Annotated in this window: 104 protein-coding genes and 6 pseudogenes (1 of these 110 only partly in view); 56 read left to right on the top strand and 54 right to left on the bottom strand. The window is 65.9% G+C overall.

The features are described from left to right. The 10 genes from otnC to acuI all read left to right on the top strand — a co-directional run. On the top strand, positions 1–400 hold the 3' portion of the coding sequence (gene otnC, locus FHR97_RS14915; protein WP_183384586.1) for a 3-oxo-tetronate 4-phosphate decarboxylase. The gene continues 248 nt to the left of window position 1, outside the view; the window shows 400 of its 648 coding nt (coding positions 249–648); its start codon lies beyond the left edge, outside the window; the stop codon is at positions 398–400. 20 nt (positions 401–420) lie between these two features. Beyond that, on the top strand, positions 421–1,227 hold the full coding sequence (gene otnI / locus FHR97_RS14910; protein WP_183384585.1) for a 2-oxo-tetronate isomerase: 807 nt from the start codon (positions 421–423) through the stop codon (positions 1,225–1,227). 46 nt (positions 1,228–1,273) lie between these two features. After that, complete coding sequence (gene denD, locus FHR97_RS14905) at positions 1,274–2,236, top strand: D-erythronate dehydrogenase (RefSeq protein ID WP_183384584.1); 963 nt, start codon at positions 1,274–1,276, stop codon at positions 2,234–2,236. Between the two features lie 63 nt (positions 2,237–2,299). Next, entirely contained in the window at positions 2,300–3,301 is a 1,002-nt protein-coding gene (locus FHR97_RS14900) for a TRAP transporter substrate-binding protein (RefSeq protein ID WP_183384583.1), read from the top strand. 65 nt (positions 3,302–3,366) lie between these two features. After that, a complete protein-coding gene (locus tag FHR97_RS14895; RefSeq protein ID WP_183384582.1) occupies positions 3,367–3,969 on the top strand; it encodes a TRAP transporter small permease in 603 nt (200 codons plus the stop codon). Beyond that, complete coding sequence (locus tag FHR97_RS14890; RefSeq protein WP_183384581.1) at positions 3,966–5,240, top strand: TRAP transporter large permease; 1,275 nt, start codon at positions 3,966–3,968, stop codon at positions 5,238–5,240. The genes FHR97_RS14895 and FHR97_RS14890 overlap by 4 nt, the downstream gene beginning before the upstream one ends. Positions 5,241–5,267: 27 nt before the next feature. After that, positions 5,268–6,728 (top strand): aldehyde dehydrogenase family protein, encoded by a 1,461-nt coding sequence (locus FHR97_RS14885; protein ID WP_183384580.1) that lies wholly within the window; start codon positions 5,268–5,270, stop codon positions 6,726–6,728. Between the two features lie 40 nt (positions 6,729–6,768). Beyond that, positions 6,769–7,680 carry an NAD(P)-dependent oxidoreductase gene (locus FHR97_RS14880; protein WP_183384579.1) on the top strand — a complete coding sequence of 304 codons (912 nt, stop codon included), beginning with the start codon at positions 6,769–6,771 and terminating at the stop codon, positions 7,678–7,680. Positions 7,681–7,777: 97 nt separating this feature from the next. Beyond that, complete coding sequence (acuR, locus tag FHR97_RS14875) at positions 7,778–8,410, top strand: acrylate utilization transcriptional regulator AcuR (RefSeq protein ID WP_183384578.1); 633 nt, start codon at positions 7,778–7,780, stop codon at positions 8,408–8,410. A gap of 54 nt (positions 8,411–8,464) precedes the next feature. After that, entirely contained in the window at positions 8,465–9,448 is a 984-nt protein-coding gene (gene acuI / locus FHR97_RS14870; RefSeq protein WP_183384577.1) for an acrylyl-CoA reductase (NADPH), read from the top strand. A 60-nt stretch (positions 9,449–9,508) separates the two neighbouring features. Here acuI and FHR97_RS14865 read toward each other — a convergent pair whose 3' ends face one another. Then, positions 9,509–10,270 carry a sporulation protein gene (locus FHR97_RS14865; RefSeq protein ID WP_183384576.1) on the bottom strand — a complete coding sequence of 254 codons (762 nt, stop codon included), beginning with the start codon at positions 10,268–10,270 and terminating at the stop codon, positions 9,509–9,511. Positions 10,271–10,329: 59 nt separating this feature from the next. Here FHR97_RS14865 and FHR97_RS14860 point away from each other — a divergent pair, with 59 nt between their 5' ends. The 13 genes and pseudogenes from FHR97_RS14860 to FHR97_RS20370 all read left to right on the top strand — a co-directional run bounded on the left by FHR97_RS14860 (position 10,330) and on the right by FHR97_RS20370 (position 20,724). After that, complete coding sequence (locus FHR97_RS14860) at positions 10,330–11,067, top strand: helix-turn-helix transcriptional regulator (RefSeq protein WP_183384575.1); 738 nt, start codon at positions 10,330–10,332, stop codon at positions 11,065–11,067. 73 nt (positions 11,068–11,140) lie between these two features. Then, positions 11,141–12,067 (top strand): aromatic amino acid exporter YddG, encoded by a 927-nt coding sequence (gene yddG / locus FHR97_RS14855; protein ID WP_183384574.1) that lies wholly within the window; start codon positions 11,141–11,143, stop codon positions 12,065–12,067. A gap of 74 nt (positions 12,068–12,141) precedes the next feature. After that, the gene (locus tag FHR97_RS14850) at positions 12,142–13,068 is read left to right on the top strand and encodes a LysR substrate-binding domain-containing protein (RefSeq protein ID WP_183384573.1); all 927 of its coding nucleotides are present in this window, start codon (positions 12,142–12,144) and stop codon (positions 13,066–13,068) included. Positions 13,069–13,508: 440 nt separating this feature from the next. Next, on the top strand, positions 13,509–14,699 hold the full coding sequence (locus tag FHR97_RS14845) for an aromatic ring-hydroxylating oxygenase subunit alpha (protein ID WP_183384572.1): 1,191 nt from the start codon (positions 13,509–13,511) through the stop codon (positions 14,697–14,699). A gap of 23 nt (positions 14,700–14,722) precedes the next feature. Further along, a complete protein-coding gene (locus tag FHR97_RS14840) occupies positions 14,723–16,165 on the top strand; it encodes an aldehyde dehydrogenase family protein (protein WP_183384571.1) in 1,443 nt (480 codons plus the stop codon). Between the two features lie 10 nt (positions 16,166–16,175). Continuing rightward, a pseudogene (locus FHR97_RS20385) lies at positions 16,176–16,337 on the top strand (rubredoxin); the annotation flags it as partial. Continuing rightward, positions 16,326–17,564, top strand: coding sequence for an NAD(P)/FAD-dependent oxidoreductase (locus tag FHR97_RS14835; RefSeq protein WP_246404058.1), 1,239 nt, complete (start codon positions 16,326–16,328; stop codon positions 17,562–17,564). The pseudogene FHR97_RS20385 and the gene FHR97_RS14835, both read left to right, overlap by 12 nt. 154 nt (positions 17,565–17,718) lie before the next feature. Continuing rightward, the gene (locus FHR97_RS14830) at positions 17,719–19,038 is read left to right on the top strand and encodes an NAD(P)/FAD-dependent oxidoreductase (RefSeq protein WP_246404054.1); all 1,320 of its coding nucleotides are present in this window, start codon (positions 17,719–17,721) and stop codon (positions 19,036–19,038) included. Between the two features lie 14 nt (positions 19,039–19,052). After that, the gene (locus FHR97_RS14825) at positions 19,053–19,391 is read left to right on the top strand and encodes a cupin domain-containing protein (RefSeq protein ID WP_183384569.1); all 339 of its coding nucleotides are present in this window, start codon (positions 19,053–19,055) and stop codon (positions 19,389–19,391) included. Positions 19,392–19,475: 84 nt separating this feature from the next. Next, a pseudogene (locus tag FHR97_RS20745) lies at positions 19,476–19,667 on the top strand (helix-turn-helix domain-containing protein); the annotation flags it as partial. Between the two features lie 26 nt (positions 19,668–19,693). Next, positions 19,694–19,933 (top strand): annotated as a pseudogene (locus FHR97_RS20380) (IS630 family transposase); the annotation flags it as partial. Positions 19,934–20,005: 72 nt separating this feature from the next. Next, a pseudogene (locus FHR97_RS20375) lies at positions 20,006–20,140 on the top strand (LysR family transcriptional regulator); the annotation flags it as partial. Positions 20,141–20,289: 149 nt separating this feature from the next. Next, on the top strand, positions 20,290–20,724 hold the full coding sequence (locus FHR97_RS20370; protein ID WP_246404052.1) for a LysR substrate-binding domain-containing protein: 435 nt from the start codon (positions 20,290–20,292) through the stop codon (positions 20,722–20,724). A gap of 41 nt (positions 20,725–20,765) precedes the next feature. Here FHR97_RS20370 and FHR97_RS14810 read toward each other — a convergent pair whose 3' ends face one another. Beyond that, the gene (locus FHR97_RS14810; protein WP_183384567.1) at positions 20,766–21,743 is read right to left on the bottom strand and encodes a LysR substrate-binding domain-containing protein; all 978 of its coding nucleotides are present in this window, start codon (positions 21,741–21,743) and stop codon (positions 20,766–20,768) included. A 733-nt stretch (positions 21,744–22,476) separates the two neighbouring features. On the opposite strand from FHR97_RS14810, the gene dapA reads away from it, so the two are divergent. From dapA to FHR97_RS14770, 8 genes are all read left to right on the top strand, one after another. Next, a complete protein-coding gene (dapA, locus tag FHR97_RS14805; RefSeq protein WP_183384566.1) occupies positions 22,477–23,367 on the top strand; it encodes a 4-hydroxy-tetrahydrodipicolinate synthase in 891 nt (296 codons plus the stop codon). Between the two features lie 24 nt (positions 23,368–23,391). Then, on the top strand, positions 23,392–24,720 hold the full coding sequence (locus FHR97_RS14800) for an NAD(P)/FAD-dependent oxidoreductase (protein ID WP_183384565.1): 1,329 nt from the start codon (positions 23,392–23,394) through the stop codon (positions 24,718–24,720). A 25-nt stretch (positions 24,721–24,745) separates the two neighbouring features. After that, the gene (locus FHR97_RS14795) at positions 24,746–26,251 is read left to right on the top strand and encodes an aldehyde dehydrogenase (protein WP_183384564.1); all 1,506 of its coding nucleotides are present in this window, start codon (positions 24,746–24,748) and stop codon (positions 26,249–26,251) included. 256 nt (positions 26,252–26,507) lie between these two features. Then, entirely contained in the window at positions 26,508–27,542 is a 1,035-nt protein-coding gene (dctP, locus tag FHR97_RS14790; protein ID WP_246404050.1) for a TRAP transporter substrate-binding protein DctP, read from the top strand. A 51-nt stretch (positions 27,543–27,593) separates the two neighbouring features. Further along, entirely contained in the window at positions 27,594–28,127 is a 534-nt protein-coding gene (locus FHR97_RS14785; RefSeq protein WP_183384563.1) for a TRAP transporter small permease, read from the top strand. 54 nt (positions 28,128–28,181) lie between these two features. Further along, positions 28,182–29,480 carry a TRAP transporter large permease gene (locus FHR97_RS14780; protein ID WP_183384562.1) on the top strand — a complete coding sequence of 433 codons (1,299 nt, stop codon included), beginning with the start codon at positions 28,182–28,184 and terminating at the stop codon, positions 29,478–29,480. A gap of 47 nt (positions 29,481–29,527) precedes the next feature. Then, positions 29,528–30,580 carry a proline racemase family protein gene (locus FHR97_RS14775; protein WP_183384561.1) on the top strand — a complete coding sequence of 351 codons (1,053 nt, stop codon included), beginning with the start codon at positions 29,528–29,530 and terminating at the stop codon, positions 30,578–30,580. A 34-nt stretch (positions 30,581–30,614) separates the two neighbouring features. Next, positions 30,615–31,607, top strand: coding sequence for an Ldh family oxidoreductase (locus FHR97_RS14770; protein ID WP_183384560.1), 993 nt, complete (start codon positions 30,615–30,617; stop codon positions 31,605–31,607). A 35-nt stretch (positions 31,608–31,642) separates the two neighbouring features. Here the strand turns inward: FHR97_RS14770 and FHR97_RS14765 are convergent, their stop codons facing one another. Next, entirely contained in the window at positions 31,643–31,996 is a 354-nt protein-coding gene (locus FHR97_RS14765; protein WP_183384559.1) for a cupin domain-containing protein, read from the bottom strand. Between the two features lie 475 nt (positions 31,997–32,471). Between FHR97_RS14765 and FHR97_RS14760 the strand changes: the two genes are divergently transcribed. Beyond that, positions 32,472–33,266, top strand: coding sequence for a pyrroline-5-carboxylate reductase family protein (locus FHR97_RS14760; protein ID WP_183384558.1), 795 nt, complete (start codon positions 32,472–32,474; stop codon positions 33,264–33,266). A 2-nt stretch (positions 33,267–33,268) separates the two neighbouring features. Here FHR97_RS14760 and FHR97_RS20535 read toward each other — a convergent pair whose 3' ends face one another. The 10 genes and pseudogenes from FHR97_RS20535 to FHR97_RS14715 form a co-directional block, all read right to left on the bottom strand. Then, positions 33,269–33,397, bottom strand: a complete 129-nt coding sequence (locus tag FHR97_RS20535; RefSeq protein ID WP_281380493.1) for a hypothetical protein — start codon at positions 33,395–33,397, stop codon at positions 33,269–33,271. Between the two features lie 310 nt (positions 33,398–33,707). Next, a pseudogene (locus tag FHR97_RS14755) lies at positions 33,708–33,839 on the bottom strand (BCCT family transporter); the annotation flags it as partial. A 94-nt stretch (positions 33,840–33,933) separates the two neighbouring features. Further along, positions 33,934–37,077: a D-2-hydroxyglutarate dehydrogenase YdiJ gene (gene ydiJ, locus FHR97_RS14750; RefSeq protein WP_183384557.1), complete on the bottom strand. Its 3,144-nt coding sequence runs from the start codon at positions 37,075–37,077 to the stop codon at positions 33,934–33,936. A gap of 116 nt (positions 37,078–37,193) precedes the next feature. Further along, positions 37,194–38,507, bottom strand: a complete 1,314-nt coding sequence (locus FHR97_RS14745; RefSeq protein ID WP_183384556.1) for an NAD(P)/FAD-dependent oxidoreductase — start codon at positions 38,505–38,507, stop codon at positions 37,194–37,196. A gap of 287 nt (positions 38,508–38,794) precedes the next feature. Then, on the bottom strand, positions 38,795–39,157 hold the full coding sequence (locus FHR97_RS14740) for a cupin domain-containing protein (RefSeq protein WP_183384555.1): 363 nt from the start codon (positions 39,155–39,157) through the stop codon (positions 38,795–38,797). Positions 39,158–39,183: 26 nt separating this feature from the next. Continuing rightward, a complete protein-coding gene (locus FHR97_RS14735) occupies positions 39,184–40,620 on the bottom strand; it encodes an aldehyde dehydrogenase family protein (protein WP_183384554.1) in 1,437 nt (478 codons plus the stop codon). A gap of 21 nt (positions 40,621–40,641) precedes the next feature. Continuing rightward, a complete protein-coding gene (locus FHR97_RS14730) occupies positions 40,642–41,598 on the bottom strand; it encodes an NAD(P)-dependent oxidoreductase (protein ID WP_183384553.1) in 957 nt (318 codons plus the stop codon). Between the two features lie 12 nt (positions 41,599–41,610). Beyond that, the gene (locus tag FHR97_RS14725) at positions 41,611–43,008 is read right to left on the bottom strand and encodes an NAD(P)/FAD-dependent oxidoreductase (protein WP_183384552.1); all 1,398 of its coding nucleotides are present in this window, start codon (positions 43,006–43,008) and stop codon (positions 41,611–41,613) included. Positions 43,009–43,261: 253 nt separating this feature from the next. Further along, positions 43,262–44,791, bottom strand: coding sequence for a sodium/proline symporter PutP (gene putP / locus FHR97_RS14720; RefSeq protein WP_183384551.1), 1,530 nt, complete (start codon positions 44,789–44,791; stop codon positions 43,262–43,264). A gap of 812 nt (positions 44,792–45,603) precedes the next feature. Continuing rightward, the gene (locus FHR97_RS14715) at positions 45,604–46,329 is read right to left on the bottom strand and encodes a TetR/AcrR family transcriptional regulator (RefSeq protein ID WP_246404041.1); all 726 of its coding nucleotides are present in this window, start codon (positions 46,327–46,329) and stop codon (positions 45,604–45,606) included. A gap of 75 nt (positions 46,330–46,404) precedes the next feature. Between FHR97_RS14715 and FHR97_RS14710 the strand changes: the two genes are divergently transcribed. Then, positions 46,405–46,734, top strand: coding sequence for a cupin domain-containing protein (locus FHR97_RS14710; RefSeq protein WP_246404039.1), 330 nt, complete (start codon positions 46,405–46,407; stop codon positions 46,732–46,734). Between the two features lie 29 nt (positions 46,735–46,763). Here FHR97_RS14710 and FHR97_RS14705 read toward each other — a convergent pair whose 3' ends face one another. From FHR97_RS14705 to tmpA, 12 genes are all read right to left on the bottom strand, one after another. Next, entirely contained in the window at positions 46,764–47,735 is a 972-nt protein-coding gene (locus tag FHR97_RS14705; RefSeq protein ID WP_183384550.1) for an NHL repeat-containing protein, read from the bottom strand. 12 nt (positions 47,736–47,747) lie between these two features. Continuing rightward, complete coding sequence (locus FHR97_RS14700; protein WP_183384549.1) at positions 47,748–48,632, bottom strand: transporter; 885 nt, start codon at positions 48,630–48,632, stop codon at positions 47,748–47,750. Between the two features lie 11 nt (positions 48,633–48,643). After that, a complete protein-coding gene (locus FHR97_RS14695; RefSeq protein ID WP_221187815.1) occupies positions 48,644–48,955 on the bottom strand; it encodes a heavy-metal-associated domain-containing protein in 312 nt (103 codons plus the stop codon). 373 nt (positions 48,956–49,328) lie between these two features. Then, positions 49,329–50,771 carry an aldehyde dehydrogenase family protein gene (locus FHR97_RS14690; protein WP_183384548.1) on the bottom strand — a complete coding sequence of 481 codons (1,443 nt, stop codon included), beginning with the start codon at positions 50,769–50,771 and terminating at the stop codon, positions 49,329–49,331. Continuing rightward, positions 50,759–51,511: an ABC transporter permease gene (locus FHR97_RS14685; protein WP_183384547.1), complete on the bottom strand. Its 753-nt coding sequence runs from the start codon at positions 51,509–51,511 to the stop codon at positions 50,759–50,761. Before FHR97_RS14685 ends, FHR97_RS14690 begins: the two co-directional genes overlap by 13 nt. Position 51,512: 1 nt before the next feature. Further along, positions 51,513–52,226 (bottom strand): ABC transporter permease, encoded by a 714-nt coding sequence (locus tag FHR97_RS14680; protein ID WP_183384546.1) that lies wholly within the window; start codon positions 52,224–52,226, stop codon positions 51,513–51,515. 84 nt (positions 52,227–52,310) lie between these two features. Continuing rightward, positions 52,311–53,078 carry a transporter substrate-binding domain-containing protein gene (locus tag FHR97_RS14675; RefSeq protein ID WP_183384545.1) on the bottom strand — a complete coding sequence of 256 codons (768 nt, stop codon included), beginning with the start codon at positions 53,076–53,078 and terminating at the stop codon, positions 52,311–52,313. 49 nt (positions 53,079–53,127) lie between these two features. Next, the gene (locus FHR97_RS14670) at positions 53,128–53,931 is read right to left on the bottom strand and encodes an ATP-binding cassette domain-containing protein (RefSeq protein ID WP_183384544.1); all 804 of its coding nucleotides are present in this window, start codon (positions 53,929–53,931) and stop codon (positions 53,128–53,130) included. A 7-nt stretch (positions 53,932–53,938) separates the two neighbouring features. After that, a complete protein-coding gene (locus FHR97_RS14665; protein WP_183384543.1) occupies positions 53,939–55,132 on the bottom strand; it encodes a pyridoxal phosphate-dependent aminotransferase in 1,194 nt (397 codons plus the stop codon). A 36-nt stretch (positions 55,133–55,168) separates the two neighbouring features. Further along, positions 55,169–56,767, bottom strand: coding sequence for a 5-guanidino-2-oxopentanoate decarboxylase (locus FHR97_RS14660; protein WP_183384542.1), 1,599 nt, complete (start codon positions 56,765–56,767; stop codon positions 55,169–55,171). Next, a complete protein-coding gene (locus FHR97_RS14655; RefSeq protein ID WP_183384541.1) occupies positions 56,764–57,351 on the bottom strand; it encodes an HD domain-containing protein in 588 nt (195 codons plus the stop codon). Before FHR97_RS14655 ends, FHR97_RS14660 begins: the two co-directional genes overlap by 4 nt. Further along, a complete protein-coding gene (gene tmpA, locus FHR97_RS14650) occupies positions 57,348–58,484 on the bottom strand; it encodes a 2-trimethylaminoethylphosphonate dioxygenase (protein ID WP_183384540.1) in 1,137 nt (378 codons plus the stop codon). The genes FHR97_RS14655 and tmpA overlap by 4 nt, the downstream gene beginning before the upstream one ends. Before the next feature lie 125 nt (positions 58,485–58,609). On the opposite strand from tmpA, the gene FHR97_RS14645 reads away from it, so the two are divergent. Further along, entirely contained in the window at positions 58,610–59,629 is a 1,020-nt protein-coding gene (locus FHR97_RS14645; protein ID WP_183384539.1) for a GlxA family transcriptional regulator, read from the top strand. Between the two features lie 4 nt (positions 59,630–59,633). Here the strand turns inward: FHR97_RS14645 and FHR97_RS14640 are convergent, their stop codons facing one another. The 4 genes from FHR97_RS14640 to FHR97_RS14625 form a co-directional block, all read right to left on the bottom strand. Then, the gene (locus FHR97_RS14640; RefSeq protein ID WP_183384538.1) at positions 59,634–60,962 is read right to left on the bottom strand and encodes an MFS transporter; all 1,329 of its coding nucleotides are present in this window, start codon (positions 60,960–60,962) and stop codon (positions 59,634–59,636) included. A 24-nt stretch (positions 60,963–60,986) separates the two neighbouring features. Further along, entirely contained in the window at positions 60,987–62,213 is a 1,227-nt protein-coding gene (locus FHR97_RS14635) for a TauD/TfdA family dioxygenase (protein ID WP_183384537.1), read from the bottom strand. A 104-nt stretch (positions 62,214–62,317) separates the two neighbouring features. After that, entirely contained in the window at positions 62,318–62,692 is a 375-nt protein-coding gene (locus FHR97_RS14630) for a Rieske (2Fe-2S) protein (protein ID WP_183384536.1), read from the bottom strand. Positions 62,693–62,799: 107 nt separating this feature from the next. Beyond that, a complete protein-coding gene (locus FHR97_RS14625; protein ID WP_183384535.1) occupies positions 62,800–63,753 on the bottom strand; it encodes a GlxA family transcriptional regulator in 954 nt (317 codons plus the stop codon). Positions 63,754–64,064: 311 nt separating this feature from the next. Here FHR97_RS14625 and FHR97_RS14620 point away from each other — a divergent pair, with 311 nt between their 5' ends. The 4 genes from FHR97_RS14620 to FHR97_RS14605 all read left to right on the top strand — a co-directional run bounded on the left by FHR97_RS14620 (position 64,065) and on the right by FHR97_RS14605 (position 68,059). Then, the gene (locus tag FHR97_RS14620) at positions 64,065–65,087 is read left to right on the top strand and encodes a TRAP transporter substrate-binding protein (protein ID WP_183384534.1); all 1,023 of its coding nucleotides are present in this window, start codon (positions 64,065–64,067) and stop codon (positions 65,085–65,087) included. After that, positions 65,084–65,644, top strand: a complete 561-nt coding sequence (locus FHR97_RS14615; RefSeq protein WP_183384533.1) for a TRAP transporter small permease — start codon at positions 65,084–65,086, stop codon at positions 65,642–65,644. The genes FHR97_RS14620 and FHR97_RS14615 overlap by 4 nt, the downstream gene beginning before the upstream one ends. Next, the gene (locus FHR97_RS14610; protein WP_183384532.1) at positions 65,645–66,949 is read left to right on the top strand and encodes a TRAP transporter large permease; all 1,305 of its coding nucleotides are present in this window, start codon (positions 65,645–65,647) and stop codon (positions 66,947–66,949) included. Between the two features lie 147 nt (positions 66,950–67,096). Then, positions 67,097–68,059: a GlxA family transcriptional regulator gene (locus FHR97_RS14605; protein WP_183384531.1), complete on the top strand. Its 963-nt coding sequence runs from the start codon at positions 67,097–67,099 to the stop codon at positions 68,057–68,059. Here FHR97_RS14605 and FHR97_RS14600 read toward each other — a convergent pair. Next, on the bottom strand, positions 68,056–68,730 hold the full coding sequence (locus tag FHR97_RS14600) for a Fe2+-dependent dioxygenase (protein WP_183384530.1): 675 nt from the start codon (positions 68,728–68,730) through the stop codon (positions 68,056–68,058). The genes FHR97_RS14605 and FHR97_RS14600 overlap by 4 nt on opposite strands. 150 nt (positions 68,731–68,880) lie before the next feature. Here FHR97_RS14600 and FHR97_RS14595 point away from each other — a divergent pair, with 150 nt between their 5' ends. Continuing rightward, positions 68,881–69,984, top strand: coding sequence for a hypothetical protein (locus FHR97_RS14595; protein WP_183384620.1), 1,104 nt, complete (start codon positions 68,881–68,883; stop codon positions 69,982–69,984). Positions 69,985–70,088: 104 nt separating this feature from the next. On the opposite strand, the gene FHR97_RS14590 is transcribed toward FHR97_RS14595, so the two are convergent. From FHR97_RS14590 to argF, 6 genes are all read right to left on the bottom strand, one after another. Next, positions 70,089–71,687: a BCCT family transporter gene (locus FHR97_RS14590; protein ID WP_183384529.1), complete on the bottom strand. Its 1,599-nt coding sequence runs from the start codon at positions 71,685–71,687 to the stop codon at positions 70,089–70,091. A 311-nt stretch (positions 71,688–71,998) separates the two neighbouring features. Continuing rightward, positions 71,999–72,460, bottom strand: a complete 462-nt coding sequence (locus tag FHR97_RS14585) for a thioesterase family protein (protein ID WP_183384528.1) — start codon at positions 72,458–72,460, stop codon at positions 71,999–72,001. After that, complete coding sequence (locus FHR97_RS14580) at positions 72,460–73,416, bottom strand: L-carnitine dehydrogenase (RefSeq protein ID WP_183384527.1); 957 nt, start codon at positions 73,414–73,416, stop codon at positions 72,460–72,462. Before FHR97_RS14580 ends, FHR97_RS14585 begins: the two co-directional genes overlap by 1 nt. Further along, the gene (locus FHR97_RS14575) at positions 73,413–74,345 is read right to left on the bottom strand and encodes a beta-keto acid cleavage family enzyme (protein ID WP_183384526.1); all 933 of its coding nucleotides are present in this window, start codon (positions 74,343–74,345) and stop codon (positions 73,413–73,415) included. The genes FHR97_RS14580 and FHR97_RS14575 overlap by 4 nt, the downstream gene beginning before the upstream one ends. Positions 74,346–74,611: 266 nt before the next feature. Next, complete coding sequence (locus FHR97_RS14570) at positions 74,612–74,917, bottom strand: hypothetical protein (protein WP_183384525.1); 306 nt, start codon at positions 74,915–74,917, stop codon at positions 74,612–74,614. A gap of 167 nt (positions 74,918–75,084) precedes the next feature. Then, complete coding sequence (gene argF / locus FHR97_RS14565) at positions 75,085–76,005, bottom strand: ornithine carbamoyltransferase (protein ID WP_183384524.1); 921 nt, start codon at positions 76,003–76,005, stop codon at positions 75,085–75,087. Between the two features lie 160 nt (positions 76,006–76,165). Here argF and FHR97_RS14560 point away from each other — a divergent pair, with 160 nt between their 5' ends. Then, complete coding sequence (locus tag FHR97_RS14560; RefSeq protein WP_183384523.1) at positions 76,166–76,510, top strand: Grx4 family monothiol glutaredoxin; 345 nt, start codon at positions 76,166–76,168, stop codon at positions 76,508–76,510. A gap of 136 nt (positions 76,511–76,646) precedes the next feature. Here FHR97_RS14560 and rnt read toward each other — a convergent pair whose 3' ends face one another. Next, entirely contained in the window at positions 76,647–77,312 is a 666-nt protein-coding gene (rnt, locus tag FHR97_RS14555; protein WP_183384522.1) for a ribonuclease T, read from the bottom strand. A 146-nt stretch (positions 77,313–77,458) separates the two neighbouring features. Here rnt and FHR97_RS14550 point away from each other — a divergent pair, with 146 nt between their 5' ends. The 3 genes from FHR97_RS14550 (at position 77,459) to FHR97_RS14540 (ending at position 80,443) form a co-directional block, all read left to right on the top strand. Then, positions 77,459–78,679 carry an argininosuccinate synthase gene (locus tag FHR97_RS14550; RefSeq protein ID WP_183384521.1) on the top strand — a complete coding sequence of 407 codons (1,221 nt, stop codon included), beginning with the start codon at positions 77,459–77,461 and terminating at the stop codon, positions 78,677–78,679. 193 nt (positions 78,680–78,872) lie between these two features. Beyond that, positions 78,873–79,172, top strand: coding sequence for an HlyU family transcriptional regulator (locus FHR97_RS14545; protein ID WP_183384520.1), 300 nt, complete (start codon positions 78,873–78,875; stop codon positions 79,170–79,172). Between the two features lie 140 nt (positions 79,173–79,312). Beyond that, the gene (locus tag FHR97_RS14540) at positions 79,313–80,443 is read left to right on the top strand and encodes a DUF294 nucleotidyltransferase-like domain-containing protein (RefSeq protein ID WP_183384519.1); all 1,131 of its coding nucleotides are present in this window, start codon (positions 79,313–79,315) and stop codon (positions 80,441–80,443) included. Here the strand turns inward: FHR97_RS14540 and FHR97_RS20740 are convergent. Next, positions 80,403–80,657, bottom strand: a complete 255-nt coding sequence (locus FHR97_RS20740) for a P-loop NTPase family protein (RefSeq protein ID WP_425486095.1) — start codon at positions 80,655–80,657, stop codon at positions 80,403–80,405. The genes FHR97_RS14540 and FHR97_RS20740 overlap by 41 nt on opposite strands. Before the next feature lie 313 nt (positions 80,658–80,970). Here FHR97_RS20740 and FHR97_RS14530 point away from each other — a divergent pair, with 313 nt between their 5' ends. The 3 genes from FHR97_RS14530 to FHR97_RS14520 all read left to right on the top strand — a co-directional run bounded on the left by FHR97_RS14530 (position 80,971) and on the right by FHR97_RS14520 (position 85,355). After that, complete coding sequence (locus tag FHR97_RS14530) at positions 80,971–82,239, top strand: DUF4236 domain-containing protein (protein ID WP_183384517.1); 1,269 nt, start codon at positions 80,971–80,973, stop codon at positions 82,237–82,239. A gap of 694 nt (positions 82,240–82,933) precedes the next feature. Then, a complete protein-coding gene (locus FHR97_RS14525) occupies positions 82,934–83,917 on the top strand; it encodes a Fic family protein (protein ID WP_425486094.1) in 984 nt (327 codons plus the stop codon). A gap of 913 nt (positions 83,918–84,830) precedes the next feature. Next, the gene (locus tag FHR97_RS14520) at positions 84,831–85,355 is read left to right on the top strand and encodes a helix-turn-helix transcriptional regulator (protein WP_183384516.1); all 525 of its coding nucleotides are present in this window, start codon (positions 84,831–84,833) and stop codon (positions 85,353–85,355) included. Positions 85,356–85,495: 140 nt separating this feature from the next. Here the strand turns inward: FHR97_RS14520 and FHR97_RS14515 are convergent, their stop codons facing one another. The 4 genes from FHR97_RS14515 to FHR97_RS14500 are packed head-to-tail and all read right to left on the bottom strand — an operon-like array spanning position 85,496 to position 90,882. Beyond that, positions 85,496–88,234 carry an ATP-binding protein gene (locus tag FHR97_RS14515; RefSeq protein WP_183384515.1) on the bottom strand — a complete coding sequence of 913 codons (2,739 nt, stop codon included), beginning with the start codon at positions 88,232–88,234 and terminating at the stop codon, positions 85,496–85,498. A 7-nt stretch (positions 88,235–88,241) separates the two neighbouring features. Next, entirely contained in the window at positions 88,242–88,436 is a 195-nt protein-coding gene (locus FHR97_RS14510) for a hypothetical protein (protein WP_183384514.1), read from the bottom strand. Then, complete coding sequence (locus tag FHR97_RS14505) at positions 88,433–90,511, bottom strand: 3'-5' exonuclease (protein WP_183384513.1); 2,079 nt, start codon at positions 90,509–90,511, stop codon at positions 88,433–88,435. Before FHR97_RS14505 ends, FHR97_RS14510 begins: the two co-directional genes overlap by 4 nt. Continuing rightward, complete coding sequence (locus FHR97_RS14500) at positions 90,511–90,882, bottom strand: response regulator transcription factor (RefSeq protein WP_183384512.1); 372 nt, start codon at positions 90,880–90,882, stop codon at positions 90,511–90,513. The genes FHR97_RS14505 and FHR97_RS14500 overlap by 1 nt, the downstream gene beginning before the upstream one ends. Positions 90,883–91,152: 270 nt before the next feature. Between FHR97_RS14500 and FHR97_RS14495 the strand changes: the two genes are divergently transcribed. Continuing rightward, on the top strand, positions 91,153–91,839 hold the full coding sequence (locus FHR97_RS14495) for a glutathione S-transferase family protein (RefSeq protein ID WP_183384511.1): 687 nt from the start codon (positions 91,153–91,155) through the stop codon (positions 91,837–91,839). On the opposite strand, the gene FHR97_RS14490 is transcribed toward FHR97_RS14495, so the two are convergent. The 10 genes from FHR97_RS14490 to metG all read right to left on the bottom strand — a co-directional run bounded on the left by FHR97_RS14490 (position 91,836) and on the right by metG (position 102,534). Further along, positions 91,836–92,585 carry a YdcF family protein gene (locus tag FHR97_RS14490; protein ID WP_183384510.1) on the bottom strand — a complete coding sequence of 250 codons (750 nt, stop codon included), beginning with the start codon at positions 92,583–92,585 and terminating at the stop codon, positions 91,836–91,838. The two genes, FHR97_RS14495 and FHR97_RS14490, sit on opposite strands and share 4 nt — an antisense overlap. A gap of 51 nt (positions 92,586–92,636) precedes the next feature. Then, on the bottom strand, positions 92,637–93,272 hold the full coding sequence (nth, locus tag FHR97_RS14485; protein ID WP_183384509.1) for an endonuclease III: 636 nt from the start codon (positions 93,270–93,272) through the stop codon (positions 92,637–92,639). A gap of 18 nt (positions 93,273–93,290) precedes the next feature. Beyond that, positions 93,291–94,001, bottom strand: a complete 711-nt coding sequence (locus FHR97_RS14480) for an electron transport complex subunit E (protein WP_183384508.1) — start codon at positions 93,999–94,001, stop codon at positions 93,291–93,293. Further along, positions 93,998–94,636, bottom strand: coding sequence for an RnfABCDGE type electron transport complex subunit G (locus FHR97_RS14475; protein WP_183384507.1), 639 nt, complete (start codon positions 94,634–94,636; stop codon positions 93,998–94,000). The genes FHR97_RS14480 and FHR97_RS14475 overlap by 4 nt, the downstream gene beginning before the upstream one ends. Continuing rightward, positions 94,633–95,700 carry an RnfABCDGE type electron transport complex subunit D gene (locus tag FHR97_RS14470; protein WP_183384506.1) on the bottom strand — a complete coding sequence of 356 codons (1,068 nt, stop codon included), beginning with the start codon at positions 95,698–95,700 and terminating at the stop codon, positions 94,633–94,635. Before FHR97_RS14470 ends, FHR97_RS14475 begins: the two co-directional genes overlap by 4 nt. Next, positions 95,697–97,406, bottom strand: a complete 1,710-nt coding sequence (gene rsxC, locus FHR97_RS14465; protein WP_183384505.1) for an electron transport complex subunit RsxC — start codon at positions 97,404–97,406, stop codon at positions 95,697–95,699. Before rsxC ends, FHR97_RS14470 begins: the two co-directional genes overlap by 4 nt. After that, a complete protein-coding gene (gene rsxB / locus FHR97_RS14460) occupies positions 97,399–98,040 on the bottom strand; it encodes an electron transport complex subunit RsxB (protein WP_183384504.1) in 642 nt (213 codons plus the stop codon). The genes rsxC and rsxB overlap by 8 nt, the downstream gene beginning before the upstream one ends. Positions 98,041–98,052: 12 nt before the next feature. Then, a complete protein-coding gene (rsxA, locus tag FHR97_RS14455; protein ID WP_183384503.1) occupies positions 98,053–98,634 on the bottom strand; it encodes an electron transport complex subunit RsxA in 582 nt (193 codons plus the stop codon). Positions 98,635–98,792: 158 nt separating this feature from the next. Next, positions 98,793–100,373: a diguanylate cyclase domain-containing protein gene (locus FHR97_RS14450; RefSeq protein WP_183384502.1), complete on the bottom strand. Its 1,581-nt coding sequence runs from the start codon at positions 100,371–100,373 to the stop codon at positions 98,793–98,795. Between the two features lie 124 nt (positions 100,374–100,497). Beyond that, positions 100,498–102,534 (bottom strand): methionine--tRNA ligase, encoded by a 2,037-nt coding sequence (gene metG / locus FHR97_RS14445; RefSeq protein WP_183384501.1) that lies wholly within the window; start codon positions 102,532–102,534, stop codon positions 100,498–100,500. A 279-nt stretch (positions 102,535–102,813) separates the two neighbouring features. Between metG and FHR97_RS14440 the strand changes: the two genes are divergently transcribed. From FHR97_RS14440 to FHR97_RS14400, 9 genes are all read left to right on the top strand, one after another. After that, positions 102,814–103,083 (top strand): hypothetical protein, encoded by a 270-nt coding sequence (locus FHR97_RS14440; protein WP_183384500.1) that lies wholly within the window; start codon positions 102,814–102,816, stop codon positions 103,081–103,083. 700 nt (positions 103,084–103,783) lie between these two features. Next, the gene (locus FHR97_RS14435) at positions 103,784–105,127 is read left to right on the top strand and encodes a GGDEF domain-containing protein (RefSeq protein ID WP_183384499.1); all 1,344 of its coding nucleotides are present in this window, start codon (positions 103,784–103,786) and stop codon (positions 105,125–105,127) included. A 217-nt stretch (positions 105,128–105,344) separates the two neighbouring features. After that, positions 105,345–105,887: a GrpB family protein gene (locus FHR97_RS14430; RefSeq protein ID WP_183384498.1), complete on the top strand. Its 543-nt coding sequence runs from the start codon at positions 105,345–105,347 to the stop codon at positions 105,885–105,887. A gap of 374 nt (positions 105,888–106,261) precedes the next feature. Next, the gene (locus FHR97_RS14425) at positions 106,262–106,879 is read left to right on the top strand and encodes a hypothetical protein (RefSeq protein WP_183384497.1); all 618 of its coding nucleotides are present in this window, start codon (positions 106,262–106,264) and stop codon (positions 106,877–106,879) included. Positions 106,880–107,006: 127 nt separating this feature from the next. Further along, a complete protein-coding gene (locus FHR97_RS14420; RefSeq protein ID WP_183384496.1) occupies positions 107,007–107,624 on the top strand; it encodes a LysE family translocator in 618 nt (205 codons plus the stop codon). Between the two features lie 263 nt (positions 107,625–107,887). Beyond that, positions 107,888–108,394, top strand: a complete 507-nt coding sequence (locus tag FHR97_RS14415; protein ID WP_183384495.1) for a GNAT family N-acetyltransferase — start codon at positions 107,888–107,890, stop codon at positions 108,392–108,394. 30 nt (positions 108,395–108,424) lie between these two features. After that, complete coding sequence (locus FHR97_RS14410) at positions 108,425–108,967, top strand: DinB family protein (protein WP_183384494.1); 543 nt, start codon at positions 108,425–108,427, stop codon at positions 108,965–108,967. Between the two features lie 894 nt (positions 108,968–109,861). Continuing rightward, positions 109,862–110,341, top strand: a complete 480-nt coding sequence (locus FHR97_RS14405) for a hypothetical protein (protein WP_183384493.1) — start codon at positions 109,862–109,864, stop codon at positions 110,339–110,341. 124 nt (positions 110,342–110,465) lie between these two features. Next, positions 110,466–110,807 (top strand): YciI family protein, encoded by a 342-nt coding sequence (locus FHR97_RS14400; protein WP_183384492.1) that lies wholly within the window; start codon positions 110,466–110,468, stop codon positions 110,805–110,807. A 113-nt stretch (positions 110,808–110,920) separates the two neighbouring features. Here FHR97_RS14400 and FHR97_RS14395 read toward each other — a convergent pair whose 3' ends face one another. Both FHR97_RS14395 and FHR97_RS14390 read right to left on the bottom strand, forming a co-directional pair. Then, positions 110,921–111,352 (bottom strand): tyrosine-type recombinase/integrase, encoded by a 432-nt coding sequence (locus FHR97_RS14395; RefSeq protein WP_246404056.1) that lies wholly within the window; start codon positions 111,350–111,352, stop codon positions 110,921–110,923. A 397-nt stretch (positions 111,353–111,749) separates the two neighbouring features. Continuing rightward, positions 111,750–112,257: pseudogene (locus tag FHR97_RS14390) on the bottom strand (aconitate hydratase); the annotation flags it as partial.

The raw sequence follows: 112,257 nt of genomic DNA, 5'->3' as shown, positions 1-112,257 counted from the left end.
GATGTACGAGGAGCGTCCCCAGTCGGGTGCCATCGTCCACCTCCACTCCACCCATTCGGTGGCCGTCTCCTGCCTGCCCGACGTGGACCCCTGCGACTGCATCCCGCCGCTGACCGCCTACTACGTGATGCGGGTGGGCCGCCTGCCGCTGGTCCCTTACCACATCCCCGGCGACCCGAGCCTGGGCGATGCCGTGCGCGGGCTGGCCGGGCGCCATAGCGCAGTGCTGCTGGCCAACCACGGCCCGGTGGTCGCGGGCAAGTCGCTGGAGGCCGCGGTCTATGCCACCGAGGAGCTGGAGGAGACTGCCAGGCTGTATCTGCTCCTGCGGGGGCAGAATCCCCGTGGCCTGACCCCCGAGCAGGTGGCCGAACTCGAAGCTCGCTTCCCGCGCGACTGACCCTACAGCGAGGACCGATCATGATCCGACTGGCCGCCAACCTCAGCATGCTGTTTCAGGAGCATGCCTTCCTCGACCGCTTCGCCGCGGCCGCCGATGCCGGCTTCACGGGGGTCGAGTACCTGTTCCCCTATGTCCATTCCCCCGAGGCCCTGCGCACGGCACTGAATGAGAACGGCGTCGAGCAGGTGCTGTTCAACCTGCCGCCCGGCGACTGGGCGGCGGGGGAGCGCGGGCTCGCCAGCCTGCCGGGCCGCGAGGCGGAGTTTCGCGACGCCGTGATCGAGGGGCTGCGCTATGCCGCGCAGCTGGACTGCTCGCGCGTGCACGCCATGGCCGGGCTGCTCCCGGAGGACGCCGATGCCCGAACGCAGGCCGAAGCCCGCGAGGCCCATCACGCCACCTACCTGGCAAACCTGCGCTTCGCCGCCGGGGAGGCGGCCAAGGCCGGACGAACCCTGCTGATCGAGCCGATCAATACCCGTGACATGCCGGGCTACTTCCTCTCGCGGCAGGACCAGGCCGTGGCGGTCCTCGAGGCCGTGGGCGCCAACAACCTGCGGCTGCAGTTCGACCTCTACCATTGCCAGATCATGGAAGGCGACCTGATCCGCCATCTCGAGCGGCTGCTGCCGCACATCGGTCACGTGCAGATCGCCGGGGTGCCGGAGCGCCACGAGCCGGACATCGGCGAGGTCCATTATCCGGCGGTGCTCGAGCGCCTCGCGGCCCTGGACTATCGCGGCTGGGTCGGCTGCGAGTACCGACCGGCCGCCGACACCCGCGACGGCCTGGGCTGGGGCCGCGACTACGGGCTCCAGCCCTGACCGGCCGGACCGACACGACAACGACAACCTCAGGAAGCGAGAACCCATGCATATAGCGATCACCGGCGCCGCCGGCTTTCTCGGCCAGCGCCTCGTGCACCGGCTCCTCGATCGCGGCGCGCTCGATGGCACCGCGATCCGCCGCCTGACCCTGGTCGACCAGACCGAGCCGCCCGCCATCGCCCGGGAGGGCGTCGAGGTGGTGCCCCTGGCGCTGGACATCAGCACCCCGGGCGCCCTGGACCCGGTGCTGGAGGCCCGGCCCGACGTCATCTACCACCTGGCCGCGGTGGTCAGCTCGGCGGCCGAGGAGGACCTCGACCTGGGCATGCGCGTCAACTTCGACGCCACCCGCGCCCTGCTCGAGGGCTGCCGCGCCCAGGGGCTGGCCGATACCCGGCTGGTCATGGCCAGTTCCGTGGCGGCCTATGGCGGCGACCTGCCGGAGGTCCTCGACGACATGACCGCGCTGCACCCCCAGAACTCCTATGGCGCCCAGAAGGCCATGAGCGAGCTGCTGGTCAACGACTACAGCCGTCGCGGGCTGGTCGACGGCCTGGTGCTGCGGCTGCCGACCATCGTCATTCGCCCCGGGCGTCCCAATGCCGCGGCCTCGAGCTTCGCCTCGAGCATCCTGCGCGAGCCGCTCAGCGGCGAGGAGGCCATCTGCCCGGTGCCTACCGACCTGGAGCTGTTCGTGATGTCGCCGGCCAAGGTGGTCGAGGCGCTGATCCACGGCGCCGAGGTGCCGGGCGAGTCGCTGGGACCTTTCCGGGCCTTCATGCTGCCGGGCATCACCGTCAGCGTCGCCGAGATGCTCGAGACGCTGCGCGAGGCGGCCGGCGAGGAGGCGCTGGCGCTGGTCCGCCACGAGCCCGATGCGCGCATCGCGGCCATCGTCGGCAGCTGGCCGGCACGCTTCACCAACGAGCGCGCCCGCCGGCTGGGCTTCCGGAGCGACACGGATTTCCACGAGATCGTCGAGGCCTTCCTGGACGAACGAGCCTGATCCCGGGACCACGCACCCCGGGATGTTTCCCCAAGCGTGTCAATGCCAACAGAGGTGACAACAATGACAGCCACTTTCGCACGCCGCACCCTGGTCACGGCCATCACCGGTGCCACGACCGCCGCGCTCGCCATGGGGGCCCTCAGCGCCCAGGCGGCACAGACCGTCAACCTGGGCCACACCCTCTCCGACAGTTCCCACTACTCGGTCGGGGCCGATGCCTTCAAGGAGACCCTCGAGCGCCTCAGCGACGGCGAGTTCGAGGTCGTGGAGCATCCCTCGGGCGCCCTCGGCGGCGAGCGCGCCATGATCGAGGGCCTGCAGATCGGCACCGTGGACCTGGTGATCACCTCCACCGGTCCGCTGGGCAACTTCGTGCCAGAGACCTATGTGCTCGATCTGCCGTTCCTGTTCGAGGACTACGACGAGGCACGCTGCGTGCTCGACGGCGAGGTCGGCCAGGACCTGCTCGACAAGATGAGCAACCACGACCTGGTGGGCCTGGCCTGGTCGGAGAATGGCTTCCGCCACATGACCAACAGCCAGCGGCCGGTCACCTCGCCGGGAGACGCCGAGGGTCTCAAGGTCCGCACCATGGAGAACAAGGTGCACATGGAGGCCTTCGAGCAGATGGGCGTGCATCCCACCCCGATGGCCTTCCCGGAGGTGTTCACCGCCCTGCAGCAGGGCACCGTGGATGGCCAGGAGAACCCCATCACGGTGATCGTCGCCACCAAGTTCTGGGAAGTGCAGGATCACCTCTCGCTGACCGGGCATGTCTACTCGCCCGCCGTGGTGCTGGGTTCGCCGATCCTGCTCGACGGGCTCTCCGAGGAGCAGCGCGGCTGGTTCGAGCAGGCCGCCCAGGCCTCCGCCGAAGCCACCCGCGAGGAAGTGTCGCGTCTCGAGAGCGAGGGCGTGGAACTGCTGCGCGAGAAGGGCATGACCGTGGAGACGGACATCGACAAGGCGCCGTTCCAGGAAGCCGTCAAGCCGGCCTACCAGATCTACACCGACCAGTACGGCAGCGAGATGCTCGACCGCGTACGCGCCAGCGACTGCTGATCCGCTGAACCGATCCCCCGGCACCCCCAGGGTGCCGGGGCCCTGCTTCACTGATGGTGGCCACGATGCTGCAACTCTTTCTCAGGGTCGAGCGCCAGACCACCCGTCTGGCCCTGCTCGGCGCCGTGCTCATGCTGATCGTGTCGGTTTCCCTGGGCTTCTACCAGGTGATGACGCGATTCGTCTTCGATGCCCCCTCGACCTGGTCCGAGGTGATCTCCCGCTCGGCCATGATCTGGTGCGTCTTCCTGGGGGCCGCGGCGGGTTTCCGGGGCGGCTTCATGATGTCCGTGGAGGTCATCTACAAGCTGGTGCCGGGGCGTCGCCTGATCTGGCTGGAGGCCTTTATCGCCGTGTGCTGCGCGGTGGTGCTGGTGGTGCTGATCACCTTCGGCACCGCCATGATGCTGCGCGTCCAGACGCAGATGCTGTCGGGGCTCGAGGTCTCGATCTCCTGGGCCTATGCCGCCATGCCGGTGGGGGCGAGCTTCGCGCTGGTCGCCGTGGTCGCTCGCCTGCTCGCCCAGGCCACCGGCCAGGAGACCATCGGCCCGGTCGTGGAAGAGGTGCCGGCGGTGGCCGGCGAGGGCGCGATGCCGGTGACCGGCGGCCCCACCCAGGATGCCGTCGCCCCCGGCAAGCCCAACGACAGGAGTGAACGCCCATGAATGCCGCCATCGGACTCTCGCTGATCATCCTGTTCAGCCTGGGGGTGCCCATCGCCGTCTCGATCGTGCTGGCCTCGATCATCGGCATCGAATTCTTCTCGCGCCTGCCGCTGCTGCTGGTGCCCCAGCAGATGTTCGTGGGCATCGACAACTTCCCCCTCATGGCGATCCCGTTCTTCATCCTCGCCGGCAACCTGATGGCCGCCGGCGGGATCTCGCGGCGCCTGGTGGATCTCGCCAAGGCCCTGGTCGGCGGCCTCCAGGGCGGGCTGGCCATGACCTGCGTGCTGACCTGCATGATGTTCGCCGCGGTCTCCGGCTCGAGCGTGGCCACCACCTTCGCCATCGGCTCGATCCTGATTCCCGCCATGGTCAAGCACGACTATCCGCGCCCGCTGGCGGCCTCCATCCAGGCCTCCTCGGCCGAGCTCGGGGTGCTGATCCCGCCCTCCATCCCGCTGATCCTCTACGGGGTGAGTACCGATACCTCGATCGGCAAGCTGTTCATCGCCGGCATCGGCCCGGGGCTGCTGATCGGCGGCGCGCTGCTGCTGTTCCTCTACCTGTTCTGCAAGATCCGCGGCTACGGGCTGCGTGACCGGGAGGATCGCCACGACTTCCCGACCGCCTTCAAGCGGGCCTGGGCCGCGCTGCTGATGCCGGTGGTGGTGATCGGCGGCATCTACGGCGGGGTGTTCACGCCGACCGAGGCCTCCGCCGTGGCGGTGGTCTATGCGCTGATCGTGGGCGGGCTGATCTACCGCGAGCTGCCCCTGGCGGAGCTGTTCCCGATCTTCAAGGAGAGCGTGATCTCGACGGCGGCGGTGATGCTGATCATCGCGGCGGCGGCGCTGTTCAGCTTCCTGATCAGCCGCTCGGGGCTGCCGGGCGAGGTGGCGAGCTGGGTGACCGAGGTCTTCGACAGTCCCCTCGCTTTCCTGCTGGCGGTCAACGTCATGCTGCTGGTGGTCGGGATGTTCATCGAGACCTCGGCGGCGATCCTGGTGCTGGCGCCGATCTTCACGCCGATCGCCGTCCAGTACGGCATCGACCCGGTGCACTTCGGCCTGATCATCGTGGTGAACCTGGCGCTCGGCATGTTCACCCCGCCGCTGGGCGTCAATCTCTTCGCGGCCTGCGCGGTGGCCCGGCTGTCTGTCGACCAGTTGCTGCCCTGGCTGATGCGCTTCGTGCTGGTGGTGCTGGCCTGCCTGCTGGCCATCACCTACCTGCCCTGGATCTCGCTGGGGCTGGTCGACCTGCTCTATTGACGCCCCTCACGACACGGAGGCCAATACATGCCTGCTTTAACCGACATGCCCCGCCGCGAGGCCCTGATCGGCGGTGACTGGGTCGCCACCCTCGAGACCCTGCCGGTCGAGGCGCCCGCGCGGGGCGAGGCCATCACGCGCATCGCCCGCGGCCAGGCCGAGGAGGTCGACGCCGCCGTCAGGGCGGCGGGAGACGCCTTCGCCGGCCGGCTCGGCGACTGGTCGCGCTGGAGTGCGCGCCGGCGCGGCGAATGGCTGCTGGCCTTCGCCACGGCCATCGAGGCCGATCACGCACGGCTGGCCGCCCTGGAGTGCGCCGATACCGGCAAGCCGCTGTCCCAGGCCCGCGGGGACATCGCCGCCTGTGCCCGTTACTTCCGCTTCTACGGCGGGGCGGCGGACAAGCTGCATGGCGAGACGATCCCCTTCGAGACCGACTTCGCGGTGATGACCTGGCGCGAACCCTACGGGGTCTGCGCCCAGATCATTCCCTGGAACTATCCCGCCCAGATCTTCGGCCGCTGCGTCGCCGCGGCCCTGGCGGCGGGCAACAGCGTGGTGCTCAAGCCGGCGGAGGAGGCCTGTCTGAGCGTGCTGCGCCTGGCCGAGCTGGCCACCCGGGCGGGCCTGCCGCCGGGCGTGCTCAACGTCGTCCCGGGCCTGGGACGCGAGGCGGGCGCCGCCCTGGCGGCCCATCCACGTATCGATCACCTGTCGTTCACCGGCTCCCCCGAGACCGGCACCCGGGTGGCCAAGGCGGCGGCGGAGCATCATGTGCCGGTCACCCTGGAGCTGGGCGGCAAGTCGCCACAGATCGTCTTCGCCGATGCCGACCTCGAGTCGGCGCTGGCGGCCGTGGTGCGCGGCATCATCCAGAACGCCGGTCAGACCTGCTCGGCCGGCAGTCGCCTGCTGGTCCAGCGCGAGGTGGCCGAGCCCCTGCTGGCGCGCCTCGCCGAGCGCTTCTCGGCACTGCGCTGCGATGCCGGCGAGGCGGATGCCGACTGTGGCCCGCTGATCAGTGCCCGGCAGAAGGCCGGCCTCGAGGCCAGGCTCGAGGCCGCCCGGGCCGATGGCATCCGGGTGCTGGCCCAGGGACAGCTGGCCGAGGGGGCGCCCGCCGGCGGCCACTTCGTGGTGCCGCAGCTGCTGACGGATATTCCGGCTGGCCACGCGGTGCTGCGTGAGGAGTTGTTCGGCCCGGTGCTGGCGGTGCAAGGCTTCGACGACGAGGCGGAGGCGCTTTCGCTCGCCAATGCCACCGACTTCGGCCTGTGTGCGGGGATCTGGACTCGCGACGGCGGGCGCCAGCTGCGCCTCGCCAAAGGCATCCGCAGCGGCCAGGTGTTCGTCAACGACTACGGGGCCGCCGGCGGTATCGAGCTGCCCTTCGGGGGCGTGGGGCGCTCCGGCCACGGCCGCGAGAAGGGCTTCGAAGGGCTCAGGAGCTACACCCGGCTGAAGACCCTGGCCATCCGCCATGGATGACACGGTGGCGTCCTCAACCCAGCCACCAGAGGAGACGACAATGTCCCAGACCATGCGGGTCGGGCTGATCGGCGTGGGCCTGATGGGCCACGGCATCGCCCGCAACATCCTGAAGGCCGGTCATCGGCTGTGCTTCCTCGACCATCCCGGCAACCAGCCGGTAGACGACCTGCAGGCCGCCGGTGCAACACCCTGGGCATCCGGGCGCGAGGTGGCCCAGGCCAGCGATGTCGTCATCCTCTGCGTGACCGGCTCGCCCCAGGTCGAGGCGGTGCTGTTCGAGCCCGGCGGCGTACTGGAGGGGCTGCGGGAAGGTGGCGTGGTGATCGATTGCTCCACGGCGCTGCCGAGCGCGACCCGGCAGGTGGCCGAGCGGGTGACCGGGGCCGGGGGACGCTTCATGGACGCCGCCATGACCCGCACGCCGAAGGAGGCGGAGGCGGGGCGGCTGAACCTGATCGTGGGCGCCCCCGAGCCGCTCTTCGCGCCGTACCGGCCGCTGCTCGCGAGCTTCGCCGAGACCATCACCCATGCCGGCGAGGTGGGCGCGGGGCATACCCTGAAGCTGCTCCACAACTTCGTCTCGCTGGGCTTCTCGGCGGTGCTCGCCGAGGCCGCCGCTGCCTCGCGCGGGGCGGGAATCGACGACGGAGCCTTCCTCGAGGTCGTGGGCAGGGGTGGCGGTGGTGGGGTGATTTTCGAACGCCTGCGCCCCTTCATCGAGTCGGGGGACCCTTCCGGCTTCCGCTTCAGCGTGGCCAACGCCAGCAAGGATCTCGGCTACTACCATGCCATGACCGATGAACTGGGCGCGGCCCGGGGCGTTGCCTCGGCGGTCGAGGCGTTGTACGCCGGCATCGAGGATCGCCAGGCCCACGTGCCCGAGCTGATCCGCCTGGTCGGGTCGCTGGCCGGAGGCCCGGACACCGGTTCCGGGGAGAGCGGCCAGTAACGCCCCTGCCGGTCGGCGGCCCGCGGCCGGCAGGGCCCTGGACCAGGATTGGGATGGGTTGGGTTGATTTTATAGACAGTCGGTCTATATTGGGGGCATGACACAAGCGACTTCCAAGCCACGTCGCGGCCGGCCCCCCAAGGTGCCCCGTGACGACCCCGATACCCGGGCGGCCCTGATCCGCAGCGGTGTCGAGGTGCTGACCGAGCAGGGCTTCGCCGTCTCCGGCATCGAGAGCATCCTCAAGCGGGTGGGGGTGCCCAAGGGCTCCTTCTACTACTATTTCGACAGCAAGGAGGCCTTCGGGCGGGCGGTGATGGAGCACTACGGGGCTTACTTCGCCCGTAAGCTCGATCGCCACCTCCTGGATGCGTCGTTGTCGCCACTGGCGCGCATCGAGGCCTTCGTCGAGGATGCCAGGGCGGGCATGGCCCGTCACGACTTCCGCCGGGGTTGCCTGGTGGGCAATCTGGGCCAGGAAGCCGGTGGCCTGCCGGAGGAGTATCGACAGTGGCTGCGGGCGACCCTCGACGACTGGCAGCGGCGCCTGGCTCGCTGCCTGCGCGAGGCGCAGGCGAATGGCGATCTCCGTCTGGACGCCGATTGCGACAGGCTCGCCGAGGCCTTCTGGATCGGCTGGGAAGGCGCCGTGATGCGCGCCAGGCTCGAGGGCGGGGCGCGTCCCCTGGAAACCTTTATCACGACCTACCTGGAGGGGCTTCCCCGCTAGGTGGGATTTGCTTCATGCCATTTAATAGACGATCGGTCTATAAAGAGGTGAACGATGTTCAAGGCCATTCTGATCGACAAGCAGGACGAGAAGCAGCAGGTGGCGCTGACCAGCCTGGACGAGTCGCAACTGCCGGACGGCGACGTCACCGTGCGGGTCGATTGCAGCACCCTCAACTACAAGGATGCCCTCGCCATCACCGGCAAGGGACCGGTGGTGCGCCAGTTCCCCATGGTGCCGGGCATCGACCTGGCGGGGACGGTCGAGAGCTCGACGGCCAAGGCCTACCGGCCGGGCGATGCCGTGTTGCTCAACGGCTGGGGCGTCGGCGAAAAGCATTGGGGCGGCCTCGCCGAGAAGGCCCGGCTGGACAGCCGCTGGCTGATCCCGCAGCCCTCGGCCTTCACGGCCCGGCAGTCCATGGCCATCGGCACGGCCGGGTATACCGCCATGCTCTCGGTGATGGCGCTGGAGAAGCAGGGTGTCACCCCGGAGCAGGGTGAGGTGCTGGTGACCGGTGCCAACGGGGGCGTGGGCAGCTATGCCATCGCGCTGCTCGCGCGGCTGGGCTTCCGGGTCGTGGCCTCCACCGGACGCCTGGAGGAAGCCGACTATCTCCAGGGGCTCGGAGCCGAGGAGGTGATCGACCGGGCGGAGCTGTCCGAGCCGGGCCGCCCCCTGGCCAAGGAACGCTGGACCGCTGCCATCGACTCGGTGGGCAGTCACACCCTGGCCAACGTCCTGGCCGGGACCCGCTATGGCGGCACCGTCGCGGCCTGTGGCCTGGCCCAGGGCATGGACCTGCCATCCAGCGTCGCCCCCTTCATCCTCCGGGGCGTGACCCTGGCGGGGATCGACAGCGTGATGCGGCCCTATGCGGATCGCATCGAGGCCTGGCGTCGGCTCGGTGAGCTGCTGGCCCCCGAACAGCTCGACGCCATCACCCGCACGATTGCGCTCGAGGAAGCCATCGACACGGCCGGCGAGCTGCTAGCGGGTCGTGTCCGCGGACGCGTCGTGGTGGACATGACGGACTGACGGCGGAGAACGGCGGGACGTGTTCCCGCCGTTTCGCCGCTTTTGACGGCCCCTTGGGCCTCAGCGCAGCACGGACTCCATCTGGCCGCGCAGTTCATCGACGGATTCCCGGCCGGAGAGAGAAAGGCGGGAGAAGCGCTCATCGGTGCCGGCCATCTCGGAGAGCAGCGAACCCAGCCCCGTGGCACGGGTGTCGCGCTGCACCAGCAGGTCGAGGCCATTGCCGCGGGCGGCGGGCAGGAAGGCGATCTCCGCCTCGTCCAGGTGGCCGAAGCGGCTGCCGGGGGCGGGCTTGAACTCGAATTCCTGCAGGCAGCCGGTGGCGGGGTTCTTGCGCGACAGCTCCAGTGGCGCGCCGGTCATCACGAAGCCCAGCGCCTCCATGGCCTCGAAGGCGGCGCGGTGGACCGGCCCCGGCAGGATGCGCAGCGGGTCCTTGTCGCGCGGGTCCAGGGCCATGGCGATATCGGCCCGGGTGGCGACCCAGGTCTTGGGATGCTGGCGGCCTACCGAGAGCGGCGACAGCAGCGGCAGGGGGAGCTCGAAGGGGATCCGGCGCTCCTCGCCGGCGCCGATGGTCATGGCACCGCAGACCTCTACCGAGGCCCAGGGATGGCCGATCCTGAGCTTCTTGTCGTCGACTTCCTTGATGGCTTCGCTGGCCAGGTCCAGCACCAGGGCGTCCAGGTCCTGGCTGACCTCGCCACCCTGGATGTGGACCTCGCCCTTGAGCACCCCGCCGGCCTCGGCGGTATCGCTTTCCAGGAGGGTATCCACGCGGGCGCTGCCGATCCCGACGGCGGCCATGAGCTTGTCGAACATCCGATGCATCCTTCTGCTGGGTCCATGGGGGAGACCCGAGTATAGCGGTCCGCCCGGTCATGGCGACAACCCTGGCATCCTCGCCGATCTCGCGGCATCCTTCGACCATGGACCCCGATACCTCAGCACTGCCGGGCAGCGTGGAGCGCTCGTATCCCCTCGACTGCCTGAGCGACACCCATGACTTCCACCAGCTGCTGGTGGGCCTCGACGGCCGCGTGGATGTCGAGATCGAGGGCCGCGGCGCCGCCGTGGCCCCGGGCAGCGTCTGCCTGATTCCCGCCGCGGCGACCCATCACTACCTGGGGCTCGGCGCCGGCAACCGCTGCCGGGTGCTGGACCTGCCGGTGGGGGAACCACACCTGGAGGCGTTGTTCGAGCGTATCCGCTTCCTGCGCCTGGCGCCCGAGGAGGGACGGGAGCTGGACGACGACGCCCTGCTGTCGCGGCTGACCGGGGCGCCGCCGTTGACCGGGCCACGCCTGAACATGGCGCGGCTGACCCGTCGGGTGCAGGCCGACCCCGCGGCGCCCTGGAACCTGGCGCGGCTGGCCGAGGCCTCGCGCCTCTCGGAGCGGCAGCTGCGCCGCAGCCTGGGCGCGCTCACCGGGCTGACGCCCTGGCAATGGCTGCAGCGCCAGCGGCTGGCCCGGGCCGCCCGGCTGCTGGACACCAGCGAGGCCACGATCACCGAGATCGCCCTGGCCTGCGGCTTCGCCGATGGCGCCCAGTTCAGCCGCCACTTCCGGGGCTGGCGGGGCATGACGCCGAGCGCCTTCCGCCGCCGGCCGCACTGATGGCCGAAATCGACAAGTTCTCGCCGGCGCCGGCGGTCACACTGTACCGCTGATCCCTGACCGGAGACTCGCGATGTCGGCCGCATCCCCTGCCGAGGCACGCCGCGCCACCCTGTGGGGCGCAACCACGGTGCTCAACTGGGCGACCCTGGCGCTGTTTACCCAGTGGGCGGGGCCCGTGCCTCCCTTCCTGCTCACGGCCCTGTGCTTCGGCCTGGCCGGCGGCCTGGCGCTGCTGGTCTTCGTCGCCCGCGGCGAGGGGCGCGCCCTGTTGGCCGCCCTACACCAGCCGCCCCTGGGCTGGGCGCTGGGGATCGGCGGCCTGTTCGGCTACCACCTCTGCTATTTCATCGCCCAGCAGAACGCCCCGGCGGCCAACGCCGGGCTGATCAGCTACCTGTGGCCGCTGCTGATCGTGATCCTGGCCGGCTGGCTGCTGCCGGGCGAGCGCCTGCGCGGCAGCCATCTGCTGGGCGGGGCCTGTGGCTTTGCGGGGGCGGCGCTGCTGGTGGGGCCCGACGGCCTCGACTGGGCGGGCGAGTACACCTTCGGCTATCTGGCGGCGCTGGTTGCGGCCTTCCTCTGGAGCGGCTATTCGGTGGCCTCGCGGCTGCTGGCCAGGATCCCCACCACCGCAGTGGCCTGGAACTGCCTGGGCGCCGCGGCGCTGGCGCTGCTCTGTCACCTGGCCTGGGAGCCTCGCGGCTGGCCGGAAGGCGCCAACCTGTGGGCGGTCCTGGCGCTGGGGCTGGGGCCGGTGGGCAGCGCCTTCTTCACCTGGGACCTGGGCATGAAGCGCGGGCAGGTGCGCCTGCTGGGCCTGCTGGCCTATGCGACCCCCTTGCTTTCCACCCTGGTGCTGATCGCCGCCGGCCTGGCCGCCCCCAGCCCGACCCTGTTGTTGTCCGCCGTGCTGATCGGTGGGGGCGCCCTGGTGGGCAGCGGGCAGCTGGGGCGACGCCGGCGTGCCGACGGGGCAGGGCAGGTGACGCGCAGCTAGGCTCGTGGCGCCGTCCTTTCGGGAGGCGTAAACTCGCTCGGACGTTTGCGTCCCGCGGTCGATGTCGAGAGTCCATGAAGATCAGCCCCCTGCCTCCCCTGAACAGCCTCGTGGCCTTCGAGTCGGCGGCGCGCCACCTGAGCTTTACCCTGGCGGCCGAGGAGCTCCACGTCACCCAGGGAGCCATCAGTCGCCAGGTCCGTGGCCTCGAGGACTACCTGGGCAAGCCGCTGTTCGAGCGCGCCAATCGCAGCGTCACACTCACCCCCATGGGGCAGCGCTATGCCCAGGCAGTCCGCCAGTCGCTCATCGACATCTCGGCGATCACCGATGAGGTACGCAGCTGGCAGGGCATGCACCAGATCACCGTGGCCACCACCAGCGCCATGGCGTCCCTGTGGCTGCTGCCCAAGATCGCCGAGTTCCAGCGCGAGCACGACAGCATCGAGCTGCGCATCGTCGCCACCGAGCAGATCCGCGACCTCGCCCGGGTGGAGTCCGACGTAGCGCTCTTCTACTGTCGCACGCCACCCCACCACTTCCGCGCCACGACACTCTTCCATGAGGAGGTCTTCCCGGTCTGCAGCCCGGGCTACCTGGAGACGTACGGTCCCTTCCCGGGCCCCGAGGCCTTGCTCGACTGCACCCTGCTGTCCCTGGAGGACGCCGACCAGGACTGGATGAGCTGGAAGCAATGGTTCACCCAGGTGGGGGTGATGGCCCGTCCGCCGCGTCGACGGCTCAACATCAACAGCTATTCGATGCTGGTCCAGGCGGCGATGATGGACCAGGGCGTGGCGCTGGGCTGGAGCCAACTGGTCGACGACTACCTGGAACGCGGCCAGCTGGTGCGCCCGGTGGAGACGGTGCTGCGCACCGAGGCCCGCTTCTGCCTGCTGGAACGTGGCGATGCGCCCTCCAATCGTCGCGGGGTGCGGGCCTTTCGGGAGTGGCTGCTGGATACGATACCCAAGGAGGTGGGCGATCTGGGCCTGACCTGATCCGCTCGCTACCATGTCCGCTCTCTACCACGACAAGGGGCCCTGCATTCGCCGGGCCCCTTGTCGTACGGAGGGTGTCTAGGGTGTGGTCAGGCCTCGAACACCGGTTCGGCCAAGTCACGCTGGCGGTGGGCCGGTTCGGGTGCGGCCTTGCCGCTGTGATGGGTGGGGCGGGAGCCACGTATGTTTTGTCATCCATGCATGAGCTTTTCTCACTCATTACGATGACGATAACGGCACATCATGATGAAGGGATGCGAATGATGAACCGGTACTCTGGGATTGGCCTTTCGTCTAACGAGTGATATTTACTCATGAATCGATGCCGATTCATCGATTGTCGCCGTGCCTCGTCGCGCCCAGACTCGCCTCCACCAGCCGGAACCCCCGGTAGGGCTGACAACAGACCAGAACCGCCCGTGTCCCGTGAGGAGGCCAAGATGACCGACCTGACCCAATCCCTGATTCCCGCCCGGCAACTCGATGACGTGCTCGCCCCCATCGAGGAGGCCACCGGCATGCCCAACGAGGCCTACGTCAGCGAGGCCTTCTTCGCCGCGGAGCGCGACCGCTTGATGGCCAGCACCTGGGCGTGCGTGGGCTTCGCCAGCGACCTGGTCAAGAAAGGTTACGTCAAGCCGGTCGACTTCATGGGCCTGCCGCTGGTGATGATGCGCAACAAGGACGGCGAGACCCAGGTCTTCCACAACGTCTGCAGCCATCGCGGCATGCAGCTGGTCGCCGAGGAGGGCGAGGTGCAGGGCGTGATCCGCTGCCCCTACCACTCCTGGACCTACGACCTGAATGGCAACCTGCGCGGCACCCCGCACATCGGCGGCGTCGGCCAGCACAAGGTCGACGGCTTCAAGTGCGAGAAGCACGGCCTGAAGCCGATCCGCTGCGCGATGTGGATGGACATGGTGTTCGTCAACCTCGACGGCCAGGCGCCCGAGTTCGCCGAGCACGTGGCGCCGCTGGAGAACCGCTGGCGTGACTTCGTTGGCCCGGAGGGCTTCGAACTGCTGCGTCGCGTGAACATGGGCGGCAACCTGGAGATCACCGTCGACTGCAACTGGAAGCTGGCGGTCGAGAACTACTGCGAGAGCTACCACCTGCCCTGGGTGCACCCCAGCCTGAACACCTACTCGCGCCTCGAGGACCACTACAACATCCAGTTCGGCGAGCACTTCTCCGGGCAGGGCAGCCTGGCCTACCGCCTCTCCGACGTGGCCGGCACCCGCCTGCCCAAGTTCCCGTCCTGGCCGAAGGACAAGTTGGAGCACGCCGAGTACGTGTCCTTCTTCCCCAACGTGCTGCTCGGCATCCAGGCCGACCACGCCTTCGCGATGATGCTCGAGCCGGTCTCCGCCGGTCAGACCGTGGAGCACTTGCGGGTCTACTACGTCGGCGACGAGGCCACCCGGGACGCCTATGCGGCCTGCCGGACCTCCACCCTGGAGTCCTGGCGGGTGGTGTTCGGCGAGGACATCGGCGCCGTGGAAGGCATGCAGCGTGGTCGTCAGTCCCCTGGCTTCTTGGGCGGCGTCTTCTCGCCGGTGCTGGACCACCCGACCCACTTCTTCCACCAGTGGGTGGCCCGCCGCGTGCGCGGCGACGCCGAAGCCGCCTGATTCCCCGTTCCGGAGTTCCCCTGATGAGCCAACTCGACCGCTACTACAACTACATCGACGGCACCTGGAAGGGCGCCGACAACTGGCTGATGGTCGCCGACCCGGCTACCGACGAACCCTATGCCGAGATCGCCGAGGCCGGCATCGAGGACGCCGATGCCGCCATGGCCGCCGCCCGGCGTTGCGTGGCCTCTGGTGAGCTGACCTCGGTGCGTCCGGCCCAGCGGGTCACCTGGCTGCTGGCCATCGCCGAGGAGATCCGCGCCCTGACCGAGGACGCCGCCCGGGTGCTGTGCCACGAGAACGGCAAGTCGCTGGACGTGGCCCGCGGCGAGTTCGAGGAGGCCGCCCGCTACTTCGAGTACTACGCCGGCATGGCCGACAAGATCGAGGGCACCTCGATCCCGCTGGGCGATGATTACATAGACTTCACCAGCTACGAGCCCCTGGGCGTCTCGGTGCAGATCGTGCCCTGGAACTTCCCGCCGTCGATCTGCGCCCGCTCGCTGGCCCCGGCGCTGGCTGCCGGCAACGCCGTGGTGATCAAGTCGCCGGAGATCTCGCCGCTGGCGATGACCTTCCTGATGACCGCCTGCGAGCGGGCCGGCCTGCCGCAAGGCGCCGTCAACCTGCTGTGCGGCAAGGGCTCGGTGATCGGCGCCCATCTGGTCAAGCACCGCGACGCCAACCAGATCGTCTTCACCGGTTCGGTGCCCACCGGCCAGCGCATCCTGCGCGACGCCGCCGAGCGGGCCACCCCGAGCGTCATGGAGCTGGGCGGCAAGTCCGCGGCCATCGTGCACGCCGACGCCGACATCGAGCAGGTCATCGACAGCGTCAAGACCGGCATCTTCTTCAACGCCGGCCAGGTCTGCTCGGCCATGTCGCGGCTGCTGGTGCACCGCTCGCGCCTCGACGAGGTGGTCGAGCGGGTCCGCGAGCTGGCCGAGGGCCTGTCCATCGGTCCCGGCATCGACAACCCGGAGCTGACCCCGCTGGTCTCCCGAGACCAGCTCGAGCAGGTCGAGGCCATGTGCCGTCGTGCCATCGAGGCCGGGGCCACCTGTCTCACGGGCGGTGAACGCGTGGCAGGGGTGAAGGGCTACTTCATGCAGCCCACGCTGTTCACCGATGTGGCCGTGGACAGCGAGATCTTCCAGGAGGAGGTCTTCGGCCCGGTGCAGGTGATCCATCCCTTCGACAGCGAGGACGAGGCCGTCGAACTGGCCAACGGCACCGCCTTCGGCCTGGTGGCCGGCGTCTTCGACGGCCAGCTCGACCGGGCCCTGCGCACCGCACGGCGCCTGCGCGGCGGCCAGGTGTTCATCAACGAGTGGTTCGCCGGCGGCGTGGAGACGCCCTTCGGTGGCGTGGGGCTCTCCGGCTTCGGCCGCGAGAAGGGCCAGGAGGCGCTCTACAGCTACGTCCAGACCCGCAATATCGCCGTGCGCCTCAAGGGCGCGTGAGGAGGTCCCCATGAAGAAGTGGCTGTGCATCATCTGCGGCCTGATCTACGACGAGGCCGAGGGTTGGCCGAGCGACGGCATCGCCCCGGGCACCCGCTGGGAGGACGTGCCGGAGGATTGGCTATGCCCCGACTGCGGCGTGGGCAAGGCGGATTTCGAGATGATCGAGATCACCGACGATGCTCCCGCGGCAGTGGCGGCATCGGCGCCCTTGGTGGATGCCGTGGTCGTGCCGGCCGTGACCCCGGCCGGCCCGCTGGTGATCATCGGCAGCGGCCATGCCGGCTATGGCCTGGCCGAGGCGGTGCGCGCCCGGGACGCCGAGCGCGAGATCCATGTGGTCACCGCCGACGACGGCGGGATGTACTCCAAGCCGGCACTGTCCAATGCCTTCGCCCTGGGCAAGGACGCCGAGGCGCTGCTCGACGAGTCGGCACTGGCCATCGAGCGGCGGCTGAACATTCGGGTGTATGCCTTCTGCCCGGTGCAGCGCATCGACCCCGAAGCCAGGCGCATCGTGACCCGGCTCGGGGGACTGGACTACGGCCAGCTGGTGCTCGCCACCGGGGCGAGCCCGATCCGCATCCCGGTGGAGGGCGAGGCCGGCGCGCTGCTCTCGGTCAACGACCGCGGCGACTATCGCGAGATGCGTCGCCGCCTCGACTGCCTGGGCCGTGAAGCGCGGGTGGTGATCATCGGCGACGGCCTGATCGGCTGCGAGTTCGCCAATGACCTGGCCCAGGCCGGCCACAAGGTCGAGGTGGTGGGGCTGGCCGAGCGGCCGCTGCCGCGACTGCTGCCCGAGGCGGGCAGCCGGGTACTGCGCGAGGCGCTCGCGGCCCTGGGCGTGGGCTGGCACCTGTCCCGCTCGGTGGCGAGTGTGGCCGCCGAGGATGACGGCCATCGGCTGATGCTCACAGACGGCAGCGAGCTCGAGGCGGACCTGGTGGTCAGCGCCGTGGGCCTGGCGCCCAACGTCGACCTGGCCCGCTCGGCCGGCATCGACTGCGGTCGTGGCATCCGGGTGGACGACCGCCTCGCGACCTCGCGGCCGGGCGTCTATGCCCTGGGCGACGCGGTCGAGATCGACGGCCAGCTGGTGCCCTACCTGGCACCGATCAATGCCGGGCTGAGGGCCTTGGCGGCGACGCTCACGGGCGACCCGACGGCGGTCAGCTATCCGGTGATGCCGGTGATGGTCAAGACGCCGGCGGCGCCGGTTTGCGTGGTGGTGCCTTCGGGCGAGGTGAACTGGCGCGTCACCGAAACGGCCGATGGCATCGAGGCCGGCGGCTATGACGCCATCGGCCGGCTGCTGGGCTTTGCCCTGGTCGGTGAGGTGGCGATGGCCCGGCGCAGCGACTGGGTCAAGGCCTGTGGCCAGGCCCAGGCCGCCTGAGGCCCGACAAGAACCGGCGGCGCCCGAGAAGTGTGTAACGCGCCTTTTCTCCAGGGCTGCATGTCGATACGCGCGCCCACCGGGCGTCGCCTTCTTCCGAACCGCCGGGCCCGCCCGGCGATGACGTCGCGCCCCGACGCGGCGGAGGTCCAGGATGTCACAAACAACGATTCCCCGTGACGACAAGTGCAATGGCTGGTACCAGCTGCTCGACGCCCCGGCACCGGCGCGTTGTCTCAACTCCAGCGAGACCGCCGACTGGCTGGTGATCGGTGCCGGCTTCACCGGCCTGGCCGCGGCCCGGCGCGTCGCCGAGCTGCGCCCCGGCGAGCGCGTGGTGCTGCTCGAGGCCCTGCGGGTGGGCCAGGGCGCCTCCGGGCGCAATACCGGCTTCGTCATCGATCTCCCCCACAAGCGCGACCTCGAGGGCGACGACCTGGCATGCAAGCAACAGTTGTTGTCGCTCAACCGCGCGGCGGTGGACGACCTGGAGACCCTGGTCCGGCGCCACGGTATCGACTGTGGCTGGTCGCGGGCCGGCAAGTACCAGGGGGCGGTGGGCGAGCGGGGCCTCAAGTACCTCGACCACTACGAGACATTGCTCCGCGACTTCGACTATCCCTACCGTCGCCTGGAACGCGATGAACTGGCGCCGATCCTCGGCACCCACCACTACGCCGCGGCCATCTACACGGCCAACACCGCCCTGATGCAGCCCGCCGCCCTGGTGCGCGGACTGGGCGACACCCTGCCGGACAATGCCGAGCTCTTCGAACACACCCCGGTGGTGAGCCTGAACCGCTCGGGTGGGCAATGGTGTGCCACGACGCCGGAAGGCGAGGTGCGGGCCACCAACCTGCTGCTGGGGTCCAACATCTATTCCCGGGAATTCGGTTTCCTCAAGCACCGCATGTTGCCGGTGATGACCTTCGCCAGCATGACCCGGGCGTTGACCGACGAGGAGATGACGCTGTTCTCCGCGGTACCCCATCACTTCGGCCTCACGCCCGCCGACCATGCCGGCACCACGGTGCGCCTGACCCCGGACCGGCGGCTGATCATCCGCAACCAGTACCGCTTCGTGCCGCGCTATCACGACGACCTGTCCGAGCGGACCCGGATCCGCCGGGGACACCGCGACTCCTTCGAGGCCCGCTACCCGACGCTGGCCCATGTGCCCTTCGAGGCGACCTGGGGTGGGGCCTGCGGGCTGTCGCGCAACTACACGGCCTTCTTCGGCCGGGTCGGCGACAACGCCTGGATGTCCGGCGTCCACCAGAGCGTCGGCGCGGCCAGGGGCACCATCTCCGGCAAGCTGCTGGCGGAGCTCGCCACGGGACAGGATTCCGCCCAACTGGCCGACATGCTGGCGGTCTCCGGCAAGCCGGCGCTCAACCCGCCGGAGCCCTTCCTCAGCGTCGGCGTGAAGACACGCATGAAGCAGGCGGCCTGGGCCAGCCGCAGCGAACTCTAAGGAAACCCACCACCATGGGCGATACCCCCATCCGCGCCATCAAGTTCGACCACCGTGACACCACTTTCCGCCATCGTGGCGGGCCGCCCGGGCACGCCGAGATCGGCCGCACCGTGGACACCGCCCTGAGCGAGACCATGGGCGCCGGCTTCGCCCACTGGGAGGGCGCCGAGGTGGCCTGGACGGTGCTCTACGACGAGGTGATCTTCGTCATCGAGGGCGAGCTCGAGGTCACCGCCGCCGGCGAGACCCATAGGGTGACACCCGGCCAGATGCTGTGGATCCCCGAGGGCACCGAGCTGGTCTACGGCGGCCGGGCGCTGTTCGGCTATATCCTCTATCCGGGCAACTAGAAGGCCCTGAGCGGGCTGGCCTAGCTCCGTCACTCCTCGCGACGCGGCCGCCACTTCTAGACGCGTTCGTTGCCGCATGGCTTGGTGGGTCGTGCCCACATCATTCTGTTGTCGGCAAACGGTGTGCATACGGCAGAGATTGCCAAGGCGTGTGAGACGACACGTCCCACCGTCTCGCGGTGGCGAACCCGGTTGCGTCAGGCAGGGCTGGCCGGTCTTTACGACGAGCTGCGTGAGGGGCGGCCCCGGAGCATTGACGATGAGCGCGTGGCGACCATGATCTCGACGGTGCTGGAGCAATTCCCGCCCAACACACGCATTGGACGACGCGCAGTGTCGCGGAAGCCACCGGCATTTCCAAAAGCCAGGTCCACCGTTACTTCCAGTTGTTCGGCTTGCAGCCACACCGGATCAAGACGTTCAAGTTGTCGAACGATCCCTTTCTCGTCGAAAAGGTGCGTGACATCGTGGGCCTGTATCTCAACCCTCCCGACAAGGCCCTGGTCTTGTGCGTGGATGAGAAGAGCCAGGTCCAGGCGCTAGGCGCGTCGCGTCGGCGGGAGGCGTAAACTCGACAAGCCTGCCACCGGGACAATGGTCGATGCCGAATCACCATGAAGATCAGCCCCTTGCCTCCCCTGAATAGCCTCGTGGCCTTCGAATCGGCGGCCCGGCACCTCAGCTTCACCCAGGCGGCCGAGGAACTCCACGTGACCCAGGGAGCCATCAGTCGCCAGGTGCGCAGCCTCGAGGGCTACCTGGGCAAGCCGCTCTTCGCGCGGGCCAACCGCAGCGTCACGCTCACCCCCATGGAGCAGCGCTATGCCCAGGCGATCCATCATGCGCTCATCGACATCGCATCCATCACCGAGGAGGTGCTCGGACCCCGCCCGCCGCCATGCAGCAGGCCACGACCCTCTTCCATGAGGAGGTCTTCCCGGTCTGCAGTCCCCGCTACCTGGAGACGTACGGTCACTTCCCGGGCCCCGAGGCCCTGCTCGACTGCACCCAGCTGTCGCTGGAGGACGCCGACCAAGACTGGATGAGCTGGAAGCAGTGGCTCACCGAGGTGGGGGTGATGTCCCGTCCGCCGCGGCGGCGGCTCAACATCAACAGCTACTCGATGCTGGTCCAGGCGGCGATGATGGATCAGGGAGTAGCACTGAGCTGGAGCCAACTGGTGCGGCCGGTGGAGACGGTATTGCGTACCCAAGCACGCTTCTGCCTGCTCGAGCCCGGCGAGATGCGCTTGCAACGACGCGGCGTGCGCGCCTTCCGCGAGTGGCTGCTCGACACCGTGCCCCGGGAGGTGGGGGACTTGGGGCTGACCTGAGTCCCCGGGTCACTGGCGTCCTGACCCCCAGGGCGTCTGCCTCAGGGGCGCTCCGCCGGGGCACCGCTGTGATCGAGGAACCACTGCCGGAAGCGGTCGAGTGCCGCGTCGTCGGCCTTGTCCTCCCGATAGGCCAGATAGTGGTGCGTCTCTTCCAGGACGACCTCCTGCTCGACCGGGCGGACCAGGCGTCCCTGCTCGACGAGCGGTCCCACCAGGTGGTCCCAGCCCAGCGCCACGCCCTGGTCATTGAGTACCATCTGGATCAGCAGGTTGTAGTCGTTGGCGTTGAAGAAGTGGGGGCCCTCCCGGGAGCGGTCCTCGATGTCCAGGTGATGGATGGCCAGCCACACTCCCCAATCCACGTGCTCGGAGACCTGGGAGCGCCCATAAGGGCTCAGGTTGAGCAGCACCCCGTCCCGCAGCCCCTCGAGAGTGCGAGTCTCGGGGTGTGCCTCGAGGTAGCGAGGTGTACACACCGGGTAGATCACGTCATGGAACAGCGGCAAACTGCGGTAACCCTCGCGGACCCTGGCCATCTTGGTGATGAAGATATCGGGATAGATCCCCGGCTCCAGGGAGAGGAAGTTCTGGGTCGTCACCAGGTTGAGGTCGATATCCGGGTTGGCGCTGAAGAAGCTGGGAAGTCGGTGCGACATCCACAGTGCCGAGAAGGCGGGCGAACAGCACAGGGTCAGGGTGTGCTTGGCGGCGGCGCCGTGGTCCTTGCGGATACGCTCCGCCGCCTGGGCGATGTTGATGAACGACAGCTGGGCCGCATCGAAGAAGATCGACCCGGCTGTGGTCAGCTCCACCGAGCGTCCCGCCCGCAGGAACAGTTCCGTGCCGAGATAGCTCTCGAGCTCCCGGATCTGTCGGCTGATGGCGGCCTGGGTCACGCATAGGGCCTCGGCGGCCCGGGTGAAGTTCTGGTAGCGCGCAGCCGCCACGAAGGACTTCACGGCCCTCAGCGAGGGCATCTTGAGGAGGGTCTGGTCGGGATCGGTGTGCTTTGTCATAACGGGAGGTCATCAACACTCTGGAGGAAAAGTCATTTTCACTATGAAGCCGGCCTGCCTAGACTCGTGACAACCGCATAACAAGATGGCCATGCTTATCATAGGCTAACCGAAAGTCCCCGCAGGCGATAGACGGACGAAAGCCCCGAGCTCGGTGGTCGAGTGTCCGTCGCTGATGTGCCGAGCGCGAGACGGCAAAAGCGACAACAAGTGAACAATAAACCCTTCACTGGTGATACCTTCCGTCACCCTGGCCATGGCATGACGCCTGCATGGAGCCGGGTACCTCGAAGAGAACCATCCTTCCTTTCTGGCATCGTTCCAGCCATCACGGGACATCCTCTCAAGCAACAAACGTCCTGACGTCACATCCCCAGCCACTCAGCGGAAGGTCAGGACATCGAGCGGCTGATGTGACCGATAGGTTATCCGAAAACCGGTTGAGAGGCGGCGAAGCTTCGACGCTGTTTCTCGCCGTCTTTTCCCTGCTCTTTCTCGAGGTCACGTTGATACGCGCGGCGTGATGCCTGTCTTCTACGCAGAGCCGCGTGGATTGTCGAGGACCGAGTCAGGAGACGAGCGGGGCTGTCGGGTGAAGGGTAGGCATCACCATAACATCCAGTCATTGATTGTCGGTAAAAAAGGTTTCTTTCGAGGAGGCACACGGCTCTTTACTCTGGGAGACAAGCCCGACGGGCTTTATCGCAACATCCTATACAACAAAGGTGACACTATGAATTTCGATGGCATCTGGACACCCGTCGTCACACCCTTTGCCAAGGACAACAGCATCCAGTTTGAAACCTTGGGCAAGGTGATCGATACCCTGATTAATCAAGGGGTTCATGGCCTGATCATTGGTGGCACGACCGGCGAGTATTACGCGCTCAGCAAGGACGAGCGCAAGCAGGTGTTCGACTATGTCGCGCAGCATGCCAAGGGTCGCATCCCGATCATGGCGGGGGTCAACGCCACCACTACCGAGGACAGCCTGGAACTCGGCCAGCATGCCAAGGCCGCCGGCTTCGATGCCATCCTGGTGGCGGCGCCCTACTACTGCCAGCCGGCGCAGGACGAGCTGCTGAAGCATATCCAGCGCGTCGATGATGCCCTCGACATGCCGATCATGCTCTACAACTTCCCCGATCGCACCGGCGTCCCGATGGAACTCGAACTCATCGAAGCATTGCGTGATCGCCCCAACATCCAGGCAATCAAGGAAAGCACCGGCTCGATCGAGCGCATGCATGCCTTGATCAACGAGTTCAGCGACCAGCTCCAGGTGAGCTGCGGCATGGACGACCAGGTCCTGGAGTTCTTCGTCTGGGGCGCGCGCAGCTGGGTCGGCGGGGCCTCCAACTTCCTGGCGCCCGAGCACGTGGCGCTCTACCAGGCCTGCGTCGTCGACCAGGACTTCGTGGCCGGTCGCGAGATCGCCACCCGCCTGCTGCCGATGCTCAACCTGCTCGAGCAGGGTGGCAAGTTCTGCCAGTACATCAAGCACGGCTGTGAGCTGGAAGGGCTGCCCGTCGGGCCGGCGCGGTCTCCGCTGATGCCGCTGAACGATGAAGAGAAGGCCAGCTTCAAGCGCACCTACGATGCGCTGGTTCAACACCGCGGTTGATGACCGGCGCTGGAGGGTCGACCCATGCAGCTGACATGTCATCACCTGCCCCAGAACGACGGGCACTGCGGTTGGTATGAAACACTCCCCACGCCGCCGCCTCCCGTGTCGCTCAAGGGCGAGGTGAAGGCCGACTGGGTGGTACTGGGAGCCGGGCTGGCCGGACTGGCCGCGGCGCGGCGCCTGGCCGAGCTGCAGCCGAATGCCGCCATCGCCCTGGTGGAGGCCAGGCGAGTCGGTTTCGGTGCTGCCGGCCGCAATTCCGGTTTCATGATCGACTTGCCGCATGATCTGACGTCGCATGACTACACCGGCGACCGGACCGGTGATCGCCAGAAGATTCGCCTCAACCGCGGGGCGATCGATTACATGCGCGAGGTGGTGCGGCGCCACGGCATCGACTGTGACTGGCAGGAGCAGGGCAAACTGCATGGGGCCGTCGAGGACCATGGGCAACGTGCCCTCGAGACCTTCGCCAGAGGGCTGTCGGCTCTCGGCGAGCCCTACCGGGTACTCGATGCCCGTGAAATGCAGGCGGTGACGGGGACCGATTTCTACCGGACGGGGCTGCATGCCCCGGGTGCCGTGCTGGTCCATCCGGCTGCCCTCGTGCGCGGCCTCGGGGCGACCCTGCCGGAGAACGTGTGTCTCTATGAGGACACGCCGGTGCGCGATATCGAGGTCGGCAAGCTGCATACCCTGATCACCGACCAGGGACGACTCAAGGCGCCGCGGCTGGTGCTTGCCAACAACGCCTACGCTGCCCAGTTCGGCCAGCTCGGCCTCAAGGGGCGCATTCTGCCCGTATACACCTACGGCAGTCTGACCCGGCCGCTCGATCCGCAGCAACTCGCGGCACTCGGTGGTGAGGAAAGTTGGGGGCTGACCCCGGCGGACCCGATGGGCACCACGGTGCGTCGGATGCGGGACGGGCGGATCTGCATCCGCAACTCCTTCACCTATAACCCGCGTGTCAGTACCAGTGCGGGCCGGTTGGAGCGCGTGCGCATCGCTCATCAGCGTTCGTTCGACCAGCGCTTCCCGATGCTACCGGGCGTCGAGCTGGAGTACACCTGGGGCGGCGCGTTGTGCGTATCCCGTAACGGAGGCACGCCATTCGGTGAACTCGCCCCCGGGGTCTTCAGCGCCGTCTGCCAGAACGGGCTGGGCCTGACCCGCGGCACCATCTCCGGCAAGTTGATCGCCGAGTATGCGCTCGGCGTGGAGAGCGAACTGCTCGACATCATGCTGAAACAACCCAAGCCGGTCGCCAATCCACCCGAACCCTTCCTCGGCCTGGGCGTGCGCTCGACCTTGGCCTGGAAAGAGTGGCAGGCCGGCAGGGAACTCTGATCCACCCGCAACGAGGAGAACAACAATGTCCGATATCCTGACCCAGGACGCGATCGCGCATCAGATCGAGCGACTCGAGTATCGCAACCAGGCCTTCATCGATGGCCGCTTCGTGCCCGCGCGCTCGGGCGAGACCTTCGACACCCTGAACCCGGCCACCGGGGAGGTCCTGACTCAGGTCGCTGCCTGTGATGCCACCGATGTCGACCTCGCCGTCCAGGCCGCGCGTCGTGCCTTCGAGGCCGGCGTCTGGTCGGGGCTCGCCCCCGCCGAGCGCAAGGCCATCATGCAGCGCTTCGCCGACCTGATCGAGGAGCACTGTCTCGAGCTGGCCGTGCTGGAGGCCCTGGAGGCGGGCAAGCCGATCGCTGAATGCTTCAATGTCGACATTCCCGATACCGCCAACACCATCCGCTGGCATGCCGAGGCCGCCGACAAGCTCTATGACGCCGTGGCGCCCACCGAGAAGGGCGTGGTGGCCACCGTTTCCCGCGAGCCCATCGGGGTGGTCGGCGCGGTGCTGCCGTGGAACTTCCCCGCCATGATGGCCGGCTGGAAGCTGGGCCCGGCGCTGATCACCGGCAACAGCGTGGTGCTCAAGCCTGCCGAGCTGACCTCGCTCAGCACAACGCGCCTCGCCGAGCTGGCCTTTGAGGCCGGCATTCCGGCCGGGGTGCTGAACGTGGTGCCGGGACTCGGTCATGTGGCGGGCAAGGCCATCGGCCTGCATCCCGACGTCGACCTGGCGGCCTTCACCGGCTCCACCGAGGTGGGTCGCAAGTTCCTTGAGTACTCGGCCGCCAGCAACCTCAAGCGGGTGGTGCTCGAGTGCGGCGGCAAGAACCCGCAGGTGGTGATGCCCGACGTGAGCGACCTCAAGGCCGTGGCGACCGACGTGCTGGCCGCCGCCTTCTGGAACATGGGCGAGAATTGCTCGGCGGGCTCGCGGCTGATCGTGCATCGCTCGATCAAGGACGCGCTGCTCGACGAGATGCAGGTCCAACTCGCCTCCGACTGGAAGATCGGCGATCCGCTGGATCCCGAGGTGCAGCTTGGCGCGCTAATCGAGCAGGCCCACATGGAGAAGGTGCTGGCGCACATCGAACAGGCCAAGGCCGACGGCTTGCAAGCGGTAAGCGGTGGGGAGCGCGTCCTGGAGGAGAGCGACGGCTATTTTGTCGCCCCGACCATCTTCGACGATGTCCCCTCCGAGGCAGCCGTGGCGTGCGAGGAAATCTTCGGTCCGGTATTGGCGGTGATCCCGTTCGATACCGAGGAAGAGGCGATCGCCATTGCCAACGACACTTGCTACGGGCTGGCGGCCTCGCTGTGGAGCGAGGATCTCAACACCGTCCATCGCATGGCGGCGGCGATCAAGGCCGGAACCGTCTCCGTCAACTGCTTCTCCGAGGGCGATATCACCACCCCCTTCGGCGGCTACAAGCAATCCGGCTTCGGTGGGCGGGACAAGTCGATCTATGCCCATGACCAGTACTGCGAACTCAAGACCACCTGGATCCAGCTGTCCTGAGCGTGGGGGAGCACGCAACCCAAGCTGCCAGCCCTGTTGCCGGGGCTGGCAGCCCTCCGGTGAGAGCTGCCCGTCAACCTCCGGTGCTGGCGACCAGGTCATCCACCTCCTGGAATCGATAACCAAAGGTTGTGTTTTGTGCAGTGGAAAAGTCATTTCCATTGTTTTCTTTAAAATAATAGCTTGATTGCATGCTTGGGCCGAGCTCAGGCAAGAGATGGATCCCAACTACAATAGCTCGTTTGGAGAAGGTATCATGACCTTAAAAAACTCGATAAAAGTTAACTCAAGCGTAGCCGCAGTGTCGGTTATCGCCGCTCTTGGTTTCTCGGCTTCCACTTGGGCAAGCGATGAGGAAATAAAGCTTACGATGGCAACGGAGGCTGGCGACCGGGAATCACCCCAGGGCCTGGCAGTAAAAAGAATCTCTGATATTGTCGAAGAGCAAACCGATGGAAGGATGACTATCAATGTCTTCTATCAGGGGGAGATCGGAGGGCCCCAGGAGCTTTTCGATCAGTTGGTCAGGGGCAACATCGATCTCTTCCTTGGCTGGCCGCAAACGTCCTACGATGAGCGGCTTGGCGTACTGACGCTGCCCTATCTGACCTTGGGGTGGGATGAAGCACTGGATGCCTATGGCAAGGATGGCTGGATCTCGGAGATCATCGATCCTGTCCTTTCGGATATTGGTCTGGAATATCTGGGGCCCTTTCCGGAAGGCTTTGGCGGCATAGCCACCGCGGATACCTATGCCACTAACTACGAGGAAGCACAGGAGAAGGGGATCAAGCTCCGCTCACAGCCGATCTTCCCGCTGCCTCAGACGATACAGGCCATGGGGTTCCAGGCCGTCCCCATCGACTGGTCCGAAGTCTACACGTCCATCCAGACCGGGGTCGTAGACGGCGATTCGAGTAATGTCATTTTCTGGGACTATACCTATTTCAATGACCTGCTCGATTACTTCGTCCACTCCAAGCACAACTTCTCTTTCTATACATTCCTGATGAACCAGGATTCCTGGAATGCACTCGACGAAGAAGATCGCGGGATCATCGCGGATGCCGTGGAAGTCGTGGTCAATGAGCAGTTCGAGAATGCCCAGGCCGAGGATCAAAAGTGGATCCAGAGGGCTCAGGAAGAGGGCATGGAATATATCGTGCCGTCCGATGAAGAAATGAAAGACTGGGTCGATCGGGTCCGCGAGACAGTGTGGGTCGAGGCGGAGGAGTCCCTGGGGGAGGATATCATGAGCGCCGTTCGCAAGAATGCATCCAAGCCCGAATAACCACCTGCCGGATGATCTGGAGCGGTCCTGTGAATGACGAAGGGCCGCTCCATGATCGATACCTCAAGGGGTAATAACATGAAAGCCATAGTCGATCTATTCGCCTCCATCGATAACGCGATCGCGTTGTTCATGAAGGTTGCCGTTTCGGTGATGGGTATATTCGTGTCGTTCGCCATGGTGGTTGGCATAGTGTCCAGGGCACTGCTGGGTATACAGGTCTTCGGACTCGAGGAGCTGGTGCTGACGGCCGCCATGTGGCTGTATATGCTCGGGGCGGGCTTGGCCTCGCGGGAGAAGTCTCATCTGAGTGCCGATTTCGTTGAGGCCTTTTCCAGCAACGAGACCCTGCATGATGTGACGAGGCTGATTGCTACCGTCCTGTCGGTAGTGATGGCGGTGTTCTTCGTTACCTGGAGCTACAGCTTGTTCGCGTGGGGAGTCGAGAAGGGGCAGGTCACACCCGTTTTCAGTATTCCACAATACATCTCACAGGGCAGCCTCTTCGTTGCGAGTATCCTGCTATTTCTGTATGCGCTTCGGGATCTCATCCATGATGCCGGCAAGCTCTTCATCAAGGGGTGAGTGCCATGCAATGTTCCTGCTATAGCAATTCCATGACAATAAACGGAGTCTGATATGGGTGCTCTATTAGCGATAGGTACCGTCATCGTTCTCATGATCATAGGCGTGCCGGTCGTGTTCTCGTTCGCCGCCATGACGCTGGTACTTTCTTTTGCCTATGACGTCGATATTTCCTCTCTGATGACCACCGGTTTCTGGTCTATCAATTCCATCATATTGCTGGCGCTTCCGTTATTCATCATGACGGGTTACCTGATGCAGTCGGGTGGTATCGCCGCCAGACTGATAAACTTCGCCGAGGCCATTGTCGGAAAGTCACGCAGCGGGATGGGCACCACCATGGTTGTGTCCTGTGGGGTGTTCGGAGCCATCTCGGGGACAGCCTCGGCAGCGGTGGCGTCCATTGGTACCATCATGATCGGACCGATGGAGAAACACGGCTACACCCGCCCGTACTCCACCGCGCTGGTCGGGATTTCTTCCCTGCTCGGCCTGCTGATCCCGCCCAGCATCACCATGATTCTGTATGCCGTGGTGACCCGACAGTCCGTGGCAGCCGTCTTCCTGGCGACGATTGGCCCCGGTATCCTGCTGATGATCTTCCTTTGCGTCATCAACGCCATCAAGACGCGCGCCAATGTGGACTACCAGGCCGAGCCGATTGCCCTGGGAACGCGATTCAGGAACATCGGTAATACGGGCTGGAAGGCGTTTCCCGCCCTCATGCTTCCCATCATCATCCTGGGAGGGATCTATGGTGGCATTTTCACGCCAACCGAGGCGGCCGCGGTGGCCGTCGTCTATGCCATTCCTGTTGGACTTTTCGTTTATCGAGACCTTGACCTGAAGTCCTTGGCACACTGCTTCATTCAGGCCGCCACGACCACGGGGGTGATCATGATCATCCTGCTGTTTTCCTTCGTGGCCAGTCGCATCTTCACCTTCGAGCGGGTCCCTCAGGAACTCACCACCTTCTTGCTCGAGATGTTCGAGAACAAGCTTCTGATCCTGTTGATGGTCAATATCTTCCTGATCCTGATGGGCATGATCATGGATGACGTGAGCGTCGTTGCCATCCTCAGTCCTTTGCTGCTTCCGGTCATGGAAAGCATCGGCATCCATCCGGTGCACTTTGCCGCCATCGTGGGCACCAGCGTCGTCATCGGCTGCAACAGCCCCCCGATGGCGCCCATCCTGTTCATGAGTTGCCGGATCGGCCGGGTCGGTATGTCCCAGGTCATTCGACCCGCATTCAGCTTCATGCTGCTTGCAGCATTGCCTGTCATGCTGATCACGACCTACTGGCCGGATCTGTCGATGTTCTTGCCGAGGCTGCTCGGGTACGTGAATTAATCGGTCCCTCCATAGGCCACCACTAACAATATTCAAAAGGGGTAGAAATGGCATTCAAGAGAACCATCCATGCCATAGATACGCACGCAGGTGAACCGATGCGTGTTGTCACTGGCGGTGTTCCCAACATCCCTGGCAAGACGGTACATGAGAAAATGGTATGGCTGAGAGAAAATGATGACCAGCTGCGTAAGCTGATGCTACGTGAGCCTCGTGGTTACCCACCTCTCTGCTGCAATGTCTTGGTACCCCCATGCCATCCCGAGGCCGATGCCGGCTATGTCATCATGGAACAGATCGAGTATCCTGTCATATCTGGCGGTAATACCATTTCCGTGGCGACGGTGCTGCTTGAAATGGGGATGTTGCCGATGCAGGAGCCCGTTACGGAGCTAGTTCTCGAGGCGCCGGCTGGGCTCATACGCATCAGGGCCGAATGCAAGGACGGCAAGGTAAAGAACGTCACTTTCAAGAATGTTCCGGCGTTTGCCGCTTACCTCGACGCGGAAATCGACGTTCCCCATCTCGGCAAAGTGACAGTAGATGTGGGGTGGGGGGGAATGTTCTATGTCATCGCGGATGTCCGACAGTTTCCATGGATAGAGCTCACCCCCGAGCATGGCACGGAAATAGCACGGATCTCGGCCATGATCCGGCAATCAGCGATTGAACAATTGCCCGTCGAGCACCCTGATTACCCGGGGATTGGCATCACGATATCACAGCTTTCCGGGCCGGCAAGCAGCCCGGATGCGGATTGGAAGAATGTCGTGACGGTGGCATCTGGTGACTTTGACTGGAATAAGCCAGACACGTGGACAGGTGCCATCGACCGCTGTCCATGCGGAACGGGGACTTGCGCAAAAATGGCGGTCCTTCATGCCAAGGGTGAGCTGTCGCTGGACAAGGATTTTCGCCACGAGGGAATTCTTGGTAACGTCTTTACGGGAAAACTGGTCGAGGAAACGACAGTTGGCGAAAGGAAGGCGGTAATCCCCACCATTTCTGGAACAAGCTGGATCTATGGGATCAATACCTACGTGCTGGATAACGATGATCCTTTCACGGAAGGTTTCTGCGTGAAGGATATCTGGGCTTGAGCCGACTTTGAGTGAGTATCGGAGGGAAATTCTCTTGGATCAGCAGACACTGCCCGCCCGCGAGGCAGAGAAATTGGCTGAACAGGCCTGCCTCGCCGCGGGGGCTAACCAGGCGACCGCGTCCGCTTTGGCAAAGGCGACGATTTCGGCCGCGCTTTTCGGGCGCTCCGGCGTTGGCTTCCCGCACTTGCTGGATTATCTCTCCGGCTTTCGCGCGGGACGCATCAATGGTAATGCCCAGCCGAAACTCACTTCGCCCTTGCCTGCCATCCTTCACTCGGACGCCAGTGGAGGCATTGCGCAACTCGGCTTCGAGTTGGCAGCGCCAACGCTTGTCGAACGAACCCGTGAGTTGGGTGTGGCGATATTTACCCAAGGCAACAGCTATCCCCCTGGCGAGCTGGGCTACTATGCTCGCCGCCTCGCCCTGGAAGGTCTCATCGCCCTTGCCGTGTCCAATAGCCCGGCCGCGGTCGCGGGCTCGCCCGGTGGCAAGATCGCGTTTGGCACCAATCCGATGGCCTTTTCCGCCCCCTTGACTGAGGCTGATGCGCCACTTGTCATTGACCAGGCGTCGAGTGCAACGACCTTCGTCAGCCTGGTCAAAGCTGCGGAAAGTGGGAGCAAGATTCCCGAAGGATGGGCAATCGACGAGAAGGGCGAAATGACCACCGATGCAGCGGCCGGTCTGCGGGGCGCCCTCCTGGCATTCGGTGGAGCGAAAGGCGCGAACGTGGCCATGATGATTGAGTGCCTGGCAGCCGGATTATCCGGTGCATCATGGTCGCTCGACATGCCGGACTTCCAGAGGGGGAGCCGGCCAATCGACGCGGGAATGACGATCATCGCGATCCAGCCCACGGTGATCGACAAGGAGTTTTCCTCTCGCCTCACCCGGCAGCTTGACCGGATTGCCGAACGAGGTGCCTATGTACCAGGTCGCCGCCTGGTACGAAGCAATATTTCGGAAGAGGACTACATTGAAATCGATTCTGTAGTACTTGAAAAGATCCGCCGCTCCTTGTGAGCGGCGGATGCTTACTGGGAAAATGGCCTGTATGGCTATCTCGAAAAGATCAGAAGAATCAAGGCGCCTTCGTCACTTCCGGCAATATGGTTGGCCTTTGGTTCTCGAACGATGAAATCACCGGCCGTGTAGCGATGATTCTGGTCGTAAAAATCACCCTCGATCACGTAGAGCTGTTCGCGCCTGTCGTGAGCGTGATAGTCCGAAAACGCGCCAGGAGCCATCTTGATCAGCATGGTCTCGATGGCACCCGTATCGTCACGGTACAGGATCTTGTGCTCGAAGCCCCCTATCCCGCTATCTTGCCAGTCGAGCGAATGCGTATGGGTGACCAGGAAGTTTTCCTTGTCAGGTCGATCCGATCTGGCTGACTGAAAGATATCATTCATGTTGGGCCTCGGTTTTGAGAGTGAAAGTGAGTGACCCTCCTGGCTGGATCATTGTACTCCCGGCCCCACCTGGATCAAATGTCCTTGACCAGCCGCAGGGCATCGTAGATGGCCGCATGGGTATTGCGTGACTCGACGGCATCGCTGATGCGAAACAACTGGAAGCCACCGTCTGCATTGCGAGTAACGGCCGATAGAGTGCCTTGGGCATGCTGTCCTCGGGGTAGGCGGGCTCGTGGGCTGTCATCATGAGCCGGTTCTTCAAGGACAGATGCTTGAGCTGAAAGGGCTGCAGCAGCGGATCGGTAGCCGTGGTCATGTCTCCTTCTTGTTATATGCTTGACAAAGCTAGCGGCATGTGTACAGCATGGTCAACTGAATGTACATCGATGAATATAATGTGCATAAGGTCCTCACGAAGCGGTGAGATCCGTTACCGGCGGGATGTCGGCCTATGCAAGAGGAGGTTGGACGCATGTCGCAAGGCGCAGTGATCGGTATCATTGGTGGCCATGGATGGATGGGGCGAGCACTCGGGCTTTCCCTGCTGGAGCAGGGCATCGTATCTGCAGGCCAATTAGTGGTCTCATCGCGTTCCTGGAGCGGCAACGCTTACCGCGACTGGCCCGACGTCCGTTGCGTCAAGGATAACCATGAGCTGGTTGCCCTGGCGGATGTCATCGTGCTGTCCATTCGCCCGGAGGATCTTGCCAGCGTCGATATCGAGGCACACGACAAATTGGTCATTTCCCTGTTGGCGATGGCTTCCTCACAGGAGGTCTCCAGTAAGGTAGGAAGCCGCCGGGTCGTGCGTGCCATGCCGAACGCCGCGGCGGAAATCCGTCGGGCCTACTTTCCTTGGTATGCCTCACAGCAGGTGACCGAAGCCGACAAGCAGCTCGTTCAGGCGTTGCTGGAGAGTTGTGGCATGGCACGGGAGCTTCCCACGGAGGGCGACCTCGACTACCTGACGGCCCTGAGCGGTGCCGGGCCGGCCTATCCCGCCTTGTTGGCTCAGTCGATGCTGGAGCACGCCAGGCAGAAGGGCATCGACGACGATATCGCCCTCGAGGCCGTCATGCAGACCCTGGTGGGCGGCAGCCTGTTGCTGGAAGGGTTAGGCGCCGATCCCGGGGAGATGGTGGAGCGGCTGATTTCCTATGATGGCACCACCGCCAAGGGGCTGCGCACGATGATTGACGGGGGCATTCACCAGACCATTCACCGCGGTCTGGAGGCGGCTCACCGGGCGGCCAGTGGCTCAGGGTAAGATCACCCCTCCTTATCTTCCAGGTTGACCCCTTCCTGCGCATAACCATGCCGGGCGTGGAAGCGTTGCAACTCTCGTGGCTGCGGCGCCTGCCCGGTGAAGATCTCGACATGGGGGGGAAGGTACCGCATATGCGCTTCATCGAGAGATAGCCGATCTGGGTAGGGTAGTGGGGCGCTCCCACACGGTGGCCGCCAGCGATTCATATCCGTGTCGCACGAACATAGCGCACGGGATGGTTCAGGTGTTGCACTGGGTCATCGAGACCGTCCCCTAGATCGCGTGACACTCCTCTTTCTCTTGCTCATTGTATGCTCTCATCCACTCGGCAAGTCGTGGAGTATGCCGTGAGGCGAACCGCGCCATGTCCCGTCGCCGGCAAGGTTGGCCGGTAAATATCTCGATGTAATCGGCCATCCGTTCCATGCGTTTCTCGTTCGGGGACGTGGCCAGGCCGAACAGCGTGGCGAACACCGACAGGATGTCGATGATATGGCCCGGCCATCCCCAGATGCGCTCCCCCAGCAGCGGGTAGAAGATCGAGCGCATGGTCATCGGCAGCCCCTTGTTGAACATAGCGGCGCTTCCTCCGAGGGGGGATCGGTTGTCTTGTTCGTGAGTCAACTCATGTCATGCATTCGCCACTCTCTACCGGATTGCTTCATCATTATCCGAGTCGGCGCAACTCACCCAGCAGCGCCTGCAGCGGATGCGGCAGGGCGGCGTCCGAGAGCCGTTTGGCCTGGCTGCGGCAGGAATAGCCGCTGGCCAGCAGCCGACCGGCGTTGACCGGGTCCTCCACCCTGGGCTGCCAGGACTGGGCGTAGATGGTCGCCGAGGTGTCGCGGTTGCGCGCCTCGTGGCCGTAGGTGCCGGACATCCCGCAGCAGCCGCTGGCCAGCACCTCGAGCTCGAAGCCGAAGGCGGCGAACACTTGCTGCCAGGCCTTGGGCGTGCCCGGGGCGTTGGTTGTCTCGGTGCAGTGGGCGAGCAGCCGGTAGCCCGGGTCGTCGAGGTCGAGGCCCGCGGGCACCAGCTCCGGCGCCCGCTCGGCCAGCCACTCCGGCAGCAGCCGCACCTCGGGCACGGCGTCCGCGCCCAGCGCCGTCACGTACTCCTGGCGGTAGGTCAGGGTCATGGCCGGGTCGATGCCGACCAGCGGCACGCCGAAGGCGGCCAGGGGCTCGAGCCGCTTCGCCTGCTTCGCCGCGGTGCGCTCGAAGGCGCCGAGGAAGCCCTGGACGTGCAGCGGCTTGCCGTTGGGCGCGTAGGGCGCCACGAACACCCGCACGTCGAGGCGCTCGAGCAGCTCGACGACGTCCCTCACCAGCTTGGCCTCGAAGTAGCTGGTGAAGGCGTCCTGCACCAGCACCACGCTGCGCGCCTTCTGGGCCGCGGTGAGCCGGCCGAGGGTGGTCGGCGTGGCCGGGGCCACGCCCCAGGCGGCGAGCTGCTTGTCGAGGCGCGCCCGGGACAGCTGGGGGCTGTCGACCATGCCGATGGGGCCGGCCAGCAGGCGGTTCACCAGGCGATTGTCCAGGGCGGCGTTGTAGAGCGGCGCCACGGGAGCGAGATATGGCACCAGGAACTCCAGCCCGCCGATCAGGTAGTCGCGCGGCGGGCGCAGGTAGCGGCCGTGGTAGACCTCGAGGAACTGCGAACGGAAGGTCGGCACGTTGACCTTCACCGGGCACTGGCCGGCGCAGGACTTGCAGGCCAGGCAGCCGGCCATGGCGTCATAGACCTCGTGGGAGAAGTCGGCCTCGCCGCGGCGCCGGGCCAGGGTGTTCCTGAGCTTTCCGTGGAAGGCCTTGATGGCGCCCCAGGCACCCCCGGCCCGCTGCCGGCGCGCCGCCTCGACCACGTCGACGCCGGCATGGCCCTGCAGGCGCAGCCATTCGCGCATCAGGCTGGCGCGGCCCTTGGGCGAGTGGACGCGCTCGCGGGTGGCCTTCCAGGACGGGCACATGGCGTCATTCGGGTCGTAGTTGTAGCAGGCGCCGTTGCCGTTGCAGTAGACGGCGTCGCCGTGGGCCTGCCAGACCCGCTCGTCGATCTGGCGATCGTACTGGCCGCGGGTCGGCACGCCGTCGATGGTCAAGAGTCCCGGGTCGACCCACTTGACGGGTTGCTCACCGTTCTCGTCGCGTGTCGTCGTCTCGACGCTTTCCTCTTGGCCGAGCGGTGTGGCGATCTTGCCCGGATTGAGCTGGTTATGGGGGTCGAAGGCGCCCTTGAGGCGACGCAGGCTGGGGTAGAGCGGGCCGAAGAAGGCCGGGGCGTACTCGGAGCGCACGCCCTTGCCGTGCTCGCCCCACAGCAGGCCGCCGTACTTCCGGGTCAGCGCGGCGACCGCGTCGGAGATCTCGCGGATCATCCGCTCGTCGGCCGGGTCCTTCATGTCCAGCGCCGGGCGTACGTGGAGCACCCCGGCGTCGACGTGGCCGAACATGCCGTAGGCCAGGCCGCGGGCGTCGAGCAACGCGCGGAACTCGGCGATGTAGTCGGCCAGGTGTTCCGGCGGCACCGCGGTGTCCTCGACGAAGGGCAGCGGGCGTTTCTCGCCCTGGACGTTGCCGAGCAGGCCCACGGCGCGCTTGCGCATGCCGTAGACCCGGGCGATCGCCTCGCGGCCCTCCGCCCGGGTCTCGCCCAGGCGGGTGACGCTGGTGTCGTCCTCCAGGTGACGGCAGAAGGCGGCGACCCGCTCGGCCAGGCGCGCGGGGTCATCGTCGTTGAACTCCACCAGGTTGATGCCGTGGGTCGGGGTGTCGCCAGCCGGGAAGAACTCGGCGACGCCGTCCCAGACGACGTCCTGCATGGCCAGGCCCAGCACCGTGTCGTCCACCGTCTCGATGGAGGTGGGCGCCGCACGGCTCGCCATCAGCGCCTTGGCGTCGCGCAGGGCGTCCATGAAGCCCGCGTAGCGCACGTTGACCAGCGTCGAGTGGGCCGGAATCGGCAGCACCTTGAGCACCGCCTCGCTGGTGAAGGCCAGCGAGCCCTCGGCGCCGCACAGCACGCTGTTGAGGTCGAACCTGCCGTCCTCGGTGCGCAGATGCGCCAGGTCGTAGCCGGTCAGGCAGCGGTTGAGCGGCGGGAAGGTCTCGCGGATGCGCTCGCGCTCGCTGTCGATGATCTCGCGGGCGACCCGGTGCACCCGGCCCACGGCGTCGTCGCGGGCGCACAATTCGTCGAGCTCGGCCTCGTCCACCGGGCGGGTGGTCAGGCGCTCGCCGCCGAGCAGCACGCTGTCGAGCTCGAGCACGTGGTCGCGGGTCTTGCCGTACTCGCAGCTGCCCTGGCCGCTGGCGTCGGTGGCAATCATCCCGCCGATCGTCGCCCGGTTGGAGGTGGAGAGCTCCGGGGCGAAGAACAGCCCGTGGGGCGCGAGCGCGGCGTTGAGCTGGTCCTTGACCACCCCGGCCTGGACGCGCACCCGACGCGCCGCCACGTCGATGTCGAGGATGGCGGTCATGTGCCGGGAGACGTCGACCACCAGGCCGTCGGTGAGCGACTGGCCGTTGGTGCCGGTGCCGCCGCCGCGGGGCGCCAGTACCACCCGGCGGAAGACCTCGCGGCCGGCCAGGCGGGCGATGCGCTCCAGGTCGGCCACGCCCCGGGGATAGAGCACCGCCTGGGGCAGGCGCTGGTAGAGGGAGTTGTCGGTGGCGAGCACCGTGCGGTTGGCGTAGTCCGGGGCGATCTCGCCCTCGAAGCCGGCGTCCGCCAGGGCCTCGAGGAAGCGCAGGTAGGGCGCGTCCTGGGCAGGAAGGGTCGGCGACTCGGTGGTGTCCAGTCGTGTAATCATGAGTTTTTATAATCTCTCGGGCTGTCAGCGACCATGACCTTGTATACCGCTTAACGTGAAATGGATTTCGCCTGGACAAGAAAAAGTTGAACAATGTCCAAGAAAAACCGTGAAATTCACCTTTCCGGACCCGCCCTCCACTGGTTGTACATCAGGGTGGCATTCACCCCGATATCCAGAAATGGTCTCGGTGGATTCCTGGAAGGGCGCGGTTGCGACAACATATATCTCAACAGGTCAGAATCCTTGTTTGCCAGATGATCGGCGATAAGCTTGCCGGTTATCGTTCCCTTGGTAACCCCAATGCCATTATGGCCGCCGACACCAAACACATTCTTCGCCAGCTCGCCGAAGTAGGGCGCATGATTACGGCTCATACACATTACCCCGCCCCAGGCATATTCCATCTCCGGATTATCCAGCATCGGGAAACGAGCATTGTAGCCATTGACGATATGCTTTTTCGCATTTTCAAGAGCAGTGGGAGAACTCCTGCCGCCAGGGTTGAAGCTGAAGCTATTACGCACCAGAATTCGCTGATCTGGTGTGCGGCGGACAGTGCTGCCGAAAGGGTCTGCGGGGATTACACCCCAGTAAGCATCACCACCCAGTCGCTGTTGTTCAGCTTCTGTCAGTTGCCGCGTAAGCCCCGCATAAGTGAAGATGGGAAGCAGTGTCCCGGAGAGGTAACCAAACTCCTGGGCGAAGACATTGTTCGTCAATATCAGCTTGCGAGCCTTGATGACTCCAGCGGGGGTATCTAACTGGATTCGGCTGCCATGCTCGATCCGAGTCGCCGGCGTCAGCTCACATAACTGGACATTCTCGGGAAGCGTTCGTGCCAAGCCACGAGCTAGGGCCGCGGGCTGCACCAGTACCGTTCCTGGTGTGTAAAGCCCCTGCTTATAGTAACTGGTACCCAGTTTTGACTGCATGTCGGAGGTATTGACCATGTGGCACTCGGCACCGAGACGATCCAGCCCTGAACGATAGGCCTCCAGGACCTTGATCCCCTTGTCATTTACAGCGGCTTGCACCTTGCCGCATGCACGCCAGTCGCAATCAATACCCTCTTCCTCAACGGCCTCCCGAAGATAGCTGATTGCAGCGCGATTGAGTGATAGATCCATGCCTGCGACTTTGATATCTCCGATATAATCCGGGGCGGAAAGGTCGTGAGGCAAGTCGATCAAAAAACCGGAGTTACGACCAGACGCACCGTCTGCGACACACTGTGCATCAACCAGCAATATCTTGTCATCTGGGCGATGAGCCGCCAACTGACGCGCTGCAGCAAGGCCAGTAAACCCGGCGCCGACAATCACCCAATCAGCTTCAGTCGGCCCGTCGAGTCGCTGAGGTTCGTACTTCGGAAGTATGTTAGTCCAGCCACAATTATTGTCATCGGCTGGAAGGTTGTTAATCTTCATTGTTGTACACCTCTCGAGTGGGCAAAAACCTGCCTTTTCCTCATTACCCAAAACACTTGCTGTTTTAACAATCAACTTCTCTAACGGTAGCAAAGAGGAGGTGCTAACATTTTGGGTATGGTGTGGTCGCCGAGATGCATAACGCATCCGTCCTATGAACTGTCATTATCAACGCCTTGTGTTTTTACTGAATAAATGACTGAGCGTTCTGAGCCGCCCATGCTAAAAAAGCAACAGCGTCGACGTAACATCAGGTGGGCTGTCAAACAAGCCCACCCACCTTGCTATCAAGCCACGTTGTAGATGACGTAATATTTCGAGACGGGCTCGATGACTTCCCAGCTACCCTTGAAACCGACAGGAATCACGAAGGCATCCCCGGCTTTGAAGGTGCTTTCCTCGCCGTCTTCATCGGCCAAGACAATATGCCCTTTGATCAGGTAACAAAATTCGTGGCGCTGACTGTAGTCAACGGACCACTTGCCGACCTCCGAGCTCCAGGTGCCCGACAGCAGATCCTTGGCGGCAGAGGCGTACATGTTTTGCAGGCTCTGCTCGGGGGCGCCACTAAGCCGGCGCTCTGGCTCTACCGAAGATGTGCTAGTGAGTACCGTGCTGTTCTGGAAGTCAATGATTTTAACTGCAGACATCGTTGGGCTCCTTTGGGTACAGGGTTTCAGTTTGCGTACTGATATGCGGTTTTTACACGAGTATAGAACTCTGCGGCATATCTTCCCTGCTCGCGAGGACCATAGCTCGAGCCTTTGGAACCACCGAACGGGACATGATAATCGACCCCTGCCGTGGGCATGTTAACCATGACCATGCCGGCCTTGGCATGACGCTTGTAATGCTCGGCATATTTCAGGGAGGTCGTGCAGATGCCGGAAGAAAGGCCGAAAGGCGTGTCATTGGCCTCTGCCAGAGCCGCCTCGTAGTCGGCCACCCGGGAGACAGTGACAACCGGCCCGAAAACCTCTTCCCGGCAAATACGCATCTCGTTATTCACGTCCGCGAAGACGGTTGGCTGAAGGTAGTAGCCGTCGCTATCCATCTCGATCCGATTCCCACCAGTCAACAAGTTGGCGCCTTCTTGTTGTGCGATGTCGATATACTCCAGGTCTTGCTGAAGCTGACTTTCGCTGGCGACGGGGCCAATCTGTGTATTTTCATCGAGGGCCGGGCCTACACGCAGCGCTTGCGTCTTCTCGACGAACAGCTTGATAAAGTCATCGTAGATGCCGTCTGTCACAATCACGCGCGAACTGGCCGTGCAACGTTGACCCGTGGAGTAGAAGCCACCCTGGACGGCCACATCAACGGCCTGCTCGAGGTTGGCATCATCAAGCACGATGAGCGGATTCTTGCCCCCGAGTTCGAGTTGCGCTTTCGCCATGCGTGCAGCACAACGCTGGGCGATCATGGAGCCGGTGTTAACCGAGCCGGTGAATGTCACTGCCTGAACGGCATCGCTGCCGATAATGGCATCCCCAACCTCGGAACCACGGCCTATCACCATGTTGAAGACCCCATCGGGAAGGCCGGAGCGGGAAATGATCTCAGCCAATGCCCAGGCAGAGGAGGGCACCAATTCAGCAGGCTTGAAGACGACGCAGTTGCCGTAGCATAACGCCGGGGCGATCTTCCATGACGGAATGGCGATCGGGAAATTCCAGGGCGTGATAATGCCCACGACGCCAACGGGCTCCCTGGTGACATCGACGGTTGCTCCCTTGCGCACGGACTCGAGGCGTTCGCCACCGATACGCACTGCTTCACCGGCAAAGAACTTGAACAGGTATCCGGCTCGCGTGACCTCCCCGATGCCCTCCGGGAGCGTTTTACCTTCCTCTCGTGACAGAAGGGCACCAAGCTCTTCTCGGCGATTCAGGATCTCGCTGCCGATGAAATCCAGGGCGTCGAAACGTTCCTGAGGGTTGGATGTTCCCCAGGCGGGGGCTGCCGCTGCCGCCGCCTCTACCGCCTGTTCGGTTTCCGTACGCCCGACACGGCTGAAGCGGTCGACAACATCATTGATGTCAGATGGGTTCTTGTTTTCAAGCACATTATTTCCAGCGGAAATAAAAGCGCCATTGATGTAACTGGTTTTCATGACGATTTTCCTTTTAGCGAGTTAGACCAGGTTGGTTGGTGTGCCTTTATCCCACTGGTTGAGGTTCTCGATGGCACGATCCATCAACCCCTGCATCGCTTGCAGGCTGCTCCAGGCCACATGGGGTGTCATGATGAAGTTGGGTAGTTCCATCAGTTCCAGAAGCGGCTCGTCCGGCTGGATAGGGTCCTGCTCGACGACGTCCAGTGCCGCCCCGGCGAGCACACCGGAACGCAGTGCTACGGCTAGGTCTCGCTCATTCACGATCCCCCCGCGGGCTGCATTGATGATCACCGCGTCCTTCTTCATGCGCTTGAGCTCGGTCAGCGTGAACAAATCCCGGGTCGAACTGTTCAGCGGGCAGTGCAGGCTGATGGCGTCACAGGTTTCCAGCAGTTCGTCGAACGACACGAGAGGCAGCTCGGAACCCTTCTTGCCCCGGTTGTAATAGACCACATCCATGCCAAGGCCTGTGGCCATCCGCCCCATTGCCCTGCCAATCATGCCGGTACCAACGATGCCGATACGACTGGAATGAATATCGTTGACCTCGTAGTCGAGAAATACGTTGGTCTGCCAACCCTCTCCATACCACTTGTTGCTGCTCAGCAGAGTGTGATAGGCCAGAATCTGCCGACGCAGGGCCAAGAGCAATCCCAGGGCATGCTCCGCAACGGTCGCAGGGGAGTAGGCGGGGACATTGCAGACCTGGATGCCATGCTCATGGCAGTAATCAACGTCAACGTGGTCGGTGCCGGTCATGGCGACACAGATCATTTTCAGTTGCGGCAGTTGTGCAAGTTCAGCGGCACGCACCGGGGCACCGCAAGTCACGACGACGGTCGCATCCTTCGCACGCTCGACCAGTTGGTCGCTCTCAGTGAAATCATACTCGACCCACTGATGAGGAAAATCAGGCGTCGGAAGATGAATCTTTGGTGCCACAGCACTTTTGTCCAGAAATACGATTTTATGCATAACCTCCACCAATCAGCTCTTTTTTGTGGGCACATAGCCAGCAGGCGCAAGAGCAGCCAAATTACGAGTCAACCAGCCAGCTGTCTTGTTGCGATCTTCCAGGGCTTCTTTACGCACGAGGGCATCGCGCACCATGAGGCCGCCGACGTAGCGAAACGGCTCGATCGGAAAGCGCTTGATTTTCGTATCGACCAGACCGCAGCGACTCCATTCGTCGTCCTTCTCCATTACCAGTGAAGTTACGATGCGACTCGAAAATACGGTTGTCGCAACGCCATTACCCGAGAACCCAATCGCGTAAACGATATTCTCATGGCCACCGAGATGCCCAAACGTGGGCAGACCATTCATGGCGCGATCAATGGGACCGGTCCAACTACTGATGATCGGAACATCAGACAGGTTGGGATAGATGTCGTGGAAGGCATTGGTCACCTTTTTTGCTGCAGGGGTGGGGCCTTCGTAGATATCGCCAACGCGACCGGCAAAGCCGAACTTTCCCAGGGGCTTTCCGAATATTACTCGGCCTTCCGGGGTATTCCGGTAGTAGTTCAGCACGATCCTGGAGTCGGTCATACCTTCGCCGCCGGTGAAGCCGATCTTCTTGAGACGCTCAGGCGCCTTGGCAGTGGCAACCATGTCACTGGATACCACCGCGATACTGCGGCGGAGTTCCGGGAAGATCGCCCCCCAGGCATTCATTGCGACCACGACCTTTTCCGCCTTCACGCTCCCCGTCGTTGTGTGGACAACAGGGGTCCTGCTGCGCTCAAGACGTTGCATCGGGGATTGCTCGTAGATCTCGACACCGAGTTCCAAGGCATGTCGCCGCAGTCCTCGAGCGTACATGGCCGGCTGAATAGTGGCAGCATTGGGATCAAAGACCGCCTCAAGGTTTCGCGGGCTTCCGGTTCTGGCTTGCGCCTCTCCGGGAACAAGCGAGACGAAGGGGTTCACACCATATTCGTTCAGGGAGTCGATAAGGGTGTCCCAGGAACCCTTTTGCATCTCGGAGCTTGCCGACCAGATCCAGCCTTCCTTGCGATACTGGGCATCGACACCCTGTTCCTGGCAGAACTCACCGATTTCATCAATGGCTGATTCGGCTGCCTTGCAGATGCGCAGGGCTTCTTCGTGTCCGCAGAGCTTGCGGACTGACAGGAATTTCCCCCACCAGTTGGTTGCAACGCCGCCATTACGTCCACTGGCACCAGCACCGCACAGGTCGCGCTCGACGATCACGACCTTGAGCCCCGCGTCTTCTCGCTTGAGCCGGATGGCTGTCCAGAGGCCGAGGTACCCCCCGCCGATGATACACACATCGGCATCTATATCTGTTTCAAGCGGAGGGGCTACGTGATGATCGTGATCCAATGCCTCCGCATACCAAAAACCTCTGTACGTATTCATATCCCGTACCTGACGTCACCTTGATTATCCTTGGGGGCGAAGGAAAGGCCGCCGACTCACCAGACATGCTTCATGCATGCGACGATGAATACACAAAGCCTTTCGGTCTACCGCCTCCCCCCAGATGGATCAATTAAACTTGGCGCGACCAAGAAGCCAATATAATGACTTCAGCTACTGGATTAAGCGCCAACCCAACACCACCTTACAATTTACTTCATGACACTCAAGTCAATTCAGGCAAACAAAATGACTAGTCTTGGCCTGCCACTTCCTCGAGCTTGCTTCCCGTTCGGCCCCTCATTTCATCCAGCATTGAGGCGAACTGACACTGCACAGAGGTGTTCGGTGCAGGCGTAACCAGCGTTACCACGATAATAGCCAGAACCGACAGGACGAATCCCGGTACAATCTCGTAGACGTCGAAGATGCCACCGCTCAGCTGCGCCCATACGACCACGGTCAGGCCACCCGCGATGATGCCGGCCAAGGCCCCCCACTGGTTCAGACGAGACCAATAGAGCGAGGCGATCAGGGTCGGACCAAAAGCGGCGCCGAATCCCGCCCAGGCGTAGGACACCAGGCCCAGTACATTGGACTCGGGGCTCAGGGCCAGCAGGACCGCCACAACCGATACGCCAAGGACCGCCAGGCGACCGACAAAGACCAGCTCTCCTTGAGTTGCATCACGCCTGAAGACGGCTTTGTAGATGTCATCCGCGATGGTTGAAGAACAGATCAGCAGCTGGGAATCGGCCGTCGACATGACTGCCGCCAAGACAGTAGTCAGCAAGACCCCTGCCACGAGTGGATTGAACATGATATCGATCATGAACATGAAGATGCGCTCGTGGTCATCCAGGCCCTCAGGGAAGTAGGCATTGCCGATGATGCCAATCAACAGTGCCCCAACCAGCCCGATGCCCGTCCAGCTCACGGCGATGGCGCGAGCCATGGGAATGTTCTTGGCGTCATTGATACCCGCAAAGCGGGCCAGAGAATGCGGCTGACCGAAGTAGCCGAGTCCCCATGCGAGTGAGCTGACGATCGCCACCCAGGTCAGCAGCTCTCCATTCGAGGCATCCCGGAATGCATCCAGCATACCGGCTTTCGCCGCGCTAACAGCAGAGAACGTCTCGCTAACTCCTCCCAGTTCATGAATGGCGACAATCGGCACGATGACAAGAGTGAGAATCATCATCATGCCTTGGATCACATCGGTCCATGACACGGCGAGATAGCCGCCGAAGAAGGTGTAGGAGACGACCGCCAGGGCTCCGATCAGCACCGCCAGCGTGTAGTCGAGACCGAATACCGTGTTGAGAAGCTTGCCACCGGCTACCAGGCCTGAGCTGGTGTAGAAGAGATAGAAGGTAATGATGAAGGCTGCCGCCACCAGCCGCAGGACCAAAGCACGATCCTGGAACCGCTCAGCGAGATACTCGGGGATGGTCAGGGAGTTATTAGCTATAAAACTATAGACACGCAGACGACGTGCAACGACCAACCAGTTAATCAGGGTTCCGGCTAACAACCCTGCTGCAATCCAGAACGACGACATCCCCATAAGAAATGCGGCACCCGGCATGGCAATCAGCAGCCAGCCCGACATTTCCGAAGCACCACTTGATAGCGCAGTGGCGAAGGGACCCAGCGTACGACCGCCAAGCACATAATCGGAGAAATCCGAAGAGCGTCGGTATGCGACTATACCGATTATGAACATGACTAAAAAGTAGACTAAGAAAGTGCCGATCACGACACTCTGGCTAGCATCAATCATCTTTCACCCTATTTATTGAAGATTGTTGGAATGAGAGCTGGCGATTTAGGCACGCCTCAGGCACGCCGGATCTCCATCGCCGCGTTTGGCATAGCGCGCACCATCCAGCCATGCCCGCCGATGATGCTGAGCGCTGTGTCGTGTGCCATTCGCCTTTCCCCCTGAGACTGCAATGTCCTAGCGTTCGCCGAATGGTGATGGCTTCCTCATGCAGTCAATAGGGAGGAATGTACACCCATGTCGTCTATTATGACAAGTATGTACATTTGCAAATGCGACCAAAGTCTCAAAGAAAAAAATTAGCGCGCTAACATATCCCGATAATAGCGTCTGCTGATTGTTCGCCAACCCTGAAATATCTCTTTTAAAAACAGATAGATAATGGACAGCCATTGCCAATCATCAGAAATCACCTGGACTGGTTATGTCCAAGTATCCTGCTGTTCTCGGAGGGTTACCGTGTCGGCTCAGCCGGCGGTCGGTACGGAGCGGTGAGAGTACCTGCGCAGGACGAGGCCTTCCGCTACTTCGGCGGTCTGCCGGAGGGGGCGTCCATGAACAGACCAAGAGGTTGGGCAAGATCAAGGCGTTTAATACCAAAGTAAAGGCTGTTCTTCGGTGTGATCTTGCCCGGCAGCAGTGGACACTCCCCGAGCGATAGGGTGATGGCAAGGACAGCAGGCCTTGTCACATGCGTTGCATTGGTCGGTTTGTTGACGAAAGCATCAGTATCGGGCTTGGCGGTACCACTGTCGGCAGTAGCCAGCCCTGGTGGCCGTTAATGAGATGACAGTTACCGTACAGCTGCAGTACTAACCGTCACCTTCCGGCTCATAACCATGCCGGGCGTAAAACCGACGCAGTTCGTGCGGTTGCGGCGCTTGCCCGGTGAAGATCTCGACATAGGCGGGAATACGCCGCATACGAGTCTCGAGCGCTTCCTGGGTATTCATCGAGATATAGCCGATCTGGGTGAGGTAGATGGTGCGTCCTCGAACGTTGGCTGCCAGAGGGTCGTATCCGTGTTCCACGAACATCCGCGTCAGCGCCTCGATGCGCGTCTCGTCGGCGGCTTCGATCTCCCGGGATACCTCGTCAGACTGCAACGCCCAGCTGCGTATCGCAAACTCCAGCTGCGAGTCGAACAGCCCGGCGTTCAGCCAGCAATCGAAGACGTTGAGAATCGCCTCTGCGATGCTCTCGGCATAGGCCCCGGTCTGGTGGACCAGGCCTGGTGTGTTCTTCTCGCGCCAGCGTTCGATCAAGGCATGCAGCAGTGCCTCGCGGTCCTTGAAGAACCAGTAGAAGCTGGTGCGTGAGACATTGAGCCGTTTGGCCAGCGGCAGCACCTTCACGCTATCCACGCCGGACTCGAGCAGCAGCGCGAAGGCTGCATCCAGCCAGGCATCGCGGGAGCCTTTCCATTTGGTGTCATGGTGATCGGCGTATGGCATCGAGATGATTTCTCCGGTCCGGGAACGCAGCGCGGCAGGAAAAGCGCTGACCAGGAGTGGAGAGTACACTTGCGTCGATTTCATGTACATCTCGCGGCGCCCAACGGGCGCCGCCTTATTCCGAACCGCCGGGCACGCCCGGTGCGGCGGAGGTCCAGGATGTCACAAGCCACGATTCCCCGTGACGATAAGTGCAACGGCTGGTATCAGCTGCTCGATGCCCCGGCACCGGCGCGTCGCCTCAATAGTCGCGAGACCGCCGGCTGGCTGGTGATCGGTGCCGGCTTCGCCCACTGGGAGGGCGCCGAGGTGGCCTGGAGGGTGCTCTACGACGAGGTGATCTTCGTCATCGAGGGCGAGCTCGAGGTCACCGCCGCCGGCGAGACCCATAGGGTGACACCCGGCCAGATGCTGTGGATCCCCGAGGGCACCGAGCTGGTCTACGGCGGCCGGGCGCTGTTCGGCTATGCCCTCTATCCGGGCAACTAGAAGGCCCTGAGCGGGCTGGCCTAGCTCCGTCACTCCTCGCGACGCGGCCGCCACTTCTGGACGCGTTCGTTGCCGAAGTCGGCGACGAAGACGCTGCCGTCCGGGGCCACGTCCACGGCGATGGGGTGGCGGAAGCGGCCGGGACCCTGGCCGGTCTCGCCGAAGGCGCCGAGGAAGTCCCCCTCCGCCGAGAAGACCTGGATGCGATCGTTATAGAAGTCGGCCACGAAGACCCGCCCCGCCGGCCCCACGGCGATGCCGGTGACGGTGGCGAACCAGCCGTTGAAGGGGCCGTGGACGTTGCGGGCGAAGGGCCCGCCCCACTTGGTCAGGAAGTCACCGTCCGGCCCGAAGGCCTGGACCCGGTCGTTGTAGCCGTCGGCCACGTAGAGGGTGCCGTCGTCGGCTACGGCCACATCGGTGGGATAGCCGAACTCGCCGGCCGCACTTCCGCTCTCTCCCGTGCTGCCCCACTGGCGCACGAAGGTGCCGTCCGGGGCGAGGCGCTGGACGCGGTGGTTGTAGAAGTCCACGACGATCACATCACCGTCGGGCGCCACGTCGACGCCTCCCGGAGCATCGATGCGGCCCGGTCCGTCGCCGGCCTCGCCGAAGGTGCGCAGCGGTGTGCCGTCGAGGGCGAAGGCCTGGACGCGGTCGTTGAAGTAGTCGGCCACGTAGAGCCGACCGGCATGGATGCTCAGGTTCATGGGGCGGCCGAGCTCGCCGGGGGCCGCGCCGGGCGTGCCGAACTCGTGACGGAATCGGCCGGCATGGTCGAAGACCTGGATGCGCCCGTTGCGGGCGTCGGCGACGAACACCTCGTCCTCGGTCACCGCGATGCCGGTGGGGTCGTCGAACTCCCCGGGGCCGTCGCCCGGTTGCCCCCAGGCGGTGACGAATTCATGCCCCGGTCCCTGGGCCGAGGGCACGAAGGCGGCAAAGGCCAGCATCACCAGCAGCGCTAGGCCCAGGACGACGAGGATCAGCGAGCGAACCATGGCGCGACCTCCCTAGAAGTTGAAACGAACACCGGCACGCAGGATGGCATCGTCCTCCGGCGCCGAGCCGTCGAGGTCCCGCACGATGGGCAGTTGGATGATGCCCTCGATCACCCAGCGCCGGGTGACGTATTGCAGCCCGGGGGCCAGCAGCAGCCGGGTGCCCCCAGAATCGGGGGTCGCCTCCCCATGGAGTTCATCGGGGTCCCGGTGGATCAGGTTCGCCTCCAGGACGCCGTAGAGAAAGCCGGGGACACCGCCGGACAGCACTCTGGGCCAGAGCCGGTACTGGGCGGCGCCATCCAGTCGGGCCATGTCGCCGAAGGCGAAGCCCTCGGCCTCGGTATTGACCTGGTAGGCGAACTGGGCGTCGAACTCGACGTCCAGGGTCTGGTAGGTGGCCACCACCCCGACGAAGGGGTCCCAGGAGCCGGAGCCCGGCTGCAGGGGGCGCGGCAGGCGCCCCAGGGCATCGCGGTCATCGTCCCGCCCCGTGGGCGTCTCGAGGCCCAGGTAAGGGGCGATGCGCAGGGTCCGGCCGGGGGCGTCGTCGCGATAGAGGGTGTAGCGTGCCCATAGCCTAAGGTCCCCGAGGCCTTCGCTACCGCGCCGGATGCCGTCGGCCGTGAGGCGCTTGTCCAGGTAGGGCAGGGCGCCGAAGAGGGTCAGGTCGCGGCTGGCGCCGTAGCCGAGCAGGGTGACCCCGCCGCTGACCGCCAGCTCGCGCCCGTCGCCGCCGGCCTCGCGATGGAGGAACTGCTGGCGCAGCACGCCATTGCCCTCCGCCACCGGCAGGGCGGTGCCGAAGGTCTGGGCGCCCCCCTGCGCCACGGTGGGCAGCAGGAGCGCCAGGAACACCAGCCAGACCACCGGGTGAGCGGATGCAAGGATGGGCATGGCGGGCCACCTCAGGGGGTGTCGGCGTCGAGCGCCGTGAAGTCACCCAGGGTGAAACCGGCCCGGTCGACGGCCTGGACCGCCCGAGACTCCTCGAGCATCCGGTCTTCCTGCATGGTGACGATCACCGCACCTTCGGCAATATCGATCTCGATCCCTGCCACCCCGTCGAGCGCCAGGAGCTGTTTCTCGATGCCGTAGGCGCAGAAGGGGCAGGCCAGGCCGTCGACCTCGAGGCGGTAGCGGGGCCCTGCGGCATATGCCGATGCCGCAAGAAGCATAATGATGACGACCAGCATCGGCCGACGGAAGCGTTGGTGCATGTGTCCTCCCCGGGGCGTGATGCCCCTGCAGCGTCACCCTGCACAGCAGGATTGCCGTGAGACATCCTGGCGGAACGTCTGGGTGCAGAGCTTGAGCCCTTCCACCATGGTCAACCAGCTTGATGAGGCCCCGGTCGTCGAAATTGGCCAGTCCGCCCGTGGCCAGGGCGCCCCGGCCCCGTGTCCTGCCCCGGCATGGCGGTGTCTCCTTCGCAGCCAGGTCATCGCTGATTCAAGCTTAAGTCCGTAGTCGAGTACGAGGGCAAGTCCCGATGCCGAGCGTCACCATCGCCTCCCTGCACGGTAGGGGCGAGGATCCGAGGGCCGAGTCAAGCCCCATCGCATCGGGGCGCCCCCCGGTCGGGCCTGCCGCTCAGGCCGGCCGGGTGACGTAGCGGGTCTCGAGATAGGCCGCGAGGCCGGCGCGGCCGAGCTCGCGGCCGATGCCGCTGCCCCTCATGCCGCCCCAGCCGAGTCCCGGCGGGGCCACCTGGTGGGTGTTGCACCAGACGTTGCCGGCGGTGAGCCGGGCCGCCAGGGCCTCGGCCCGCGCCGGGTCGCCGGCGACCACGCTGGCGGCCAGGCCGAAGTCGCTGTCGTTGGCCAGCGCCACCGCCTCGTCGTCGTCGCGGACGGTCCGCGAGCAGAGCACCGGGCCGAAGATCTCCTCGCGCCACAAACGGCTGTCGGTCGGCACGTCGCGGAACACCCGCGGGGTGACGAAGTGGCCGTGGTCGGGCAGGGCGATCGCCTCCGCCGTGGTGGGCACGAGCCCCTCGGCCTCGGCCGCCGCCAGGTAGCCGGCCACCCGGTCGCGCTGGGCGGCGTTGACCAGCGGGCCCAGGGTGGTAGTCGCGTCCCGCGGATCGCCGGCCACCAGCGCGGCGATGGCCGCGTCCAGCCGGGCATGCAGGGCCTCGGCGACGGCCGCGTGGACCAGCAGTCGCGAGGTGGCCGAGCACATCTGGCCGGTGTTGTAGCAGAAGCCGGCCAGCACCAGCTCCGCCGCCAGGTCGAGGTCGGCGTCCTCGGTGACGAGTATCGGTGACTTGCCGCCGAGCTCCAGGGAGACGTTGCGGATGCCCCGGGCGGCGGCGGCCATCACCGCCTCGCCCACCGGGTTGCTGCCGGTGAAGGAGAGCTTGTCGACGCCGCGATGGGCGGTCAGCGGCGCGCCGACGCCCTCGCCGTCGCCGTGGACCAGGTTGAACACGCCGGCCGGCAGGTCGATCGCCAGGGCGATCTCGGCCAGCGCCTGCTCGGGCAGCGGCGTGACCTCGGAGGGCTTGAACACCACCGTGCAGCCGGCGGCCAGCGCCGGGGCCAGCTTCCAGGCACTGCTGACCAGCGGGAAGTTCCAGGGCGTGATCAGCCCGGCCACGCCGGCCGGGTCCCGGTAGCGGCGCGACACCAGGCCCGCCTCGCCGGTGGCCACGGCCTCGCCCTGGCGGGCGTCCAGGGCCCGGGCCTCGCCGGCATAGTGGCGGTAGCAGGCGATGGCATCGCTGAGGTCCTGCTCGGCCTCGGCCCGCGGCTTGCCGTTGTTGCGGCTGGACAGCGCCTCGAGCTCCCCGCGGCGCGCTTCCAGGGCATCGGCCAGGGCGTCCAGATAGGCGCCGCGCGCCGCGCCACCGAGCGAACGCCAGCCGGGCAGGGCACGCCGGGCGGCGGTCACGGCGGCATCGACGTCCGCGGGCGAGCCGGCTGAGACCTCGGCGATGACGCTCTCGCGGTAGGGATCGGTGACCGGCAGGCGGCGCTCGCCGCGGCTCGCCACCCAGCGGTTGTCGATGAAATGATGGGTCAATGCTTGCATGTGGCGGTCTCGACTCGACGAAGGGGCCGCCAGCGGCGGCGCGTCGGCTGCATGCCGGGGAAGTGGCGCTCCACCTGGCGCAGCACCAGGGTCAGCACCACCGTCATGGCCAGGTAGATGCCGGCGATCAGCATCAGCGGCTCGTAGACCAGAAAGGTCTCGTCGCGAATGATGTTGGCGGCCTGCAGCAGGTCCATCAGGGCGATGGTGGAGACCAGCGGCACCGACTTGAGCAGCAGGATCATCTCGCCGGTCAGGGTCGGCAGGCACAGCTGGACGGCCCGCGGCAGCCACAGCCGGGCGAAGACCTGGAAGGGGCTCATGCCGAAGGCGCGGCCCGCCTCGCGCTCGCCCGGGGGCACGCTTATCAGGGCCCCGCGCAGCACCTCGCCGGAGTAGGCGCCGACGCTGAGGATGAAGGTCAGGGCGCCGTAGAAGAACGGGTCGCGCAGCAGCGGCCAGATCACGCTGTCCTGCACGCCGGGGATGCCCTCCAGCAGCCGGCCGACCCCGTAGTAGAAGAAGAACAGCTGCACCAGCAGCGGGGTGCCGCGCATCACCGTGGTGAAGCCCTGGGCGACCCAGGCCAGCGGGCGCGGGCCCTTGATGCGTGCCATGGCCACCGCCACGGCCAGCAGAAGGCCGCCGACGGCGGAGACGGCGAGCAGCCAGAGGGTGTTGACGAAGCCTTCGATCAGGTACTCCTGATAGAAGGAGTCCCGGAGCCAGGAAAAATCCATGTCAGGCCTCCTCGCGCAGCGGTTGGCCGCGCCGCACGCGGCGTTCCAGGCGCGTGAACAGCGCCGTGGACGACAGCGTCATCGCCAGGTAGATGACGCCGGCGGCGGCGTAGAACAGGAAGTGGGCGCGGGTGCTGGCGGCGGCCTGCTGGATGGTGAAGAACAGCTCGCTGAAGCCGATCACGCTGATCAGGGCGGTGTCCTTGATCAGGATCAGCCACAGGTTGGACATCCCGGGCAGGGCGTTGGGCAGCATGGCGGGGACGACGATGCGATGGAAACGGGTCCAGGCCGAGAAGCCGAAGGCGTCGGCGGCCTCGAGTTGACCCCGGGGGATGGCCAGGATGGCGCCGCGCAGCACCTCGGTCATGTAGGCGCCCTGGACGAAGGCCAGCACGCCCACGGCGGTGACGAAGCCGTTGATGGCGACCTGGCCGGGCAGCCCCAGGGCGTTGGTCAGGGCGGTGAGTGCCTGGGAGCCGGCGTAGTAGAGCAGGATGATCAGCAGCAGCTCGGGGACCGCCCGTACCGCGGTGGAGTAGGCGGTGGCCAGGCCGCGCAGCGGGGCCCAGGGGCTGAGCCGGGCGCTGGCGCCGAGCAGCCCCAGCAGCAGGCCGATGGCATAGGCCAGCACGGCGATCTCGAGGGTCGTGAGGGCGCCCTGGAGGATGGGGCCGGCCCAGTCGAGCAGTCCCTCTTGGGAAACCTTGTTCATGGGCAGTCGTGTCCTTGATGAGACAGGGCGAGGCCGGCAGGCGGTCGGGACCGCCTGCCGGACGAGCGTCGTCGAGGACCGGGATCAGGTGCAGATGTCGGTGCCGAAGTAGTCCTCCGACAGCGCGCCGCAGGTGCCGTCCTCGCGGACCTTGGCGATGGCCGCGTTGAGATCGGCCTCGAGGGCGTCGTCGTCCTGGCGGATGCCGATGCCCACGCCCTCGCCGTAGGCGGCGTGTCGCGGCGCGGTGGCCTTGATCTCGAAGCCCTCGGCCTCGTCGCGCTCGAGGAATTCGGTCATGGCGATCTCGTCGGCGAGGATCACGTCCAGGCGGCCGGACAGCAGGTCGCGGTTGACCTGCTCGGCCTGGTCGTAGAGCCGGATGTCGTCGACGCTGTCGCGCAGGGCGCGGCGCGCGTAGGTGGCGTTGGTGGTGGCGGCCTGCACGCCGAGCACCTGGCCGCCGAGGTCGTCGGGGCCGCCCAGCTCGAGATCGTCGGCGGCCACGAACGCCCCCGGGGTGAAGTAGTAGGGCTCGCTGAAGTCGATGACCCGCTGGCGCGCCTCGGTGATCGACATGGAGTTCATGATCATGTCGATGCGCCCGGCCTTGAGCGAGGGGATGATGCCGCTCCAGCCGGTGGGGGTGATCTCGCAGGCACGCCCCATGGCCTCGCAGATGGCCATGCCCAGCTCGACCTCGAAGCCGGTCCACTCGCCCGCGGAGGACGTGTAGGTGAAGGGTGGGTAGGGCTCGGCGGAGATGCCGATCTTCAGGGGCTCGGCGGCCTGGGCGGTGGCGGACAGGCCCGGGACGGCCGCGCCGACGAGGGTGATCAGGGGACGGTTCATGCAGTTCTCCTTGCTATTGTCGTGTCGTGCCGGGAAAGGAAGCGGCGGATCAGGCCGCCGGGGCCACGAAGCGCCGGCAGCGCGGGTCCCGGCTCTCTTCGAACACTTCTCCTGGCGAGCCGGCCTCGCCGACGAAGCCGCGGTCGAGGAACACCACCTGGTCGGAGACCTCGCGGGCGAAGGCCATCTCGTGGGTGACCAGCACCATGGTGCGGCCCTCGGCGGCCAGGTTGCGGATCACGCCGAGCACCTCGCTGACCCGCTCCGGGTCGAGCGCCGAGGTGGGCTCGTCGAAGAGCAGCAGGCGCGGCTCCATGGCCAGTGCCCGGGCGATGGCCACCCGCTGCTGCTGCCCGCCGGACAGGTAGGCCGGGTAGCCGTCGCGCTTGTCGGCCATGCCGACCCGCTCCAGGTAGTAGTCGGCGTGCTCGATGGCGCGTCGCTTCGACAGCCCCTGGACGCGCATCGGCGCCTCGCTGACGTTGCCCAGCACCGTGAAGTGGGGCCAGAGGTTGAACTGCTGGAAGACCATGCTGACCTTGGCGCGCAGCCGCTGCAGCTGGCGCCGGTCGAGGCCGACGATGTCGCCCTGGGGATTGCGGTCGAAACGGATCGCCTCATCCGCAATCGCCAGGTCGCCCTGGTCGGGGCGTTCCAGCAGGTTGAGACAGCGCAGCAGGGTGCTCTTGCCGGAGCCGCTGGCGCCGATGATCGAGGTGACGCTGCCCTCGGGCACCTCGAGGGAGACGTCGCGCAGCACCTCGAGGTCGCCGTAGCGCTTGACGAGGTGCTGGACCTCCACCGCCAGGCGGTGGGAGGCGTCGGGGGAGGGGGCTTGGTTCGATGATGTCATAGGCGACTCATGCGATGGTGGAAAGGGAATCGGCGCGGGCGTCCTCGGCGACGCGGGCCAGCCGTCGGCAGGCCGCGGCGAGGCGTGCCTCCTCGACGGTGAGGCTCAAGCGCACGAAGCCGGCGGCGGAGGGGCCGAAGGCCTCGCCGGAGAGCACCGAGACGCCCTGCTCGTCGAGCAGGCGGTCGGCGAAGGCCTGGGAGGACAGCCCGGTGGCGCGCACGTCGACCATCAGGAACATGCCGGCCGCCGACGTGACGACCTCCACCGCCGGGCAGTCGGCGAGCGCGGCGACCACGGCGTCGCGGCGGCCCCGGTAGCTCTCGCGCATGGCGTCGAGCTCGGGCAGGGGCTGACGCAGGGCGTCGCGGGCAGCGTCCTGGATGAAGTCCGGGCAGCCGTAGAGCATGCACAGCGCCAGGTTACCCAGGTGGTCGATCAGGGCCTCGGGGCCCAGTACCCAGCCCAGCCGCCAGCCGGTCATGGCGTGGGACTTGGAGAGGCTGTCGACCACCACGCTGCGGCTGGCCATGTCGGGCAGGCTCGCGGCGCAGACATGCTCGCCCTCGAAGATCAGCTCGGCGTAGACCTCGTCGGAGATCAGCCACAGGTCGTGGCGCCGGCACAGGGCGGCGATGGCGGCCCAGGCCTCGGCGTCGATCAACTGGCCGGTGGGGTTGTGGGGGCTGTTGAGCAGGATCGCCCGGGTGCGCGGGGTGATCGCCGCCTCGAGGTCGGCCGGATCCAGGCGAAAGCCGGCGTCGCCGCGCAGGGGGATGCGCACCATGCTCGCGCCGGTCGATTGCAGCACCGCCTCGTAGGTGACATAGCTCGGCTCGGGGACGATCACCTCGTCGCCGGGGTCGAGCAGGCACTGGGCGGCGGCATACAGACCGCACTGGGCGCCGGCCATGACGATCAGGTTGTCCGGGGTGACGTCCACGCCGCGGGCCCGGTAGCGCTCGGCGATGGCCTCACGCAGGGCCCGCTTGCCCTGGACGTCGGGGTAGTGGGTGGCGCCGGCGCGCAGGCTGGCTACCGCGCCCTCGACGATCGCCGCCGGGGTGTCGAAGTCCGGGTCACCTACCGAGAGCACGGTGATGTCCTCGCCGGCGGCCTGGCGCGCCAGGGCCCGGTTGTGGATGTCCCAGGCCGCGGCGCCCTCGCCGGCGATACGGTCGGTCAGTCGGGAAAATCGCATATCAGGGGTCCTCAGTCGTCGTCTCGTCCGTTGCGCTCAAAGCGCCTGGGCCCAGGCGGCGGCATCGACCTCGATGATCAACGGGCTCTGGGCCTCGTCGAGGCGGGTCAGGGCGTCGTGCAGGCTCGCCGGGTCGGTCACGCCCTGGTGGCGGCAGGCGTAGGCCTCGGCCAGGGCGCGGAAGTCCGGGGCGGCCAGGTCGACGCCCAGGTGCGGTACCTCGCTCAGCGACATGTAGCGGCGGATCTCGTCGTAGCCATCGTTGTTCCAGATCACCAGCGCCACCGGCCGGCCCAGGTCGCGGGCGGTGCCGAGCTCGCCGAGCACGAACTGCAGCCCGCCGTCGCCGACCAGGGCGACCACCGGCTGCTCCGGCCGAGCCAACGCGGCGCCCAGCGCGGCGGGCAGGCCATAGCCGAGGGTGCCGAAGCCGGTGGCGGCGTTGAACCAGCGCCGCGGGGCCGGCATTGAGGCCAGGAAGTTGCCGGCATAGACCGGGCCGGTGGAGTCGCCGACCACGATCGCCTCGGGCAGCGCCTCGCGCAGGGTGGCGTAGAGCGGTACATAGGGGGCGAGCTCCGGATCCTCGGCGAGCACGAGGTCGCCGCGCACGGCGGCGGCACGGCCGGCACCATCGCGGTCGCTTTCGCCAGGCAGGCGCTCGAGCAGGCCGCGCATCGCCTGGCCGGCCTCGGCGAGCAGCGCCAGGTCGGCGGCCTGGTTGCGACCCAGCTGCTGGGGGTCGATGTCGACACGGATCAGCCGGCCGTCGAGACGGAAGCCCTCGTCGAAGACCAGGTCGTAGTCGGTCTCGCCGAGCTCGGTGCCCAGCGCCAGGACCACGTCGGCCTCGGCGGCCAGGCGCCGCGCCGCGGGCAGGCTCATGGTGGCGCCCAGATCGAGCGGGTGGTCGAGGCCCAGCACGCCCTTGGCGTTGATGGTGGTGAAGGCCGGGGCGTCGAGGCGCTCGACCAGCGCCCGGGCCGACGCCGGGGCGGCGGCGGTGCCGCCGCCGAGCAGCACCAGCGGGCGCTCGGCCGCGGCCAGCCAGTCGCCGGCCAGGGCCAGGGCCTCGGGAGCCGGGGCCGGCGGGAAGACCCGCGCCGAGGCGGCGGTCGGCGACTCGGGCGCTGGCGCGGCCATCACCTCGAGCGGGATCTCGATGTGCACGGGTCCCGGGCGGGCGGAGGCGAACACCGCGAAGGCGCGGGCCAGCACCTCGGGCAGTGCCGCCGGGTCGTGCAGGGTGTGGCTGAACACGCTGACCCCGGCGAGCGTCTCGCCCTGGCGGGGCATCTCGTGCAGCCGGCCCTGGCCGCGGCCCAGGGTGTCGCGCCGGTTGACGCTGGAGATCACCAGCATCGGCACCGAGTCGGCCAGTGCCTGGCCCATGGCGGTGGCGATGTTGGTCATGCCGGGGCCGGAGATGATGAAGCAGGCCGCCGGCTTGCCGCTGGCCCGGGCGTAGCCGTCGGCCATGAAGCCGGCGCCCTGCTCGTGGCGTGGCGTGACGTGGGTCAGGCCGCTGTCGCCCAGGGCGCGATACAGCTCGATGGTGTGCACGCCGGGGATGCCGAAGGCGGTATCGACGCCGTGGGCCTCGAGCAGCTCGATCAGTCGCTGGGCACAGGTCATGGGGTGTCGGTCTCCTCGAGGATCGCCGGCAGGCCGCCGAAGGGCGTGCGTCCCAGGACGCGCTCGACCATCGGCACGAAGTGGTCGAGCGGCAGGGTGTCGTAGTCGGGGTCGAAGCTGGCCTGGTCCCAGGCGTCGCAGAAGCGCACCGTGCGGGCATAGGCGGGATGGTCGCGGAACTGCGCCCGGGCGTGGCGATCCAGGCCGAAATAGTGGCGGTAATGGTAGCCCTGGAAGAGCTCGTGATGGCGGATCATCCAGGCATTGAGCGGATCGACGAAGGGCTCGAGGATGGCCGCGGCGATCTCGGCATGGTTGGCCGGGGCCAGGTCGTCGCCGATGTCGTGGAGCAGGGCGCAGACCACCATCTCCTCGTCGGCGCCGTCGCGCAGCGCCCGGGTGGCGGTCTGCAGGCTGTGCGTGTAGCGGTCCACCGGGTAGCCGTGGGTGTCGCCGGCCAGCCGGTCGAGGTGGGCGAGCACGCGGCGCGGGGCGTCGGCGATGTAGTCGCGGAAGCGATCGTCGATCAGCGCCCAGTCGTCGCGCTGTGCCTCGCCGAAGTGGCGGAAGCGGGCCTGGTTCATGCCGTCTCCTCCATGCGGGGTTCGGCCAGTTGCCGGCGCAGCACCAGGCGGCGGCTGGCGGTGCTGTCGCGATCCACGTAGCCCTGGCGCAGGTGGCGCACGCCGCCGGCCAGCTCGTAGGCGCGGCGGCCGTGCAGCAGGCGATAGTTGTCCATGATCAGCATCTGGCCCGGGTCGAGCTTGAGATGCACGGTGAGCTCCTCGGAGGTGATCAGCGCATAGAAGGCGCGTCGCGCGGCATAGTAGCGGGCAAGCTCCTCGGCGGGCAGGGCGTCGACGCGTTCGGTGCGGTTGGAGTAGCGCACCCGCACTACCTGGCCTCGGCCGTCGAGCTCGATCAGCGGCCCCTCGCTCTCCAGCCAGGTGGTGTCGTCGCGGTAGCGGAACCCCGGCGAGACCCGGGTCAGGCAGTCGAAGGCCGCCGGGTCGCGCTCGCGAAGCAACTGGGCCGCGCGATAGCCATCGACCAGGGTGTTGTCGCCGCCCGCGGCGGCGTTGGTCAGGCAATGCAGCCAGATATAGCCGGGAATCGGGTCGCGATAGGGGTTGTCGGTATGCGGCTCCAGGCCGCGCTGGGTCATGGTCAGGTCATAGGCGTCGGCCACCGACTTGACGTCGGCGATGCCGCCCCAGTTGGTGCGCCGCAGCGGCCCGATGCGGTCGATCAGCGCCTGCATGCCGTCCTCGTCGCTGGGCACGCCGGAGACCAGCACGAAGCCGTGGCGGTGCAGGCCCTCGAGCATCTCGAGCAGGGCGGCGTCGTCGTCCAGGGCGGCCGCGAAGTCGGTACGGGGCGGCTCGGCCAGTCGGGAATCCCACAGGGTACGGCCCGGGACGATCGTGTCGCGGGCATCGGTGTCGGCGCGCAGTTCGGCGAGCGGAAAGTGTGCGGCGTGACCGTCGCTGAAGCGCAGCGCCAGGGCGTCACCATCGAGTGCGGCATGTTCCAGGGCGAGGTTCAGGGGCAGGTCGGCGGCCTCGATCAGGCGCTGACCGGTGCGCGGGTCCAGGGTCTCGGTGTCGGGCGTCCGCTCGCGCAGCCACAGGGCCGCGAACTCGCGGGTCTGATCATCGAGGTCGAGGCTCAGGCGCTGCCCGTCGGGGGACAGCCGTGGCTTGCCGCTTGCGGTCATGGCGATGGATCTCCGAGTCATGCAGGGGACGTTGTGGGGTCGTGATCAGCGGCGCCGATGACGTGACCGGCTTTACCCTAACGTCACCCCGGGGCTATGATTTGCGTAAATTCGCCATAAAGTTGATGAATTTGGCCGTGAGCGATGGCTATCCCGAGGCTTGGCCCTATCCCCGTCCCGATTCCCCCCCTTTGCTGTCTCCCGAACAGGCGGAGCACACCCTGGATGTGTGGCTGGTGCCCAAGTTCTCGATGCTGACCCTGTTCTGCATGCTGGAGCCGTTGCGGGTGGCCAATCGCTTCGGTCGTGACCTCTTCGCCTGGCGACTCCGCTCGGTGGACGGCGAGGGGGTGGTCGCCAGCAACGGCGTGCGCATCGAGGTGGATGGCCAGCTCGCCACGGTGCCCGACGACGCCAGCCTGATGGTGGTGTCGTCCTATGAGGCCGAGGCCGCGGTCACCGCCCAGGACCGGGCGGTGCTGCGCCGCGTGGCGGCCCATGGCGGCTGGCTCGGGGGGCTGGATACCGCGCCCTTCATCCTGGCGCGGGCCGGGGTGCTGGAGGGGCATCGGGTGGCCCTGCACTGGGAGAGCGTGCCGGCCTTCCGCCGGGAGTTTCCCCGGCTGCGGGTCAGCCGCGAGCGGTTCGAGGCCGATCCCACCCGCCAGACCGGCGCCGGTGGTACCACCGGGATCGACATGATGCTGGATCGCATCGCGCGGGACTATGGCCCGGCGCTGGCCAACGCCGTGGGCCGTCAGCTGGTGCACCATCGCCACGACGAGCCGTCCGGGGACGACCGGCAGGCGCATCTCGCGGGCCTGCCGCGCAGCGTGGTCAAGAGCCTGGCGGCGATGGAGGCCAACCTGGCCCAGGCGTTGCCGATCCCCGAGATCTGCCGGCTGGCGGGCCAGTCCCAGCGGCAGCTCACGCGGCTGTTCCTGGCACACTTCGGCGAGACCCCCAAGCAATGCTATCTGGGCATGCGCCTCGACCGGGCCCAGCGGTTGCTGGCCGGCAGCCACTGCCGGGTGACCGAGGCGGCGATGGCGACCGGCTTCCAGCACCCGGCGCACTTCTCCCGGGCCTATCGGGCGCGCTTCGCGGAGTCGCCGCGGGAGACGGCGGCCCGGGGGCCGGGATGAGCGTTCAGCCGGCCGACCCGTTCGGCGGCGCCTCGGTAGGTGGCTCGCTCAGTTCGAATTCCAGTTGGGTGGGCTCGCTGGCGGCCTCCTCGACCCAGGTGGCACCCAGCGGCGCGGTGCCGGCGGGTACCGCCACGTAGTGCCCGTGCTCCTCGACGTCGGTCGCGGGGCGACGCACCAGGCAGTAGCCACCGAAGACGACGATGGCGGCATGGATCAGCGCCAGGTCCCAGAGGAAGCCGTCGGGCCCGATGGCATCCATCAACAGCCCGGTGGTCAGCGGGCCGAGGATGGCGCCGATCCCCAGTGCCAGCACCAGGCTGCTGCTCGCCGCCAGGGTCTGCGACGGCGTGAGGGCATCGTTGGCACAGGCCAGCAGCAGCGAATAGAGGGTCAGGGTGGTGCCGCCGAGCAGCACGCCGAGCAGCGTCAGCGGCAGGGCGTCGCCCCGGCCCAACAGCAGGCCGACCAGCGACAGGACCGTCGCCAGCGCGGCCACCGCCACGATCACCACCCGGCGGTCGGTCTTGTCCGAGAGCTTGCCCAGCGGCCACTGCAGCAGGGCGCCGCCGAGGATGAAAGCGCCCATGAAGGCGGCGACCTGATCCACCGCCAGGCCGCTGCCGGTGGCGAATACCGCCCCCATGCCGAAGACGCTGCCGTTGGCGATGCCGGTCAGCAGGCAGCCCAGGGTGCCCAGTGGCGCCAACCGGTACAGGCGCCGCAGGCTCATGGCCTCCGGCTGACTGATGTCCGGCTGAGGCGTGTAGCTGAGCAGGATCGGCACCAGCGCCAACGACATCAGGATCGAGACGATCAGGAAGAGCACCACACCGCTCGGGTCGGCGACGTTGAGCAGCAGCTGGCCGCCGCCCATCCCCAGGTAGCTGATCACCATGTAGAAGGCCAGCAGCCGGCCGCGCAGGTGGTTGCCGGCGTGACCGTTGAGCCAGCTCTCGGTGACCACGTAGAGCCCGGCATAGGCGAAGCCGGTGACCAGGCGCATGGCCGCCCAGACCCAGGGATCGATGAACAGCACATGCACCAGGATGGCCACGGAGGTGATCGAGGCCAGGGCCGCGAACACCCGGATATGGCCGACCTGGCGCAGCTTGCGCGGCGTCAGGGTCGAGCCGGCCAGGAAGCCGACGAAGTAGGCCGACATGACCAGGCCGGTGACGGTGTTGCCGAAGGCCTCCTCGGCGGCGCGCACGCCGAGCAGGCTGCCCTGCAGGCCGTTACCCAGCATCAGCAGGCCGACGCCCAGCAGCAGTGCCCAGAGGCTCCAGGCCGCGGAGATGGTGGTGGCGGGTGTCTGGGCGGGAGCGGTCATGGCGCCTCCTGCGGGGGATGGGCCTCAGGTCCCGGCGGTCAGCCGCCGGCGACGCCGGGCGCGCCGGATCATGCGGTAGCGCGAGCGGATCTCGTCACGCTCCATGTAGCAGCCCTGCAGCCAGCGGTGGCCGCTTGCGCCCTCGAAGGCGTCCCGGGCATGCAGCAGGCGACGGTTGTCGAAGATCACCAGGTCGCCGGGCCGGTAGGTGAAGCGGATGGCGAAGGCCGGGTCGCGCAGCAGGCGCTGCAGGGTCATCAGCGCCTCATAGGCCGGCTCGACGTCCTCGAAGGCGGTCTGCAGGGGGCCGCGCAGGAAGTCGGCGATGCGCACCTCGAGCAGTTCGCCCCGGGCGTCGAGTCGGATCATCGGCGCGAGCCACACGTAGTCGGTAGTCCTGGCGGTGTTGGCGTAGCACCAGCGCACCCGGGTCAGGGTGGCCCAGGCCTCGGGGTGGCGGTCGCGCAAGGCCTCGGCCACGGCGAAGCCGTCGAGCATCACCGCCTGGCCGCCCGCCACGCCGTTCTCCAGGCAGTGCAGCATCTGCAGGCCCGGGTGATACTCCCGGGTCGGCAGGTCGACGTGGGGCGGCAGGGCGATGGCGGTATAGGCATTGGAGTCGGGATCCGGCTTGGCCTTGACGTCGAACAGCTGGCCGAAGTTGGTGGGCCGCACCGGGCCGATGCGCCGGGCGATGGCCTCCAGCGAGCCGGGCTCGGTGGGCAGGCCACGCAGCCGCACGAGGCCCTTGCCGAGCACGCTCTCCAGCGCCGGGGCGAGGATCGCCTCCTCGACCTCGCCGTCGGGGGCGGTATCGAGCAGGCCTGTGGCATCGAGGGTGTCCGGGCCTTCCTCGGGCCCACCCCGCCAGGTCGTCACCGGTACCAGCGGCGTCTCGGGATCGGCGGCATTGTCGTAGTCGTGGGCGCGCAGCCAGCCGGGGTGGAAGCGCAGGCGCCGGTCCTCGGGGGCGAAGGCCACGCACAGGGCGCCGGCGGCGTCGATCTCGGCGCCGGCGATTGCCGGCCAGGCGGGCAGGGTGGAGAGATCGAGGATCCGCTCCCGGGTCGCCGAGTTGACGGTGGTCTCGTCGGCGGCGTTCTCGCGCAGCCAGACGCCGTGATAGCGGCTGACGCGCCCGTCGCTCCAGCGCACCGTCACCAGGCGCGGCGTGAAGGAGACGGCGTCGAGGTCGGCGTCGATCGGCCAGGCGTCGTAGTCGGGCGTCAACGGCAGGGCGGTCTCGGTCATGGGGCATCTCCTGAACGACGTGGGAACGGGCTCAGGATGCCAGCGGAAGAGAAAGGCCTCGCGACAGGATTCGACGCCGACTGTGCACGATTCGACAGGTGGGCTCAGTCGCCGATCACCAGCCAGCCGTCCGTCAGGCGCACGGGGACCGGGTCCAGGGCACAGCCCAGGCCCAGGCCGCCCACGCCTTCCCCGCTGCGGGTCGCGAAGGCGGCATCGTGGTTGGTGCAGCGCAGCTGCTCGCCGTCCTCGCTCAGCAGCCGGTCGCCGCGCTGGTCGAGGGGCAGGAACTGGTGGGGGCAGGCATTGACGTAGGCCTTGAGTGCGCCGTCGCCGAGGCGTATCACCAGCAGCGGGAATCGGCCGCGGTCGCTCTCCACGGTCACGCTCAGGTGGCCCTGCTCGGGCAGGGCGTCGGCCTCGACCACGCGAGTACCGGGGGAGGGGGCGCTGCGATATTGCTGCCAGGACTGAGGCATCAGGGTCTCCAGGGACGTGAGCGACTATTTGGTTTCAAATGAAACCGGTTGCCGGCGGACCTGTCAACATCCCCCGGTGCCGGGGCGTCAGGCAGTCGAGGCGTCGCTCAGGGACGCTGTCGCAGCGCGCTCGGGGTGACGCCATGGCGGCGCCGGAAGGCGCGGGTGAAGCTCGAGGCGGAGGCGAAGCCGCAGGCCAGGGCGATGTCCATGACGCTGTGGCGAGTCTCGCGCAGCAGCCGATGGGCGTGGTCCAGGCGGCGTGCCAGGTAGGCATGCTGCGGCGAGGTGCCCAGGTGGCGGGCGAAGAGCCGGTCGAGTCGCCGCCAGGAGAGGTCGAGTTCGGCGGCCAGCTCGCGGATGCCCAGCGGCGTCTCCAGGTTGGCTTCCATCAGGGCGATGGCGCGATTCAGGACCGGGTCGTCGGGGGTGGCCGGGTCGCGCTGGCGGCTGGCCGGCCGGCGTCCCTGGTCGTGGAGCAGCTGGTCGCGGACCTGGCCGGCCAGGTCGTCGCCGTGACGGCGGCGGATCAGGTCGAGGCTCATGTCGATGGCCGAACTGCCGCCGGCGCAGGAGAAGCCCTCGGGGGTGATCTCGTAGAGCGATTCCACGGCGTCGATGCACGGGAAGCGGGCGCGGAACTCGGGCAGGGACTCCCAGTGCAGGGTCACCGTCTGGTCCTCGAGCACCCCGGCGGCGGCGAGCACGAAACAGCCGGTGTCCACGCCGCCGAGCAGGCAGCCCGCGGCGGCCCGCTCGCGCAGCCAGTCGAGCAGGGTGTCATCGATAGCGGCCTCGGGCTCGAAGCTGGCGCACACCGCCAGGCTGGGGGACGGCGGGGCCTCGGCCATGGCGCAGGTCGCCGACAGCGTCATGCCGTTGGAGGCCATCACCGGCTCGCCGTCGCGGCTGATCACGTCCCACCGGAAGAGGGGCCGGCCACTGATGCGGTTGGCGATGCGCAGCGGCTCGATGGCCGAGAAGAAGGCCACCATGGCGAAGCGGGGCAGGAGCAGGAAGCCGATCCGTTCCGGCGCGGGGACGGGGGGATGGAGTCGCATGAAGTCCGTGATCCGGGGGCAAGGGTCGCGCGGCGGCGCCGCGACTCGAGGCCACGATTGTAGAAGCTACGGGAGGCGTTGCAACGTCGGACAGGCGCGTCGCCAGGTGACGAACGACACGGATGGTTTGACGTCGGCCGGGGGAGGCGACCCGGCATGGCGACCCGACCGCCTCCCGGGCGCGATGGCTCGGTCGCGGTGCCCGTCGCGTCGTATCCGGGCACTCGGGGGTCGCAACGGCATCCCAACGCTACGGCGGATTTAAGGATGCTGAATAGGCAAACGATCACAATCAGAAAAGGAACCTGTCGATGCCTGGCACCTCTCGCCCACCGTTCGCCGTTGCGGCGTTTCCCCTGTTGGCCCTTGGCCTGGTCGCCGCCTCCCTGCCCGCCCACTCGGCCAGCATGGACTTCTCCAACGAATACAACGCCGGCTCGATCCATGCCCAGGGCGACGCCTGGTTCATCGAGCGCGTCGACGAACTGACCGACGGCGACGTCGACATCACCCTGCACACCGGCGGCGCGCTGGGCTTCCGCTCCGGGGATCACTTCTACGCCGTGGCCGACAACGCCGTGCAGATCGCCGACAGCCTCTCCGGCACCCTGGGCGGCATCGACTCCATCTTCCTGCTGTCGTCGCTGCCCTTCGTGGCGGACGATGTCGAAACCGCCCGCCGCCTCTACGAGATCGCCCGGCCGGAATACGAAAAGGTCTTCGAGGACAACGACCAGATCCTGCTCTACGCCTCGCCCTGGCCGGCCAGCGGTATCTGGTCCGAGGGTCCCGTCACCAGCATGGCAGCGCTCGAGGACCTCAAGATCCGCAGCTATGACCGCAACGGCACCGCCACCCTGGTGAGCGCCGGCGCCTCCCCGGTGAAGCTCTCCTGGGCCGATGTGGTGCCCCAGCTCGCCACCGGCGGCATCGAGGCGGTGCTCACCTCCGCCGAGGCCGGCGCCAACGGCAGCTTCTGGGAACACCTGAGCGACTTCAACGCCATCCAGTACGCCGTGCCGCTCAACATGGTGCACATGAACCGCGACGCCTTCCGCGAGCTGAGCGAGGAGAACCAGCAGGCGATCCTCCAGGCCGCCGAGGAGACGGACGCCCACAACTGGGAGGTCGTGAAGGAACGCGTGGCGCAGAACTACACCGAGCTCGAGGAACACGGCGTCAGCATCCACGATCCGGTGCCGGCCGAGTTCCACGACGGCCTCGAGCAGGCGGCCCAGCCCGTGGTCGACGACTGGGTCGAGAGCACCGGCGAGCGCGCCACCCGTATCCTGGAGGCGTTCCACCAGGAGAGCCGCCAAGAGAGTGGCCAATGAGTTCACAGCATCGCCGTGACGGCGCCGCCTTCCCCGGCGTCGCCACCCTCGTGGTCGATGCCCTCGGCCGGCTGTCCAGCGTCCTGGCGTCGCTGGGCGCCGGGCTGGCCATGCTGCTGGTGGTCTACATGCTCGGCCATATCCTGCTCGAGATCGGCCTGCGCCTGTTCGGCCACTCGACCTTCATCCTCGACGAATACATCGGCTACGGCGTGGCGACGATGACCTTCCTCGGCCTGCCCTATGCCCTTGAGCAGGGCGGGCTGATCCGCGTGGCGTTGGTGCTCAAGCGGTTGCCCCAGTCCTGGCGCTGGCCGCTCGAGCTCCTCGCCAGTGTCTCGGCGCTGCTCGCCTTCGGCTGGCTGGCCCGCTACTGGACCTTGGCCGTGCAGCGCAGCTTTGAGCGTGGCATCGTCAGCGAGACCCTGGCCCAGACGCCCCTGTGGCTTCCTCAAGGGACGGTGCTGATCGGCCTCTACCTGCTGTGCCTGGTGCTCGTCGTCCGCTCGCTGCGCATCCTGGTGCAGCGCCACGCCTTCGATAGCGGAGACGCCTGAATGGAAACGCTACTCGTCGGCGCCGGCGTCATCAGCCTGCTGCTCGGTGTGCTCGCGCTGGGCAGCTGGGTCTTCGCCGGCCTGGTCATCGTCGCCATGCTCTCGCTGTGGGGGCTGGGAGACTTCGACGCCAACCGCATCGGCCTGATCCTCTCCAAGATCCTGTTCCGCGCCGCCAACAGCTGGGAGCTCTCGGCGATCCCGCTGTTCATCCTGATGGGCGAGCTGATCTTCCGCTCCGACATCTCCGAGCGGCTGTTCCGCGGCCTGACGCCGCTCACCCGCCGCCTGCCCGGCGGTATCCTGCACACCAACGTGCTGGGCTGCACGCTGTTCGCCGCGGTCAGCGGCTCGAGCGCCGCCACCACCGCCACCATCGGCAAGATCACCACCCGCGAGCTGGCCCAGCGCCGCTACGACCGCAGCCTGTCGATCGGCTCGCTGGCCGGCGCCGGCAGCCTGGGGCTGCTGATCCCGCCCTCGATCGTGATGATCGTCTACGGCGTGCAGGCCGAGGTCTCGATCAGCAAGCTGTTCATGGCCGGCGTGCTGCCGGGACTCGTGATCGCGGCCCTGTACGTCGGCTACGTGGCCCTGCGCAGCCTGCTCGACCCCAGCGTGGCCCCCAAGACCGAGGACACCGGCACCGGCGTTTTTCAGGCGCTGTGTGACCTGGCGCCCGTGCTGGGGCTGATCGTGATCGTCATCGGCGCCATCTACAGCGGCATCGCCACGCCCTCGGAGGCCGCGGCCGTAGGCTGCGCCGCCACCCTGGTGCTGCTGCTGTGGGAACGCCAGCTGACGATTTCGCTGTTCATCGAGGCGCTGCGCGGCGCGTTGATCAGCGCGGTGATGGTGTGCAGCCTGCTGGTGGCCGCGGCGCTGCTCTCGACTGCCATGGGCTACCTGCACCTGCCGAGCGAACTGGCCGGCTGGATCGCCGACCAGGCCTTCTCGCCGGTGGCCCTGCTGCTCGCCATGGCGCTGTTCTACGTGTTGCTGGGATTGTTCCTGGACGGCATCTCGATCACCGTGATGAGCCTGCCCATCACCCTGCCGATCATCGTCCAGGCCGGCTACGACCCGCTGTGGTTCGGCGTCTTCCTGGTGATCATGGTGGAACTGGGACAGATCACCCCGCCGGTGGGCTTCAACCTCTTCGTGCTGCAGGGGCTGACCGGCGAAAGCATCGGCCGCGTGGCCCTGGCGGCGGCACCGTTCTTCGTCTTGATGTGCCTCGCCGCACTGATCATCAGCCTGTGGCCCGGCATCGTGCTCTGGTTGCCGACCGTACTGTCGGGATAGCGGGAGCGAATGGGCCCCAACGGGTCTCGACGCCAGGTGGCGCATCCGGTGGGGAGCCGGGAAGGCCCGTGGCGGGCAATCTCGCCTTGCCGTGACGCCAGGGGCCGGTCATCATGACCGGCCCCTGTTCCGTCAGCCGCCCCTCTCATGCGCCTCGACTACTCCGGACCCACGCCCGAACCGGTCGGCTTCCTGCTGCTGCCGCGCTTCTCGATGATGGCCTTCTTCTCGGCCGTCGAGCCGCTGCGCATCGCCAATCGCATCAGTGGTCGCCCGCTGTTCGAGTGGACCCTGATCAGCGAGGATGGCGGCCCGGTCACGGCCTCCAACGGCATGACCCTGCTGGCCGACCGAGCCATTCACCAGGTGACCCACCTGCCGTCCCTGGCGGTGTGCAGCGGCTTCGATCCTGACCGTTACCTGAGTCGCGCGCTGATGCGCTGGCTGCATCGTCTGGACGGGGCCGGCTGTGTGCTGGGCGGTCTCGATACCGGTTGCTTCCTGCTCGCGGCGGCGGGCCTGCTGGACGGCGAGCGGGTCACCCTGCACTGGGAGAGCCTGCCGGCCTTCCAGGAGCGCTTCCCGGCCATCGCCACGTCCGACGAGCTCTTCGAGCTTGGCCGTCGTCGCTTCTCCTGTGCCGGAGGAGCCGCGGCCATGGACATGGCGCTCGACGTGATCGCGCGCCGCTACGGGCACCCACTGGCCATCGACGTCTCCGAGCAGCTGGTGCACGAGCGCATCCGCACCCGCCGTGACCAGCAGCGCATGACCCTCGCCCGTCGGCTGGGCACGCATCGTCGCCGCCTGGTGGATGCCGTGGACCTGATGGAGCAGCATCTGGAGACGCCGTTGCCGCTCGCCGAGGTGGCCAGGCGCAGCGGCATCTCCCCCCGCCACCTGCAACGCCTCTTCGACCAGGAGCTGGGCCAGTCGCCCCGGGACTGGTACCTGGGCCTGCGACTGGAGCGCGCCCGCCATCTGCTGGAGGAGACCGACCTGGACATCCTGGCGGTGGGGCTGGCCTGTGGCTTCACCTCCGGCTCGAGCTTCGCGCGAGCCTTCCGAGGCCGGTACGGCCTCTCCCCGCGACAAGCCCGGCGGTCCTAGATCTCCGCCCACATGCGCAGCAGGTTGGCCAGGCTCTTCGACAGCATGTCGAAGGTGCGGGTCTTGCCATGGGCCTCGAATTCCTGGCGCCGGGTGGTATCCAGGTCGAAGAGGACCTCCCGCTGCTGCGGGTCGCGCACCTGGCTCTGCGCCCAGCCCACGGCGGCCAGTCGCTCGCCTCGAGTGATGGGCTCGACCCGGTGCAGGGTGGACGAGGGATAGAGGATCAGGGCGCCGGCGGGCAGCTTGTAGGTCTGCTCCCCGGCGGTGGAGTCGATCAGCAGCGCGCCGCCCTCGTAGTCGTCCGGGTCGTTGAGGAAGAGGGTGAACGACAGGTCGGTGCGCATGGTGCCCTGGGGGGTGGCCATGATCGCATCATCGACATGGTTGCCGTAGCTCATGCCCTTCTGATAGCGGCTGAACATCAGCGGCTTCATGCGTCGCGGGCGGGCGGCCATCTGGAACAGCGGGTGGCGTTGCAGCGCCGAGGCCAGTTCCTCACGCAGGGCGACCACCTCGGGCTGGCGGCCGTCGGCCTGCTCGTTCTGCTTGACGGTGCGGGCATGCCAGCCGGCGGTTTCCCGGCCGTCCCGGAAGGCGCTGTCGGCCAGGGTGGCCTGTACCCGCCCGAGCAGCTCCGGCGAAATGACCTGGTCGATGCAAAGGATCACGGTAGGTGCTCCAGTCGAGAAAACGACTGCCAATTATAAACGGCTGTGAATGGTTTGCATTAAACTTTCGCAGTCGGCAATCTATGCCGTTGACCGAGTCGGCCAGCGTGGCCGAGCGTCCTGGCAATCCCTTTACACAAGGAAAACCGCATGTCCAACAATACCCGCACCAAGATTTGGGTCGGCGTCGGTGCCTCCGTTCTGCTGGGCACCAGCGCGGCCAGCTGGGCCGAGGCACCGGCCGACTACACCCAGGGCCCCGACAGCTTGATGCTCGCCTACGCCGACCATGGCGGTGAAGGTGGCGAAGGCGCCGAGGGTGGCGAAGCCGGCCACCACCACGAAGGTGGCGAAGGCGGCGAGGGTGGCGAAGCCGGCCACCACCAGGAAGGTGGTGAAGGCGGCGAGGGCGGTGAAGCCGGCCACCACCAGGAAGGTGGTGAAGGTGGCGAAGGTGGCGAAGGTGGCGAAGGCAGCGCCGCGGCCGATCCCTTCGCGGTGTTCGCCTACCTGAATGCCTCCGCCGGTGGTGAAGGCGGCGAAGGCGGTGAAGGTGGTGAAGGTGGTGAAGGTGGCGAAGGTGGCGAAGGTGGCGAAGCCGGCCATGCCATCGACGCCAGCAACCCCGGCGTCTACTACACCAACCTGGCCATGATGAAGGGCCACCTGGCCGTCGCCCGGGAGCTCTACCAGGCCGGCGAGCAGACCGCTGCCCAGCCGCACTTCGGCCATCCCCTTCAGGAGCACTACGAGCCCCTGGAGCCGGCCTTCGAGACCCGTGGCGTTGCGCCATTCGAGGATACGCTCCAGGCCCTGGCCGATCAGGCTCGCGAGGGCGGCGAGTGGGGGGAGCATGCCGGCGCCTACCAGGCCGCCCTGGCCGCCATCGACACCGCTATGCAGGACGTCGATGGTGAGCTGCGCGAGGATGTAGCCTTCCAGGGTCGCGTCCAGCTGGCCTTGCTGCGCCAGGCGGTGCATGAGTACGAGGAAGCCGTGGACGACGGCCAGTTCGTCAACGTGCCGGAGTACCAGGACGGGCGTGGTTTCATGCTGACCGCCAAGGCGCAGCTCGAACAGCAGGCCGAACTCTTCCAGGCCAGCGACGAGGCGGCCTACGAGGAACTGATGGCGGCCTATGACGAGGCGATGGCGGCCTGGCCTTCCGCGGAGGCGCCCGAGGCCCCGGTGATGAGCTACGGTGAGCTGTCGTCCAGCACCTTCAAGCTGGAATCGTTGCTCGGCCGCTACTGAGCCATTGGCGCCGCCGAGCGGCGCCTCGGAGGGGCTTCCCTCGTCAATCAAAAGGCCCGCCCCGGATGTCTTCCGGGGCGGGCCTGTTTGTGGGTGCCTCGGCATCAGCCCCGTTCGATCGCCGGCCGGGTCTGGCGCGATTCACGCACCAGCGAGACCAGCACCCCGGCGGTCATGATCAGGATGACCCCGCTCAGCGGAAGTGCCGCGGCGATCAGCGCCGTCTGCAACGCCTTGAGACCGCCGGCCACCAGCAGCACGGCGGCCACCAGGCCGATCACCACCCCCCAGAAGACCCGGAAACGCTGGGGCGGCTCGTCGTTGCCCAGCGACAGGATGGTGGTCAGCACCAGGGTGCCGGAATCCGAGGAGGTGACGAACCAGCTCATCAGCAGGAAGACCATCATCGCCGAGAGCAGCCAGCCGAGGGTACCGGTGCCGGCGATGCCGTCGGCGCTGGCGAACAGGGCGGCCGGGAGGTCCCAGGCATTGACCAGCTCGATGATGCCCGCGTTGCCCGCGGCGTCGAGCTCCTGGTGCAGCGCGTTGCCGCCGAAGATGACCAGCCAGACGAAGATGATCAGGGTCGGCACCAGCAGCACGCCGAGCACGAACTCGCGCAGGGTGCGGCCCCGGGAGATGCGGGCGATGAACAGCCCGACGAAGGGCGCCCAGGCCAGCCACCAGCCCCAGTAGAAGATGGTCCAGGCTTGCTGCCAGGCGGCTGGGCCGGGCTCGTCGGCGTACCACAGGCCCATGGGGATGAAGTTGGCGGCGTAGTCGAGCAGGGTCTCGCCGAAGGCCTGGACCAGCCACAGGGTGGGGCCGCCGAGCAGGAAGGCGCCGACCACCAGCACCGAGACCCAGATATTGAGCTCGGAGATGATCTTGATGCCCTTCTGGACGCCGGACACCACCGAGAGGATGGAGACGGCCGAGATCACCGCGATCAGCACCAGTTGCGTCTCCAGGCCGTCGCTGATGCCGACCAGCCGCTCCAGGCCCACGGCCATCTGGCTGACGCCGAGGCCCAGCGAGGTGGCCACACCGAAGACGCAGCCCAGCACCCCGAGGATGTCGACCGCATGGCCGATCGGCCCGTAGATGCGCTCGCCGATAAAGGGATAGAGCGCGGAGCGAAGCGCCAGCGGCAACCCCTTGCGATAGGCGAAATAGGCCAGCGACAGGCCGACGATCACGTAGATGGCCCAGCCGTGCAGCCCCCAGTGGAAGACCGAGACACGCAGGGCGTCGATGGCCCGCTCATGGCCCAGGGTCGTGGCGCCGGCCATGTCGGCGTGGGGGTTGTTGGGGTAGCCGAAGGCGCCGCTGTCATCCAGGTAGAAGACGGGCTCGGCGACGCCGAAGAACAGGATGCCGATGCCGATGCCGGCGGAGAACAGCATCGAGAACCAGGCGAAGTTGCTGAACGCCGGGCGACTGTCGTCGGGGCCGAGGCGGATGCTGCCATGGCGGCTGACGACGATGACCGCACAGACGGCCAGCAGCAGCATCACGGTGACCAGGTAGTAGCCGCTGAAGGTGCTCTCGATCCAGCCTCGGGCCGTGCCGAAGACGCTGCCGGCCACATCGGAGCCGAGTCCGGTGAACAGCACGAACGCCAGTACCAGGCAGGCCGAGGTGATGGTCATGCCGCGATGCATGCCCTGGAAGAGCCCGCTCTGGGACAGCTCGGTCACCATGTAGTCCGTGGTCGTCTCGGTGTGCGGGCGCGCGTCGCGCGCCGGGGGTGTGGGGGGCGTTGGGGTAGCGATAAGCCGTTTCCTCTTGGGCCGGGCCTCGGGCCGGCGATCCCGTGGTCCGCCCGGCGCCGGCCGGGCGGTTATTTGTCTAGAAGAGTTGCTGTCCAAATGCCTGAGGGGATGAGCGCCGGGGACAAGTCGGAGCGAGGGTCTTTTGCCATGGACGGCAAAAGTAGCGCCCATGGAAGGGTTTACAGCGCCCTCGCGCAGGCTTGTCGCCGGGAAAGCTCAATACTTTCGGGGTGTGATCGTCAGCGCCCGGCGGGCAGGCCGATGCGGCGACCGGCGAGTTCCGGCCAGGCATCGGCGGCCGCTGCCGGCAGCGCGCCGATGGCGGTTGCCACGGCCTCCGGGAAGGGCGCGGGACGGCCGGCCTCGCTGTCGATGCCCATCAGCATCTGCTCGCTGGTGGCCAGCAGGATGCCCTCGCCGTCGCGCAGCTCGAAGAACACGTGCAGGCGCTTGGCATCGCGGTCCAGCACCGTCACCTCGACCGCCAGCGGCTGGCCCTCGTGGGCCTCGCGGCGGTAGCAGAGGTGGGTCTCCAGGGTGTAGATGGTGTAGCCGTGGCGGCGCCGGCCGGCCGCGTCGAGGCCGATGGCATCCATCAGCGCCTCCACGCCCAGGGAGAACACCCGGGCGTACTCGGCGTCGTTCATGTGGCCGTTGTAGTCGACCCACTGCGGGGCGACGCGGGTCTCGAGCAGTGCCATCAGATGCGTCCCTCCAGGCCCTCGGCCTCGGGCCAGTACTTCTGCACCAGGTCGAGCAGCTCGACCAGGAAAGCATCGCGGCGGCGGTCGAGCTCGGCCACCGGGCGGTCGGCGGCCTGGTACTCGCAGCCCGCGACCACCTTGTCGATGAGCTCATCGGTGAGCTCCGGGGCCTCGAGCCTGGTCCAGGGCAGCTTCAGCGCCGGGCCGAACTGCTCGAGCATATGGCGCATGCCCTGCTCGCCGCCGGCCAGGTGGAAGGTCAGGAAGGTGCCCATCAGCGACCAGCGCAGCCCGCAGCCGTAGACCACGGCGGCGTCCACCTCCTCGGTGGTGGCCACGCCGTCGTTGACCAGGTGCAGGGCCTCGCGCCACAGCGCCTCCATCAGCCGGTCGGCGATATGGCCCTCGATCTCGCGGCGCACCACCAGCGGGCGCATGGCCAGTTCCTGGTAGAGCGCCTGGGCCCGCTCGGTGTGGCTGGCCTCGGTGGCCTCGCCGCCCACCAGCTCCACCAGCGGCAGCAGGTAGACCGGGTTGAAGGGATGGGCGACGATCACCCGGCCAGGGACCCAGCGGCAGTCGCGCTGCAGGTCGCTGGGCTTGAAGCCCGAGGTGGAGGAGCCGATGATCGCGCTCGGATCCGCGGCGGCGTCGATGGCGGCGAGGATCTCGCGCTTGAGCTCGAGGCGCTCGGGCACGTTCTCCTGGATCAGGTCGGCGCCGGCCACCGCCTCCTCGAGGCGGCTCACGAAGGTCAGCCGTGCCGGGTCGGCCCCCTCGGCGAGACCGAGTGTCTCGAGGGACGGCCAGGCATTGTCGACGAAGGTGCGGGTGCGCTCGGCGGCCTCGGGGGCCGGGTCGAAGGCGACCACGTCCCAGCCCCGGGCCAGGGCCCGGGCGATCCAGCCGTTGCCGATGACGCCGGTGCCGATGACGGAGAGTTGACGGCTCATGCGTCACCCCCCGCGGCGGTCTCGAGCGTTTTCTTGACGATATGGCCGGTGCTCGGGTCGCGCAGCGCCAGGTGGGCGCGGGTCTCGGCCGGGGTCATGAGGCGGCCGCCGAGGTTCTCGATGATGGTGCCGGCCTTCTCGACCAGCTGGGCGTTGGTCGCCATCACGCCCTTCTCGAGGTAGAGGTTGTCCTCCAGGCCGACCCGGGCGTGGCCGCCGAGCAGCATCGCCTGGGCGACCATGGGCATCTGCTGGCGGCCGATGCCGAAGGCCGCCCAGTTGGCGTTCTCCGGCAGCTTGTTGCGCATCGCCAGCATGGTCTCGGGATCGGCCTCGGCGCCCCAGGGGATGCCCAGGCACAGCTGAAACAGCGGGTCGCCGTCGAGCAGGCCCTCCTGCTGCAGCTGGCGGGCGAACCAGACGTGGCCCAGGTCGAAGCACTCGAGCTCCGGCTTGACCCCGGCGGCCTGCACCAGGCGGGCGTGTTCGCGCAGCCAGTCGGCGGTGTTGACGTAGACCATGTCGCCGAAGTTGAGGCTGCCGCAGTCCAGGGTGCACAGCTCGGGCAGCAGTTCGCCCACCGGCGCGTGGCGCTCCCGCGGGGTCTGGATGTCGGTGCCCGGGCCGCCGCGGGTCGGGTCCGCGGCGTCCGGAACCCAGTCGCCGCCGCCGCCGGCGGTGATGTTCATGACGATGTCGGTGCCCGCCTCGCGGACCCGCTCCATCACCTCGCGGAAGTGCTCGGTGGCGTGGCTGATGCCGCCGGTCTCGGGGTCGCGCACGTGGATGTGGGCGACGCTGGCGCCGGCCTTGGCGGCGGCGATGCAGTCATCGGCGATCTGCCGGGGCGTGACCGGCACGTTGGGGTTCTTGCCGGCGGTGTCGCCGGCGCCGGTGACGGCACAGGTGAGAATGACGTTACGGTTCATGGGGACCTCCTGGGTTAGCCTGAAAGGAGTGTCCGTGATCCGGCGCCCGCGAAACGTACATCAAGCGACATTAAATTGGCACAAGGCGCCGGGTGTGGCGATCGCCGGTCTGTGCCGACGGCGTCGACCGATGTTGTCGAGGGCAGGGCGGGGGCGGAGTCGCGGCCGAGGGGCCTCGGGTGAAAGGCCGCGCGGTGATGCGCTGCCGGTAGGGGAAGGCCGAGACGCGTGCGGACTCTCAGGGAGCCGCACGCGTGGGCATCGTCTCAGGCGCGGCTATCCGCCGCCCCGGCGCCGAACATGCTGAACAGCAGTTCGCGGCCGAGATCGGTGAGCACCAGGCGCTGCTGGTCGTTGTAGGTAGCGGCGCCGCTGCTTTCCAGGGTGTGCCGGTTGCGGGGCCAATCCCGGTCGGCCGCATCCAGATGCCGGAGGGCACGGGCGTCGAGGCCTCGGTCGGGGATCGAGACGGTTTCCAGGACATGGCCCTCGCGGTAGAGCAGGGCGGCCATGTCGCAGAGGCACTGCCGCAGGCTGCGCTGTGGGGTGGCCACGGGGGATGAGGTGCTCATGGGCGCTGTCGCCCTCCTCGCGGTCGCCAATGTTGCAGTGCATTATACTGGCGGTCGAGCATTAGACCAAGGTCTAATCATTTTCGCCCTCTCGCCCGGTCCCGAGATGCAAGACGCCCCGGCCATGGCGGGCCGGGGCGTCGGGGCGGGTGTCCTGACGGGCCGGATCAGCCGTCCACGCGGCCCAGCAGCAGGAACTCCAGCAGCGCCTTCTGGGCATGCAGCCGGTTGCCGGCCTCCTGCCAGACCACGGCGCGAGGGTCGTCGAGCAGGGTCTCGCTGATCTCCTCGCCGCGGTGGGCCGGCAGGCAATGCAGGAAGAGCACGTCGTCGGCGGCGCGGTCGAGCATCGCCTCGGTGACCTGGAAGCCGGCGAAGTCGGCCTCGCGCCTGGCCTGCTCCTCTTCCTGGCCCATGGAGGCCCAGACATCGGTGGTGATCAGGTCGGCATCGACCACCGCCTGCTGGGGATCGTGGAGCAGGGTGACCCGGTCGCCGGCGGCATCGAGGATATCCTGGCGCGGTTCGTAGCCCTCCGGGCAGCAGATCCGCAGCCGGAAATCGAACTGGCGGGCGGCGTTGATCCAGGAATGGCACATGTTGTTGCCGTCGCCGATCCAGACGGCGGTGCGGCCCCGGACGCTGCCGCGCAGCTCGGTCCAGGTCATGACGTCGGCGAGCAGCTGGCAGGGATGGTAGTCGTCGGTGAGGGCGTTGATCACCGGGACCTCGCTGGCGGCCGCATAGGTCTCCAGGCTTTGGTGGGAGAAGGTGCGGATCATCACCGCGTCGACCATCTCGGCGAGCACCCGGGCGGTGTCGGCGATGGGCTCGCCGCGACCGAGCTGGGTGTCGCGGGGCGACAGGAAGAGCGCATGGCCGCCGAACTGCGCCATGGCGGTCTCGAAGGAGACCCGGGTGCGCGTCGAGGACTTCTCGAAGATCATCGCCAGGGTGCGGTTGGCGAACGGCGTATAGGTCGGGCCATGGGTCTTCAGGCCGTTCTTGATCGCGATACCTCGCTGGATCAGGTGGCGCAGTTCATCCGGACTCAGGTCGAGCAGGGTCAAGAAATGGCGGGTCGCCATGGCGTCACTCCACGGGGAAAAAACGAACATCCTAGCCAGCTGCGGGGGGATGCGCAATGCGCCCGGCATCCGTACAATGGGCCTATCAACAAGGCCGACCAACGCACTCGGGTATTGCCCGGCAGCGCCCTGGTCACCACGCGATCCAGAGGGAGTGCACATGAGTACCACCGTCGAGAACATCCAGCGCCAGATCAGCGAGAACCCGATCCTGATCTACATGAAGGGCACCCCCCAGCTGCCCCAGTGCGGCTTCTCCGCCCAGACCGTCCAGGCCCTGATGGCCTGTGGCGAGCGCTTCGCCTTCGTCAACGTGCTGGACAATCCGGATATCCGCGCCGAGCTGCCCAAGGTGGCCAACTGGCCGACCTTCCCGCAGCTGTGGGTCGAGGGCGAGCTGGTCGGTGGCTGCGACATCGTCGTCGAGATGTACCAGAACGGCGAGCTGGAGCCCCTGATCAAGGACACCGCCGCCAAGCACCAGGACGATCAGCCGGAAGGCTGACCGGACTGCGTCCGGCAGCGGGAAGATCGCCCGCTTCGCGGGCGTAAGCTTGAAGCTGGAAGAAGAACACCCCCGGAGCATGGCTGCGGGGGTGTTTTCATCTTGGGGGCCGTATCATGTTGCCGCGCCTCGCGCCTTACGTCTCTTCGATGCCCTGCTCGCGCAGCGCCAGCCGCCAGCCGCCCAGGTCCTTGTAGCGGTTGACCATGGCACAGAACAGCTCGGCGGTACGCTCGGTGTCGTAGCGGGCGGAGTGGGCCGCGGTGTTGTCGAACTCGATGCCCGCGGCCCGGCAGGCCCGGGCCAGCACGGTCTGGCCGTAGATCAGGCCGGCGAGCGAGGCGGTATCGAAGCTCGAGAAGGGGTGAAAGGGGTTACGCTTGATGCCGCAGCGCTCCACGGCGGCATTCAAGAAGCCGTGGTCGAAGGCGGCGTTGTGGCCCACCAGCACCGCCCGGGTGCAGCCGTTGGCCTTGATCGCCTTGCGCACCGGGCGGAACACCTCGCCCAGCGCCTCGGCCTCGCTGACCGCTACCTGCTTCCGCAGGGGGTCGTCGAGGCGGATGCCGGTGAAATCCAGCGCCGACTGCTCGATGTTGGCTCCCTCGAAGGGCGTGACGTGGCAGGCATAGGTGGCATCCGGCATGAGGTTGCCTTCGGGGTCCATGGTCAGGGTCACGGCGGCGATCTCCAGCAGGGCATCGCGCTGGGGATTGAAGCCGCCGGTCTCCAGGTCCACCACCACGGGCAAAAAGCTGCGGAATCGCTGTGCCATGAGTTCGCGGGCGACCACCTCGCTCATGCACCTCTCCTTGTTGGGCCAACGGAATGTCTTGAAACGCGAGAGTCTACCAGCTCGGGCCCGGGGCGTCCCGTCGCCGGTATTCGCGGTGGGCCTGGCGCGCTATAATCGAGCCTTTACGTCGTTCACCTAGAAGGAGCCCCAGCATGTCCGATGTCAAGAAGGTCGTGCTCGCCTATTCCGGCGGCCTGGACACATCCGTCATCGTCAAATGGTTGCAGGAAACCTACGACTGCGAAGTGGTGACCTTCACCGCCGACATCGGCCAGGGTGAGGAAGTCGAGCCGGCACGGGCCAAGGCCGAGGCCCTGGGCGTCAAGGAAATCTACATCGAGGACCTGCGCGAGGAGTTCGTGCGCGACTACGTCTACCCGATGTTCCGCGCCAACACCATCTACGAGGGCGAGTACCTGCTCGGCACCTCCATCGCGCGCCCGCTGATCGCCCGCCGGCTGATCGAGATCGCCAACCAGACCGGTGCCGACGCCATCTCCCACGGGGCCACCGGCAAGGGCAACGACCAGGTGCGCTTCGAGCTCGGCGCCTATGCGCTGAAGCCGGGGGTCAAGGTGATCGCGCCGTGGCGGGAGTGGGACCTCAACTCCCGCGAGAAGCTGATGGCCTACTGCCAGCAGCACGATATCCCGGTGGACTTCACCGGCCAGAAGAAGAAGTCGCCGTACTCCATGGACGCCAACCTGCTGCACATCTCCTACGAGGGCGGCATCCTCGAGGATCCCTGGGCCGAGGCCGAGGAAGACATGTGGCGCTGGAGCGTGGCACCGGAGGCCGCCCCGGACACCCCCACCTACATCGAGCTGACCTTCGACAAGGGCGATATCGTGGCCATCGACGGCGTGCCGATGAAGCCCCACGAGGTGCTCTCGCGGCTCAACCAGCTGGGCGGCGACAACGGCATCGGCCGCCTCGACATCGTCGAGAACCGCTACGTGGGCATGAAGTCCCGCGGCTGCTACGAGACCCCGGGGGGCACCATCATGCTGCGTGCCCACCGCGCCATCGAGTCGATCACCCTCGACCGCGAGGAGGCCCATCTCAAGGATGAGCTGATGCCCAAGTACGCCGAGGTGATCTACAACGGCTACTGGTGGAGCCCGGAGCGCCGCATGCTGCAGGCCGCCATCGACGAGACCCAGAAGAACGTCTCCGGCGTGGTGCGCATGAAGCTCTACAAGGGCAGCGCCACCGTGGCGGGCCGCAAGTCCGACGCCTCGCTGTTCGACGAGTCCATCGCCACCTTCGAGGACGACGCCGGCGCCTACGACCAGAAGGATGCCGAGGGCTTCATCAAGCTCAACGCCCTGCGGCTGCGGATTGCCGCCGGCAAAGGCCGCCAGCAGGACTAAGGAAACGCTGATTTATTGCTGCGCTCGATATCTTGGTCGCCGGCGGTGCCGGGGCGCCGGTCCGATCGGAATCCTCATGTAGCAGGCTACACTCCGGTTCCTGTGCTCCGGCGGCAACCAACCTATCATCGCTCGCGACATAAATCAGTCGTTCCCTGGCGTCTTGGTTGACGCCGCTGTCAGGAGAGTTCTGATGCTGAAGAAGCTGCTATCCGGCCTGTTCGGCCAGGGCGTGGCCAGGTCCGGTGCCGCCGAGGGCGAGCCGGTGGCCTACAAGGGCTATCTGATCGTTCCCCAGGCCGAGGACATGGGCGGCCAGTTCCGCGTCAGCGGCTGGATCCGCAAGCCCCAGGGCGACGACGGCGAGATGCTCGAGCACCGCTTCGAGCGCTCCGACGTGGTCCCCGGCCGCGAGGCCTGCGATAGCCTGATGGTCAGCAAGGCCGAGCGGCTCATCGACGAGATGGGCGACGCCCTCTTCGACGAGCACTGACACCCTCGGCCGGACCGGACCAAGCCAGACCGATCGACGGCGCCCGCGTGGCGCCGTTTCTCGTGGCGGCGACCTTCCCGGCCGGGGAGCGCCTTCCGGCGGGGCTGCTACCCTGAAGCGGAACGCCTGCCGGAGTCCCCATGCGCCTGCTCCACCGTGCCTCGCCCTGGCGGGCCCTGCTGGCCGGGCAGGCAGCCCCGCTCGATGACCGCCTGACCGCGCTGCTGGCCCCGCTGCGCGAATCCCTCGCGCGGCTGGGGCCCGAGCCCACGCTTGCCGCGTGCCATGCCTGGCAGGCCGAGCTGGTGGATGCCCTGTCCCGGCTGGAGCTGCCGGCCTGGCGGATCGCCCAGCTGATCAGCGACCACAACGATGGCCTCTATCGCCACGCCATCGAGCTCGCCCTCAACGAGATGCGCGGCCAGGGCTGGGGGGAGCCCCCGGCGGCCTTCTGTGTCCTGACCCTGGGCTCGGCGGCGCGTCACGAGAGCCTGCTGGGGCCCGACCAGGACAACGCCATGCTGATCGCCGACTATCCGGATGCCCGCCATGGCGAGATCGACGGCTTCTTCCAGTCCCTGGGCGAGCGCTTCACCGCGCGGCTCGATGCCGCGGGGATCCCGCTGTGCCCGGGGCATGTGATGGCCCGCTGGCCGATGTGGCGCAAGCGCCTGGGGGAGTGGGAGGCCCAGCTCGCCAACTGGACCGCCGAGCGCCGGGTCAAGCGGGTGCAGCAGGCCAATATCCTGCTCGACTTCCATCCGGTCCATGGCGCGACGGCCCTGGCCGAGGCGCTGGCCGACAGCGTCGCCCGGCACGTGTCGAGGGCGTCGCTGTTCCTCGACGAGATGGCCGCACTGCTCGACGAGTCGCCGGTAGCCCTGGACCGCTTCGGGCGGCTGGCCGGAGGCGGCAAGGAGGCGCCCCACGACGGGGCCGTGGACCTGAAGCACGGCGGGCTGATCCCGCTGGTAGGGGGTGTGCGGCTGCTGGCGCTGCGCCATGGCCTGCGGGCCGTGGCGACGCGTGATCGCCTCGCCGCCCTGGTCGCCGAGGGCGCGCTCGCCGCCGGTGAGGCCGCCGAGCTGATGCGTTCCCTGGGACGTCTCCAGGCGCTGCTGCTGGAGGCCCAGCGCGGGGCCCGCCGGGAGGGACGCGCGGTGGACGGCTGGGTGGACCTCGACGGCCTCGGCGAGGACGAGCGGCTGATGCTGCGTCACGACCTCGGCGTCATTCGCCGGCTGGTACGCAGGGCGCAGGCGTCGTCGTAGGGCTTTCCTCGGGCGCCTCCGGCAGCTCCCTCGCCATCATGTGATGATGGCCTCGAGCCGTGGAACTGACTGGATCTACGAGGGCGGCCTCGTCCCGCACGGCGACCTTGTAGCGTGCCTGGCGATCCTTCGACCATACCCGCTTCAAGGCCGTGGATACGGATTGGCCCTCCAAGCGGGTGATGTCCGCCAGGCCAGGCAGAGCAGGGGGCATGGTATCCAGTCGAACCATGATGCCTGGCATTCGGTCGTTCTGGGTGCCCGGGCAGAAGGCTGGCTCGGCCTGGGCTCCCGCGTGACCTTGCAGGCCCATAACTTGTCCGTGTTGTCCTTCCTGTGCCGCTGGATCCGCTGCGGCATCGAGGCAAGAAAGCGGCAGGCATCAGGTCCTGGATAGCTTATCTGCGTATCCCCATGTGTTGGTGAGAAGCGCAGAATACGCCGGCGGAAAATGGCTAGCCAGCCCCTCGCGCATTTATTCGCTAAACTGCATGGATCGCATTGCATTGCAGGGAGGCGTACCTGTCATGGCACTCCGTTTCAGAAAACGTATCAAGCTGGCTCCTGGGCTCAGCCTCAACCTCACCAAGTCCGGCATCGGAGCTTCGGTCGGCCCTCGCGGGGCGAAGATCAGAATCAGCAAGCGCGGGGTGCACGCCCATGCCGGCATCCCCGGTACCGGGTTGTCCTATCGCACTCGCCTGGACATCCCATCGGGACGAAAGCACTCGCGTCGATCTTCTGGAGGCACTCCTGGTCCGGCCAAGCGCCTCGAGGAGTTGCTCAAGGATGGCGGGGATATTCCGGTCATCGTCGAGGTCGACGACAGTGGCCTGATCGACATCCGGGATGGCGCCGGAGGAAGCTTCGATGACGCGGAGCTTCGGGTACTGAAACGCCACATGGGAGATAGCCTGCGAGAACTGGTTCAGGCGGAGTGCGAACGGTTGAATGCGGATCTTGAGCGACTGAGCCGGGTTCACCTGGAAACGCGCCCACCCTTGGATCAACCCCGTTTCCAACGCCGTGCCTTTCGCACGCCCGAACCGCGGCCTGAGCCGCAGTTGAGAAAATCGGTATTTGCCCGATTCCTGTGGCCACCGGCCGGCCGAGCCATCGACGCCGAGAACCAGGCCCGCGACATGCGCTACCAGGAAGCCGTGGACAGCTGGCTCAGCAACAAGCAGGTCTTCGAGCAACACGAGATGCGCCGCCAGAAACGCGACACCGACTGGGTGCGCCATGACCTCGATGCCATGGGTGAGGTCCTCGAGGACTATCTCGGTGAGACCCCCTGGCCTCGCGAGACCGCCATCAGCTTCGACCTGGGCGATAACGCCGCGACGGTGGCGATCGACATCGAGCTGCCGCGGGAAGAGGCGTTCCCCGATAGCGAATGGTCGATGCTGGCGAGCCAGCTCAAGGTCAGCCGCAAGGCAGTCCCCGCCAGGCGTCGGCGCCAGCTCTACCGGGACTATGCCCATGGCGTGGCCATGCGCGTGCTCGGCGAAGTCTTCCACCGGCTGCCCAGCGTGAAAGTGGCCATGTTGTCCGCCTATACCGATATGCTAGATAAGGCGACGGGGAACCACGAGGAGACCTACCGGTACAGCGTCCTGGTGCCCAAACCGGCATGGCAGGCGATCAACTTCGCGGCACTGGACCAGGTAGACCCGGTCCAGGTCCTCGAGGCCTTCGAGCTCAGGCGCAAGATGACCAAGACCGGGCTCTTCAAACCCATCACGCCTTTCACCCCAGCGGAGCTCGACCAGGCGGCGTCGCGCAGTGCTATCTGATATCGGATCCGGACGCAAGGTCAGCAAGCCACATGGCAACCGAACAACCAGCGAATGCCGCAACCCCCCGCCGCCCGGTATACCGGCCTGGACCGAGCTTGGCCAGCAGGGTGGGCTCGATCCCTTGGGCATGCAAGATGGAAGAGACACCATTGGATGCGTACTCACAGGGCGTTGTCGAGGATGGCTATCGCGGTGAGCAGGAGGTCGAGCATAACGGCTACCGAGCCGGCAAGCTGATGCGTGATCAGCTGGCGCCGCACTTGCCAGGAATCGAGTTTCATGCCGAGACTCTGGGACGTGATGCCGCCCGGCTCGAGGCCGTCAGGCAGTAGATGCCCCTGACGGCTGCCCTGGGCCGCTGTCGCCAGCGTTCACCGGAGCCCTCTGGTGATGGATGGATGTTATACCGTTAACCGACGGCCAGACCGCGCCGCGATCTTGCCCACCGCATCTACGTGGCGTGTCCGCCCTGATGGGGCCCAGCGTCGGCAGCGGACTATTGAACGGTGTGACCTCCCTGAACATTGCCCCATGAGCCGAATAGAGGCATTATTCGGCTCATGAGGTGAGCCGATATAGAAGCGCATTCGGCTCACCAGCAGTCGCAGGGAGCCTCCGTATAACCGCCAACTCAACAACCTGGATCTGGCAGCATCCCGATTGGCCCCATTTCACCTGGCAAGAGGCGGAGGTGCAGCCGCGGGTGCAGCGCTGCTGGCGCAACCTGGGGGTGTTGCTGGGGCGTGCCGGCGCGCTGCCTGTCGGGGACAACCCGGCAGACGAAGCGAAGGCGGCCCTGGATACCTTGCTGCAGAATATCGTCACCTCCTCGGCGATAGAGGGCGAGCAACTTGACGCGGCCTGTGTTCGTTCTTCGCTGGCACGCCGCCTCGGCGTGGACGAGGCCAACGGTTCCCCGTCCCCACGGTCGGAAGGCCTGGCGGATCTGATGCTGGATGCCACGGATCGGCCGGAGTCACCATTGAATGTCGATCGGCTGTTCCAGTGGCACCGCTGGCTGTTCCCGGAGGCCGACAGCTCCCTGGTGGTACTGAAGCCCGGCGAGTTTCTGGATTGGTTCGAGGCCAGTCGTCATGACCCAACCCTCGATCCGCTCCTGCGCGCCGGTCTGGCGCACTTCTGGTTCGTGACACTTCACCCCTTTGAAGATGGCAATGGGCGTATTGCCCGGGCCATTGCCGATCGCGCGCTGGCCCAGGCCGATCGGCAGGGGATTCGTCTGTATGCCATGTCCGCCGCAATCCTCGAGCGCCGCACGGACTACTACCATTGCCAGGAATCCAGTCAACGAGGGGCGCCGGATCTCACTGCGTGGTTGTCGTGGTTTCTGGACACCCTGGATGCCACGCTACTGGGCGCGCTGGCGCGGATCGACCGCACCCTGGCCAAGGCGCGTTTCTGGCAACGCTTCCATGATGCCGGGCTCCTCCCCGAACAGATCAAGGTGCTCAACCGGTTGCTCGATGGCGGGGAGAGGGGCTTCGAGCAGGGCATCAGCGCTTCCCAGTACGCCAAGGTTGCCAAGGTGAGCAAGGCGACGGCCACCCGTCACCTGGCATCACTCCTCGAGAAGGGATGCATCATGAAGCTACCGGGGGGCGGGCGAAGCACGCGCTATCGAGTCGCCACGATGGGCCAGGCCGAGTCGCCTTAGCACACATGAGCCGGTGATCGTGGATTCCGCCTGAGCGAGTTACTGCGCGGCGGATTCCGTCTTCCCCTGGACGGTGACGCGGCGTGGGTGCACCCCCGGGATGACGAGGCCTGCCACCGCTGCGGGCCGGGGTGGTGGCCGTCACCGACAACAGCGTGTTCGCCACCTTGCGCGGAGGCCAGGAGGACAACCGCCTGTCCAGCATTCTCGTGGTGGAACGCGACACCGGCTGGATAGAGCCCCTTGGAGTGGTCCATGAGAGCCGTGACTCCATGGGCGGTCGCGACATTTCTTGTGAGGTCGATCTAGGCATTGGATACGATGGAGCATCGTTGCGACACCATGCCGGTTGATGGGGTGTACGTAACCCTTGCAACTGACATCTTGTCGGATAGCAGGTGGCGTTGGTGTTTGTACATTGAACGCATGGCCACCGAGCGGGATTTGGAAGAAGCGACCTATCTGGAGAACGAGGGGGATACGCTATGGTGTGCTGCCGTTGGCATCAGCCACTGCCCCTACTGCGGTGACGCTCTGCCAGGCACATCTGTTCCAACACAGCGAGAAGCTGCCATCACCATGATCGACTATCGCTTCAGCTGGTATGGACGCTGATGATACGATGCGCAGGGTTGTCAATTGACAACCTGTGTGGATGCGCCCTATGCTGGCTTCAGGAGCCTGGATGACACGATCTCGCCATAGCAAGAAGGAAATAGAGGCAGCCCTGGTGTATGCCGAGGCGCGCGGCTGGCGAGTTGAGCCAGCGTCCGGACACGCCTGGGGACGCCTGTACTGTCCCTATAACGATACTGAATGCCGCTGTGGCGAGTTCTGCATCGTGAGTGTGTGGAGCACGCCGTGTCGTCGCCAACTGCACGGGTAATCCATCCTCCGAGGAGGACGACAAACCATGACGCACTATGGCTTTACCCTGAAATTTGCCGTTCCTGATGCGCTCGAGATGGAGACGCTGGAAACCCGTCTCTTTGAGGCCGGCTGCGACGATGCGCTGGTTGGGCTCGGGCAGAAAGGCCGCCTGGCCCTGCAGTTTTCCCGAGAAGCGGCCTCGGCCGAGGAAGCGATCACCAGCGCCATGGCGGATGTGAAACATGCCATACCAGAGGCGCGCCTGATCGAAGCCGGCCCCGACCTGGTGGGTGTGACGGATATCGCGGAGCTATTCGCGTTCAGCCGCCAGAATATGCGCAAGTTGCTGCAGTCACACCTGGCGACCTTTCCGTTGCCGCTGCATGAGGGGCGCGCCTCGCTTTGGCACCTGGCCGAGGTGCTGGAGTGGTTTCGTACCCATCAGCACAAGGCTATCGATGAGGTCCTGAGTGAGGTGGCGCGAGTCAGCATGCAGGCCAACGTTGCTCGCGAGACTCGTCGCCTGCCGCCAGAGGAGATCCGGCGCTTCGACGCGCTGGCCTCATGATCCCGCTCTCCTTGTACCTTCCTGCCTTGTCCCATGCCGAATAAAGCGGCGCCCCCGCTGAACGCTGCCGTTGTGTCGGATACGCTATCACGCCGAACCGGTAGGCGCCGTGATCAAGGCGATTGAGGGTGGAGCGACGCCTACTCTGCTTGCGCCGATGCGGCCGGCGCCTCCGGCAGCTCCATCACCAGGCAGGCGCCGCCCAGGGTCGGCGCGGCCTCCACCCACAGCCTGCCCCCCAGGTGGGCGACGATGCCCCGACTGATGGGCAGGCCGAGCCCGCTGCCCCGCGGGCGGCCGCGCACGGCGCCGTCGTCCTCGTGCTGGATCTGGTGGAACTTCTCGAACACCCGCTCGCGTTCGGCCTCGGCGATGCCGGGGCCGTTGTCCTCCACGGCGAGGCGGTAGCCCCGCTTGTGGCGGGCCAGCTGCAGGCGTACCCGGGGCGCCTCGTCGGCGGCGAACTTGCCGGCATTGTCGAGCAGGTTGATGATCACCTGCTCGAGCCGGTCCGGGTCGCCGATCACCGGCGCGGCCTCGACCTCGATGGCCACCTCCAGGGCCACGCCGCGCTCCTCCAGGGGCCGCTGTATCGCCTCCAGGCTGTGGCGGGCCAGGGCGACGAGATCCAGGCGCTGCGGGTGCAGGGTCAGCCGGCCGCTCTCGAGGCGGGCCAGGTCGAGAATCTCCTCGATCAGCCGTGACAGCCGCTGGCTCTCGCGTACCACCACGTCGAGGAAATGCGCGCGCTTGTCGTCGGGCAGCTCGCGGTTGTCGCGCAGGATCTCGGCGAAGGCGCGGATCGAGGTCAGCGGCGTTCTCAGTTCGTGGCTGACCATGGCTACGAACTCGTCCTTGAGCCGGTCCAGCTCGCGCAGGCGCTCGTTGGCGTCGCGCAGCTCGCGGCCGATGTGCTCGAGCTCCCGGGACTTCTGCTCGAGCCGGCGATTCATCTCCAGGGTCTCGGAGGTGGTGTCGAGGATGCTGAGGATGGCCTCGAGGTCGAGGGCCTCGCCACGCACCACCGAGTCGATCAGCACCCGGGCCGAGGCGTTGCCCAGGGCGCCGGCCAGCGCCTGCTCCGCCCGGGCGATCAGGGCGGCGGGCGCCGGCTGATCGTCGTCCTCGGCGGCGCTGTCGGCAAACACCCGGGCCGTGGCGACGCTGCCCAGGTAGCGGTCGAGCAGGGCACGCAGCTCCCCGCGGGGGGTCTGGCCCTGCCACAGCGAGGCCTGGTCGAGGCGCGGATGCAGGGCCTCGGTGAACAGCGCGGCCTGGGTCTGCTCGAGGGGCGATTGCCGGGCGAACAGCGAGACGCCCACCAGCAGGCCGACGTTGGCGGTGAGGCTCCACAGCAGCGAATGGGTGTAGATGTCCCAGCCCTCGAGGCCGAACAGGGCATAGGGCCGTAGCCAGCCGAGCCCGAACGGGCCCTGGGACAGGAAGCCGTCATCGAGCCATCCCGACTGGGCGAACCCCGGGATCAGCAGGGTCCAGGCCCAGACCAGGAAGCCCGCGCTCATGCCGAGCCCCGCGCCCAGCCGGTTGGCGCCTCGCCAGTACATGCCGATCAGCAGCGCCGGGGCGAACTGGGCGGCCGCGGCGAAGGACACCAGGCCGATGGTGACCAGGCTGTAGGCGTCGCCGATCAGCGCGTGGTAACTGTAGCCCAGCAGCAGGATGCCGAAGATCGCCACCCGGCGGATGCCCAGCACCCAGCCGGCGAGCGCCCCCCGGCTGCTCTGCGGCAGGCGCTTCGAGCGCAGCAGCAGCGGCATCACCAGCTGGTTGCTGACCATGGTGGACAGGGCGATCGTCTCGACGATCATCATGCCGGTGGCCGCCGAGAGGCCGCCGATGAACACCAGCACCGGCAGGCCCTCGCCGCCCGCGGCCAGGGGCAGGGTCAGCACGAAGCTGTCCGGGTCGCTGCCGGCGTCACCCAGCAGCCCGGCCAGGGCGATGGGGATCACGAAGAGGTTGATCACCAGCAAGTAGAGCGGGAAGAGCCAGGCGGCGCGCTGGATATGGCGCTCGTCGACGTTCTCCACCACCAGCACCTGGAACTGCCGGGGCAGGGTCAGGAAGGCGAGGAAGGCGAGCAGCAGCATGCCGACCCAGCCGAGCGAGCCCCCGGGCACCGCCGCCAGGCTCAGGGCCTGCTCGAGGGCCGGCGTGGCGGCCACCCGGGCGAACAGGTCGGCGGGGCCCTGGTAGAGCACGAAGACGGTGAAGACGCCCACCGACAGGAAGGCCGCCAGCTTGACCAGCGACTCGAAGGCGATGGCGGCGACCATGCCCTCGTGGCGCTCGCTGGCATCCAGGTGGCGGGTGCCGAAGAGGATGATGAACACCGCCAGGACCAGCGCGACCCAGAACGACTTGTCGGCCAGGAAGCTTGCCTCGTCGAGGCGCCGGGCGGTTTCCTGAGGGTAGTCGACCAGGGTGGCGTAGCTCAGGGTGATGGCCTTGAGCTGCAGCGCGATGTAGGGGGTGATGCCGATCAGCGCGATCAGCGCCACCAGGGCGCCCAGCCCGGCGCTCTTGCCGTAGCGGGCGCTGATGAAGTCGGCAATGGAGGTGATGCGCTGGGCGTTGGCGATCCTCACCATCTTGCGGATCACGAAGGGGGCCAGGAGCATGGCCAGCGTCGGGCCGAGGTAGATCAGCAGGAAGCTGGGGCCGGTCTGGGCGGCGCGGCCAACGCTGCCGTAGAAGGTCCAGGCGGTGCAGTAGACGGCGATCGACAGCGCATAGACGGTGGGCGAGCCGATCAGCGAGCGGCCCTGCTCGGCGCGCCGGTCGCCCCAGGCGGCGATGACGAAGAGCAGCGCCAGGTAGCCGAAGGCGATCGTCAATACCGTCAGTTCGTCTCTCATGGGCCCGTCACTCCCCGCGCCCGCCTTCCATCAGCCAGGCCATCAGGCCGATCACCAGCGCCCAGGCGACGAACAGGTAGGCCGGCAGCCAGGACGGGCTGCCGCCGGCGCGATCGGCCACCAGCAGCAGCGGCGGGGTGAACAGGGCCGTGGCCAGCACGACCAGGGCGAGGAGGCGTTCCTTGCGGCGCGGTGAGATCATGAGGCGCTGGCATCCTCCCGGTCGAAGGCGCTGGCCTGCAGGGCCAGCAGCGCCTCCAGGGTCTCGATGCCCCGCGCCTCGAGCCGCGGCAGCAGGGCCAGCCACAGCTCGGCGGTGACCCGGGCATCGCCCAGGGCGGTGTGACGGCTGCCCGGCGGGAAGCGCAGGTCGTAGCGCTCGGCCAGGGAGTCGAGGTCGTGGCCGTCGAGGCCGGCGTCCAGCGCCCGGGAGATCAGCAGGGTGTCGAGCACCGGCATGTCGAAGGTCACCCCGCCATCGGGCGGCTGGATGGCCAGCAGGTCGAAGGCCGCGTTGTGGGCGAGGAGGATCGCCTCGCCGATATAGTCGCGGAAGCGCGGCAGGGCCACGGCGGGGGGCGGCGCGCCGGCCACGTCCTCGTCGCTGAGGCCGTGGATGGCGGTGCTGGCCGGGGGAATGGGCCGGCCCGGGTCGACGCGGATATCGAAGGTCTCGCTGGCTAGCAGCCGGGCGTTGACGATGCGGCAGGCCCCGAGGCTGATCACCCGGTCACCGCGGCGCAGTTCCAGCCCGGTGGTCTCGGTATCGAAGGCGACGATCTCCAGGGCGCGCAGGGGGCAGGCGGCGAGCTCGGCATCCGGCGCCGGCAGCTCGGCGATGCCGAAGTCGTGGAACTCGGGGCGTGGCGGCATGCGCGGCCGGGGCGCCCCGACCCGCTCCAGGGCCGGCAGGGGCAGGCGCAGCCGGGCATGCTCGCCGTCCGGGTCCGCCAGGCTCCAGGCATCGCTGTCGTGCTGACGGAGCACCTCGCCGACCGTCGGCGTCATCGGCAGGCTCTCCAGTCGCCACCGGTGCCAGGCGTCGAGGCGCTGCTCGGGAAGGGGCGAGCCGCGCCAGCGCAGGTCCAGGTAGACCCGGCGGTTGCCCAGGCACACCTCGCCGTCGAAGGCCGTCTGGCCGGTGTGCTCGGCGAGGCGGTCCAGCAGGGTGGTCAGCACCACCAGCAGGGCCGGGGCATCGCCCTTCAGCCAGGCCGGCATGCCCACCGGCGTGATGCGTGGCGCCGTGTCGGGGAGGCGTTCGGCGAGGGCGGCCCAGAGATCGTTGGACCACAGCGGGAGCAGTCGCTCGCCATGGCGCTGCATGTCGTCGACCACCTCGCCCAAGCGGGCGAGGCGGTCGGCCAGGGCCCGGCCCTCCTCGTCGATCACCGCCTCGAGGCGCCGGCGCAGGGCATCGGAGTCGGCGTCGGCGGCCGGTCGCGGCAGCTGGCCCAGGGCATCGGCGGCGGTGCTGAGGCTGGCGCCGTGGCGACGCAACACGGGCAGCAGCTCGGCGAGCTCCGCCCGGGCGCCCAGTTCGCTGGACCAGGCCGCGGTCGTGTCGGCCAGGGTCAGCAGCGTCTCGCCCTCGCTGCCGGGGACCCGGCGCAGGCCCGCGCGCAGCCAGCGCTCGCCGCTGGGCACCAGCACCTCCCGGGGGCTGCCATCCTCGGGCAGCTGGCCCAGGGCATCGTGCAGGCTGGCCACCGGCAGCAGCGCCTCCAGGCGCTTGCCCAGCCCCAGCCCCGGGTGATCCTCGAACAGGCGCTCGGCGGCCTGGTTGTAGAGCAGCAGCCGGCGGTGCCGGTCGCACAGCAGCAGGGGCGTGTCGAGGACCTGCAGCAGGGCCTCGAGCTCCTGGCGGATGCGGGCGGCGCTGCGGGCCCCATCGGCGTGGGCGGTGGCGAGGCGGCCGCGATCGCTGCGCCAGGCCTCGCGGATGCGCACCAGGTCGGGGCCCAGGCCGCGCAGCCAGCCTTCGGGCGGGTAGTCGTCCCGGGCATCGGGGTTGGCCACCAGGCGGGCCAGCTGCACCTGCAGGTGGCGCAGCGGGGCGAACAGCTGGCGCTCCAGCAGCAGGCCGACCAGGAAGATGGTGCCGCCGCCGGAGAAGCAGCCCAGCCACAGCACCCAGCGGGCCAGGCCCCGGGGCTGGAAGAGGCCGTCGAGCCAGAGGGCGAAGATCGCTCCGCCCAGCAGGCTGATGCCGCTGAGCAGCAGCCACAGCCCGACCAGGGTCTGGCGGCGGGGGAGGCCGGGGTTGCGCCGCGCCATCAGCGGGCCTCGTCGAGCAGCGCCCTGACCTTCTCGACCAGGGCCTGGGTCGAGAACGGCTTGGTGATGTAGTCATCGGCGCCCAGGGCCAGCCCCTTCTCGCGTTCCACCTCGCGGCCGTGGGCGGTCAGCATGATGATCGGCAGCCGGGCCAGGGCCGGGTCGGCGCGCAGGCGTTCGAGCACATCGAAGCCGCTGATGCCCGGCAGGCTGATGTCCAGCAGCAGCAGGTCCGGGGGCTCGGCGGCGACGCAGTCCAGCGCGGTCTGGCCGTCGCCGGCGGTGGTCACCTCGAAGCCGGCCTGCTGCATCAGGAACTCGAGTGACAGGACGATGTTGGGCTCGTCGTCCACCACCAGCACCTTGGCCATGGCGCTCTCCTCGTGAAGGCTCGTTATATGGTGTTGCGCTCAGGAAGCGCTGATTCATGTCGCGAGCGATGAGAGGCTGGCCGCTGCCGGAACGGAAACACCGGAGTTTACATGGCGGTAAATGAGGATGTTGAGTACCGCCGGCGGCCAGGATATCGAGCGCAGCAATAAATCAGCGTTTCCGTAAGTCTAGTGACCGACCCCGGGCCGGCAAAGACGACCTTGGCCCAAGCCGCTAGACTGGCGGTTCCATCGTCAAGGAGGTCGAACATGATCCGCGTGCATCACCTGGAGAATTCCCGCTCCCAGCGCGTGCTCTGGCTGCTGGAGGAACTGGGCGCCGACTATGAGCTGGTCACCTATCGGCGCGACCCCGAGACCCTGCTGGCGCCGGAGGCGCTCAAGGCCGTGCATCCCCTGGGCAAGTCGCCGGTGATCACCGACGAGGGCCGCGACGGTCGCGCGGTCGCCGAGTCCGGGGCCATCCTCGAATACCTGCTGGAGCGCCTCGACCCGCAGGGCTCGCTGTCGCCGGCGCCCGGTACGGATGAGCGGGAGCGCTATCGTTTCTGGCTGCACCATGCCGAGGGGGCGGCGATGCCGCCCCTGGTGATGCGCCTGGTCTTCTCGCGCCTGTCGAAGCCGCCGGTCCCGGCCCTGGTGCGCCCCCTGGGGCGACAGTTCGCCAAGGGCGTGGAGCGAAGCTTCCTGGCGCCCCAACTGCGCGACCTGAAGGCGCTGTGGGAGGCCGAGCTGGGGCGGTCGGCCTGGTTCGCCGGCGAGGCCTTCTCGGCGGCCGATATCCAGATGAGCTTCCCGGTGCTGGCCCTGGAGGGGCGCGGCGGGCTCGACGCGGCGCCCAACCTGCGAGACTTCCTGGCCCGCTGCCGCGCGCGGCCGGCCTATCGGCGGGCCATCGAACGCGGCGGAGAATTCTCCCTGGTCGGCGGCGACTAGCGGGCCAGCCGCGCCTTCAGCCGCCGGGCGGCGCGCCCTAGCCATTCATGCAGGGCGTGGCTGCTCTGGTGCAGGTGATAGGAACTGGGCCACCAGGCGGCGAGCCCCTCGGGCGGCGCACTGGCGAACTCGGTGGGGGCGGCGACGACCTCCAGCCCGGCCCGCTCGAAGGCCGCCTTCGCGCGGGGCAGGTGCCAGGCCTGGGAGACCAGGGCGACGCGCCGGATGCCCTCCTCGCCGAGCATCTCGGCGCTGTAGCGGGCGTTCTCCGCGGTGGTGCGGCTGCGGCCCTCGTACCAGCGGACCGGCACCTCGAAGACCTCCTTCAGGGCCGCGGCCATCAGGCTCGCCTCGGCGCTGGCCTCGTCGTGGTGGCGGCCGCCGCTGACCAGGATCGGCAGCTCCGTCTGGCGATACAGGTAGGCGCCGTAGGCGAGCCGTCGCCAGCTGGCATTGGAGGGGGCATCGCCCCAGCCGAACTCCGGCGCGTCATAGTCGCGTCCGCCGCCGAGGATCACGATGGCCTCGGCGCCTTGCAGCTTCTCGGACGCCTGGAGCGCCGGTGGCTCGAGGTCCTGGCGCAGGGTATGGCTGGCCATCGGGGTGGCCAGCACCAGCAGGCCGCCGAGGCCCAGCACCACCGCCAGGCCGCCGAGCAGGTGGTGCCGGCGCCACAGCAGGCCGCCGACCAGGGTCAGCAGGGCATTGAGCGTGGGCGGAAGCAGCAGCGTCTCCAGCAGGGCCATGCCATCACCTCGGATGCGGGGGGGGCTTACTGCATCCTCGTCCAGCCGGCGCTAGATGTCGACCTTGTCCGGGTACTCGCAGAGATCCTCGATCACACAGCTGCCGCAGCGAGGCCGGCGCGCCAGGCAGGTGTAGCGACCGTGGAGGATCAGCCAATGGTGGGCGTCCTGGCGAAACTCCCGGGGCACGTGGCGCATCAGCTTTCGCTCCACCTCGACCACGTCCTTGCCCTTGGCCAGGCCGGTGCGGTTCGAGACCCGGAAGATATGGGTGTCCACGGCGATGGTCGGCTCGCCGAAGGCGGTGTTGAGGATGACGTTGGCGGTCTTGCGGCCGACCCCGGGCAGCGCCTCCAGGGCCGCGCGGGTGCGCGGGACCTCGCCGCCGTGCTGCTCCACCAGGATGCGGCAGGTCTTCATCAGGTTCTCGGCCTTGGTGTTGTACAGGCCGATGGTCTTGATGTGCTCCTTGAGGCCGTCCAGGCCGAGTTCGAGGATGGCGGCCGGGGTGTTGGCCACCGGAAACAGCCGGGCGGTGGCCTTGTTCACCCCCACGTCGGTGGCCTGGGCCGAGAGCAGCACGGCGGCGAGCAGTTCGAAGGGGGTCGACCAGTGGAGCTCGGTGGTCGGCTCGGGATTGTGGTCGCGGAGCCGGGCGAAGATCTCGTAACGTTTCTGGGCATTCATGGTGGTGAGACGGTTCCTTCAGCGAATAGTGCCGGTCACCCGGACGCGGCGGTGCTCCCGGGGGCGGTCGGGCTGCCGGGCCAGGCGGCGCCGTTCCAGCCGGTCGTCGATGACGTTCTTCAGGGCGATCAGCAGGCCGGTGGCGAAGAAGGCTCCCGGCGGCAGCACCAGGAACAGGAAGTCGAGGTCGGGGAAGACGGTGATGCCCCAGCCGGCGGCCGCCGGGCCCAGCAGCAGGTCCATGCCGGCGAACAGGGTGCCCTGGCCGAACAGCTCGCGCAGCCCTCCCAGCAGGATCAGCACGGCGCCGAAGCCGAGCCCGGTCATCAGGCCGTCGGTGGCCGAGGGCAGCAGCGGCTGCTTGGAGGCGAAGGCCTCGGCGCGGCCGAGGATCGCGCAGTTGGTGACGATCAGCGGGATGAAGATGCCGAGGATGCGGTAGAGCTCGAAGGTGTAGGCGGCCATCAGCAGCTCCGCGCAGGTCACGAAGGCGGCGATGATCATCACGAAGGCCGGCAGGCGCAGCGTGCCGGTCACCTGGTGGCGGATCAGCGACACCGCGACATTGGAGCCGAGCAGCACCAGCAGGGTGGCCAGGGCCAGGCCCAGGGCGTTGACCACGCTGCTGGAGACCGCCAGCAGCGGGCACAGGCCGAGCAGCTGCACCAGCGCCGGGTTGTTCGACCACAGGCCGTGGCGGCTGACCTCACCGAGGCTGGGCGTCGTCATGGCGTCTCTCCCGGGTCAGGGGTGGCGAACAGGGCGGGCTGGGCCTCGGCCCACTGCAGGGTGCGATGCACGGCGGCGACCACGGCCCGCGAAGTGATGGTGGCCCCGGTCAGGGCGTCCACGCCGCCGCCGTCCTGGCCTACCGCCCAGCCCCCTTCGGGCGGGTTCGCCAGCGAGTGGCCGGTGAACTGCTCGATCCAGTCGCCCTTGCGGGCCTCGATGCGATCGCCGAGGCCCGGCGTCTCACGGTGCTCGGTGACCCGCACCCCGGTGATGGTGCCCGAGGCGTCGAGGCCCACCACCAGCGTGATATCGCCGCTGTAGCCCCGGGGAGACGTCACCGGTACCACCACACCGAGGACCCGCTCGCCGGCCCGGGCCTGCCACAGGCTGACGGGGGCCTCGAAGCCGAAGGCCGGCGCGGCGGGACGGGTGAGCACGTGGTCGAGCAGCCGGCCGTCGTGCCCGGCCGGGGCCACCGTGGCGACTTCCCGGTGGCGGCTCGCCTGGCGATTGTCGGCGATGCGCTCCTCGGTCAGGCCGCGGGTCAGCGCGACGCTGCCGGCGGTGATCAGGGCGAAGGTCGCGAGTCCCAGGGCGGCCCGGCCCATGGCGCGGGGCAGCGCGGCGCTCATCGTTCCTCCTCGCCGGCGTCGGCGCGGATGCCCCGGGGGGCGGCGGGGTGGCCATAGACCCGGGGCTCGCTGTAGTAGTCGATGAAGGGCGCGGCGAAGTTCATCAGCAGCACGGCGAAGGCCACGGCATCCGGGTAGGCGCCGGCGGCGCGGATGACCATCGCCAGCGCGCCGATGCCGGCCCCGTAGAGCAGCTTGCCGCGCCGGCTGGTGGCGGCGCTGACCGGGTCGGTGGCGATGAAGAAGGCGCCGAAGATGGCGGCCCCGCCGAGCAGGTGGAAGAGCGGCGAGCCCTGGTGGCTGGGATCGCCGGCGTAGAGCAGCGTGGCCATCAGGGTCAGGGTGCCGAGCATGGCGACGGGGATCTGCCAGCCGATCACCCGCTTGTAGAGCAGCAGGGCGCCCCCGGCGAGCCAGGCCAGGGCCACCTGGCGCCAGGCGGCCAGGGCCCCCTCGGGGAGCGGCGAGCCGGCCCAGAACTCGCCGGCCATCAGCGCCTCGGGCTTGTGCTTGAAGGCATCCAGCGGGGTCGCCCCGCTCAGCGCATCGAGGGTCTCGAGGGAGGTCAGGCCGGCGAACTGGCGCAGCGTCTCGCCCAGGCTGCGGGCCTCGGGGCCGACCAGGCCGTCGGGGGCGGGCCACAGGCTCATCGGCCCGGGGAAGGACACCAGCAGCAGCGCATAGCCGACCATGGCCGGGTTGAACAGGTTGTGGCCCAGGCCGCCATAGAGCTGCTTGGCGACCACGATGGCGGCCACCATGCCGATCAGGATCAGCCACCAGGCGCTGCCCGGGGGCAGCGCGACGCCGAGCAGCACGGCGGTGACCAGGGCGCTGTTGTCGCCGAGGGTCGCGGCGACCGGGCGGCCGCGCAGGCGCAGCATCGCCGCCTCCAGGCCGATGCCGGCCACGGCGGCGAAGCCCAGGTTGGTGAGCACCCCCCAGCCGAAGTGCCAGGTCATCGCGGCGATGCCGGGCAGGGTGGCGAGCAGCAGCCAGCCCATCACCCCGGCGGTGGAGGCCGGGCGACGCGGGGCCGTCTGGTCGGCGTGCATCAGGCTCATGCGGGCTTCTCCTCGGCATCACGGGCGGCCTGCAGGCGGGCCTCGGCGGCCTGGCGGTTCTCGCGGGCGGTGGCCAACTGGGTCTCCAGGTCATCGAGGGTCGCTGGATCCGCCTCGCCGCTCTCGGCGGCGCGGGCCAGGGCCTTCTCGGCCTTGCGCTCCGCCGCCGTGGCGGCGCTGTGGGCGATGCGCAGTCCGCGCAGGTCGGCGGCCGGCGCCGTGCTCGGGGCCTCGCCGCCGGCGGGCCGCCGGGCGGCCGGGGCGGCGGCGCGCTTGCGGGCGGCCCGGCGGGCCTCCTTCTCCGCCTGTTCACGGGCCAGGCGGGCCTCGCGGAACTCGAAGCGATGCCGGGCGTGATCGGCTCGGGCGGCCTCGCGGCGCCGGGCGCGGATGGCGTCCTTGCCGGCGCGGAAGTATTGCACCAGGGGGATATGGCTGGGGCACACGTAGCTGCAGGCCCCGCACTCGATGCAGTCGAACAGGTGGAAGCGCTCGGCCTTGTCGTGCTCGCGGCCCCTGGCGAACCAGTAGAGCTGCTGGGGCAGCAGGCTGGCCGGACAGACCTCCTCGCAGGCGCCGCAGCGGATGCACGGCTGCTCCGGCGGTGGGTCGGGCAGTTCCTCTCTGGTGGCGGCGATCAGGCAGTTGGTGGCCTTGACCACCGGCGAGGCGAGCTCGCCCAGGGCCTCGCCCATCATGGGGCCGCCCATCACCAGGCGATGCAGGGCCCGGGGGTCGAGCCCGGCGAAGTGCAGCAGCTCGCCGATGGGCGTGCCGAGCCGGGCGACGACGTTGCCGGGCCGGGCCAGGGCCTCGCCGGTGAGGGTCACCACCCGCTCGACCAGCGGCACGCCGTCGCGCACGGCGGCCAGCGCCGCGCGCAGGGTGCCGGGGTTGTGGCAGTGGGTGCCGACATCCGCCGGCAGGCCGCCGCTCGGCACCTCGCGGCCGAGCAGGCGCTTGATCAGCTGGCGCTCGCCGCCGCTCGGATAGCGGGTGGCGATGGAGCGGATCTCCACCGGCACGGCCTCCGCCAGGCTGGCCTCGCGGGCGGCCTCCAGGGCCTGGAGCGCCTCGGGCTTGTCGTCCTCGATGCCCACCAGGATGCGCTCGGCGCCGGCCAGGCGGGCCATCAGGCGGGCGCCCTCCAGCACATCGGCGGCGAAGTGGCGCAGGGTCAGGTCGTCCGCGGAGATATAGGGTTCGCACTCCGCCGCATTGACCACCAGGGTGTCGATGGCATGCAGCTCGCGGATGCGCGCCTTGACCTGGGTCGGGAAGGCGGCGCCGCCGAGGCCCACCACGCCGGCGGCGTCGAGGCGCTCGAGCAGCGTCGCCTCCGGCGCCTGGCGCCAGTCCAGGGGCGGCAGGGTCAGCCAGTCGTCCTCGCCCTCGCCCTCGATGACGATGCACGGGCCCCGCCGGCCGTCGGCGACGGGCAGGACATGCTCCTCGATGGCCACGACCCGGCCGGTGATGCTGGCATGCAGCGCGGCGGAGATCAGGCCGCTCGCCTGGGCGATGCGCTCGCCGGTGCGCACGCGCTGGCCGAGCTCGACGCAGGGCTCGGCGGGGGCGCCGGCATGCTGGTCCAGCGGCAGGATGACCCGGTGAGGCAGGGGGGCCGTGCGCAGCGGCGCGCGGGTGGAAGTGGCCTTGCGGGTCGGCGGCATGATGCCGCCCGGGAAGTCGAGTCGCTCAGCCATGCCGGGCCTCCTCGGGCGGCGATGGGCGGTCGCTGGCGATCAGCGCCGCCCCCCAGGCCGGCGTGGGCAGCACGGGACGATGGCCGGGGCCGGCGGGCAGGGGCGGCGCGGCGTCGTGTCCCGCGTCCCGGGGCAGCATGTCGATGCAGTCGACCGGGCAGGGCTCCAGGCACAGGTCGCAGCCGGTGCACTCGTCGGCGATCACCGTGTGCATGTGCCTGGCCGCGCCCAGGATGGCATCCACCGGGCAGGCCTGGATGCACTTGGTGCAGCCGATGCACTCCTCCTCGCGGATGAAGGCCACCCGGGGGGTGGTCTCGGCCTCGCCGTCCAGGGGCTTGACCTCGCGGCCCAGCAGGTCGGCCAGGGCGGCGATGGTGGCCTCGCCCCCGGGCGGGCACTTGTTGATCTCCTCGCCCTCGCCGATGGCCTCGGCATAGGGGCGGCAGCCCGGGTAGCCGCACTGGCCGCACTGGGTCTGGGGCAGCAGGGCGTCGATGTTCTCCACCACCGGGTTGCCCTCGACGCGGAAGCGCTCGCCGGCGAAGCCGAGCAGGGCGCCGAAGCCCCCGGCCAGGCCCACCAGGGCCAGCACGGCGACGACCAGGTCGGCATCGAGCAGGGTCTCAAGCATCGCCGCCTCCCCTCATAGCCGCACCAGCCCGGAGAAGCCCATGAAGGCCAGCGACATCAGGCTGGCGGTGACCATGGCGATGGCCGCGCCGCGGAAGGGGGCCGGCACGTCGGCGGTGGCCAGGCGTTCGCGCATGGCGGCGAACAGCACCAGCACCAGCGAGAAGCCCACGGCGGCGCCGAAGCCGTAGAGGGCGGCCTCGAGAAAATCGGAGCCACGGTTGAGGGTCAGCAGGGCCACGCCGAGCACGGCGCAGTTGGTGGTGATCAGCGGCAGGAAGATGCCCAGCACCTGGTGCAGCAGGGGACTGGTCTTGCGCACCACCAGCTCGGTGAACTGCACCACCACGGCGATCACCAGGATGAAGGCGATGGTGCGCAGGTACTCGAGGCCCAAGGGCGCCAGCAGCAGGTGATAGACCAGGTGGCTGGCCACCGAGGACAGCGTCAGCACGAAGGTGGTGGCCAGCGACATGCCCATGGCCGACTCCAGCTTGCTGGAGACGCCCATGAAGGGGCAGAGGCCGAGGAACTGCACCAGCACGAAGTTGTTGACCAGTGCGGTGCCGACCAGGATCAGGAAGAAATCGGTCATTGCCTGCCAAGCGAGTCGAAACGGGGCATCCCGGCGCAAGCGTCGGGGCGGTGAGGCGCCCATTATAGGGGCTGGCCCTGCCGGCGGGCCAGGTCAGCTCGCCTTGAGCCCGCTGGCGCCCCGCCCGCCTGGCGGCGTGATGAACACAAGGGGTGGCATTACACCCGGTTCAGGGCCGTCTCGACCTGGACCCGGTTGCGCCCCGTTCGCTTGGCGGCATACAGGGCGGCGTCGGCACTCTCGATCAGCGACTCGGCGGCGCGTGCCTGTCCGGCCTCGACATGGCTGACGCCGACACTGATGGTGACCCGCGGATAGGGATGGTGGGGGATGGCGAGTCGTTCGATGGCGGCGCGCAGGCTCTCCGCCATGCGCGGCCCGGCCTCCGGCGGTGCCCCGGGCAGCACCACCGTGAACTCCTCGCCGCCGGTGCGGGCCACCAGCTGCCCCGGTCGGCTGAAGTGCTGGCGCATGGTCTCGGCGACCTTCCTCAGGCAGGCATCACCGGCGGGGTGGCCGAAGTGGTCGTTGTAGGCCTTGAAGTGATCGATATCGACCAGCATCAGGGTCACGCCATGCTCGCCCTGCGCCGCCCGCGCCAGGACCTCGCCCAGGTGCTCGTCGAGGAGCCGGCGGTTGGCGAGGCCGGTCAGGGCGTCATGCTGGGACAGCTCGAGCAGCAGGTCGTGCTGGTGACGCTGGCATTGTCGGAGATGCTGGAAGGCGCGGGCCAGGATGCCGATCTCGTCCCGGCGCCCGATCAGGGACTCGGGCGTCTGCTGGTCATGGGCATGCCGCCCGAGCTGCTGGGTGAAGCGGGCGAAGTCCCGCAAGGGACGCAGGATCATGCGCTCCAGCAACAGCAGCACCACGATCAGGGTCACGGCGAGGACACCCGCGGTCCAGACCAGCGCGAAGCGGAAGGTCTCCAGGCTCGCCTGGTAGCGTTGGCGCGGCAGGGTGGCTTCGAGGCGCAGTGCCTGCCCGGCCGGCAGGGCGGCGAGGTCACGGGTGACCCGCATGCGGGTCGGGGAGAGCCGTTCCAGGCGATCGTCGGCCATGGCGCCCTCGACCGTCTGGCCGCGTAGCGTCAGCTCGATGCCGGTGGTCTCGCGGAGCTGGGCGACCAGGGCCTCCGACAGCGGCATCACCATCGCCAGCCAGCCGTTGGCGGGGGCGTCCTCCTGGCTCTTCAGGATGGGCGTCAGGGCGATCAGCGCCGGGGCGTCGCCGGCCCACAGCCAGCTGTGGGTTCCCTCGTCGAGTCCCTGCCCGATGCGCGAACCGAGCTGGTCGGTGAGTTCGCGGCTGCCCTCGCAGGCCTCGGGGTGGCCGGCGCAGGACCAGAAGGCGCCTTGCCGGTCGAAGCCGGCGGTCCAATAGGGCGCACCGTCGGGAGCGAAGAAGGCCATGAGCTGCACGCCGAGGGTCTCGAGGGCGCCGGCATAGAGATTGCTGTCGACGTATTCGGGCCGCGTACCGCCGACGAAGGCGTAGGTGTCATCCCACCAGGCCCAGTCCTCGACCAGGCTCTGCAGGTGATTGCGCTCGTTGCCCAGGGCACGCTCGATGCGGTCGAGCTCGCCGCTGGCATAGCGGCTCTCGTCCTCCAGCAGGATGGGGGCGATCTGGTAGCGGGCGATCAACGCCAATATCAGGGCGGCGACGCCCACCACCAGGGCCAGGGCGGCCAGGAAGCGATTGCGCAGCGAGGAAAATCGGGGGGGCATCGAAGCCATGGCGGGCGCCTGTCCTTGTCGCGAGACCTGTGCGCCAGGGTGAAGGCCCGCCGGCCCCGGGACAAGTCGGGCCTGCCAACGCGCGGGCCGGGGGCATGAGGCCCCCGGCTGCGGGGCGGCGGGTTCAGCTCACGCGCTGGCCCGGCTGGGCGCCGGAGTGGGGCTCCAGCAGGTAGATGCCCTCGTCGTCGCCGGCCGCCAGCACCATGCCCTCGGAGACGCCGAAGCGCATCTTGCGCGGCGCCAGGTTGGCGACCATCACGGTGAGGCGGCCCTCCAGGGCCTCGGGGGCGTAGGCCTTGCGGATGCCGGCGAAGACGTTGCGGGTCTCGCCGCCCAGGTCGAGGGTCAGCCGGAGCAGCTTGTCGGCGCCCTCGACGTACTCCGCCTTGGCGATGCGGGCGATGCGCAGGTCGACCCTGGCGAAGTCCTCGAAGCCGATCTCCGGGGCGATCGGCGTGTCGGCCAGCGGGCCCTTGGGGGTGTCCTTGAGTTTCTGTTCTTCCACCAGGTCCTCCTTCGATGCCTCGATCATGGCATCGATGCGATCAGTCTCGACGCGGGTCATCAGCGGCTTGAACTTGGCGACCTCGTGATCCACCAGGAGTTCCTGGCGGCTGTCCCAGTCGAGGCTCTCGAGCTGCATGAAACGCCGGGCGCCCTCGGCCATGGCCGGCACCACCGGGGCCAGGTAGACCATCAGCTGGCGGAACAGGTTGATGCCCACCGAGCAGATGTCGAGCACCTCCTGGTCGCGGCCGCCCTGCTTGGCCAGCACCCAGGGTTCGGCCTCGGCGATGTAGGTGTTGGCCTCGTCGGCCAGCTCCATGACCTTGCGCATGGCGCGGCCGAACTCGCGCGCCTCGTAGTGCTCGGCGATCTCGTCGCCGGCGGCGATGAAGTGGGCGACCAACTGGGGTGCGGCGCAGTGGCCGGACAGGCGGCCGCCGCCGAGCTTCTTGACGAAGCCGGCGCAGCGGCTGGCGATGTTGACCACCTTGCCGACCAGGTCCGAGTTGACGCGCTGGGCGAAGTCCTCGAGGTTGAGGTCGAGGTCGTCGACCCCGGCGGTCAGCTTGGCGGCGAAGTAGTAGCGCAGGTACTCGGGGTTGAGATGATCGGCATAGGTGGCGGCCTTGATGAAGGTGCCACGCGACTTGGACATCTTGGCGCCGTTGACGGTGACGAAGCCGTGGCAGTTCACCGCCGTGGGGGTGCGCAGCCCGGCGCCGTGCAGCATGGCCGGCCAGAACAGGGCGTGGAAGTAGACGATGTCCTTGCCGATGAAGTGATAGACCTCGGCGTCGGAGCCCTCGCGCCAGTAGGCGTCGAAGTCGATGCCCTCACGGTCGCAGAGGTTCTGGAAGCTGGCCAGGTAGCCGATCGGCGCGTCCAGCCAGACGTAGAAGTACTTGCCCGGGGCATCGGGGATCTCGAAGCCGAAGTAGGGGGCGTCGCGGGAGATGTCCCACTCGTTGAAGCCGGACTCGAACCACTCCATCAGCTTGTTGCGGATCTGCGGCTGGACATGGTCGTCGTTGATCCAGCCCTGCAGGAAGCGGGCGAAGTCCGGCAGCTTGAAGAAGTAGTGGGTGGAGCTCCTGACCTCGGGCGTGGCGCCGGAGATCGCCGAGACGGGGTCGATCAGCTCCGCCGGGGTGTAGGTGGCGCCACAGGCCTCGCAGTTGTCGCCGTACTGGTCGTCGCTGTGGCACTTCGGGCAGGTGCCCTTGATGAAGCGGTCGGCCAGGAACAGGCCCTTCACCGGGTCGAACATCTGCTCGATGTCGCGGGTGGCGATGTGGCCCCTGTCGCGCAGCCGGGTATAGATCAGCTCGCTGAAGTGGCGGTTTTCCTCGGAGTGGGTCGAGTGATAGTTGTCGAAGGCCACCCCGAAGCGTGCGAAGTCCTCCTGGTGCTCCCGGGAGACCCGGTCGATCAGTGCCTCGGAGGTGATGCCCTCCTGCTCGGCGCGCAGCATGATGGCGGTGCCGTGGGCGTCGTCGGCGCAGACGTAGTGGCAGTCCTGGCCGCGACTCTTCTGGAAGCGCACCCAGATGTCGGTCTGGATGTATTCCAGCAGGTGGCCCAGGTGGATGGCGCCGTTGGCATAGGGCAGGGCGCTGGTGACCAGGATCTTGCGCGGGGCGGTATTCGACATGGTGGCTCAGAGGTTCCCGTAAACGTGGATCACGGCGGCCGACTCGACGCCTGGGCGAAGTCGAGGCCGCCATGGGAAGTCCGTGAAATCAGGCCCCGATTGTAGCATCTTCGCCCTCGACTGCACCCGCCCGCGCGGGAGACTTGTCGAACAGTGTGCGATTACGGTAGAGTCCTGATCCGTCGGGGGCGCGTCGATGGGATTGACGTCGGCGCCCGGCTCTCTCACGCTTCGCGAGTCACCTTCGTCGGACCCATGTTCTCATCGGAGGTAATCCCCATGGCATTTCGCCGTTTCCTGCCCATCCTCGGCCTCGCCACCCTGATGACCGGTTGCGCCGGTGGCGCCATCGCCCCGAACTACACCAGCGAGAACCCGGACATCATGCGCATCGGCAACGAGCGCCCGGCCGACCCCCAGGTCACCACCGAGAGCCTCGGCTCCTACTGCGTCAAGGTCACCGAGACCTGGCGCGAAGAGGGCAAGACCCCGGACGGCCAGAAGCTCTGGGCCCTCAACACCCAGCGCAACGTGGTGCCCTGCAACTGAGGATCGGCCCCGATCCCTCACGCCACACCCGGCCCGGTGCAGCTCCTGCACCGGGCTTTTTTTCGAGCGCTCCGCCGATCGCCGTGAAAGGCCGTTGGACGTAGCTCTCATGGCTACACTGCACCCCGTGAGGTCGACACGACCCGCGGCGCCACCACACAGCCCTTCGCAGGAGTTCGGCCCTGCCGGCGGGTCGACGCTTCGACGAACGCCGCGCAGCGGCACAGGCCCGGCCAACCAGGGCGCACGACGACGTGGCCATGTCCTGACCCTCCCGGCCCCGTTGCATCCAGCGCCTCCTCCCCGAGATTTTCTCAAGCGACGCCTATCCTTGCCGAAGTTCTCTTTATAGTCTTGATTAGTGCAGGACGGCCATCGCCCGGTGCCCTGACGACTGGCTGCTCACTGCCTGGCGGATGTTGCCTCTGTCGCAACATCCGGCGGTAGCGTGGCCGATGTCCGGCAGGGGGCTGACAGGGGGCCCAACTGGCAATTGTGTTCCCGACTTCCTGGAAGGGTCGGTGATGGGTAACCAATCAGTCGGACAGGGGCGCTGCCTGACTGTCATCTACAGTATCTACAACTTATTCAGGGTGGTTAATAGGTCATAAGGCACTGAAGAGAGTCCGCTTTATGCTCTTGGATCGAGCCCTGCCTCACAACAAACATCTATAGCCTGAATAAGCCCAGCGGAGAAAGCATGAGTACAATAGATAAGATACCGGCATTCTGGCGGCGTCGATCGCTGAGGTTCTGGCTGGCGACAGGCATGCTGATGAGCCTTGCTCCGATTTTTACTTTCGCGTTGACGGGTTACTTTCTCTATCATGGGACGATCATCCAACCTCTGGTCGAGGTCGCCTCGAAACAGCGCCATATTCTGCAACCGGTGCAGAGTATCCAGATGTCTCTTTGGGATGTATCGGAATCAGTGGTCGATTTCGCGATTGATGGCGAGGATCGGCATAAGATCGCATACCAGCAGCAGGTCCATCAGATTGACGATAATCTTGAAAAGCTTAGCGTCGCAATGGAGGATCAGGAGTTCGATATATCCAATATCAATGAGGCTCAAGACGAATGGCGTGAGCTGGTGACTCTTTCAAACACAATCCTGTCGGGCGAATCCATTCGCGTCAATGCCATCGTTGGCGAGGATATCGAAGAATTTGAATTGCTTATTAATCGCCTAGCCCATCAACTTGGAACAGTGCATGACATCGTACGCATCAGGAACGAGAAAACGCACCAGCAGGCATTGGCCAGCCTGACTCTCTCGGAGTACTTGGCGGGGGCTGGGTTGGTTATCTCGATCATTTGTTCGCTCCTGGGCGTCGTTGTGATCAACCGTTCACTTGTTAGCAGCATGGATCAGTTGGCCTCCGGCTCCATGCGGTTCTCTGACGGGGACCGCGAACATCAGGTCGAGGTTCACATCCCCCGTGAACTGGCCAATGTGGCCGATGCCTTCAACCAGATGATGAAGCAAATTCGTGAACAGGAAGACACTCTGGAGCGCATGGCGATCACCGATGGCCTGACCGGTTTGTACAATCGACGAGAGTTTGATCGCCTGCTGGGCGAGGAAGTTCGGCGAGCGGAGCGATACGGCAAATCCGTCAGCTTGATAATCGGTGACATCGATCATTTCAAGACCTTCAATGACAGCTATGGCCACCAGGCGGGGGACGAAGCGATACGTTCTGTCGGCCAGACACTATCGGAAAACCTGCGCGAAGCGGACAAGGCCTGTCGGTTTGGTGGTGAAGAATTTGTAATAATACTGCCGGAATGTGACGCGGAAGCCGCGCGCCAGGTGGCCGAACGGGTGAGGAACGCTGTTGAGGCGAGAATCTTCCATATTGACGGAGAGCGGACGGCGCAGGTGACCATTAGTCTGGGGGTTGCCACCTCGGCCGGCAATAGCGACACGCCCGAAACCTTGCTGAAAAGGGCCGACTTGGCGTTGTATAAAGCGAAAGAACATGGCCGAAATCGGGTGAAAACAGGCCGCCTCATTCATCAAGACGAACGAACATCTTGAGTGTCGTTGCAGATTAAGCGGACACCTCGATCCGTGCTATGCAGCAGGCGCGGTGATCGGTGTTAAACTGCTGAGCTATGCTTGATTTCTTTTCTTGATTTCAAAGGGTTGGGCTGCTAAGGGCATGCGGTATAAACCGAATGAACGTGTTGCGCGTTCCTGTCAATAAAAAAGTGGGAAGTGTCTAATCATTGGCATGTCGCAAGAGAGGTTGGCCATGGACGAAGAGGAATCCCTGAATAGAGCCATTCACGAAGAGGTTGCGCTCTTCCCGTACAACGCGAATTGGCCTTCGATGTATGAAGCAGAAAGAGGCCGCCTCCTTCGCTTGTTTCCTGATGACTTTTTGGCGATCGAACACTTCGGTAGCACAGCAGTACCTGGCCTTTCGGCAAAGCCGATTATCGATATCCTGGCAGGAGTAGATTCGATATCACGTGCTGATGAACTAATGGAGCCGTTGTGCCATGCAAAATATACAACATCAATGGAGTTCAATGCCTCATTAGTAGGACGGCGCTGGCTTATGCAATGGGCCGAAGGGCGTCGGACACATCACCTTCACCTTGTGGTGTACGGTGGCCAGGAATGGAAGCGACGCTTGGCGTTTCGGGACATACATCGTGCTAATACTGAATTGGCAGAACAGTATGAGCAGAATAAGGGGTTGTGGGCGGCGGAGTTTAAGTCAGATAGAGGGGGCTATACTGCGGCCAAGTCAGATTTTGTGCGGGAGGCGCTGAAGAGAGCAACAACATAGACAAGCCAATCACGGCGACAGCTTCTCCATTGTGGCTTCTCCTACACTTAAAAGCTGTCCGTTTTGACTGCGTCACATCAGGCCTGTCTGAAAGGGCGCTTCTGGCCGGATGCCGAACTTTAACCTATGCTAATGGAAGTGTTCCAGCTGCTAACGACCCAAAGCCGACATGCCAGGAAAGGCGGCGAGCATGCTCATTGGGGATATATAGCATGCACGCTGATTTGTGTTATGTTGCGAGCTATACTTAATACCTTGGGTTTTCAATAGGATGAGATCTGGTCAAGCGCGCAGCATAACATTGTTGAACGCGCATGCTCGTTCAAGTGAAATATCGAGCACGCGGCCTAATACCTGTTAGAAGGTCAAAAAGCATGGAAGATTTTAATATTCCTAAAGATGCTGAAGAAGAACTGCTGGGGCTTGCGCACTATAATCGCATGCATTTTTATACGCATTTCTGGAATATATCCAAGGAGCATCAAAATCTTCATGAAAAATACCTGGCTGAGGATAAAGAGCTGTTCGAACCTGACTCAGAATGGCAGGATGAAGAATATTACGAGCTCGGGAACAAGTCTCAGGAGTCGGGCTATATTGCTATCGTTTTTGCAGTTATGTTTATTGAAGGATCTGTCTATAATTTTGGTGCTATCTACCTCGGTGATAGCTACATACGAAATAACCTAGATAGATTGAGTTTATTATCGAAAATATCTGTCATCATGCGGATGGTTACAGGTAAAGATATAGACTCAGATGGTCAGGCCTATGAGCATCTCAAAAAATTGCTACGGTACAGAAACGCGCTGGTGCACGCAAAATCTAGCCCTATCCCTACAGCACAGGAGCTGATGATCAGCCAGGAGAAATCGTCAAAAGAATATTATGAGGCTATTGAGTCAGCAAAAAAAGCAATAGAGTACTTAAATGACGAGAGTAAAAAATTAAACGATGACTTATATTTTCCAGGTATATTCGGTCACCTCTAACAAGCGGCTCCACTCAGACGTCCAAACCTGCGCGGTTTTTGTGGCTTCGCGACACTACATTTTAACACAAAAACCACTCCGGTTTGGCCGCTGGTGAGCCGGGCGTTAAGATAAAAGGAAGCTTAAGATGATATCTATAGAATTTTTACTCACTTCTCTAGTGGTAGTCCTAATTCCGGGAACAGGGGTTTTGTATACCGTCGCAACAGGGCTCTTCGTAGGTAAACGTGGCAGTTTATTTGCGGCATTCGGTTGTACCCTTGGTATAATTCCTGCTCTCTTAGCCAGCGCTTTTGGTCTTGCCGCTATCTTTCATACCAGTGCGCTTGATTTTCAGGTTGTAAAATATGTTGGTGCTGCATATTTGCTTTACCTTGCATGGCAAATGTGGCGGTCTTCTGGACCACTCTCAGTAAATGGCGAGAAAACAGGCACGAAATACACCAGCATTATTTTAAAAGGCTTTTTAATCAATATCTTAAACCCTAAGCTTTCTATATTCTTTTTGGCTTTCCTGCCACAGTTCATCCCTAGCACAGTCGATAGTGTTCTAATTAGCATGCTGGCGCTCGGACTTGTCTTCATGTTCATGACCTTTGCTGTATTTATTGTGTACGGCTTTCTTTCAGGAAGTTTCAGCGAATTTATTGTAAAGTCGAAAAAATCCAGTATTGCCATACAGAAAATTTTCGCTACAAGTTTTGCTGCTCTCGGACTTAAGTTGGCTTTTAGTGAGCGGGTATAACAAGTCGCTGTAATACGCGGTCTGCGGCCGCCGGACGCCCTTTTCATTGCGGCTTCGCCTCCATTACAAGGGCGCCGCTAAGCTCAGCGTTATATCAGCATGATGTGAACGTCCGCATATGGCCGGATGCCGAACTTTAGGCTACTCTTATGAAGCTGGTTCGGCAACTGACAACCCAAAGCTGAAATCCCGGCAAAATCAGCATGCACGTTCAAGTCGATATGCGACGCGCAGTCTAATCACTGTTAACGGGATTGATCTCCATGGAATTACGAGCCGCTGAACCATCAGATCTTTTAACAGTTCTTAGCTGGGTCTCCAGCAGAGATGAGTGCCTTATGTGGGGTGGTCCAAAGATTCGATATCCGGCGACTCCTGAAACTGCATGGTCTGATATGGAAGCATCCAAAGAAAATACGTACGTCCTTGTGGATGCTACACTTGCAGGTATTGGGTTTGGCCAGGTTCTACCTCGGTGTGGCAAGATTCTTCATTTGGCACGGTTGATTGTTGATCCAGGGTTGCGAGGACAAGGGATAGGTCGAGATCTTTGCATTGCACTCATGAACATTGGCGCGGCGAGGCATCATGCGGACTGGTTCACGCTCAATGTGTACGAATCAAATGAGGCAGCTGTGAAGCTTTATAGATCGTTAGAATTTGAGGTGAAGGAACAGGACGATTCAGGAGCTGTAGCCATGATTCAACCACTAATAAACGCTTCAACGCTGACTGACTTTTCCGCTAACGTTCCAAAGCCAGCCGGTTAAGCTTATTGTTATACATGAGAAGGAACTCTGATGAGCCTGAAAAATCACTTTGAATTGCTAGCCGCCTACAATCAGCAGATGAACTCGAAGGTTTATGAGGCTGCGGGACATCTCTCTGCAACAGACTTGGCGAAAGACCGTGGGGCCTTTTTTGGCTCCATCCTGAGAACTCTGAATCACATTCTCGTTGGTGACACCATTTGGCTCAAACGGTTTGCTACCCATCCGTCCTGCCTGAACTCTTTGCGGGAGGTCGCTGATATTCAAAATCCGACGAGTCTGGATCAGATGCTCTTTGGCGATCTTGGTAGCTTATCTGAGCAGCGGATCTGGCTTGATCGCCAGATTATCAACTGGATAGCCGAGCTATCCGAAGTTGATCTGGATTTCGTTCTCAGCTACCACAGCACTAAAGGAGTTTCTGCCAATAAACGATATTCGAGCTTGGTTCTTCATTTCTTTAATCATCAGACTCACCATCGAGGGCAAGTTTCTACATTACTATCCCAGGCGGGAGTGGATGTCGGGGTTACTGACCTATTGGCTCAGATTCCGGAGGAAACTCATGTATAACCAAGCCAGTCATGGCGACGTTTACTACATTGCTGCTTCACCTTTATTTTGTAGTCGCGCCTGCTGAGCGGCGTTATACCACTGTTGCAAGGAGGTGCAAATGATAGAAAACGTAGATTTCGAGGAGCTCCGTGGAGCATCTATCGCTGAAAAGCGGAGAGCAATAGATCTCGCATGTAGGCGTTACAAGTGGTGGAGAGATCGTACCTATATCAACAAAAGCTTTAGTGTTTTTGGCGCCGCAGTGCTCGCGTCTTGCACGCTATTGTATCTTCTCGATAATACGCTTTGGCTCGTGCCTGTTGTACTGCTCATGTCAGTGGTTGGGAATCATCTGCTACTTGGTAGTCAGGCCGAACGAATTCGTCCTTTGCTGCCCAAGGCTTTAGAAGATGTTAGGCAGCATCACCACATGTAATTGTATAATATTGCCATCAAAACGACGGTCATACCTCGTGCGTTTTATGACAAGCGTTACATCAGCACTACCTGAATGGCCGCTTCTGGCCGGATGTGGAACTTCAGCCTGTGCTGATGGGATGGCTAAGGCAGTTGACGACCCGAAGCGGCTGCTCCGGAAAATGCAGGCGTGCGATTTTTGTATATATAGCCTAATATTAGTTGATAGTTTTAAGGATAAAAGGCTTGCGAGAGCCTTGGCAGGCTGTATTTTCTGGACAAACGTGCCGGCACGTTCATCCAATCATAGAACATGCCGTCTAATACCTGTTGGACGGTGAAGTGAGGTGACGCATGGGGCTCTCAGTTCCGTTGCAGGCAGATAATAAGTCCGTCTCGCCGAAATATCGGGTAGCGGACTGGCGCAATGCTATGCGGTCCGACGACTGGGCTACGATGGTCGCCATCTTTAAAGATCGGCTACATGGAAGATTCTTGGAGCCGATCGAACTCGTAGAGGCAGATAGAACGATCGGGGAATTCGCAGGTTTCTCAATAATGGCACTTGATTGCCTGCTGATTGAGACTTTAAATCAGTTCTATCAAGGCCTTGATGAGACACCAAGGGATAACCAAGGCCAATTTTGGAAGTTTTTCCGTGGTAGCGAGCACTTCAAGCCGAACTTCAACAAAAAATGTTCAAACATCTTTTATAGCCATGTGCATTGCGGTTTGCTGCACCAAGCCCAAACGAAGAAAGGTACATTGATTAGGGCTGACCAGGATCGGATGATAGGCCCAGCTCCTGGGGGATTGACCAAAGGGATAATCGTTGACCGCGTCCGTTTTCATGAGGCGTTAAAGCAGGAAGTATCAACGTACAGCCGACGGTTGGAAGCGGGGGACGAAGACGGCGCGGACTTGCGGAAGAACTTCATCAAGAAAATGCAGCTTATCTGCGGAAGACCGACGTGATGGCGTCCAACCAGGCGCTCCATCCGACCGCTAACCCGCTGCGCGGTTTAGCGTCGGCTGAGCGCTGACGTTAGGTCGCACACTCGCTCCACGACCGACATCAATCTCCAAAGGAAATAGCGCCATGGCCAAGTACCTGATCTCCTTTCCCAGCGCTGCGATGGTCGTGCCCGAAGGCGAGTGGGAGGCGGTGGGTCGCGACGCGCACGCCGTGATCGACGAGGCGAAAGCCGCCGGCGTCTACGTTTTCGGCGGCGGCATCGACGAAGGCGTGCCGCCCGTTCTCGTCGCAGCAGACGGAGCAGTCGCCGCGGGCGGCTACCCATGGGCGCCCCCGCTTGACGGCGGCTTCACTGTGCTCGAACTACCCTCACGCGAGGAGGCCATCGCGTGGGCCGCGCGCATCGCGGAGGCCTGTCGTTGTGACCAAGAGCTACGCGTCTTCGGGTTCGACCCGCAGTCCTGAGGGCGGCATAGAAATGACGCAGAAAGTGCGGCTAAGCGTTATATCAGCTTCTTCCGAAGGTCCGCTTCTGGCCGCATAGCGACGACCACAAGGTAGGCCGTCGCTGGTTTCCCCTATACCTCCGTCTGCTCGGCTATTTCTAATGCATCATCTACCTCAATGCCAAGATATCGGACAGTGCTCTCTAGCTTTGCATGACCCAATAGCAGCTGTACAGCCCTTAGGTTCTTTGTGCGACGGTAGATTAGGGATGCCTTTGTTCTTCTGAGCGTGTGCGTGCCATAGGATGATGGGTCCAGACCGATAGAAGTTACCCAGTCTTTTACAGTCCGCGCGTATTGTCGTCTAGATAGGTGATCTAGCCTACTCAGGCGGCTTGGAAATAAGTAGTCTTCGTTTCGGAGTTGTGCACGCCTAATCCATGTATCTAAGGTATCGCGAGTCTGTTCGGTTATCTCGAACTGTACTGGCCTATGTGTCTTCTTCTGCATTATGATGGCTCTTGATGATACATGATCACCATGAGCTACGTCCCGGCCACGCAATGTGACCAAGTCACAGGCTCGCAGTTTGCTATGATTGCCAACTCAAATAGCGCTAGATCACGTATCTTCTCCGCAAGCTGCAGCCTGACCCGAATGGCCCAGATGTCCTTGAGGCGAAGAGGTGTTTTTTGACCAACCAGCTTGCCTTTGTTCCAGGGCTCCCGAGCAGCGTTTGTTGAAGTCGTCATGATATGGACCTCCACTGTTGGATGTATAGGATGGTCCAGCGCATGCGCCGCGTGGGCTCTGTGTTGTATGAAAAGTCGGCATGTAGGCTCCGGTCTATGCAAGCCCTGGTGCGAAAGCTACTGTCGAAACTCGCTCCCGCAATGAAGCAGGCCCCGCCGGTGTCACCCGGCGGGGTCTGTTGCTTCCAAGGTGCTTGGGGCCGGCCTGATCAGGCCGAGCCGATCATCTTGCGCAGCACATAGTGCAGGATGCCGCCGTGGCGGTAGTACTCGAGCTCGTTGGCGGTATCGATGCGGCAGAGTGCCTCGAGCTTCTTCTCGCCCTTGGCGCTCTGGATGGTCACCTCGACGTCGCCGCCCGGGGTCAGCTCGCCGAGCCCGGTGATGGACACCCGCTCGTCGCCGGTCAGGCCCAGGGTCTCGCGGCTCTCGCCCTCGGGGAACTGCAGCGGCACCACGCCCATGCCGATCAGGTTGGAGCGGTGGATGCGCTCGAAGGACTCGGCGAGCACGGCGTGCACGCCGAGTAGCCGGGTGCCCTTGGCGGCCCAGTCCCGTGAGGAGCCGGTGCCGTACTCCTTGCCGGCGATCACCACCAGGGGCGTGCCTTCGTCCTTGTACGTCATGGCCGCATCGTAGATGGCCATCTGTTCGCCGGAGGGCACGTGGCGGGTCTCGCCGCCGACCACGCCATCGAGCATCTCGTTTCTGATGCGT

This window comes from Halomonas stenophila (assembly GCF_014192275.1).
Lineage (GTDB): Bacteria > Pseudomonadota > Gammaproteobacteria > Pseudomonadales > Halomonadaceae > Halomonas > Halomonas stenophila.
Note: the sequence above shows the minus strand (reverse complement) of the source record. Positions and strands in the feature narration are given on the sequence as shown.

Excerpts from the sequence above, each read along its gene's own strand:
- FHR97_RS14540 (WP_183384519.1), top strand. The coding sequence starts at position 79,313 with ATGCGCCTGCTCCACCGTGCCTCGCCCTGGCGGGCCCTGCTGGCCGGG.
- FHR97_RS14585 (WP_183384528.1), bottom strand. The coding sequence starts at position 72,460 with ATGGCACTGCTCGAGACCCGCGTCGCCCCGCAGTGGGTCGACTACAAC.
- FHR97_RS14665 (WP_183384543.1), bottom strand. The coding sequence starts at position 55,132 with ATGCGATTTTCCCGACTGACCGACCGTATCGCCGGCGAGGGCGCCGCG.
- FHR97_RS14865 (WP_183384576.1), bottom strand. The coding sequence starts at position 10,270 with ATGTTCGACAAGCTCATGGCCGCCGTCGGGATCGGCAGCGCCCGCGTG.
- FHR97_RS14505 (WP_183384513.1), bottom strand. The coding sequence starts at position 90,511 with ATGGCGCGGCGCAACCCCGGCCTCCCCCGCCGCCAGACCCTGGTCGGG.
- FHR97_RS14400 (WP_183384492.1), top strand. The coding sequence starts at position 110,466 with ATGGCCAAGTACCTGATCTCCTTTCCCAGCGCTGCGATGGTCGTGCCC.
- FHR97_RS14760 (WP_183384558.1), top strand. The coding sequence starts at position 32,472 with ATGTCGCAAGGCGCAGTGATCGGTATCATTGGTGGCCATGGATGGATG.
- FHR97_RS14475 (WP_183384507.1), bottom strand. The coding sequence starts at position 94,636 with ATGAGCGCCGCGCTGCCCCGCGCCATGGGCCGGGCCGCCCTGGGACTC.
- FHR97_RS14725 (WP_183384552.1), bottom strand. The coding sequence starts at position 43,008 with ATGAATACGTACAGAGGTTTTTGGTATGCGGAGGCATTGGATCACGAT.
- FHR97_RS14670 (WP_183384544.1), bottom strand. The coding sequence starts at position 53,931 with ATGACATCATCGAACCAAGCCCCCTCCCCCGACGCCTCCCACCGCCTG.
- FHR97_RS14700 (WP_183384549.1), bottom strand. The coding sequence starts at position 48,632 with ATGCCCATCCTTGCATCCGCTCACCCGGTGGTCTGGCTGGTGTTCCTG.
- metG (WP_183384501.1), bottom strand. The coding sequence starts at position 102,534 with ATGTCGAATACCGCCCCGCGCAAGATCCTGGTCACCAGCGCCCTGCCC.
- FHR97_RS14545 (WP_183384520.1), top strand. The coding sequence starts at position 78,873 with ATGCTGAAGAAGCTGCTATCCGGCCTGTTCGGCCAGGGCGTGGCCAGG.
- FHR97_RS14510 (WP_183384514.1), bottom strand. The coding sequence starts at position 88,436 with ATGATCTCACCGCGCCGCAAGGAACGCCTCCTCGCCCTGGTCGTGCTG.
- FHR97_RS14900 (WP_183384583.1), top strand. The coding sequence starts at position 2,300 with ATGACAGCCACTTTCGCACGCCGCACCCTGGTCACGGCCATCACCGGT.
- denD (WP_183384584.1), top strand. The coding sequence starts at position 1,274 with ATGCATATAGCGATCACCGGCGCCGCCGGCTTTCTCGGCCAGCGCCTC.
- FHR97_RS14560 (WP_183384523.1), top strand. The coding sequence starts at position 76,166 with ATGAGTACCACCGTCGAGAACATCCAGCGCCAGATCAGCGAGAACCCG.
- FHR97_RS14710 (WP_246404039.1), top strand. The coding sequence starts at position 46,405 with ATGTCACAAGCCACGATTCCCCGTGACGATAAGTGCAACGGCTGGTAT.
- otnI (WP_183384585.1), top strand. The coding sequence starts at position 421 with ATGATCCGACTGGCCGCCAACCTCAGCATGCTGTTTCAGGAGCATGCC.
- tmpA (WP_183384540.1), bottom strand. The coding sequence starts at position 58,484 with ATGACCGCAAGCGGCAAGCCACGGCTGTCCCCCGACGGGCAGCGCCTG.
- FHR97_RS14730 (WP_183384553.1), bottom strand. The coding sequence starts at position 41,598 with ATGCATAAAATCGTATTTCTGGACAAAAGTGCTGTGGCACCAAAGATT.
- FHR97_RS14880 (WP_183384579.1), top strand. The coding sequence starts at position 6,769 with ATGTCCCAGACCATGCGGGTCGGGCTGATCGGCGTGGGCCTGATGGGC.
- FHR97_RS14660 (WP_183384542.1), bottom strand. The coding sequence starts at position 56,767 with ATGACCTGTGCCCAGCGACTGATCGAGCTGCTCGAGGCCCACGGCGTC.
- FHR97_RS14895 (WP_183384582.1), top strand. The coding sequence starts at position 3,367 with ATGCTGCAACTCTTTCTCAGGGTCGAGCGCCAGACCACCCGTCTGGCC.
- ydiJ (WP_183384557.1), bottom strand. The coding sequence starts at position 37,077 with ATGATTACACGACTGGACACCACCGAGTCGCCGACCCTTCCTGCCCAG.
- argF (WP_183384524.1), bottom strand. The coding sequence starts at position 76,005 with ATGGCGACCCGCCATTTCTTGACCCTGCTCGACCTGAGTCCGGATGAA.
- FHR97_RS14500 (WP_183384512.1), bottom strand. The coding sequence starts at position 90,882 with ATGGCCAAGGTGCTGGTGGTGGACGACGAGCCCAACATCGTCCTGTCA.
- FHR97_RS14470 (WP_183384506.1), bottom strand. The coding sequence starts at position 95,700 with ATGAGCCTGATGCACGCCGACCAGACGGCCCCGCGTCGCCCGGCCTCC.
- FHR97_RS14655 (WP_183384541.1), bottom strand. The coding sequence starts at position 57,351 with ATGAACCAGGCCCGCTTCCGCCACTTCGGCGAGGCACAGCGCGACGAC.
- FHR97_RS14810 (WP_183384567.1), bottom strand. The coding sequence starts at position 21,743 with ATGACAAAGCACACCGATCCCGACCAGACCCTCCTCAAGATGCCCTCG.
- FHR97_RS14595 (WP_183384620.1), top strand. The coding sequence starts at position 68,881 with ATGTCCAACAATACCCGCACCAAGATTTGGGTCGGCGTCGGTGCCTCC.
- FHR97_RS14885 (WP_183384580.1), top strand. The coding sequence starts at position 5,268 with ATGCCTGCTTTAACCGACATGCCCCGCCGCGAGGCCCTGATCGGCGGT.
- FHR97_RS14715 (WP_246404041.1), bottom strand. The coding sequence starts at position 46,329 with ATGAAATCGACGCAAGTGTACTCTCCACTCCTGGTCAGCGCTTTTCCT.
- FHR97_RS14590 (WP_183384529.1), bottom strand. The coding sequence starts at position 71,687 with ATGGTGACCGAGCTGTCCCAGAGCGGGCTCTTCCAGGGCATGCATCGC.
- FHR97_RS14800 (WP_183384565.1), top strand. The coding sequence starts at position 23,392 with ATGCAGCTGACATGTCATCACCTGCCCCAGAACGACGGGCACTGCGGT.
- FHR97_RS14690 (WP_183384548.1), bottom strand. The coding sequence starts at position 50,771 with ATGCAAGCATTGACCCATCATTTCATCGACAACCGCTGGGTGGCGAGC.
- FHR97_RS20370 (WP_246404052.1), top strand. The coding sequence starts at position 20,290 with ATGCAGCAGGCCACGACCCTCTTCCATGAGGAGGTCTTCCCGGTCTGC.
- FHR97_RS14785 (WP_183384563.1), top strand. The coding sequence starts at position 27,594 with ATGATCGATACCTCAAGGGGTAATAACATGAAAGCCATAGTCGATCTA.
- FHR97_RS14645 (WP_183384539.1), top strand. The coding sequence starts at position 58,610 with ATGAATTTGGCCGTGAGCGATGGCTATCCCGAGGCTTGGCCCTATCCC.
- FHR97_RS14775 (WP_183384561.1), top strand. The coding sequence starts at position 29,528 with ATGGCATTCAAGAGAACCATCCATGCCATAGATACGCACGCAGGTGAA.
- FHR97_RS14625 (WP_183384535.1), bottom strand. The coding sequence starts at position 63,753 with ATGCGACTCCATCCCCCCGTCCCCGCGCCGGAACGGATCGGCTTCCTG.
- FHR97_RS14480 (WP_183384508.1), bottom strand. The coding sequence starts at position 94,001 with ATGACGACGCCCAGCCTCGGTGAGGTCAGCCGCCACGGCCTGTGGTCG.
- FHR97_RS14435 (WP_183384499.1), top strand. The coding sequence starts at position 103,784 with ATGAGTACAATAGATAAGATACCGGCATTCTGGCGGCGTCGATCGCTG.
- FHR97_RS14695 (WP_221187815.1), bottom strand. The coding sequence starts at position 48,955 with ATGCACCAACGCTTCCGTCGGCCGATGCTGGTCGTCATCATTATGCTT.
- dapA (WP_183384566.1), top strand. The coding sequence starts at position 22,477 with ATGAATTTCGATGGCATCTGGACACCCGTCGTCACACCCTTTGCCAAG.
- FHR97_RS14735 (WP_183384554.1), bottom strand. The coding sequence starts at position 40,620 with ATGAAAACCAGTTACATCAATGGCGCTTTTATTTCCGCTGGAAATAAT.
- nth (WP_183384509.1), bottom strand. The coding sequence starts at position 93,272 with ATGAATGCCCAGAAACGTTACGAGATCTTCGCCCGGCTCCGCGACCAC.
- FHR97_RS14515 (WP_183384515.1), bottom strand. The coding sequence starts at position 88,234 with ATGAGAGACGAACTGACGGTATTGACGATCGCCTTCGGCTACCTGGCG.
- FHR97_RS14685 (WP_183384547.1), bottom strand. The coding sequence starts at position 51,511 with ATGGATTTTTCCTGGCTCCGGGACTCCTTCTATCAGGAGTACCTGATC.
- FHR97_RS14440 (WP_183384500.1), top strand. The coding sequence starts at position 102,814 with ATGGCATTTCGCCGTTTCCTGCCCATCCTCGGCCTCGCCACCCTGATG.
- FHR97_RS14450 (WP_183384502.1), bottom strand. The coding sequence starts at position 100,373 with ATGGCTTCGATGCCCCCCCGATTTTCCTCGCTGCGCAATCGCTTCCTG.
- FHR97_RS20535 (WP_281380493.1), bottom strand. The coding sequence starts at position 33,397 with ATGCGGTACCTTCCCCCCCATGTCGAGATCTTCACCGGGCAGGCGCCG.
- rsxB (WP_183384504.1), bottom strand. The coding sequence starts at position 98,040 with ATGCTTGAGACCCTGCTCGATGCCGACCTGGTCGTCGCCGTGCTGGCC.
- FHR97_RS14615 (WP_183384533.1), top strand. The coding sequence starts at position 65,084 with ATGAGTTCACAGCATCGCCGTGACGGCGCCGCCTTCCCCGGCGTCGCC.
- FHR97_RS14420 (WP_183384496.1), top strand. The coding sequence starts at position 107,007 with ATGATATCTATAGAATTTTTACTCACTTCTCTAGTGGTAGTCCTAATT.
- FHR97_RS14630 (WP_183384536.1), bottom strand. The coding sequence starts at position 62,692 with ATGCCTCAGTCCTGGCAGCAATATCGCAGCGCCCCCTCCCCCGGTACT.
- yddG (WP_183384574.1), top strand. The coding sequence starts at position 11,141 with ATGTCGGCCGCATCCCCTGCCGAGGCACGCCGCGCCACCCTGTGGGGC.
- FHR97_RS14580 (WP_183384527.1), bottom strand. The coding sequence starts at position 73,416 with ATGAGCCGTCAACTCTCCGTCATCGGCACCGGCGTCATCGGCAACGGC.
- FHR97_RS14550 (WP_183384521.1), top strand. The coding sequence starts at position 77,459 with ATGTCCGATGTCAAGAAGGTCGTGCTCGCCTATTCCGGCGGCCTGGAC.
- FHR97_RS14415 (WP_183384495.1), top strand. The coding sequence starts at position 107,888 with ATGGAATTACGAGCCGCTGAACCATCAGATCTTTTAACAGTTCTTAGC.
- dctP (WP_246404050.1), top strand. The coding sequence starts at position 26,508 with ATGACCTTAAAAAACTCGATAAAAGTTAACTCAAGCGTAGCCGCAGTG.
- FHR97_RS14680 (WP_183384546.1), bottom strand. The coding sequence starts at position 52,226 with ATGAACAAGGTTTCCCAAGAGGGACTGCTCGACTGGGCCGGCCCCATC.
- rsxA (WP_183384503.1), bottom strand. The coding sequence starts at position 98,634 with ATGACCGATTTCTTCCTGATCCTGGTCGGCACCGCACTGGTCAACAAC.
- FHR97_RS14495 (WP_183384511.1), top strand. The coding sequence starts at position 91,153 with ATGATCCGCGTGCATCACCTGGAGAATTCCCGCTCCCAGCGCGTGCTC.
- FHR97_RS14570 (WP_183384525.1), bottom strand. The coding sequence starts at position 74,917 with ATGAGCACCTCATCCCCCGTGGCCACCCCACAGCGCAGCCTGCGGCAG.
- FHR97_RS14705 (WP_183384550.1), bottom strand. The coding sequence starts at position 47,735 with ATGGTTCGCTCGCTGATCCTCGTCGTCCTGGGCCTAGCGCTGCTGGTG.
- FHR97_RS14530 (WP_183384517.1), top strand. The coding sequence starts at position 80,971 with ATGGCACTCCGTTTCAGAAAACGTATCAAGCTGGCTCCTGGGCTCAGC.
- FHR97_RS14850 (WP_183384573.1), top strand. The coding sequence starts at position 12,142 with ATGAAGATCAGCCCCCTGCCTCCCCTGAACAGCCTCGTGGCCTTCGAG.
- acuI (WP_183384577.1), top strand. The coding sequence starts at position 8,465 with ATGTTCAAGGCCATTCTGATCGACAAGCAGGACGAGAAGCAGCAGGTG.
- FHR97_RS14520 (WP_183384516.1), top strand. The coding sequence starts at position 84,831 with ATGACGCACTATGGCTTTACCCTGAAATTTGCCGTTCCTGATGCGCTC.
- acuR (WP_183384578.1), top strand. The coding sequence starts at position 7,778 with ATGACACAAGCGACTTCCAAGCCACGTCGCGGCCGGCCCCCCAAGGTG.
- FHR97_RS14605 (WP_183384531.1), top strand. The coding sequence starts at position 67,097 with ATGCGCCTCGACTACTCCGGACCCACGCCCGAACCGGTCGGCTTCCTG.
- FHR97_RS14620 (WP_183384534.1), top strand. The coding sequence starts at position 64,065 with ATGCCTGGCACCTCTCGCCCACCGTTCGCCGTTGCGGCGTTTCCCCTG.
- FHR97_RS14610 (WP_183384532.1), top strand. The coding sequence starts at position 65,645 with ATGGAAACGCTACTCGTCGGCGCCGGCGTCATCAGCCTGCTGCTCGGT.
- FHR97_RS14780 (WP_183384562.1), top strand. The coding sequence starts at position 28,182 with ATGGGTGCTCTATTAGCGATAGGTACCGTCATCGTTCTCATGATCATA.
- FHR97_RS20740 (WP_425486095.1), bottom strand. The coding sequence starts at position 80,657 with ATGCCCCCTGCTCTGCCTGGCCTGGCGGACATCACCCGCTTGGAGGGC.
- FHR97_RS14675 (WP_183384545.1), bottom strand. The coding sequence starts at position 53,078 with ATGAACCGTCCCCTGATCACCCTCGTCGGCGCGGCCGTCCCGGGCCTG.
- FHR97_RS14745 (WP_183384556.1), bottom strand. The coding sequence starts at position 38,507 with ATGAAGATTAACAACCTTCCAGCCGATGACAATAATTGTGGCTGGACT.
- FHR97_RS14635 (WP_183384537.1), bottom strand. The coding sequence starts at position 62,213 with ATGACCGAGACCGCCCTGCCGTTGACGCCCGACTACGACGCCTGGCCG.
- FHR97_RS14840 (WP_183384571.1), top strand. The coding sequence starts at position 14,723 with ATGAGCCAACTCGACCGCTACTACAACTACATCGACGGCACCTGGAAG.
- putP (WP_183384551.1), bottom strand. The coding sequence starts at position 44,791 with ATGATTGATGCTAGCCAGAGTGTCGTGATCGGCACTTTCTTAGTCTAC.
- FHR97_RS14830 (WP_246404054.1), top strand. The coding sequence starts at position 17,719 with ATGTCACAAACAACGATTCCCCGTGACGACAAGTGCAATGGCTGGTAC.
- FHR97_RS14845 (WP_183384572.1), top strand. The coding sequence starts at position 13,509 with ATGACCGACCTGACCCAATCCCTGATTCCCGCCCGGCAACTCGATGAC.
- rsxC (WP_183384505.1), bottom strand. The coding sequence starts at position 97,406 with ATGGCTGAGCGACTCGACTTCCCGGGCGGCATCATGCCGCCGACCCGC.
- FHR97_RS14410 (WP_183384494.1), top strand. The coding sequence starts at position 108,425 with ATGAGCCTGAAAAATCACTTTGAATTGCTAGCCGCCTACAATCAGCAG.
- FHR97_RS14640 (WP_183384538.1), bottom strand. The coding sequence starts at position 60,962 with ATGACCGCTCCCGCCCAGACACCCGCCACCACCATCTCCGCGGCCTGG.
- FHR97_RS14490 (WP_183384510.1), bottom strand. The coding sequence starts at position 92,585 with ATGGCCCTGCTGGAGACGCTGCTGCTTCCGCCCACGCTCAATGCCCTG.
- FHR97_RS14765 (WP_183384559.1), bottom strand. The coding sequence starts at position 31,996 with ATGAATGATATCTTTCAGTCAGCCAGATCGGATCGACCTGACAAGGAA.
- FHR97_RS14825 (WP_183384569.1), top strand. The coding sequence starts at position 19,053 with ATGGGCGATACCCCCATCCGCGCCATCAAGTTCGACCACCGTGACACC.
- FHR97_RS14860 (WP_183384575.1), top strand. The coding sequence starts at position 10,330 with ATGGCGACAACCCTGGCATCCTCGCCGATCTCGCGGCATCCTTCGACC.
- FHR97_RS14425 (WP_183384497.1), top strand. The coding sequence starts at position 106,262 with ATGGAAGATTTTAATATTCCTAAAGATGCTGAAGAAGAACTGCTGGGG.
- FHR97_RS14835 (WP_246404058.1), top strand. The coding sequence starts at position 16,326 with ATGATCGAGATCACCGACGATGCTCCCGCGGCAGTGGCGGCATCGGCG.
- FHR97_RS14430 (WP_183384498.1), top strand. The coding sequence starts at position 105,345 with ATGGACGAAGAGGAATCCCTGAATAGAGCCATTCACGAAGAGGTTGCG.
- FHR97_RS14890 (WP_183384581.1), top strand. The coding sequence starts at position 3,966 with ATGAATGCCGCCATCGGACTCTCGCTGATCATCCTGTTCAGCCTGGGG.
- FHR97_RS14740 (WP_183384555.1), bottom strand. The coding sequence starts at position 39,157 with ATGTCTGCAGTTAAAATCATTGACTTCCAGAACAGCACGGTACTCACT.
- FHR97_RS14795 (WP_183384564.1), top strand. The coding sequence starts at position 24,746 with ATGTCCGATATCCTGACCCAGGACGCGATCGCGCATCAGATCGAGCGA.
- rnt (WP_183384522.1), bottom strand. The coding sequence starts at position 77,312 with ATGAGCGAGGTGGTCGCCCGCGAACTCATGGCACAGCGATTCCGCAGC.
- FHR97_RS14575 (WP_183384526.1), bottom strand. The coding sequence starts at position 74,345 with ATGAACCGTAACGTCATTCTCACCTGTGCCGTCACCGGCGCCGGCGAC.